At 62.7% G+C, this 110,954-nt stretch carries 110 protein-coding genes and 1 tRNA gene (2 of these 111 only partly in view); 64 read left to right on the forward strand and 47 right to left on the reverse strand.

Going from position 1 to position 110,954, the window contains the following annotated elements:
* The 4 genes from queE to LNV08_RS06075 form a co-directional block, all read right to left on the reverse strand.
* A protein-coding gene (gene queE / locus LNV08_RS06060) for a 7-carboxy-7-deazaguanine synthase (RefSeq protein ID WP_263532771.1) crosses the window boundary here: on the reverse strand, positions 1-422 show its 5' portion. The gene continues 214 nt to the left of window position 1, outside the view; only the first 422 of its 636 coding nucleotides appear in the window; it begins with the start codon at positions 420-422; its stop codon lies beyond the left edge, outside the window.
* Between the two features lie 9 nt (positions 423-431).
* Positions 432-1,538, reverse strand: a complete 1,107-nt coding sequence (locus LNV08_RS06065; protein ID WP_263532772.1) for a 6-carboxytetrahydropterin synthase — start codon at positions 1,536-1,538, stop codon at positions 432-434.
* A 295-nt stretch (positions 1,539-1,833) separates the two neighbouring features.
* On the reverse strand, positions 1,834-2,532 hold the full coding sequence (locus tag LNV08_RS06070) for a class I SAM-dependent methyltransferase (RefSeq protein WP_263532773.1): 699 nt from the start codon (positions 2,530-2,532) through the stop codon (positions 1,834-1,836).
* A gap of 175 nt (positions 2,533-2,707) precedes the next feature.
* Entirely contained in the window at positions 2,708-4,969 is a 2,262-nt protein-coding gene (locus tag LNV08_RS06075) for a helicase-related protein (protein ID WP_263532774.1), read from the reverse strand.
* Between the two features lie 142 nt (positions 4,970-5,111).
* Here LNV08_RS06075 and kefC point away from each other — a divergent pair, with 142 nt between their 5' ends.
* The 3 genes from kefC to LNV08_RS06090 all read left to right on the forward strand — a co-directional run bounded on the left by kefC (position 5,112) and on the right by LNV08_RS06090 (position 9,878).
* Entirely contained in the window at positions 5,112-6,977 is a 1,866-nt protein-coding gene (kefC, locus tag LNV08_RS06080) for a glutathione-regulated potassium-efflux system protein KefC (protein WP_263532775.1), read from the forward strand.
* Between the two features lie 62 nt (positions 6,978-7,039).
* A complete protein-coding gene (locus LNV08_RS06085) occupies positions 7,040-8,506 on the forward strand; it encodes a DUF2868 domain-containing protein (protein WP_263532776.1) in 1,467 nt (488 codons plus the stop codon).
* Positions 8,499-9,878: a GTPase/DUF3482 domain-containing protein gene (locus tag LNV08_RS06090; RefSeq protein ID WP_263532777.1), complete on the forward strand. Its 1,380-nt coding sequence runs from the start codon at positions 8,499-8,501 to the stop codon at positions 9,876-9,878. The genes LNV08_RS06085 and LNV08_RS06090 overlap by 8 nt, the downstream gene beginning before the upstream one ends.
* Positions 9,879-9,882: 4 nt before the next feature.
* On the opposite strand, the gene LNV08_RS06095 is transcribed toward LNV08_RS06090, so the two are convergent.
* Positions 9,883-10,470 carry a DUF2242 domain-containing protein gene (locus LNV08_RS06095; RefSeq protein WP_263532778.1) on the reverse strand — a complete coding sequence of 196 codons (588 nt, stop codon included), beginning with the start codon at positions 10,468-10,470 and terminating at the stop codon, positions 9,883-9,885.
* Positions 10,471-10,584: 114 nt separating this feature from the next.
* Between LNV08_RS06095 and LNV08_RS06100 the strand changes: the two genes are divergently transcribed.
* The 4 genes from LNV08_RS06100 (at position 10,585) to LNV08_RS06115 (ending at position 14,080) form a co-directional block, all read left to right on the forward strand.
* Entirely contained in the window at positions 10,585-11,343 is a 759-nt protein-coding gene (locus tag LNV08_RS06100; RefSeq protein ID WP_263532779.1) for a class II aldolase/adducin family protein, read from the forward strand.
* Positions 11,344-11,419: 76 nt separating this feature from the next.
* On the forward strand, positions 11,420-13,258 hold the full coding sequence (locus tag LNV08_RS06105) for a DUF885 domain-containing protein (protein WP_263532780.1): 1,839 nt from the start codon (positions 11,420-11,422) through the stop codon (positions 13,256-13,258).
* Positions 13,255-13,713, forward strand: coding sequence for a GNAT family N-acetyltransferase (locus LNV08_RS06110; protein ID WP_263532781.1), 459 nt, complete (start codon positions 13,255-13,257; stop codon positions 13,711-13,713). Before LNV08_RS06105 ends, LNV08_RS06110 begins: the two co-directional genes overlap by 4 nt.
* A 16-nt stretch (positions 13,714-13,729) precedes the next feature.
* On the forward strand, positions 13,730-14,080 hold the full coding sequence (locus tag LNV08_RS06115) for a DUF3147 family protein (RefSeq protein WP_263532782.1): 351 nt from the start codon (positions 13,730-13,732) through the stop codon (positions 14,078-14,080).
* Here LNV08_RS06115 and LNV08_RS06120 read toward each other — a convergent pair whose 3' ends face one another.
* The gene (locus tag LNV08_RS06120) at positions 14,081-15,406 is read right to left on the reverse strand and encodes a M48 family metallopeptidase (protein WP_263532783.1); all 1,326 of its coding nucleotides are present in this window, start codon (positions 15,404-15,406) and stop codon (positions 14,081-14,083) included.
* 276 nt (positions 15,407-15,682) lie between these two features.
* On the opposite strand from LNV08_RS06120, the gene LNV08_RS06125 reads away from it, so the two are divergent.
* Positions 15,683-16,363: a DUF3313 domain-containing protein gene (locus LNV08_RS06125; protein ID WP_263532784.1), complete on the forward strand. Its 681-nt coding sequence runs from the start codon at positions 15,683-15,685 to the stop codon at positions 16,361-16,363.
* Positions 16,364-16,395: 32 nt separating this feature from the next.
* On the opposite strand, the gene gshA is transcribed toward LNV08_RS06125, so the two are convergent.
* Positions 16,396-17,970: a glutamate--cysteine ligase gene (gshA, locus tag LNV08_RS06130; RefSeq protein ID WP_263532785.1), complete on the reverse strand. Its 1,575-nt coding sequence runs from the start codon at positions 17,968-17,970 to the stop codon at positions 16,396-16,398.
* 181 nt (positions 17,971-18,151) lie between these two features.
* Here gshA and LNV08_RS06135 point away from each other — a divergent pair, with 181 nt between their 5' ends.
* The 7 genes from LNV08_RS06135 to LNV08_RS06165 all read left to right on the forward strand — a co-directional run bounded on the left by LNV08_RS06135 (position 18,152) and on the right by LNV08_RS06165 (position 23,103).
* On the forward strand, positions 18,152-19,411 hold the full coding sequence (locus LNV08_RS06135) for an acyl-CoA dehydrogenase family protein (protein ID WP_263532965.1): 1,260 nt from the start codon (positions 18,152-18,154) through the stop codon (positions 19,409-19,411).
* 66 nt (positions 19,412-19,477) lie between these two features.
* Positions 19,478-20,962, forward strand: coding sequence for a diguanylate cyclase (locus LNV08_RS06140; protein WP_263532786.1), 1,485 nt, complete (start codon positions 19,478-19,480; stop codon positions 20,960-20,962).
* A gap of 55 nt (positions 20,963-21,017) precedes the next feature.
* Positions 21,018-21,566: an adenine phosphoribosyltransferase gene (locus tag LNV08_RS06145; protein WP_263532787.1), complete on the forward strand. Its 549-nt coding sequence runs from the start codon at positions 21,018-21,020 to the stop codon at positions 21,564-21,566.
* A 33-nt stretch (positions 21,567-21,599) separates the two neighbouring features.
* Positions 21,600-21,833, forward strand: a complete 234-nt coding sequence (locus LNV08_RS06150) for a DUF2805 domain-containing protein (RefSeq protein ID WP_263532788.1) — start codon at positions 21,600-21,602, stop codon at positions 21,831-21,833.
* Positions 21,834-21,880: 47 nt separating this feature from the next.
* A complete protein-coding gene (locus tag LNV08_RS06155; RefSeq protein WP_263532789.1) occupies positions 21,881-22,291 on the forward strand; it encodes a hypothetical protein in 411 nt (136 codons plus the stop codon).
* Complete coding sequence (locus LNV08_RS06160; RefSeq protein WP_263532790.1) at positions 22,291-22,731, forward strand: hypothetical protein; 441 nt, start codon at positions 22,291-22,293, stop codon at positions 22,729-22,731. Before LNV08_RS06155 ends, LNV08_RS06160 begins: the two co-directional genes overlap by 1 nt.
* 24 nt (positions 22,732-22,755) lie before the next feature.
* Entirely contained in the window at positions 22,756-23,103 is a 348-nt protein-coding gene (locus LNV08_RS06165; RefSeq protein WP_263532791.1) for a hypothetical protein, read from the forward strand.
* Between the two features lie 19 nt (positions 23,104-23,122).
* On the opposite strand, the gene mnmE is transcribed toward LNV08_RS06165, so the two are convergent.
* The 3 genes from mnmE to LNV08_RS06180 form a co-directional block, all read right to left on the reverse strand.
* Positions 23,123-24,499 (reverse strand): tRNA uridine-5-carboxymethylaminomethyl(34) synthesis GTPase MnmE, encoded by a 1,377-nt coding sequence (mnmE, locus tag LNV08_RS06170; RefSeq protein ID WP_263532792.1) that lies wholly within the window; start codon positions 24,497-24,499, stop codon positions 23,123-23,125.
* Between the two features lie 316 nt (positions 24,500-24,815).
* Positions 24,816-25,454 carry a Crp/Fnr family transcriptional regulator gene (locus LNV08_RS06175; RefSeq protein ID WP_263532793.1) on the reverse strand — a complete coding sequence of 213 codons (639 nt, stop codon included), beginning with the start codon at positions 25,452-25,454 and terminating at the stop codon, positions 24,816-24,818.
* Between the two features lie 40 nt (positions 25,455-25,494).
* Positions 25,495-27,042 carry a peptide MFS transporter gene (locus tag LNV08_RS06180; RefSeq protein WP_263532794.1) on the reverse strand — a complete coding sequence of 516 codons (1,548 nt, stop codon included), beginning with the start codon at positions 27,040-27,042 and terminating at the stop codon, positions 25,495-25,497.
* Between the two features lie 273 nt (positions 27,043-27,315).
* On the opposite strand from LNV08_RS06180, the gene LNV08_RS06185 reads away from it, so the two are divergent.
* From LNV08_RS06185 to LNV08_RS06205, 5 genes are all read left to right on the forward strand, one after another.
* Positions 27,316-27,801 (forward strand): MerR family transcriptional regulator, encoded by a 486-nt coding sequence (locus tag LNV08_RS06185; protein WP_263532795.1) that lies wholly within the window; start codon positions 27,316-27,318, stop codon positions 27,799-27,801.
* A 33-nt stretch (positions 27,802-27,834) separates the two neighbouring features.
* Complete coding sequence (locus tag LNV08_RS06190; RefSeq protein ID WP_263532796.1) at positions 27,835-28,455, forward strand: hypothetical protein; 621 nt, start codon at positions 27,835-27,837, stop codon at positions 28,453-28,455.
* Positions 28,456-28,531: 76 nt separating this feature from the next.
* Positions 28,532-29,212 (forward strand): cation transporter, encoded by a 681-nt coding sequence (locus tag LNV08_RS06195; RefSeq protein ID WP_263532797.1) that lies wholly within the window; start codon positions 28,532-28,534, stop codon positions 29,210-29,212.
* Between the two features lie 46 nt (positions 29,213-29,258).
* The gene (locus LNV08_RS06200) at positions 29,259-30,002 is read left to right on the forward strand and encodes a YoaK family protein (RefSeq protein ID WP_263532798.1); all 744 of its coding nucleotides are present in this window, start codon (positions 29,259-29,261) and stop codon (positions 30,000-30,002) included.
* A gap of 66 nt (positions 30,003-30,068) precedes the next feature.
* Positions 30,069-30,860 carry a methyltransferase gene (locus LNV08_RS06205; RefSeq protein ID WP_263532799.1) on the forward strand — a complete coding sequence of 264 codons (792 nt, stop codon included), beginning with the start codon at positions 30,069-30,071 and terminating at the stop codon, positions 30,858-30,860.
* A 37-nt stretch (positions 30,861-30,897) separates the two neighbouring features.
* Here LNV08_RS06205 and LNV08_RS06210 read toward each other — a convergent pair whose 3' ends face one another.
* The 3 genes from LNV08_RS06210 to pyrF all read right to left on the reverse strand — a co-directional run bounded on the left by LNV08_RS06210 (position 30,898) and on the right by pyrF (position 32,536).
* Positions 30,898-31,200 carry a helix-hairpin-helix domain-containing protein gene (locus LNV08_RS06210; protein WP_263532800.1) on the reverse strand — a complete coding sequence of 101 codons (303 nt, stop codon included), beginning with the start codon at positions 31,198-31,200 and terminating at the stop codon, positions 30,898-30,900.
* Between the two features lie 117 nt (positions 31,201-31,317).
* Entirely contained in the window at positions 31,318-31,842 is a 525-nt protein-coding gene (locus tag LNV08_RS06215) for a hypothetical protein (protein ID WP_263532801.1), read from the reverse strand.
* Positions 31,835-32,536, reverse strand: a complete 702-nt coding sequence (pyrF, locus tag LNV08_RS06220; RefSeq protein ID WP_263532802.1) for an orotidine-5'-phosphate decarboxylase — start codon at positions 32,534-32,536, stop codon at positions 31,835-31,837. Before pyrF ends, LNV08_RS06215 begins: the two co-directional genes overlap by 8 nt.
* A 252-nt stretch (positions 32,537-32,788) precedes the next feature.
* Between pyrF and LNV08_RS06225 the strand changes: the two genes are divergently transcribed.
* A complete protein-coding gene (locus LNV08_RS06225) occupies positions 32,789-33,718 on the forward strand; it encodes a DMT family transporter (protein ID WP_263532803.1) in 930 nt (309 codons plus the stop codon).
* 206 nt (positions 33,719-33,924) lie between these two features.
* On the opposite strand, the gene LNV08_RS06230 is transcribed toward LNV08_RS06225, so the two are convergent.
* From LNV08_RS06230 to LNV08_RS06255, 6 genes are read right to left on the reverse strand one after another with little or no spacing between them, the layout of a single operon-like run.
* Positions 33,925-34,377, reverse strand: a complete 453-nt coding sequence (locus LNV08_RS06230; RefSeq protein WP_263532804.1) for a TIGR02594 family protein — start codon at positions 34,375-34,377, stop codon at positions 33,925-33,927.
* A 21-nt stretch (positions 34,378-34,398) separates the two neighbouring features.
* The gene (locus LNV08_RS06235) at positions 34,399-35,817 is read right to left on the reverse strand and encodes a M16 family metallopeptidase (RefSeq protein WP_263532805.1); all 1,419 of its coding nucleotides are present in this window, start codon (positions 35,815-35,817) and stop codon (positions 34,399-34,401) included.
* A gap of 20 nt (positions 35,818-35,837) precedes the next feature.
* Positions 35,838-37,232, reverse strand: a complete 1,395-nt coding sequence (locus tag LNV08_RS06240) for a M16 family metallopeptidase (protein ID WP_263532806.1) — start codon at positions 37,230-37,232, stop codon at positions 35,838-35,840.
* 30 nt (positions 37,233-37,262) lie between these two features.
* Entirely contained in the window at positions 37,263-39,419 is a 2,157-nt protein-coding gene (locus LNV08_RS06245; protein WP_263532807.1) for a prolyl oligopeptidase family serine peptidase, read from the reverse strand.
* A gap of 55 nt (positions 39,420-39,474) precedes the next feature.
* Positions 39,475-40,194: a class I SAM-dependent methyltransferase gene (locus LNV08_RS06250; RefSeq protein WP_263532808.1), complete on the reverse strand. Its 720-nt coding sequence runs from the start codon at positions 40,192-40,194 to the stop codon at positions 39,475-39,477.
* A complete protein-coding gene (locus tag LNV08_RS06255) occupies positions 40,187-40,621 on the reverse strand; it encodes a GFA family protein (protein ID WP_263532809.1) in 435 nt (144 codons plus the stop codon). The genes LNV08_RS06250 and LNV08_RS06255 overlap by 8 nt, the downstream gene beginning before the upstream one ends.
* A gap of 289 nt (positions 40,622-40,910) precedes the next feature.
* On the opposite strand from LNV08_RS06255, the gene LNV08_RS06260 reads away from it, so the two are divergent.
* Complete coding sequence (locus tag LNV08_RS06260; RefSeq protein ID WP_263532810.1) at positions 40,911-41,588, forward strand: EF-hand domain-containing protein; 678 nt, start codon at positions 40,911-40,913, stop codon at positions 41,586-41,588.
* Positions 41,589-41,626: 38 nt separating this feature from the next.
* On the opposite strand, the gene LNV08_RS06265 is transcribed toward LNV08_RS06260, so the two are convergent.
* Both LNV08_RS06265 and LNV08_RS06270 read right to left on the reverse strand, forming a co-directional pair.
* Positions 41,627-42,361 carry a substrate-binding periplasmic protein gene (locus LNV08_RS06265; protein ID WP_263532811.1) on the reverse strand — a complete coding sequence of 245 codons (735 nt, stop codon included), beginning with the start codon at positions 42,359-42,361 and terminating at the stop codon, positions 41,627-41,629.
* A 362-nt stretch (positions 42,362-42,723) separates the two neighbouring features.
* On the reverse strand, positions 42,724-43,815 hold the full coding sequence (locus LNV08_RS06270) for a GlxA family transcriptional regulator (protein ID WP_263532812.1): 1,092 nt from the start codon (positions 43,813-43,815) through the stop codon (positions 42,724-42,726).
* A gap of 42 nt (positions 43,816-43,857) precedes the next feature.
* On the opposite strand from LNV08_RS06270, the gene LNV08_RS06275 reads away from it, so the two are divergent.
* The gene (locus LNV08_RS06275) at positions 43,858-45,081 is read left to right on the forward strand and encodes an MFS transporter (RefSeq protein ID WP_263532813.1); all 1,224 of its coding nucleotides are present in this window, start codon (positions 43,858-43,860) and stop codon (positions 45,079-45,081) included.
* Positions 45,082-45,134: 53 nt separating this feature from the next.
* The gene (locus tag LNV08_RS06280) at positions 45,135-45,938 is read left to right on the forward strand and encodes a formate/nitrite transporter family protein (RefSeq protein WP_263532814.1); all 804 of its coding nucleotides are present in this window, start codon (positions 45,135-45,137) and stop codon (positions 45,936-45,938) included.
* 3 nt (positions 45,939-45,941) lie between these two features.
* On the opposite strand, the gene LNV08_RS06285 is transcribed toward LNV08_RS06280, so the two are convergent.
* The gene (locus LNV08_RS06285; protein WP_263532815.1) at positions 45,942-46,658 is read right to left on the reverse strand and encodes a phosphatase PAP2 family protein; all 717 of its coding nucleotides are present in this window, start codon (positions 46,656-46,658) and stop codon (positions 45,942-45,944) included.
* A 50-nt stretch (positions 46,659-46,708) separates the two neighbouring features.
* Complete coding sequence (locus LNV08_RS06290) at positions 46,709-47,647, reverse strand: DMT family transporter (protein WP_263532816.1); 939 nt, start codon at positions 47,645-47,647, stop codon at positions 46,709-46,711.
* 139 nt (positions 47,648-47,786) lie between these two features.
* On the opposite strand from LNV08_RS06290, the gene LNV08_RS06295 reads away from it, so the two are divergent.
* The 3 genes from LNV08_RS06295 to LNV08_RS06305 all read left to right on the forward strand — a co-directional run bounded on the left by LNV08_RS06295 (position 47,787) and on the right by LNV08_RS06305 (position 50,732).
* Positions 47,787-48,248: an Lrp/AsnC family transcriptional regulator gene (locus LNV08_RS06295; protein WP_263532817.1), complete on the forward strand. Its 462-nt coding sequence runs from the start codon at positions 47,787-47,789 to the stop codon at positions 48,246-48,248.
* An 82-nt stretch (positions 48,249-48,330) separates the two neighbouring features.
* Positions 48,331-50,070: a phosphoethanolamine transferase gene (locus LNV08_RS06300; RefSeq protein WP_263532818.1), complete on the forward strand. Its 1,740-nt coding sequence runs from the start codon at positions 48,331-48,333 to the stop codon at positions 50,068-50,070.
* The gene (locus LNV08_RS06305) at positions 50,070-50,732 is read left to right on the forward strand and encodes a phosphatase PAP2 family protein (RefSeq protein WP_263532819.1); all 663 of its coding nucleotides are present in this window, start codon (positions 50,070-50,072) and stop codon (positions 50,730-50,732) included. Before LNV08_RS06300 ends, LNV08_RS06305 begins: the two co-directional genes overlap by 1 nt.
* A gap of 79 nt (positions 50,733-50,811) precedes the next feature.
* Here LNV08_RS06305 and LNV08_RS06310 read toward each other — a convergent pair whose 3' ends face one another.
* Positions 50,812-51,228: a hypothetical protein gene (locus LNV08_RS06310; RefSeq protein ID WP_263532820.1), complete on the reverse strand. Its 417-nt coding sequence runs from the start codon at positions 51,226-51,228 to the stop codon at positions 50,812-50,814.
* A 291-nt stretch (positions 51,229-51,519) separates the two neighbouring features.
* Here LNV08_RS06310 and LNV08_RS06315 point away from each other — a divergent pair, with 291 nt between their 5' ends.
* A complete protein-coding gene (locus LNV08_RS06315) occupies positions 51,520-52,485 on the forward strand; it encodes an NAD(P)-dependent alcohol dehydrogenase (RefSeq protein ID WP_263532821.1) in 966 nt (321 codons plus the stop codon).
* 32 nt (positions 52,486-52,517) lie between these two features.
* Here LNV08_RS06315 and LNV08_RS06320 read toward each other — a convergent pair whose 3' ends face one another.
* Positions 52,518-54,986, reverse strand: a complete 2,469-nt coding sequence (locus LNV08_RS06320) for an EAL domain-containing protein (protein WP_263532822.1) — start codon at positions 54,984-54,986, stop codon at positions 52,518-52,520.
* A complete protein-coding gene (locus LNV08_RS06325; protein ID WP_263532823.1) occupies positions 54,983-55,288 on the reverse strand; it encodes a hypothetical protein in 306 nt (101 codons plus the stop codon). The genes LNV08_RS06320 and LNV08_RS06325 overlap by 4 nt, the downstream gene beginning before the upstream one ends.
* Before the next feature lie 133 nt (positions 55,289-55,421).
* Between LNV08_RS06325 and LNV08_RS06330 the strand changes: the two genes are divergently transcribed.
* The 3 genes from LNV08_RS06330 (at position 55,422) to LNV08_RS06340 (ending at position 57,713) form a co-directional block, all read left to right on the forward strand.
* The gene (locus LNV08_RS06330) at positions 55,422-55,772 is read left to right on the forward strand and encodes a DMT family transporter (RefSeq protein WP_263532824.1); all 351 of its coding nucleotides are present in this window, start codon (positions 55,422-55,424) and stop codon (positions 55,770-55,772) included.
* A gap of 2 nt (positions 55,773-55,774) precedes the next feature.
* Positions 55,775-56,098 (forward strand): DMT family transporter, encoded by a 324-nt coding sequence (locus tag LNV08_RS06335; RefSeq protein ID WP_263532825.1) that lies wholly within the window; start codon positions 55,775-55,777, stop codon positions 56,096-56,098.
* Positions 56,099-56,408: 310 nt separating this feature from the next.
* Positions 56,409-57,713, forward strand: coding sequence for a DUF885 domain-containing protein (locus LNV08_RS06340; RefSeq protein ID WP_263532826.1), 1,305 nt, complete (start codon positions 56,409-56,411; stop codon positions 57,711-57,713).
* Positions 57,714-57,734: 21 nt separating this feature from the next.
* On the opposite strand, the gene LNV08_RS06345 is transcribed toward LNV08_RS06340, so the two are convergent.
* From LNV08_RS06345 to LNV08_RS06380, 8 genes are all read right to left on the reverse strand, one after another.
* Positions 57,735-58,673, reverse strand: a complete 939-nt coding sequence (locus LNV08_RS06345; protein ID WP_263532827.1) for a Gfo/Idh/MocA family protein — start codon at positions 58,671-58,673, stop codon at positions 57,735-57,737.
* 97 nt (positions 58,674-58,770) lie between these two features.
* Positions 58,771-59,676: a bile acid:sodium symporter family protein gene (locus tag LNV08_RS06350; protein WP_263532828.1), complete on the reverse strand. Its 906-nt coding sequence runs from the start codon at positions 59,674-59,676 to the stop codon at positions 58,771-58,773.
* A 3-nt stretch (positions 59,677-59,679) separates the two neighbouring features.
* Positions 59,680-61,431: an AMP-binding protein gene (locus tag LNV08_RS06355; RefSeq protein ID WP_263532829.1), complete on the reverse strand. Its 1,752-nt coding sequence runs from the start codon at positions 61,429-61,431 to the stop codon at positions 59,680-59,682.
* A gap of 175 nt (positions 61,432-61,606) precedes the next feature.
* Positions 61,607-61,951 carry a TIGR01244 family sulfur transferase gene (locus LNV08_RS06360; RefSeq protein WP_263532830.1) on the reverse strand — a complete coding sequence of 115 codons (345 nt, stop codon included), beginning with the start codon at positions 61,949-61,951 and terminating at the stop codon, positions 61,607-61,609.
* 13 nt (positions 61,952-61,964) lie between these two features.
* Positions 61,965-62,432 carry a YeeE/YedE family protein gene (locus tag LNV08_RS06365; protein WP_263532831.1) on the reverse strand — a complete coding sequence of 156 codons (468 nt, stop codon included), beginning with the start codon at positions 62,430-62,432 and terminating at the stop codon, positions 61,965-61,967.
* A gap of 14 nt (positions 62,433-62,446) precedes the next feature.
* On the reverse strand, positions 62,447-62,878 hold the full coding sequence (locus LNV08_RS06370; protein WP_263532832.1) for a YeeE/YedE family protein: 432 nt from the start codon (positions 62,876-62,878) through the stop codon (positions 62,447-62,449).
* 303 nt (positions 62,879-63,181) lie between these two features.
* Positions 63,182-64,078: a DMT family transporter gene (locus LNV08_RS06375; RefSeq protein ID WP_263532833.1), complete on the reverse strand. Its 897-nt coding sequence runs from the start codon at positions 64,076-64,078 to the stop codon at positions 63,182-63,184.
* Between the two features lie 54 nt (positions 64,079-64,132).
* Complete coding sequence (locus LNV08_RS06380; protein ID WP_263532834.1) at positions 64,133-65,698, reverse strand: methyl-accepting chemotaxis protein; 1,566 nt, start codon at positions 65,696-65,698, stop codon at positions 64,133-64,135.
* A gap of 253 nt (positions 65,699-65,951) precedes the next feature.
* Between LNV08_RS06380 and LNV08_RS06385 the strand changes: the two genes are divergently transcribed.
* A complete protein-coding gene (locus tag LNV08_RS06385) occupies positions 65,952-66,665 on the forward strand; it encodes a hypothetical protein (protein WP_263532835.1) in 714 nt (237 codons plus the stop codon).
* A 56-nt stretch (positions 66,666-66,721) separates the two neighbouring features.
* Here the strand turns inward: LNV08_RS06385 and LNV08_RS06390 are convergent, their stop codons facing one another.
* Entirely contained in the window at positions 66,722-67,003 is a 282-nt protein-coding gene (locus LNV08_RS06390) for an HU family DNA-binding protein (RefSeq protein ID WP_263532836.1), read from the reverse strand.
* Positions 67,004-67,175: 172 nt separating this feature from the next.
* Positions 67,176-68,375, reverse strand: a complete 1,200-nt coding sequence (locus LNV08_RS06395) for a CaiB/BaiF CoA transferase family protein (protein ID WP_263532966.1) — start codon at positions 68,373-68,375, stop codon at positions 67,176-67,178.
* A 118-nt stretch (positions 68,376-68,493) separates the two neighbouring features.
* On the opposite strand from LNV08_RS06395, the gene LNV08_RS06400 reads away from it, so the two are divergent.
* The 3 genes from LNV08_RS06400 (at position 68,494) to LNV08_RS06410 (ending at position 72,994) form a co-directional block, all read left to right on the forward strand.
* Positions 68,494-70,566 (forward strand): sensor histidine kinase, encoded by a 2,073-nt coding sequence (locus LNV08_RS06400; RefSeq protein WP_263532837.1) that lies wholly within the window; start codon positions 68,494-68,496, stop codon positions 70,564-70,566.
* Between the two features lie 9 nt (positions 70,567-70,575).
* Positions 70,576-72,243: a BamA/TamA family outer membrane protein gene (locus LNV08_RS06405; RefSeq protein WP_263532838.1), complete on the forward strand. Its 1,668-nt coding sequence runs from the start codon at positions 70,576-70,578 to the stop codon at positions 72,241-72,243.
* A gap of 121 nt (positions 72,244-72,364) precedes the next feature.
* The gene (locus tag LNV08_RS06410; protein WP_263532839.1) at positions 72,365-72,994 is read left to right on the forward strand and encodes a DUF7010 family protein; all 630 of its coding nucleotides are present in this window, start codon (positions 72,365-72,367) and stop codon (positions 72,992-72,994) included.
* 113 nt (positions 72,995-73,107) lie between these two features.
* On the opposite strand, the gene LNV08_RS06415 is transcribed toward LNV08_RS06410, so the two are convergent.
* Positions 73,108-73,620, reverse strand: a complete 513-nt coding sequence (locus LNV08_RS06415) for an FxDxF family PEP-CTERM protein (RefSeq protein WP_263532840.1) — start codon at positions 73,618-73,620, stop codon at positions 73,108-73,110.
* A 279-nt stretch (positions 73,621-73,899) separates the two neighbouring features.
* On the opposite strand from LNV08_RS06415, the gene LNV08_RS06420 reads away from it, so the two are divergent.
* A complete protein-coding gene (locus LNV08_RS06420) occupies positions 73,900-74,886 on the forward strand; it encodes a 2-dehydropantoate 2-reductase (RefSeq protein WP_263532967.1) in 987 nt (328 codons plus the stop codon).
* 171 nt (positions 74,887-75,057) lie between these two features.
* Here the strand turns inward: LNV08_RS06420 and LNV08_RS06425 are convergent, their stop codons facing one another.
* From LNV08_RS06425 to LNV08_RS06435, 3 genes are all read right to left on the reverse strand, one after another.
* A complete protein-coding gene (locus tag LNV08_RS06425) occupies positions 75,058-75,282 on the reverse strand; it encodes a DUF1161 domain-containing protein (protein ID WP_263532841.1) in 225 nt (74 codons plus the stop codon).
* A gap of 121 nt (positions 75,283-75,403) precedes the next feature.
* Positions 75,404-76,366: an alpha/beta hydrolase family esterase gene (locus LNV08_RS06430; RefSeq protein WP_263532842.1), complete on the reverse strand. Its 963-nt coding sequence runs from the start codon at positions 76,364-76,366 to the stop codon at positions 75,404-75,406.
* A complete protein-coding gene (locus tag LNV08_RS06435; RefSeq protein ID WP_263532843.1) occupies positions 76,366-78,138 on the reverse strand; it encodes an ABC transporter ATP-binding protein in 1,773 nt (590 codons plus the stop codon). The genes LNV08_RS06430 and LNV08_RS06435 overlap by 1 nt, the downstream gene beginning before the upstream one ends.
* Positions 78,139-78,237: 99 nt before the next feature.
* Here LNV08_RS06435 and LNV08_RS06440 point away from each other — a divergent pair, with 99 nt between their 5' ends.
* Positions 78,238-78,858, forward strand: coding sequence for a glutathione S-transferase (locus LNV08_RS06440; RefSeq protein ID WP_263532844.1), 621 nt, complete (start codon positions 78,238-78,240; stop codon positions 78,856-78,858).
* A 102-nt stretch (positions 78,859-78,960) separates the two neighbouring features.
* Positions 78,961-80,244 carry a glycerophosphodiester phosphodiesterase family protein gene (locus LNV08_RS06445; RefSeq protein WP_263532845.1) on the forward strand — a complete coding sequence of 428 codons (1,284 nt, stop codon included), beginning with the start codon at positions 78,961-78,963 and terminating at the stop codon, positions 80,242-80,244.
* 23 nt (positions 80,245-80,267) lie between these two features.
* On the opposite strand, the gene LNV08_RS06450 is transcribed toward LNV08_RS06445, so the two are convergent.
* Entirely contained in the window at positions 80,268-81,134 is an 867-nt protein-coding gene (locus LNV08_RS06450; RefSeq protein WP_263532846.1) for a c-type cytochrome, read from the reverse strand.
* Between the two features lie 157 nt (positions 81,135-81,291).
* On the opposite strand from LNV08_RS06450, the gene LNV08_RS06455 reads away from it, so the two are divergent.
* From LNV08_RS06455 to LNV08_RS06465, 3 genes are all read left to right on the forward strand, one after another.
* Positions 81,292-82,566 carry a glutamate-5-semialdehyde dehydrogenase gene (locus LNV08_RS06455; RefSeq protein WP_414858692.1) on the forward strand — a complete coding sequence of 425 codons (1,275 nt, stop codon included), beginning with the start codon at positions 81,292-81,294 and terminating at the stop codon, positions 82,564-82,566.
* 13 nt (positions 82,567-82,579) lie between these two features.
* Positions 82,580-82,954: a DUF2845 domain-containing protein gene (locus LNV08_RS06460; RefSeq protein WP_263532847.1), complete on the forward strand. Its 375-nt coding sequence runs from the start codon at positions 82,580-82,582 to the stop codon at positions 82,952-82,954.
* Positions 82,955-83,074: 120 nt separating this feature from the next.
* A complete protein-coding gene (locus LNV08_RS06465; RefSeq protein WP_263532848.1) occupies positions 83,075-83,281 on the forward strand; it encodes a hypothetical protein in 207 nt (68 codons plus the stop codon).
* 56 nt (positions 83,282-83,337) lie between these two features.
* Here LNV08_RS06465 and LNV08_RS06470 read toward each other — a convergent pair whose 3' ends face one another.
* Together LNV08_RS06470 and LNV08_RS06475 are read right to left on the reverse strand one after the other, a co-directional pair.
* Complete coding sequence (locus LNV08_RS06470) at positions 83,338-83,640, reverse strand: hypothetical protein (protein ID WP_263532849.1); 303 nt, start codon at positions 83,638-83,640, stop codon at positions 83,338-83,340.
* 240 nt (positions 83,641-83,880) lie between these two features.
* Complete coding sequence (locus LNV08_RS06475) at positions 83,881-85,455, reverse strand: dipeptidase (protein ID WP_263532850.1); 1,575 nt, start codon at positions 85,453-85,455, stop codon at positions 83,881-83,883.
* A gap of 286 nt (positions 85,456-85,741) precedes the next feature.
* Between LNV08_RS06475 and LNV08_RS06480 the strand changes: the two genes are divergently transcribed.
* On the forward strand, positions 85,742-86,479 hold the full coding sequence (locus tag LNV08_RS06480) for a hypothetical protein (RefSeq protein ID WP_263532851.1): 738 nt from the start codon (positions 85,742-85,744) through the stop codon (positions 86,477-86,479).
* Between the two features lie 71 nt (positions 86,480-86,550).
* Here the strand turns inward: LNV08_RS06480 and LNV08_RS06485 are convergent, their stop codons facing one another.
* Positions 86,551-88,128: a DUF4139 domain-containing protein gene (locus tag LNV08_RS06485; RefSeq protein ID WP_263532852.1), complete on the reverse strand. Its 1,578-nt coding sequence runs from the start codon at positions 88,126-88,128 to the stop codon at positions 86,551-86,553.
* 75 nt (positions 88,129-88,203) lie between these two features.
* Between LNV08_RS06485 and queC the strand changes: the two genes are divergently transcribed.
* From queC to LNV08_RS06500, 3 genes are all read left to right on the forward strand, one after another.
* Positions 88,204-88,929, forward strand: a complete 726-nt coding sequence (gene queC, locus LNV08_RS06490; protein WP_263532853.1) for a 7-cyano-7-deazaguanine synthase QueC — start codon at positions 88,204-88,206, stop codon at positions 88,927-88,929.
* Positions 88,926-89,471, forward strand: coding sequence for a LemA family protein (locus LNV08_RS06495; protein ID WP_263532854.1), 546 nt, complete (start codon positions 88,926-88,928; stop codon positions 89,469-89,471). The genes queC and LNV08_RS06495 overlap by 4 nt, the downstream gene beginning before the upstream one ends.
* 95 nt (positions 89,472-89,566) lie before the next feature.
* Complete coding sequence (locus LNV08_RS06500; RefSeq protein ID WP_414858693.1) at positions 89,567-90,727, forward strand: ABC transporter substrate-binding protein; 1,161 nt, start codon at positions 89,567-89,569, stop codon at positions 90,725-90,727.
* Positions 90,728-90,744: 17 nt separating this feature from the next.
* Here LNV08_RS06500 and LNV08_RS06505 read toward each other — a convergent pair whose 3' ends face one another.
* Both LNV08_RS06505 and folE read right to left on the reverse strand, forming a co-directional pair.
* Positions 90,745-91,167: a BLUF domain-containing protein gene (locus tag LNV08_RS06505; RefSeq protein ID WP_263532855.1), complete on the reverse strand. Its 423-nt coding sequence runs from the start codon at positions 91,165-91,167 to the stop codon at positions 90,745-90,747.
* Positions 91,168-91,208: 41 nt separating this feature from the next.
* The gene (gene folE / locus LNV08_RS06510) at positions 91,209-91,850 is read right to left on the reverse strand and encodes a GTP cyclohydrolase I (RefSeq protein WP_263532970.1); all 642 of its coding nucleotides are present in this window, start codon (positions 91,848-91,850) and stop codon (positions 91,209-91,211) included.
* A 184-nt stretch (positions 91,851-92,034) separates the two neighbouring features.
* Between folE and rsmB the strand changes: the two genes are divergently transcribed.
* From rsmB to LNV08_RS06575, 14 genes are all read left to right on the forward strand, one after another.
* Complete coding sequence (gene rsmB, locus LNV08_RS06515) at positions 92,035-93,402, forward strand: 16S rRNA (cytosine(967)-C(5))-methyltransferase RsmB (RefSeq protein ID WP_263532856.1); 1,368 nt, start codon at positions 92,035-92,037, stop codon at positions 93,400-93,402.
* A gap of 64 nt (positions 93,403-93,466) precedes the next feature.
* The gene (locus LNV08_RS06520) at positions 93,467-94,123 is read left to right on the forward strand and encodes a DUF4390 domain-containing protein (protein ID WP_263532857.1); all 657 of its coding nucleotides are present in this window, start codon (positions 93,467-93,469) and stop codon (positions 94,121-94,123) included.
* Positions 94,124-94,169: 46 nt separating this feature from the next.
* Positions 94,170-96,461 carry a sensor histidine kinase gene (locus tag LNV08_RS06525; RefSeq protein WP_263532858.1) on the forward strand — a complete coding sequence of 764 codons (2,292 nt, stop codon included), beginning with the start codon at positions 94,170-94,172 and terminating at the stop codon, positions 96,459-96,461.
* An 11-nt stretch (positions 96,462-96,472) separates the two neighbouring features.
* Positions 96,473-97,165, forward strand: coding sequence for a response regulator (locus LNV08_RS06530; protein WP_263532859.1), 693 nt, complete (start codon positions 96,473-96,475; stop codon positions 97,163-97,165).
* A gap of 67 nt (positions 97,166-97,232) precedes the next feature.
* A tRNA-Phe gene (locus LNV08_RS06535) sits at positions 97,233-97,308 on the forward strand.
* 176 nt (positions 97,309-97,484) lie between these two features.
* Positions 97,485-98,777 carry a tyrosine-type recombinase/integrase gene (locus LNV08_RS06540; protein ID WP_263532860.1) on the forward strand — a complete coding sequence of 431 codons (1,293 nt, stop codon included), beginning with the start codon at positions 97,485-97,487 and terminating at the stop codon, positions 98,775-98,777.
* Positions 98,774-99,364, forward strand: coding sequence for a hypothetical protein (locus tag LNV08_RS06545; RefSeq protein WP_263532861.1), 591 nt, complete (start codon positions 98,774-98,776; stop codon positions 99,362-99,364). Before LNV08_RS06540 ends, LNV08_RS06545 begins: the two co-directional genes overlap by 4 nt.
* Positions 99,365-99,493: 129 nt before the next feature.
* Entirely contained in the window at positions 99,494-99,649 is a 156-nt protein-coding gene (locus tag LNV08_RS23130; RefSeq protein ID WP_414858694.1) for a helix-turn-helix transcriptional regulator, read from the forward strand.
* Positions 99,650-99,659: 10 nt separating this feature from the next.
* Positions 99,660-99,962 (forward strand): hypothetical protein, encoded by a 303-nt coding sequence (locus tag LNV08_RS06550; RefSeq protein ID WP_414858688.1) that lies wholly within the window; start codon positions 99,660-99,662, stop codon positions 99,960-99,962.
* Positions 99,955-100,242, forward strand: a complete 288-nt coding sequence (locus LNV08_RS06555; protein ID WP_263532863.1) for a hypothetical protein — start codon at positions 99,955-99,957, stop codon at positions 100,240-100,242. Before LNV08_RS06550 ends, LNV08_RS06555 begins: the two co-directional genes overlap by 8 nt.
* Before the next feature lie 76 nt (positions 100,243-100,318).
* Positions 100,319-100,597, forward strand: coding sequence for a hypothetical protein (locus LNV08_RS06560; protein WP_263532864.1), 279 nt, complete (start codon positions 100,319-100,321; stop codon positions 100,595-100,597).
* Positions 100,566-101,408, forward strand: a complete 843-nt coding sequence (locus LNV08_RS06565; RefSeq protein WP_263532865.1) for a hypothetical protein — start codon at positions 100,566-100,568, stop codon at positions 101,406-101,408. The genes LNV08_RS06560 and LNV08_RS06565 overlap by 32 nt, the downstream gene beginning before the upstream one ends.
* 686 nt (positions 101,409-102,094) lie before the next feature.
* The gene (locus LNV08_RS06570; protein ID WP_263532866.1) at positions 102,095-103,468 is read left to right on the forward strand and encodes a hypothetical protein; all 1,374 of its coding nucleotides are present in this window, start codon (positions 102,095-102,097) and stop codon (positions 103,466-103,468) included.
* A gap of 66 nt (positions 103,469-103,534) precedes the next feature.
* On the forward strand, positions 103,535-104,392 hold the full coding sequence (locus tag LNV08_RS06575) for a DNA adenine methylase (protein ID WP_263532867.1): 858 nt from the start codon (positions 103,535-103,537) through the stop codon (positions 104,390-104,392).
* A gap of 1,005 nt (positions 104,393-105,397) precedes the next feature.
* Here the strand turns inward: LNV08_RS06575 and LNV08_RS06580 are convergent.
* Positions 105,398-106,756 carry a PLP-dependent aminotransferase family protein gene (locus LNV08_RS06580; RefSeq protein ID WP_263532868.1) on the reverse strand — a complete coding sequence of 453 codons (1,359 nt, stop codon included), beginning with the start codon at positions 106,754-106,756 and terminating at the stop codon, positions 105,398-105,400.
* Positions 106,757-106,865: 109 nt separating this feature from the next.
* On the opposite strand from LNV08_RS06580, the gene LNV08_RS06585 reads away from it, so the two are divergent.
* The 5 genes from LNV08_RS06585 to LNV08_RS06605 form a co-directional block, all read left to right on the forward strand.
* Positions 106,866-107,753 carry a DMT family transporter gene (locus LNV08_RS06585; protein WP_263532869.1) on the forward strand — a complete coding sequence of 296 codons (888 nt, stop codon included), beginning with the start codon at positions 106,866-106,868 and terminating at the stop codon, positions 107,751-107,753.
* A gap of 406 nt (positions 107,754-108,159) precedes the next feature.
* The gene (locus LNV08_RS06590) at positions 108,160-108,939 is read left to right on the forward strand and encodes an SDR family NAD(P)-dependent oxidoreductase (RefSeq protein ID WP_263532870.1); all 780 of its coding nucleotides are present in this window, start codon (positions 108,160-108,162) and stop codon (positions 108,937-108,939) included.
* A 37-nt stretch (positions 108,940-108,976) separates the two neighbouring features.
* The gene (locus LNV08_RS06595; protein ID WP_263532871.1) at positions 108,977-109,672 is read left to right on the forward strand and encodes a cupin domain-containing protein; all 696 of its coding nucleotides are present in this window, start codon (positions 108,977-108,979) and stop codon (positions 109,670-109,672) included.
* A 55-nt stretch (positions 109,673-109,727) separates the two neighbouring features.
* Positions 109,728-110,312, forward strand: coding sequence for a TetR/AcrR family transcriptional regulator (locus tag LNV08_RS06600; RefSeq protein WP_263532872.1), 585 nt, complete (start codon positions 109,728-109,730; stop codon positions 110,310-110,312).
* Positions 110,309-110,954: the 5' portion of a flavin monoamine oxidase family protein gene (locus LNV08_RS06605; protein ID WP_263532873.1), read on the forward strand. Its footprint extends 452 nt past the window's final position; the window shows 646 of its 1,098 coding nt (coding positions 1-646); its start codon is at positions 110,309-110,311; its stop codon lies beyond the right edge, outside the window. The genes LNV08_RS06600 and LNV08_RS06605 overlap by 4 nt, the downstream gene beginning before the upstream one ends.

A 110,954-nucleotide genomic window follows, 5' to 3' on the forward strand; every position in this document is an offset into this window, starting at 1 on the left:
ATCTCGGCATCGGCCTTGGGGCTGACGCAGATCCAGTCCAGGCCCGCCGGTGCAGGCTGGGTGCCATTGGTTTCCACCGCAATCTCGAAGCCGCGCGCATGCAGCGCGTCAATCAAGGCCGGGTCGATCTGCAACAAGGGCTCTCCGCCGGTGCAGACGACATAGGGCTTGCCGGCTACACCTGTTGGCCATTTGGAAGCAATTGAATCAGCCAGTTCTTCAGCAGTACTGAACTTGCCGCCACCCTCACCATCGGTGCCTATGAAGTCGGTATCGCAAAACGTGCAGACCGCTGAAGTGCGATCTTCTTCCCTGCCGTTCCAAAGATTGCAACCGGCAAAGCGGCAGAACACCGAAGCACGACCGGCTTGAGCGCCCTCGCCTTGCAAGGTGTAGAACATTTCTTTCACTGCGTAAGTCATGCTGATCCTTCAGACCGGAATTACCGGCCCCTCAATATCCGCACTGACGATGGACCCGCAACCGCGCGTTTCATACATATCGACACGGTCCAATTGCGGCAGCACAGCCCGGCCCTTGGCCAGCACCCAGGCGGCCAGGCTGGCGGTGTCGCCATCGGGCAGATCGGCAATCTCGAACAGCGGCCGGTGATCGATCGCCTTGAAGATCGGATCGAACTGTGTCTTGACGTCACCAAAGTCAACCGTCCAACCCATCAGCTGATCTAACTCGGCACTCAGGTGCAAGCGCAGCGTGTAGGTGTGGCCGTGGATGCCGCGCAGCGGGTGCTCGGTGGGCGCGCGCTTGAGCTGGATGGCGCTGTCCAATGTCAGCTCCTTCCAGATGCGGTAATTCTTGCCATCGAAGTTCGCACCACAGGAACCGGTTTCGTATACCGTCAGCCATGAGAGCTCGGGCAGCTGCGGCTTCATACGCGCCCACAGCCAAGCCGAGATGACCTCGCTGGTCGGGTTGCCCAAGCCTTCGATCTCGTTCAGGCAGTGGTAGTTGAGCAGCATATGAAACGGCGCCCAGACTTCATCCAGATGGTCGTAGTCAACGCTCAGATCACGCTCGCCTAAATCCTGATTCGCATGGACGATGACCTCGAAGCCATGGCCATGCATGCGGCCGCATTTATGCCCCGGCGGCACATTGGGTAGTTGGTGCGCCGCCTGGAAGCGATAGCGCCGCCAGACATGAGCCATGCCATCGGCGTCCAGATCGACGCCCGAATGTTGCGTGCTTTGAATGCCGACCTGCTGAATACCGGGCACGCCGAACTCGGTCTCCAAGCGTTGCTTGATCCAGCGTGCGATGTTCTCGTCGGTCGGCTCGGCGATCGAATGGTTGAGCAGGGCGTGATCCAAGGGTGCGGCGCAAGCTTCCAGGCGGCGGCGTAGCTCTTCCACCTCCGCACCCGGAAAAGGTGCCCAGTCGGGCGGCAAATGGGCTCGGATGGTGGCGAAATAGCTGTGGCCGTGCAGGCCGCGACTGCGGTGGCCCTCGGGCAGCGCGGAGATCTGGCAAGCAGACTCGAAGCTGCAGGAGGCGGAGTAAATCGTTTGAGTGCGCATGAATATCGTGCCGGCCGGCGAGGCGGGCTGGTTTGAGCCTGAAAAGCAGCGCTCTGTATCTATCTCCTTATTGTAATTTTTATACTTGGTAGTCGTAGTGGTGCAGGCCTGTGGCTGTGGGTAAGTGCAGTTTTCTCAGTCGATTCAAGCACTTGGATGCGGCCAAACAATGTGGGCCAATGTGCCTGAACATTCGCATGGGCAGATAACAACTTTGCAAAACGAGACTGAGCTGTGGATAAGTCAACGGTTGTTCAAATGCTATCCACAGCTTTGTGCACAGCGATTTCCGGCTCTAAAAGCCTTTGCGTCGATAGTGCAGCAGCCGGCCACTATAGGCCGGCACGCCCAGGCCGGCCAGTGACTTGATGCTCTGCTCGGCCAGTGTGTAGCCCAGTGCTGCCATATGCTTGCTGAAGGCCGAGCGGTTGCCGCGGTTGGGGTCGACGATCATCACTTCGCTGGCGGGCAGCGCATGTTGGTTGATGAAGTCCGCCAGCGTGCCGGCCTCATCGCGCTCGTACAGCACATCGCTGCCCATGATCAGATCAAAACGGCCTTGCACCAGCGGCACGCGCAGCGTCGGCGCCTGGCCGGCGATCAGGGGCGCCCAGTTGCCATGGCAGTAGCGCAGTGGCGGCAGGTCGTTGAGGCGCAGGTTCTCCAGCATGAAGCTGGCGGCCATCGGATGGCAGTCGCTGGCGGTGACGAGGCTGCCGCGCCGGTGGCTGACCAGGCTGGCCAGTCCCAGGCCGCAGCCGATCTCCAGAATGCTTTCGTCTTTGACCATGGGCCGCTTGGCCATTGCCTCGGCCAGATGCAGGCCGGACGGCCATAGCAAGCCGAACAAGGGCCAGGCCGCCGAGGAAATGCCCAGCGCCTCGGCCTCGCCCAGCGGGTCGGCGAATTGCTGCTTATCGAGCAGCGAGCGTATGGTCAGCGCGGCTGCGCCTTCAATGCTGATGCATTCCTGTTTGTACAGAAAACCGGGCATGACGATTCCCCTCACGGGTCACCAAGCGCGGTTTGAGCGCGCGCATGGTCTTTCAATCGGCGCAATGCAGCACGGGGATGGTCGGGTCAAACGCCTGAGTGGGCGATGACGGGAGGCAGGCACGGAGGCAAGACGGAGAGCCCTCAGTGTAGGGCCCGCCAGGCTTTGGCTTGCCTTATCTGCGCCCGCCGCGCGACTGCCACAGCGGCTTCTTGCCCTTCAAGTGCCGCTCAATCCCGTCGTTAAGCCGGCTGCGCAAATCGACCACATCCGCCACCTGGCCGAAAACACCAGGGAAGCGCAGATCCAGCCACAACCAAAGTGTGCAGGAACGCAAAGCTTGCTCCATGCGGTCGAGCCGGCTGTGTTCGTCCACTTCCTGCAGAAACCAGGGCGAGCCGGCTTTGCCGGTGATGGCATGGCGGTGCGTCCATTCGAGGAACTGCTGCACCTGTGCGTCGGTGCGGGTGTCGACCGGCGCTTGGGCATAGATGAAGCGCTGCTTGAGGCCAAGCGAGCCGGCGCTGCGGTCCAGCTCATCGGCCAGCTGCAGCATCTGTTCCAACTCGGCCACTTCGAAATGTGCATCGTCCAGGCGCAGCTGATCCATGAAGACGGTCAAGACCGCATGCAGCTTGTTGAGTCCCAGGCGGGTGGCGATGGTGTTGACATGCCACCAGTTCGGCGCCACGGCGGCCTTGAACTCGCGCGGGGCGCGTGGCGTCTTGGGCAGCAGCTCTTTGAGCGTACGCGCCGCTTTGACCTCGGCCTCGCGCAGCACGCCGACAAAGCCTTCGTCATGCATGCCATAACGCCCAGCCCGACCGGCAATCTGGTGCACCTCGGAGACGGTCAGATCACGGTCACCCTGGCCGTCGAACTTGCTCATGGTGCTGAACAGCACGCGCCGAATCGGCAGATTCAGGCCCATGCCGATGGCATCGGTGGCGACCAATACATGGCTGGCGCCTTGGGCAAAGCGCTCGGCCTCGCGGCGCCGCACCTCGGGCGGCAGCGCGCCATAGATGACCGAGACCGGGTGGCCTTCGGCAGCGATCTGATCGCGCAACATCAAGACCTCGCGGCGGCTGAAGGCCACCACCGCGTCGCCCTTCTTGAGTGCCGCGATGGACACCGGCGCGGGCAGCAGCTGCACCTCTTGCTTGCGCTCGAAATGGCGCACCGTGCAGCGCTCGCCGCACAGGCCCAAAAGGTTCTCGATCGCCGGCACCGCATAGGCCGAACAGATGATGATCAGCTCATTGGCCGGCACCGCCACGATGGCCTGCGTCCAGGCCCAGCCGCGGTAGAGATCGAAGAGCATCTGTGCTTCGTCGATCACCGCCACGTCGATGGGCTTGGTGGTGTTGACCATTTCGATGGTGCTGGACACCACGCGGGCGGCTTCGGCCGGCACATTCTCTTCGCCGGTCAGCAGCGAGCAGGGCACGCCGCGGCCGACCAGGCGGTCGCGGCCTTCCAGCGCCAACAAGCGCAGCGGTGCCAGGTAGGCGCCGTCGTGTGCTTGCGTTAGGCGTTCAAACGCCGCATGGGTCTTGCCGCTGTTCGGCGGGCCGACAAACAGGGTGACGGTGCGCTGCAGGCGGCGCGCGGCGTCAAAGGTGTCGGGATAGCCTTGAAAAGCCAACTCGCTATTCAGTCCGGCCAGGGTGTTGAGCTCGGCGACACGGTTCTCCCAGCGGTCTTGGGCGCGCGTGCAGCCGGCTTTCAGCTCGGCAATGCCTTGCGGGGTCGCGCATTCGGCCTGCAGACGCGGCAGCAGCGAATCCATATGCTCGGCGTGGCCGGAGGCGCTGCGCGCGATCAAGCCCTCAATATGGGCCAGCAATTCGCTCGCATGCTCGAACGCGGGCTGCGGGCCGATGGCGGCTTGCAGTGCCGCCTGATCGCCGCTGCGGAAGAAATCCCAGATCGGGCCGGCATCGGCGCTGACCTTGAAGGCCACCGGCACCTGCCAGCCGGCATGCGAGAGCTTCAAGGCCTGTTTGCACAAGCGGCTCCAAGCCAGGCCACTGCGGCTCAAGCCGACGGCCTCCAGCTGGGCCGCGCGTTGCAGCATCAGTGCGCGTACGCCAGGCGCAGTGCCGACGACATCGAGGTGCGCCAGGGCGACGCTCATCAAGTCGGGTGCGATCCAGCGGCTGGGCCGCGCGCCCGCGACGGCTTTTTGCAAGAGGATCAAACCCTGTTGATCGAGTTGTTCCTCGGCGCCTTCGGCATCGCTGAAATCGGCCGGCGTGCTGACTTGCGGCAGCTGGTAGGCGGCTTGGCGGATACGCAGCAATTCCTCGGGCCCGATCTCGGGCGGCAGGCGGCTCAGGTGGCGGGCAACCGGCAGGGCGGGGCCCTTGTTGGCGACGGGGGGCTTTGTTTGTTGTTTGTTTTCAATCACCCCGCGAGTTGAACACAGCTTCATGGCGACGGTGGGGCGGGCGCTGAACTCTGTTTTCCGCCCCAAAATGGGGTCAGGTTCATTTTCCCCCCTTTGTTCTGCGCCAAGGCGAGAAGAAAATGAACCTGACCCCATTTTCAAAAATCTCGCAAACTCAAGCCCCGTCATGGAACATCACTCTTGGTTGAACGCCCCCTTGGTCTATCTCGGCGCGGCCGTGGTGGCGGTGCCGCTGGCGCGGTTTTTGGGCCTGGGCTCCATTCTTGGCTATCTGGCGGCGGGCATCGTGATCGGGCCGGGCGTGTTGGGCTGGGTCAGTGACGCCGGGGCGATTCTCGAATTCGCCGAATTCGGTGTGGTGTTGATGATGTTCTTGGTCGGCTTGGAACTGGAGCCGCGCCGGCTGTGGGCGATGCGCAGGCCGATCTTTGTCTGGGGCAATGTGCAGCTGCTCGGCTCGGCCGCCCTGATGTGTTTGGCGGCGGTCGCTTTGGGCGTGCCTTGGCGGGTCGCCTTGGTGGCATCGATTGGCCTGGCAATGTCTTCGACTGCGGTGGCCATGGCGGTGTTGGGTGAGCGCAATTTGGCGCCGACCAGCGCCGGCCAGGGCATCTTGAGCGTGGCCTTGCTGCAAGATATTGCAGCCATCCCGCTGCTGGCCTTGATCCCGCTATTGGCCATGGGCGGCGACAGCCACCCGCAGGGCAGCGCCTGGCTCAGCGCGGCCAAGGCGGTCGGCGTGATCGCCGCCATCGTGCTGGGCGGGCGCCTGCTCTTGCGCCCAGCGCTGCGCTGGATTGCCTGCAGCAAGACGCCTGAGATCTTCACCGCCGCCGCCCTGCTCTTGGTCGTGGCGACGGCGTCCTTGATGCAGGCGGTCGGCTTGTCGATGGCGCTCGGCGCCTTTCTGGCCGGCGTGCTCTTGGCCGAGAGCGAATACCGCCATGAGCTGGAAACTGATATCGAGCCTTTCAAAGGGCTGTTGCTGGGTTTGTTCTTCATCGCCGTGGGCATGGGGCTGGACCTGAACGTGCTGCGCGAGCAGCCGCTGCTGATCGCGGCGCTGCTGACCGGCTTGTTGCTGATCAAAGCGGTGGTGCTGCTCTTGATGGCCCGCTGGATGCCGCTGCCCTTGATGGAGCGGCCGGTGTTTGTGATCTTGCTGGCGCAGGGCGGCGAGTTCGGTTTTGTGGTGTTTCAAACCGCCACCCAGGCCGGCATTCTCAGCGCCGGCCAGTCTTCGACGCTGGTGGCTGCCGTGGCCTTGTCACTTTTGTGCACGCCGGCCCTGCTCTTGATCAGCCAGCGCTGGGTCGAGCCTTGGCTGGCCAAGCATTGCGCGCCCAAGCCGGCGCTCAAGGAGATCGATCAAGCGCAAGACGCGCCCATCATCATCGCGGGCTTTGGCCGCTACGGGCAGATCGTCGGCCGCCTGCTCTATGCCAAGGGCCTGCCCGCCACCGTGCTGGAGCATGACAGCGAGATGATAGAGACGGTGCGCAAGTTCGGCTGGCAGCCCTTTTATGGCGACGCAACCAGGCTGGACCTGCTGCGCACCGCCGGCGCGGCCAAGGCCCGCGTGCTGGTGCTGGCCATCGATGATGTGGCGCAGAGCCTGCAGTTAGCGGCGCTGGCGCGCGAACATTTCCCGCAGCTGCAAATCGTCGCGCGTGCCCGCAATGTGCAGCATTACTACGGCCTGCGTGACCTGGGCGTTAGCTTGATCGAACGTGAAACGCTGGATGCAGCCTTGGCGAGTGCCAGCTCGGTGCTGGAGTTGATGGGTTTGTCGCCCACCGAGGCCCGGGATTCGGCGCAGCGCTTTCGTCGCCACAATGTGGCGCAGTTGGAGGAACTTTACCCGCACCATCACGACCAGGCCCAGCTGATCGCCATGACCAAACAAGGCCGCCAGCAGTTGGAGGAGCAGTTTGCCCAGGAACGCGAAATGGCGCTGCAGCAAGGCGACAAGGGCTGGATCGCACAGCCGCCGGTACAGGCGCAAGAGCCAGAACCTACACTGCCGCGCTGAGACCCGGGCCAACAGGTTTGCTCGGTTCGCCCGGTTCACCCGATTCATATGGGGAGTGATGTTTGAGTTTGCCTAAAGATGCCGCAGCCGCAGCAAGTTTGACGCCGCCCGCTCAGCCCATGGGGCGGCTGGCGCGCTTGATCCAGTTCCAGGCCGTGCGCATTGCCGAGCAAACCCAGCAGCCGCTGGATGATGTGCAGGCGATGCGTGACGCCCACGCCGCCCATGCCGGCTATCCGGAGCGGCTCTTGGAGCGGGCTGCGCGCCTGGCCCCTCAGCTGGGCCTCGACAAGGAAATGGCCAGCGCACGCGAGCGCCTGATCGTCGTGGGCCTGCTGGCGACACTTTTGGTCGGCCTGCTGTCCTATGGCCTGGTGCTCAGCGTCGTCGGGCATGACCGGCGCATCAACGCGATGGCGGCGCTGGTCGCCGTGCTTGGCCCGCATTTCTTCAGTCTCGCGCTGTGGCTGCTGGCCTTGTTGACGGGCGGCACAGGGGGCGGCTTGCTCAAGCGTTTATTGGCCTTGAGCACGCGCTTGCCGCTGCTGGGTCAGCCCAGCAGCCGCCTGCTTTTGCAAGCCACGCTGGACGTCTTGGCGCGTTCGCGCGGGCTGACGGTCTGGTTGTTCGGCTTGATGACGCATCTGATCTGGGCGCTGGCTTTTGTGCTGACCTTGCTGGGCCTGCTATTCGCCTTCTCGTTCTTGGCCTATCAGCTGACCTGGGAAACCACCATTCTTGACGGCGAAACCTTTGCCCGCTTTGCTCAGGCAACAGGCCGTTTACCGGCTTTGTTTGGCTTCGCCACCCCGGCGGTCGACCATTTGCTTGAGGGCAATGGGGACCATCGTGCCTGGGCGATCTGGTTGCTCGGCTGCACCTTGATCTACGGCCTCGGCCTGCGTTTGCTGCTGGTGCTGCTCAGCGGCTTGCGCAGCGGGCAGCTCTTGGCCGGCCTGCAGTTGCAAGACGCGAGTGACCCCTATGTTCGGCGCTTGATCGAGCGCTTCGAGGCCATGCAAGCGGTGCAGCTGCTGGACGCCGAGTCACTTGCGGCTGGCGCAGGGTCAGCAGCAGCAGCAGCGGTGGCGGGCGCAGCGCACTCTGAGGCCGGGTTCCGGCCTGGCCTGGCCATGATCGGTTTCGAGCTGCCCGACACGCTGGCCTGGCCGCCGTTGGCGAGCAACGTACCGACGCCGCTGCTGAGCGCCCGCAGCGACGGCAGCGTGGCCGACAAGCGTGCCCTGTTGGACAGCCTGCATCAGCTCGCTCCCGCGCAGCTGCTGCTGGTGTGCAACGCAGCCGCCAGCCCCGACCGCGCCACCGAGCGCTTTTTGCGTGCGGCCGCCGCGCAGGCCGGCGCCACGGCGGTGCTACTCGCCGGCGAGCTAGGGAATGAGGCCTTGGCACAGCGCTGGCGCGATTGGCTGGCACCGCTGCCCCTGCAGGCAGTCTTTGCCGACAGCGCGGCTGCCGCTGCCTGGGCAAACCTAGCTTCAAACTCAGCAGGAGCGCAGACGCATGGCTAAGCCCATCAGCCTGGCCTTGGTAGGCCATACCAACGCCGGTAAGACGTCTTTGCTGCGGACCCTGACGCGCCGCGCCGACTTTGGCGAGGTCTCCAACCGGCCCGGAACCACCCGCCAGGTTGATGCATTGGCCTTGCGAGTGGATGGCCGCGATGCACTGCGCTTTCTGGACACGCCGGGGCTCGAAGACGCGCCCGCCCTGCTCGACTATGTGCAGCAGATGGACGCAGGCCTGAGCCATGAACAGCGTTTGCAGGCTTTTTTGCGCGGCCCGGCGGCCAAGGACGAATTCGAGCAAGAGGCCAAGGTTTTGCGCTGCTTGCTTGAAGCCGATGCCGCACTGCTGGTGATAGACACCCGCGAGCTGCCGCTGCCCAAATTCGCCAGCGAGATCGAGCTCTTGATGTTGTGCGCCCGGCCGCTGATGCCGGTGCTGAACTTCGTTCGCCATGCCGAGGCGCAAGAGCCGGCCTGGCGCCGCCTGCTGGCCTCGCATGGCCTGCATGCCTGCCTGCAATTCGATGCGGTGGCGCCTTTTGTCGGCGCCGAACAGCATTTGTATGCCGATCTCGGCGCCTTGCTGCCCCAGCGGCGCGAGGCGCTGAACAAGGTCGCCGAGCACTTGCTGCGTGAGGCGAGTGCGCGCCGCGCGGCCAGCCTGCAGGTGCTGGCCGAGCTGCTGCTGAGCCTGGCCGCCTATCGTCAGCCTGTCTCTAAGGCCAGCCTGGCAGACGCGGGTCAAAAAGCAGCCTGCGTTGCGGCTTTTCAGGCGCAGATCCTGGCGCGCAGCCGAGCGGCCCAGAATCAGCTGCTGGGCCTGCATGGCTTCGGTCTGGGCAGCGCCGAGGCCGCCGAGCTGCCGGCCCTGAGCGGGCGCTGGGAGTCCGAGCTCTTCAACCCCGAGGTCTTGAAGACGGCGGGCAAGCAGCTGGGCGCGGGTGCAGCCATTGGCGGTGCGCTCGGCTTGGGGCTGGACGTGGCCCTGGCCGGTCTGTCCCTGGGTGCGGCGGCCACGGTGGGCGCTGCGCTGGGCGGTGTGGCCTCGCAAGGCTTTGGTGCGGTGGGCCGCAGCTTGAGCCAGAAATTGCGCGGCATCGTCGAGCTGAGCCTGGAAGATCAGGCGCTGCTGCTGCTGGCTGCGCAAGGCCTGACCCTGTTGCAGGCCTTGGAGCGGCGCGGCCACGCGGCGCTGGAAGTCTTGCAAGTCAAGGTCGAGCTGGCCTTCAGTGCCGAGCAGGCAGCCGCGCTGCTGGCGGCCTTCGGCGTGGCCCGCGCCCACCCGGACTGGGCGGCAGCTTCGCCATTGCCGCCCAGCGTTGCCGCTCGGTGGGCGCAGCAAGTGGCAGCCGTGGTCGATGGCTTGGGGCCTTGAGCCCCTATTTGTCCGCCGCTCGGTCGCCCAGCTGGCGCTGCATCAGCGCAAAGAAGCGGTCATAGAAAGCACCGGCAGGTATCGTCTCCGACGCGACCTTGACCAGCGAATCATCCGAGGACGACAGCGGCAGCGAGATCGAGCCGATCGCGCTGACGCCGATGCTGGATGAGTTGGGCGTCTTCTTCAGCGAGTAACGGTCTTGTTGGGCGGATACAAAGGCGGTGGTCAGCGCGTCGCCTTGGCCGTCCGGCACGCAGACCACATTGAAGCTGATCTCCACATGCACATCGCCCTCGGGCTGAAAGTGCTTGCGGCCGGTGATGCGGCCCTTCGGCGTGTCGGTGATCAGATAGCCTTGGCTGAGCAAGGCCCGGCGGGCGGCTTCGCAGGTTTCCTCGACGCGGCTATCAAACAGGCGCGAGAAGGTTTCATCCGCGTGGAAGTTCTCGTTTTGGTAGACCTGCGAATGGGCCGGCTTGTCGCCCTTGGTCGTGAACGGCGCACTGATGCCGCAGCCGGCCAGCAAACAGGCACAAGCAGCGCAGGTGAGAGCGCAGGCAGCTGCGGTGGAGGAAAAGGATCCAGTCATTGCAAAGAATTGGCCATGGAATCGGCATTATCCCGGCAAGGCGAAAACTCGGCCTCGAAGCGCTGCTGATCCGCGCACAATCGCCGAGGTACAAAAGCCTTGTGGAGACCACAGATGAACATCCCCTCGATCAGAGCCAAGGTCAGCGAACAAGAGTGGCAGCTGCGCTGTGACTTGGCGGCTTGCTACCGCTTGGTGGCGCATTACGGTTGGAGCGATTTGGTCTTCACCCATATCAGCGCGCGCCTGCCCGGCGCCGAGCATCACTTCTTGATCAACCCCTACGGCTTGATGTTCGACGAGATCACCGCCTCCAGCCTGGTCAAAGTGGATGAGGGCTGCAACAAGGTGATCGACAGCCCCTTCCCGGTCAACCCGGCGGGCTTTGTCATCCACAGCGCGGTGCATGAGGCGCGCGAGGATGTGCAATGCGTGTTGCACACGCATACCCGCGCCGGCGTGGCGGTCAGTGCGCAGGCGGCAGGCATCTTGCCCATCAGCCAGCAGTCGACCTTTGTGCTGGCCTCGCTGGCCTATCACGACTACCAGGGCGTGGCCTTTAGGCCGGAAGAGAAGCCCAGTCTGCAGGCCGATCTGGGGCGGGCCAACTTCCTGGTCCTGCGCAACCACGGCTTGCTGACGGTGGGCCGCACGGTCGCCGATGCCTTCTTGGCTATGTATACCTTTGAGAGCGCCTGTCAGATCCAGATTGGCGCGCAGTCCGGTGGGACCGAGCTGACCCTGGTGGACCCGCAAATCGTCGCCGGCACGGCCCAGGCCTTCAAGGTGCAGACGGGTGGATTGGGCGGCAGCTTTGTCTGGCCGTCCTTGCTGCGCAAAGCCGAGCGGCTGGATCCGAGCTTTCGTACTTGAGGCGGGGCAGCGCGGCTGAGCTAGCATCGGCGCCTTTCGGAAGCTTTCCGCATCTTGGGCCTCAAGCCAGCATCATATGAAACGCCACCCTAGCTCACACTCGAAGGCCGCGGCCGCCGCACTTCTGATCCTGGCCCTCGGAAGCCCAGCGCAGTCGGCGCTCGCCTTGGAGGGCCAAGCCCAGCCGCCAGCCGCAGCGCCGGCCAAGGCTGCGGCCATGAATTTTGACGCCGAGGTCGACGCCTTTTTGGCGGCCTATTGGGCCATGTTTCCTGACGCGGCCGTCGCGGCCGGTCGTTATGCCGAGGCGGCCCGGCTGCCCGCGCCGACCGAGGCGCGCCGCCAGCAGCAGCTCAAGTTTGCCGAGCAATGGCTCACACGCCTGGCGCGCGTGGCTGCGGCCCCGGGTTTGACACCGGCCCAGGCCGGCGATCTGCTGCTGCTGGACAACCATCTGCGGGCTCTGCGCTGGAGTCTGACCGAGTTGCGCAGCGAGCGCTGGGATGCCAGCGAGTACAACGTCGCCGACCCCTTTGCCCAGCTGCTCAACAAGCCCGACTTTGCGCCGCTGCCCAAGCGCCTGCAACTGATAGACCAGCGCCTGCGCCAGGTGCCGGCCTATTACAAGGCGGCGCTGGCCAATCTGCATGAACCCAGCCCCGTGCATTTGCGACTGGCGATCGAGCAGAACAGCGGTGCGCTGAGTCTGTTTCGTGAGGACATCCCCAAGGCGATCAAGGAGGCGTCTCTCAAGCCCGCCGTGGCGGCGGAAATGGCTGGCCATAACGCCAAAGCGCAGCGGGCTGTAGAGGCCTATATCGCCGCGCTGGAGCAGATCGAGAAAAAACAGCAGGCTGATGGCAGCGGGCGCTCTTTCCGCCTGGGCAAAGCCTTGTTTGAGCAGAAGTTCGACTATGAAATCCAGGCCAGCGTTGACGCGCCGACGCTGTTCCAGCGCGCCCTGGCCGAGAAGGAAACACTGCTGCAGCGCATGAGCGGCTATGCCGATGAGCTGTGGCCGCAGCTGTTTGCCAATGAGGCCGTGCCCGCCGACCGTCTGGACAAGATCGCTCGGGTCATCGATAAGCTGTCGAGCCGTCATGTCGCACCGGAGCGCTTTGTCGAGGACATCAAGGCGCAAATTCCGGCGCTGGAGAAATGGGTGGTCGAGCATGATTTGCTGACGCTGGACCCGAGTCGGCCCCTGGTCGTGCGCGAGACGCCAAGCTATATGCGCGGCGTGGCCGGCGCCTCGATCAGCGCACCGGGCTTGATGGACCCCAAGGGCGTCACCTATTACAACGTTGACCCGCTGGACAAATACACGCCCGAGCAGGCCGAATCGTTTCTGCGCGAATACAACCACTGGGTGCTGCAGGTCTTGAACATCCATGAGGCGGTGCCGGGCCACTATGTGCAGCTGCTGTACTCCAACAAATCGCCTTCCAAGGTCAAGGCGCTGTTTGGCAACGGCGCCATGGTTGAGGGCTGGGCGGTCTATGCCGAGCGCATGATGATGGAAAGCGGCTGGGGCTCGGTGAACGGCAAGCCCAGCGCGGAGATGGGTCTGATGTATGCCAAGTGGAATTTGCGCGTGGTCTCCAACGCCATCCTCGACTACAGCGTGCATGTGCTGGGCATGAGCGAGGCCGAGGCGATGAATCTCTTGCAGCGCGAGGCTTTCCAGTCCAATACCGAGGCGGCCGAAAAATGGCATCGCGCCCAGGTCAGCTCCACGCAGCTGAGCAGTTATTTCACCGGCTTTTCTGAAATCCTGGCCTTGCGCGAGCAGCTCAAGGCCAAGCAGGGCAAAGACTTCAAGCTCAAGGCCTTCCATGAGGAATTCCTGAGCCATGGCAGCGCCCCGGTGCGCATGGTGCAGCGCTTGATGTTGGAGAAGGCCCAAAAACAATGAGTAAAAAACCAGAGATGAATAACCACAAGTTGAATTTTCGTCCCGCCGTTCGGGCCGACATCCCCGCGATGTCAGCGATACGCTTGGCCGTGCGCGAAAACGTCTTGAACAACCCGGCGCGAGTGACGACCCAGATGTACGAGGACTATCTGGAGCGCCTCGGGCGCGGCTGGGTCTGCGAGCAGGACGGCGAAATCATCGGCTTTTCTTATGCCGAAATGGCCAACGGCTCAATCTGGGCCTTGTTTGTCCATCCCGAAAAGGAGGGCCTGGGTGCCGGAGCGCCCTTGCTGAAACTGGCGACCGAATGGTTGTTCAGCCAAGGGCATCAAACGGTCACGCTGGGTACGGCGGCCAATACCCGCGCCGACCGCTTCTATCTCGCCCAAGGCTGGACGCGCGGCGAAATGAAAGATGCTGTCGAGGTGTTTTACACCTTGCGCGCACCGAGCTAGGCAGGAGAGCAGCACGATGGGCTGGCTGATCATCAAATACCTGCTCAGCGCTGCGGCGGTGGTGGCGGTGTCGGAGTTCGCCAAACGCAGCGACAAGCTCGGCGGCTTGGTCGCCGCGCTGCCGCTGATCACGCTGCTGGCGCTGATCTGGCTGCAGCTGGAGAAGCAGCCGATCGAGAAGATCGCCAACCATGCGCGCTACACCTTTTGGTATGTGATCCCGACGCTGCCGATGTTTCTGCTTTTCCCCTGCTTGCTGCCGCGCCTGGGCTTTTGGCCCAGCTTGGGCCTCAGCATTGTCTTCACGGTGCTGTGTTTCGCTGCTTTTGCGTTGCTGATGCGTCGCTTCGGGATTGAATTGCTTTGATCAGGGCGTGCCCATCGCTTCCCGCCAGCGCATGGCGGCCAGGATGCGGGTGCGGGCGCTGGGGTGGTCGAAGAAGATGATTTCTTCCAGCGGGCCCGGATCGGGCTTGCGGTACTCCGCCAGCTTGAGCAGCACCTCGGACATGCCGTGCGGTTCGCGCGCCAGGTTGAGGCCGAAATAGTCGGCTTCCATCTCGGCGCTGCGGCTCATGCTGTTGATCAGCGGTGTGCCGATGAACATGAATACCGACAGCAGCGCCACCAAAAGCGGCAAGCTGGCCACATCACTGACCCCGGCCAGGCCCCAGCGACCGCCGTGGCGTGCCAGGACCTTGTTCATCGCCCATTGAGTGAACAAAAAGCCGGCGAGCAGCAGCAGCGTTATTTCCGCCAAGGACTTGAGCACATGGTTGAGCACGTAATGCCCCAACTCATGGCCCATGACCGCGCGGATCTCGGCCTCCGAGCTGCGCCGCAACAGGTTGTCATTCAGGCGCACCGCCGCGCTGCCGAATAGGCCGGCCACGTTGGCGCTGACGCGGGTGGTCTGGCGTGAGGCATCGAACTCATAAATATTGTCGGCCGGCACGCTATTGGCATGGGCCATGGTCAGCACGGCCGTCCTGATGGCGCCGTTTTCGACCGGCTTATAGGTGTTGAATAGTGGCTCGATCAGGACAGGCCCGAGCAGCAGCATGAGGGCCAGCAGGCCGGTGGCAGTGAGCGTGCCCCACAGCCACCAGCGCTCGCCGGCGCGGCGAATCACCGCATAAAGCGTCGCGATGACCACGCCGCCCAGCAGCATGCTGACGGCCAAACCTATCAGTTGCTCGCCGAACCAGGGGCCCAAGGTCTGGGTGGCCATGCCGTAAGCATGCTCACGCACAAAGCTCTGGTAAATCGTCAGCGGCAGGGTCAGACCCCAGACCGCCAACATATAGACGGCGCCGTAAATGGCATCGCGCGCAAAAGCTTTGCGGCCGACTCGGTGGGCCCAGTCGCGCACACGCGCCGAGGCGCGCCCGCGCAGCATCAGGCCCGCAACAACGAGGCCGAGCAAAAAATTCCACAGCTGCAACCAGTAGCCGCCCTCGAAATAGGCGTTGGAGCGCGCCACCGTCTCGGGCGGCAGGCGGTCCAAATAGGCTTGGGTCGCCGCCTCGGCCTCGCGCGGCAGGCTGTGTTGCCAGCCGGGCTCGACCTGCTTGATGGAAAAAACAGGCGTGCTCTTGGCGGCGTCGGGCGAAGCGTGAACGAGGCCGGTGCATGCCCAGAGCGTGAGGGAGAGCAGCGCAAAACACCCCAGACGGTGCAGACAAGATTTCATCGCACGATGCCAAACTGTGAAAGCTGCTGCGGGATGGAGATGCATGAGGGCGTTTTCCTGGGCTTGAGAGATGGGTCGCGCCGCGATGGTAGGGCGCTGCGCGTGGCAGCGACAGAGGGTTTCCGGCAGGTGATCCGCTCACCGACTCTGAGGCTGCGGCTACATGCGTCGGCGATCGGGATTAGGGTTGACACCAGTTCCGCCAACAGCGTCGAAAATTCATCGCTGCGTTAGACTTTCGCGGCCTGAATGTCATCACTTCAACGAGGAACTCCTATGAGCCGCAAACGTCCCCTGATCGCTGTTTTGTCCGCCGTTTGTGTGGCCTTGTTGGCGGGATGCGCCAGCACCGGCAACAGCGGCATACAGGAATGGGATGGCCTGGTGCGCCGCCCGGACAGCCGGATCGACGCCGTCTTTGTGCGCCCGGATGCCGAACTGACGTCCTTTCGCAGCGTGATGCTGGACCCGGTCCAGATCAGCTTTGCGCCTAACTTCGATCCCAATCAGGGCCGTCGCAGCTTGTCCGGTCGTCTCAACGCCGATGATCTCGCTGCCATCAAAGAGCGCCTAGCCGGCCTGTTTCATGAAACCTTCCGCGCTGAGTTGGCACGTGGCGGCTACACCCTGGTGGATGTGGCCGGCCCCGAAACCTTGCGTGTGACGCCGGCCATCGTCAATCTCTTCATTAGCGCGCCGGGCGACACCACGGTCGGCCGTTCGCGGGTCTACACCACCGACTCCGGCCATATGACCGTGGTGCTGGAAGTGCGCGACTCGGTTACCGGTCAAGTCTTGGCAAGAGCCGTCGATGGCCGCAACGGTCGCTTCTCCGGCCAGATGACCTGGACCAACCGGCAGACCAATATGGCCGATGCCCAGCATGCGATCACCATCTGGGCCGGTGCTCTGCGCCGAGGCATGGACGAAGTGAACGCCAAGGTCGCAGCGAAGTAAAACAGCGTCGCTGTGTGGCTGCTGCCGCTGCCCTAAACCCGAATCTGCTCGGCGGCCATGTACTGCTGCAGATAGGCGTCAAAGGGCAGCAGATCGGCGGCCTCGATTGCTTGCTGCGCGGCCACAGAGTCGCGCGCCTCGGCGGCAAACTTCTGCGCCATCGCTTCGCTATAGGGCAGGCCCAGCAGCAACTGGCGGGTTTGTTCGGACTGGTGGCGCATGAAGTCGACATAGCGGTTGTCGAACTTCTCCGCCATCGCCCGCAAGACGCGCGCCGACGGCGTGCTGTCGGGCTCGGCCAGCGTGCGGCGGGCGGCGGCGAGTGCCTCGGCATGGGCTTGGCCGCCCTGGGCCTGGTCCAGCAGCGCGGCAAAAGGCGCGCATTGATCAAGCAACTCGGCACCCCATTCGCTCATCAAGCGGCTGCCGCCGGGAGCCGACGCGTCAAGCAGGCGCAGGCCCGGCTCGCGGCCGCGCTCGGCCACCAAGTGTTGGTTCTCGCCTAAAGCGGTGATCTCCGCCACGGTGTCGGCCGGGCTCTCGCTGCTCAGGCAATGCAGCAAAAAGACGTCCAGAAAGCGCGCGGTCTGCGCGTTGATGCCGACCGGCATAAAGGGGTCGAGGTCCATGCAGCGCACTTCTACATACTCGACACCGCGCTCTCGCAAGGCATGCAGCGGGCGCTCCCCACTGCGCACCACGCGCTTGGGGCGGATGGTGCCGTAGAACTCGTTCTCGATCTGCAGCAGGCTGGTGCTGAGCTGGTTGTAGTCGCCGCCGGGGTTGCGCACGCCGATTGCCGCATAGGGCGGGTAAGGTCGGGTCAAAGCTTCCTGAAGTGAGTCGGCATAACTGTTGAGGCAGTTATAGCTGACGGCCAGCGCCGATTGCGCGTCGCTTTGATAGCCCAGGCGTCCCATGCGCAGCGAGGTCGCGTAAGGCAGATAAAGGCTGTGCTCGCCAAACCGCTGCAGCCGGTGCTCGCGCCCTTCGACAAAACTCGAACTCAGCGCCGGCGAGGCGCCAAAGAGATAGAGCAGCAAAAAGGAATGGCGGCGGAAGTTGCGGATCAGCGCGAAGTACTGCTCGCTGGTCACGCCGGGCATTGACCAGTTGTAGTGAATGCCAGAAATGGTTTGCATACGCCGGCCATAGCGCTGGCCCAAGCCCATTCGGTAAATGCTTTTGGAGCGTCCGACATTGGATTTGCCGTAGCGCCCCAGCGGAATCGTCTCGTCGGTCGGCAGCTCGCAAGGCATCGAGCCGACCCAGAGCCGCTCTTCTTCCTGCGCCTGTGCGCAACAGCCCAACTCCTGCATCACCCTGTACACACCTTGATGCACCTCGGTCAGCTCGGCCAGGCAGGCCTCCACATCGCCGTGGACGCCGGTGATCAATTCAAGCTGCGACTCGCTGTAGTCGGTCGTGATGTGCGGGTGGGTCAGTGCCGCGCCGAGGGCGGCCGGGTGCGGGGTGAGTGCTAGCTGACCGTTGGGCCGGGCGCGCAGGCTTTCTTTCTCGATGCCGCGGCGAATGCCCTTCAGCGAGTCGGCCGTAGCGATGGCGCGTGCGTGGCTTTGACCAGCGCCTGGTGTGTATTCGCTCATCCGTTTTCCGTCCAATTCAACAACAGCATTTTTTTATTTAGCCGCGCACGGTAACAGACGCGGGCTACACCTGTCTTGGGCGGGGCTGATCATTTTGCCAAGGCTTGCCGCCTCGGCGACAGTCTGTTGCCCATAAGGGGGCCAAACTCGGGCTCTGCCGCTTAAATCAGGATTCTTGATGATGAACTTCGACTACAGCCCCAAGGTGCAAGAGTTGCAAGCGCGCTTGCTGGCCTTCTTTGATGCGCATATCTACCCGAATGAGCGGCGCTTTTTTGCCGAGGTCGAGGCGAATCGGCGCGCCGGCAATGCCTGGATTCCGACCGCGCTGATTGAAGAGCTCAAGCCGCTGGCGCGTGCCGCCGGGCTGTGGAATCTGTTCTTGCCTAAGTCCAGCCGCGCGCCCGAGGGGCTGTCCAACCTCGAATACGCGCCGCTGTGCGAAATCATGGGGCGGGTGTCCTGGGCGCCCGAGGTGTTCAACTGCTCGGCGCCGGACACCGGCAATATGGAAACCATCGAGCGCTACGGCAGCGAGGCGCACAAAACCGCTTGGTTGGAGCCGCTGCTGCGTGGCGAGATGCGCTCGGCTTTCCTGATGACCGAGCCCGAGGTCGCGTCCAGCGACGCGACCAATATCCAATGCCGGATTGAGCGCGATGGTGATGACTATGTGATCAACGGGACCAAATGGTGGTCGTCCGGCGCCGGTGATCCGCGCTGCGCGGTCTATATCGTGATGGGCAAGACCAACCCCGAAGCCGGGCGGCATGAACAGCAGGCGATGGTCTTGGTGCCGGCCAACACGCCCGGCGTCACGGTGTTGCGGCCGCTCAGCGTGTTCGGCTATGACGACGCGCCGCATGGTCATATGGAGGTGCGGCTGACGAATGTGCGGGTGCCGGCCAGCAATATCTTGCTGGGCGAAGGGCGCGGCTTCGAAATTGCCCAAGGCCGCTTGGGCCCCGGCCGCATTCATCACTGCATGCGCAGCATAGGTGCTGCCGAGCGGGCGCTGCAGCTGATGTGTGAGCGCGCGATTGCGCGGGTCGCCTTTGGCAAGACCATCGCCCAGCAGACCGTCACTCAGGAGCGCATCGCCGAGGCGCGCTGCAGCATCGAGCAGGCGCGCCTGCTGACGCTGAAGGCCGCCTACATGATGGACACCGTCGGCAACAAGGGCGCCAAGGCCGAGATTGCGATGATCAAGATCGTCGCCCCGAATATGGCCTTGAAGGTGATCGATTGGGCCATACAGGTTTACGGCGGCATGGGCGTCAGCGACGACACGCCGCTGGCCATGATGTGGGCGCATCAGCGCACCCTGCGCCTGGCCGATGGCCCCGATGAAGTACACCGTAACTCGCTCGCCAAGCTGGAACTGGCTCGCTACCGCGCGTCGCCGGGCGAAGTCCATATGCCGGTGACTCGTGGTAGCTAAGGGTTAGTACTTCCCTCCTTTGGGGGTCATAGCCAGCGGAGCGGGGCTGCTTTAGGCTGCCGGCCCATGCCCCGACTGACGCCATTTTTTCAACGCTGCTTGCTAGGCTTGTCTGCCCTCATGGCCCTGGGCTTGCTGGGCGCGGCGTTTTGGCTGGGGCCGGCCAGGGCGCCTGGTTTGGCGACCATCGCCCTCGGGTTTGCTGGCCTGACCCTGGTGCTCGGAGGGCTGGCGCTGCGCCATGCCTGGCAGGAAACCGCCGACGCCAAGCGCACGCTGGAAGAAGCGATCGAAGCATTGCCGGCCAGCGTTGAAATCTTTGATGAGAACGACCGTTTGGTTGCCTTCAACCGCCATTTGGTCGAGATCTACCCGCATATGGAGGCCGACTTCAAACGCGGCGCGCGCTTTGAAGACCTGGTTCGGACCTCGATCGCCTTGGGCGGTGTGCCCGCCGCCAAGGGCTGTGAAGAGGAATGGCTGGCGCAGCGCATGGCCGCCCGCGCCAAAGCTCGTTTTAACCCGACCGAGCCCCTGCTGCAGAACTTGCACGAAGACCGCTGGGTGCGCGTGCATGAGCGCCACACCCGCGCCGGCGGCGTGATCGGAGTGCGCATGGACGTCAGCGATCTTGTTCATGAGCAGCAGCGCCTGGCGGCCAGCAAGGCCCATTTACAGGCCTTTGTGTTGACCACGCCGAATGGCGTGCTGACACTGGATACCGAGGGGCATGTGCTGGCCTTGAACCCGGCGGCAGAGGCGCTGTTCGGTTTTGAGGCGAATGAGCTGAAGGGCAGCCATATTGATCTGCTGTTCGGCATCTGGATGGGCGCGCGCCTGAGTCTGGAGTCCTTGGTCGGAGGCTCGCAGGAATTGACCGCTCGGCGGCGTGATGGGCAAGAGTTGACCCTGCTGTTGAGCGTGGCCGAGGTCAAGACCAGCACCACGCACCGCTTTGTCTGCATCATCACCGACCTGAGCGAACGCAAACGCCAGGAGGTAGCGCTGCAAGAAGCCAATGCGCAGTTGGCCAAACAATCGGTCACCGATGGCCTGACCGGCGTGGGCAATCGGCGTTACTTTGACCAGCTGTTGCAACAGGAATGGCAGCGCAGCGTGCGGCATGGGCACTCTGTGGCTTGCATCATGGTCGATATCGATCACTTCAAGCTTTACAACGACCGCTACGGCCATGTGGCTGGGGACGATTGCCTGATCCGGGTGGCCGAGCTCTTGCGCGCCTGCGCCGGGCGCAGTGGCGAGGCGGTCTGCCGTTATGGCGGCGAAGAGTTTGTTTTGCTGCTGGCTGACTGCGACTTGTCCGGCGCCATGGTGGTGGCGCAGCGCTGCCTGGACAGCATCCGGCTCGCCGCCATCGAGCATGATGCGTCGCCGCTGCGCCGCCGGCTCAGCCTGAGTCTGGGCGTGGCGGCCGGTGTTGCCGATGCACAGGGCGTCGCGGTGAGCCTGGTCGAGCGTGCCGATGCGGCGCTGTACGCGGCCAAGCAAGCGGGCCGTGCGCGCATCGTCAGCAGCGAATTGGCCGCCTGAACACGCGCGGCTGGGCGTACCATCGCCCGCTTGAGCGACCACTCTTGAGCCAGCCATGACCCATCTCAGCGCGGCCGATTACATCCGCAGCCATATCCGCACCGTGCCCGACTGGCCCGTCGCCGGTGTGCAGTTCCGTGACATCACGCCGCTGCTGTCCAACCCGCGCGTGTTCCGGGTCTTGATCGACCAGTTTGTGCACCGCTATTTCGATGAGCGGCCCACCGCGATTGCCGGCCTGGACGCGCGCGGTTTCATCATCGGCTCGGTCTTGGCCTATGAGCTGGGCGTGGGTTTCATCCCGATCCGCAAAAAAGGCAAGCTGCCTTTCACCACGGTGGCGGAGAGTTATGAGCTGGAATATGGCAGCGCCACGGTGGAGATTCACGCCGATGCCGTCAAGCCGGGCGAGCGCATCGTGCTGATTGACGATCTGGTCGCCACCGGCGGCACCATGCTGGCCGGAGCGCGGCTGTTGCAGCGCCTGGGCGCGGAGCTGATCGAATGTGGTGCCATCGTTGATCTGCCCGAGCTGGGCGGCTCGGCCAAGCTGCGCGCGGCGGGGCTGCCGCTGTTCAGCCTGCTGGACTTTGACGGGGCTTGAGCCCGTCGGCTCGACTGACCGACAATAGCAGCTATGGCCAAACCAATTCCCCGTCTCAGCCCCGATCAAATCAAGCGCGTGATCGCCACCGCGTTTGAGGACAAACCGCCTTATAACAAGGTGCTGCAAGAGCACGCCATCAGCGAAGGCGAGCTGATGCAGTTGATGAAACGTGAACTGACTTCACCCGCCTATAAGCTCTGGGTCGCGCAGGGCAAGGGTGTCAAGAAGCCGACTGTGAAGTCGACCTTTCCGCACGGGCGCTGACCCGACACCAACGGGCTTCGCACACCCCCAAGAGGGGGTGTCTTCTTGTGGCATTGACCAGTGCGACGCAGTCCAGCTTGCGTATCGAAGCCCTGAACTTCAGCAGCAGTGGTCGTATTGCTACGGTTGACTATCAGCAGACGATGAGCAACTTTGTCATCAGCACCAACACAAGTTCACAAAGCAATGGCCTCTCCACCGACACGGCCACCATCGGCGGTGTGCTGTCAGGCTCGGCCTTGGAAGGCAAGACCATCAGCATCGAGACGCCTGTTGCGCTGACGATCCCGTCTACCCTTGATTACCCGACGGCTAGCAAGGTCGTCATCAAGGGTGCCGCCAACAGCGTCGTGCAGATGACGGTGCTTCCTAATGGCCGCGTCTTGATAGAACTTGATGCCGATGGCAACGGCTGCTTTGAGGCCAGCGCCAACAAAGCCTGGAGCGAGCTGCGCTGATGTGGCGGGCGCCGCTTGGGCAGGCCCTGCTGGCGCCGTTGCCTTTGCTCGGACTGCAGCCCTCACGCGCCGCATGTGCCGCTGGGGCTGTTGCGCTGACTGCCGGCGCTCAAGACAGCCGCAGGAATGAGCATGATGCCGAAGGTCGACATTTGCTGAGCGAGCAGGGGCGCTTGCCCGAGGCCTCCATAGCCTTCAACGTGGTTTGCGGCCCCTGGTCTGCGGAACTGTCTTGGCGTCATGCCGTCGGCAAGCGAGATTACGCGGGCTTCAGCAACCATGGCGGCGCGGTGCAGACACACAGCAGCTTTCGTCAGGACGAATGGACTTGGAGCTTGCAGCGCCCGGTGCTGGGCGGCTCGAGCCTTGGCATTCGGGCGCAGCGCCAAGAGATGCGACGCGAGTTGGCGTCGGTAGGCAAGGTGCTGGGCTACCCGTAGCGGCACGGGCATTGGGTCTATGCCTTGGGCCTTTTGTCAGAAGGCGCAGCCTGGGGCGAATCGCGCTGGTACCTTGCTGCTTGGTTGGGTGGCGGCCCCGGCGGGCGAGTCCGCATTGATCTGCCGATCGCCGATGAAGTCACCTTGCGAACCGGCACGATGCGGCAGGGTGAATTGCAGCTGAAATGGCTGTCAGCGCCTTGGGCCGAGGGCTGGCGCAGCAGCTTGGGCCTGCACTGGCGCGGCGAGCGGGTTGGCGCGGGCGCAGCGGCCACGCTATGGCGGCAAGGGGTGGCGGTGGGTGGCGCCTTGCAGCCTCGGCATGAGCTGCGCAGTGCGGGGCTTGAAGTGGGTGTGCAGCTCAGTTTTTGAGTCGGCCTGTAGGCCCTGACTATTTACCTATACAGAACTTGCTGAAAATTTCCCCGAGCAGTTCATCGGCGGAGAAGTTGCCGGTGATTTCGCCGAGTGCGCCGTGTGAAAGGCGCAACTCTTCGGCGAGCAGATCCAGCGCCGGGGGCTCCTGGTGGGCGACGCTCAGAGCCAGGGCTAAATGCTCGCGCGTGCGCTTGAGGGCCTGTACATGGCGTTCGCGGGCAATGAACAAGCCTTCCGGCGTGGCGTGCCAGCCGACTTGTTGCAGCAGGCGCTGGCGCAGTTCGGGCAGGCCCGCACCCGACTTGGTCGACAGCAGCAGCGCAGCCTCGGGCAGGCCGGTCACCACGGCCGCATCGGCCTTGTTGAAGACCTGCAAGATGCGCTCAGCTGGCACGTCGCCCAAGCGGGCCGAGATCAGTTTGTCTTCGGCTTCGTAGTCGGCCTGGCCGACGCGGGTCAGGTCGTGCATGAAGAGCAGCACGTCTGCGTCGGCGATTGCCTCCCAGCTGCGCGCCACGCCGATGCGCTCGACTTCGTCCTCGGTGTCGCGCAGGCCGGCGGTGTCGCTGATGTGCAGCGGCACGCCTTCGATTTGAATCGTCTGGCTGACCTTGTCGCGCGTGGTGCCTGGGATCGCTGTGACGATGGCCAGCTCGGCGCCGGCCAGGGCGTTCAAAAGCGAGCTTTTGCCCACATTGGGCTGGCCGGCCAGCACCACCTTGATGCCTTCGCGCAAAAGCGCGCCCTGCTGCGTGCGGTCCAGCACGGCTGCTAACTTGTTCTGCAAGCGGGCCAAGCGGCCCAGCGCGTCGGCCTGCTGCAGGAAGTCGATTTCTTCCTCGGGGAAATCCAGCGTCGCCTCAACCAGCATGCGCAGCTTGATCAACTCATCGCGCAGCTCGCTGACTTCTTTGGACAGCGCGCCGGCCAAGGCGCGGCCGGCGCTGCGGGCCGCCGCCTCTGTGCTGGCATCGATCAGGTCGCTGACGGCCTCGGCCTGCGCGAGGTCGAGTTTGCCGTTCAAGAACGCGCGTTGGGTGAACTCACCGGGCTCGGCCAAGCGAATACCCATGGCAGCTCCCGCCTCCATGCAGCGCGCCAGCAGCAGCTGCAAGACTACAGGCCCGCCATGCGCTTGCAGCTCCAGCACATGCTCGCCGGTGTAGGAATGGGGTGCAGGGAACAGGAGTGCCAGACCCTGGTCGATGGCGACGCCGTGGCCGTCGAGAAAAGGCAGATAGCTTGCCTCGCGTGGCCGTAGCTGGCGCGCACAGATGGCGTCAATCAGCGGGCTCAGTTCTTGCGGGGAGGAGACGCGCACGATGCCGACCGCTCCGCGTCCGGGGGCGGTGGCGATAGCGGCGATGGGGGCTTGGCGGGAGGACAGCATGCGAGGATTCTCGCTGATGCTACTTAGATATGAACCGGCGCCGGGCCGTCCCAAGCCGGTTCAGCGCCCCCTCGGGGGGCAGCGTCGGTAGTCCGACGCGTGGGGGCACAATGTTTGGCGCGGGGGAGGCCGGAGCAAGCACTCGCATGAGTCTTGTTCGCTGGCCCAGTTCGCACACCGGTTAGAAGACCACCGGCTGAGAAGCTCTGCCCCGCATGACGCGATTTGAGTCCTTTGCGCCGGAAAAAAATAGCCCCCCAGATGGGGGGACTGTTGCAGCGATGTGATTTATTCCTCGCCAATGGCGTGGCAATTGTTACCAACGAATCGGCAGGGCGCGCAGTCGCTGGTAGCGGCCGTTGGCAATGCGCGTTAGGTAGCCACCTTGCTCCAGATCCTTGACCAACTTGGAGACCATCTCGCGCGAACAGCCCAGGCGATGGGCCATCGCTTGATGCGTCAGCATGATGTCGTCGCCGGCGGTCGAGGAACTTTCCAGCAAGGCGCGCAAGCGCCCGTAGACATCATTCAGCGCCAGTTGCTTGGTCGACAGCGTGGCGGCGCGAGCGCGGCGGATCACCTTGGTCAAGAGCTCGAAGGCGAACTCCGGATGGGCGGCGATATGGGCCAAGAGGCTGGCGCGCGTCAGCATCACGCAGCGGGAGGCCTCTTCGGTGATGACGCTGGCCGAGCGCAGCCCGCCGTCCAAACTCATTTCGCCGACGTACTCGCCGCTACCGTAGATGCCATAGGTTACTTCGCGGCCGCGTGCATCGCAGCCATAGACCCGCAGGCTGCCCGAGAGCACCAGGTACAGGCTATCGCCCTGCGAGCCTTCTTCGATCAAGACCGCTCCGCGGCCATAGTTGCGAACCAGGCCGCGCGCGGCCAGTTGCCGCAGACTGGGCGGCAAAGCGGCGATATCTAAATCGGTAACGGAAGCTTCTGAGTGCATACCCGCAATTATCAGCGCCTCGCGTTACCGCTGACCTAACTCAATGCACACCGTGCATTTTCTTTTTCATCCAAGGTGTCAACAACATCAGCACCAGGCCGGCGCCGGCTGGGATGAGGGTGAAGATCAGGAAGAAGGTCGACATCGAGTAAGTGGCCGAGATGTAGTCGATATAGGCGCCGGTTTTACCGGCGATGAAGTTGGCGATCGCCGAGTTAAGGAACCAGACACCAAACATCAGACCCAGCAAACGCGCCGGAGCCAGCTTGGAGATATAGGACAGGCCCACCGGCGACAGGCACAGCTCGCCCATGGTGTGCAGCAAATAGGCCAGCGACAAGAACATCATGCTGACCTGCGCCGTCTTGGCGCCCGGTGGAATGCCGGACGCACCGTAAGACAAGACCGCAAAGCCCAGACCCAGCAAGACCAGACCGACGCCGAACTTGATCGGGCCGCTCGGGTTCCAATGCTTCTCCCACATCTTGGAGAACATCGGCGCCAAGATCACCAGGAAGAAGGAGTTCAGCACGCCGAACCAGGTCGCGGGTACTTCGGATTGGTCGAGCGAAAATTCGCGCGCCAGCATCCAGATGATCAAGCCCCAAATCGCCGCAAAGGCCAGTGCCAGGAGCACGATGGGCAGCGGGCTGCGCTTGCCGGTGCCGCGGTGCAACTGCACCAGCAGCCAGGTCAGGATGGCTGCCGGGATCACCGTCATCAGCGTGTTGACGATCTTGAAGATCAAGCCGCTGGTGCCGACCAGATTGCGGTCGGTGTAGTCGGCGGCAAAAATCGTCATCGAGCCGCCGGCCTGCTCAAAGGCGAACCAGAAGAAGATGGTGAAAAAAGCCAGCACAAAGATGGCCTTGAGCCGATCGGCGACGACGTTAGCGGGCAGATTTTCTTCTGCGTCGGCCTGTGCGGCGGCAGACTTCTCGCCCTTGACCGGCGGCGCGCCAATGTCGCCAAACAGCGATTGGCTGAAGTAGAACTGCAAAGCGCCCAGGATCATGAAGATGCCGGCCAGGCCGAAGCCATAGTTCCAGGAGATCTTCTCGCCGATATAGCCGCACAGCAGGATGCCGAAGAAGGCCCCGGCGTTGACGCCCATATAGAACAGCGTGTAGCCGCCGTCACGGCTGCCTTCGTTGTCCTTGCCGTAGAGCTGGCCGACGATGGCCGAGATGTTCGGCTTGAACAGGCCGGTGCCGGCAATCACCAAGGCCAGGCCTAGGTAAAAACTCGGGATGGTCTCCATGAACAAGGAGATATGGCCGGCCGCAATGATGAAGCCACCCAGCACGACCGCGCGGCGCGTGCCGAGGAATTTATCGGCCACGTAGCCGCCCAGAATCGGCGTGAAGTAGACCAGCATGGTGTACCAGCCATACAGCGAGGTCGCATCGGCGCGGCTCCAGCCCCAGCCGCCCTTGGCGGTCTCGGAGATCAAGAACAGCACCAGCAGGCCGCGCATGCCGTAGTAGGAGAAACGCTCCCACATCTCGGTAAAGAACAGCACGAATAGGCTGTCGGGGTGGCCGAGGATGGTGTGGCCCCCTGCGGCTTGAATTTTGTTGTTGTTCAAACGACTCTCCGTTCATGGTCTGAGTGGTGAAGGTCCTCGCGGCTCCCTCGTGAACCGTGCCGGCCCCTTATCGACGGCTTGTTAGATGTCGCCTCGGTGCCCACAAAGGACGGGCCGCCCAGAGATCATCTCGGCGGCAGCGGCGCGTATTGTCACCGCTGCCAGCCCTTGGTTTGGGCAGGCATAACCCCAGTCTTTGCAGGCAAAGCGGCTCAATTCCCTGTAGCTACTTCATGGATTAGGCTATGCTCCGTGTCGGAGGTCATAGTCATCATGCGTATCGGAGCCTTGAGCCGCGCCACCGGCGTCGACATCGAAACCATTCGTTTTTACGAGAAGAGCGGCCTGCTGCCTGGCCCGGCGCGCAGCGAGAACGGGTACCGCGATTACGCGCACGCTCATTTGGAGCGTTTGGCCTTTATTCGCCATGGCCGTGCCTTGGACATGTCGCTGGCCGATATCGGCTTGCTCCTGGCCAGTTTGAACAGCCGCGATGCGGCCTTGCTGAGCGGGGTGGATGCGCTGGTCGATGCGCAACTTGCGCGCGTGCGCGCAAGGTTGGCCAGCATGCGGGCGCTGGAGCAGCAGTTGGTGGCGCTGAAGAGCCGCTGCGACGGTCGCCATGAGCAGCATGGCGCGCAGGGCTGCGGCATCCTGGAAGAGCTGGTGGCGGCCGCCCATGGTGAGGCCTGCGCCTGCCATGTCGATGGTGCGGCAGTAGGCCCGGCGCGTCAGCCAAGCGCTAGCTTGAAGCGTTAGGCCATGCTGATGACGCGCGCAGGAGTGCAAACCATGCTCAAGGCCAGTCTCGTGTTGGCAGCCGCCCTGATGGGCGGCAATGCCATGGCCGCTGAGGTCTGGAAATGCCAGGTCGGCGATCAAATCAAATATTCGGATCGCCCTTGCCAGGCTGCGGGCGAGGCGTTGCCGGCGCGCAGCTTGCAGGGCAATGTGGTGGACGCGGCCGTCAAGCCGCCGCCGGCGCAAGCCGCCAGTGGGGCCGCGGCCGGCCCGGTCGTGGATGCCCGCCCGCCCGCCAATGTCTGCCCCGCTGAACTTGAAATCAGCGCGATGGAAACCCGCGCCAGTTCGATCAGCCTGAGCCCCGAGGCCAAGGCTTTTATGCGAGACGAGGTGCGGCGTGCGCGCCAATGTCGCAAAGGCCAGGGCCGCTACATCGCCGCCGACTGGGACATCAGCCGCCAGGCCCAAGCGGCGCAAAGCAGCTCCAGCGGCGCACAGGACGCCCGCCGGCGCGCCGAAGATATGCACAGCGCCGCCGACCCCGGCGAGGGCGATCGCATCTCCAGCATGCGCGAACAAGAGCGCGCCCAGCGCGAGGCGCAGCGCCGCCAGGACCAGCGCTTGCAGAACCAGGCGCCTCGCCCGCCGGCATCCATACCCGGGCGCTGAGGCGAAATTGGGCTTGACCCTGGTGTGGCTCCAGGCTTTCCAATCACCTTACTGATACTTGGAAAGCCCAATAGCCATGTCCGCTCACTGCTGCAACCATGACGCGCCGGCCGCGTCCGCCATCACCAACTTGCCGCGCTACCGCCGCGTGCTGTGGATCGCCTTGATCGTCAATGCGGCGATGTTTGTGGTCGAACTGGCGGCGGGCGGCAGCAGTGGCTCGCTGGCGCTGATTGCCGATGCGGTGGACTTTGGTGCCGATGCGCTGAACTATGGCGTCACTTTGGCGGTGCTATCGGCGGCTCTCGCCTGGCGCGCCCGTGCGGCCATGCTGAAGGCCGTCAGCATGATGGCTTTTGGCGGCTTTGTGCTGGCCAAGGCGGTCTGGAACCTCAGCCACGGCCTGACGCCCGACGCCCCCACCATGGGCATGGTCGGGTTGCTGGCGCTGGCGGCCAATTTGGGGGTGGCCTGGCTGCTCTATGCCTTTCGCGATGGCGACTCGAATATGCGCAGCGTCTGGCTTTGCACCCGCAATGATGCGATCGGCAACCTCGCCGTGATGGCAGCCGCCTTGGGCGTTTTTGGCACCGGCAGCGCGTGGCCCGATTTGCTGGTGGCGGCCATCATGGCGACGCTGGCCTTGCGGGCGGGCTGGCAGGTCTTGGGGCAGGCGCGGGCCGAGTTGCGCGCCCCCGCCCCTCATCATCACCCCCATGCACATCAGCACGCGGGTCATGACGGTCACGGCCATTGAGAGCCTGAGAAAATAGGAAATGAAGCGAGTGGCATGATGATGCCCTATGGCGATTCAATATCTGCAGCGCTTGACAGGGCAAGACCGAACCCTGCTGGCCAACCGCCAACTGGGCGGCATGCTGGCCTTCATTGCCGGCGCGATCAATGCGGGCGGGTTTTTGGCGGTGCAGCGCTACACCTCGCACATGACCGGCATCGTGTCCTCCATCGCCGATGACCTGGCCACTGGCGGCTTCGCCTTGGCCTTGGCCGGGTTTGCGGCCTTGCTGTCCTTCATCGCCGGTGCGGCCTGCACCGCCATCCTGATCAATTGGGCGCACCGCCGCCAGATGCACAGCAAATATGCGCTGGCCCTGTTGCTGGAGGCCGGCTTGCTGCTCTTGTTTGGCTTGGTGGGCGCCAATCTGCGTTCGCTGGAGCATTTGCTGATTCCTACCGCCGTGCTTTTGCTCTGCTTCATCATGGGCCTGCAAAACGCAACCGTGACCAAGATCTCTCATGCCGAAATCCGCACCACCCATATGACCGGCGTGATCACCGATCTGGGGCTGGAACTGGGGCGGCTGATCTACTGGAACCGCACCCAGCAGCGCAATAGCGTGCTCACCGTGCGCGCCAACCACGACAAGCTGATGATCCATCTGGTGATCCTGAGCCTGTTTTTTGTGGGCGGGCTCGCGGGTGCGCTGGCCTTCAAGCACTTCGGCTTCTCGGCCACGATTCCGCTTGCCTTGCTTCTGATCGTGATCGCTGCACCGGCGCTGTTGCTGGACTGGCGGCGCGGCTGACTTGGCACACCGCCCCACTGTTTATCTTTCTGCCTGCCTGCCCTCTCGCCCCTCCCAAAGACCCCAATGCCCGAATCAGCCGACCTTGCCCAGCACCTGAAACCCTTTGTCTACGAGACGCTGAACACCAAAGCGCTGCATTTCTCGATCTGTGAGATCCAAAGCCGGATGCAGACGCTGCGCCCGCATGCGCTGGACCTCGACTACACCCGCACCATGGCCGCCTTCCTGCTGTTCAGCCCAGCGCCGGACATGCTGGCGATGATTGGCCTGGGCGGCGGCTCGATGGCCAAGTTCTGCCATCGCTTCCTGCCGGCTACGCGCATCAAGGTGATTGAGATCAACCCACATGTGATCGCGCTGCGCGAGCAGTTCTGCGTACCGCCGGACGACGGGCGCTTCAAGGTGCGGCGCGGCGACGGCGCCGACTTCGTGCGCTTCCCGCCTTACCGCCTGGACATGCTGCTGGTTGATGGCTTCGACTACGACGGCCAGCCGCCGGCGCTGTGTTCGCAGCGCTTTTATGACGACTGCTATGACGCGCTGCAGCCCAATGGCTTGGTGGTCATCAATCTGCACGCCGCACATGTCGACTTTGACGTCCATGTGGCGCGTATCCGGCGCACATTTGGCGCCGAAGTTTTGCTGGTCGCCGATGCCGACGGCAGCAACACCATCGTCTTTGCCTGCAAGGGCTCGCTGGCCCAACGCTTCAAACCCGCCAACTCGCGCCGGCCCGAGCATCTGGATGCCGACACCAGGGCCGATTTGATGCCGGCCTTTGTGGCGGTGGAGCGCAGCCTGTGCAATCAGCGCTTAGGTGGTGTGGGTATGCAAGGCCGGAAAGTCGGCAATTAGTGCTGCTGTTGCAGTGCCCTTGCCCGTGATCATGCTTTCAGGCTCTTGGCTCAGTCGCCTGAAGTCTTTGCTTGCGTTCGGGCGTGTAATCCCACCAGGGTCGCGCAGCGTCACCGGCCATGAAGCGCGTGACGGACATGAATACATCGATCACGCAAGGGTCATGCCGCACACCCGTCACCGTGCAAAGCGCCGCATACATCTCAAACGGGCATTTGCCGAGCAATTGTTCGGGGGCATGTACGCCGAGCAATTCCAAATCCGCCGCACCGGCCTTGCCGATATTGGGCAGGTCGGTCAGGCGGTGCACACGACTTCGTTCAACCTTGCTGGGATTCATGTTGGCCCGCTCCTATTCAATATTCAATCAAGGCCTCGCTGAGTCTTGCAGCTATTGACCATGAGCAACTCGTCGGGCTCGGTCTCGAATTCAATCACCTGCTCAGGACTCGCCGGCTCAAGCCGGGCTTGCCTCAAAGCACCGGCTCTGAAACGGCGGTACAGCATGCAGCGCCGAGCCATAGAGGTGGAGGTGGAAGGTGGCCTGCTCTCCAAGAACGGAGGTGGCGTGAATCTCGTCAGGCAACATCCAAAGAAGCTGCCCAGCGCCAACGTTGACCGAATCGACGGCAACCACTTGCCGGGAATCCTTGACCACGCTCTGGAACCTTGTGTTGATCTCACAGCCCTGAATTCCAACAATGACGGCCCAAGTTTTGTGTTCATGCGGCCGGCTTGTCACGCCTGGACCATCCGAGACAAGATAGATCGACGGCCCGCCCTTGGAACTAACAGACAAATTGTGCAGCACCTCCTGCCCTGGCCCGGCCTCTTGCAAATCCAGTCGACCGAAGTCAAGTCCGCGACAAAGCTTCAGCAAGTCCTCCGCCACTGATTGCAAGTCGGCAAGGCTGAGTTCGGCGCGAGGGTCGAAGCGCCGCTCAAGCTGCGTCACGAATCCTTGCAGTGCAGCCTCAATCATGGGTGAACTGCGCTACGGCTTCGGCGAATGCTCGCCGTGGATCAAGTGCCTTGGTGATGGCGCGGCCCACAACGATGTGTGTGGCTCCAGCGAGCGCGGCGGCTCGCGGATCTGCCGTGCGAGCCTGATCACTTGAGCTTGAGCTTGATGCACTCTTTAACTGCACGCCCGGCGTGAGCACCAGCATGTCCGAAGGCAGCACCCCGCGAAGCACTTCGGCCTCTTGAGCCGATGCCACCACGCCGTGGCACCCACAGTCGGCGGCAAGGTGAGCCAGACGCAAGACTTGCGCTTGCACCGATGGTTCCAAACCAATCTCCTGCAGATCCTTGTCGCAGAGACTGGTGATCACCGTCAGGGCCACAATCTTCAGCCCTGGGAACGGCAAGGCCGCCTCGACCGCCGCGCGCAGCACGGCCGACCCCGCCGAGGCATGCACACTGACCATGCTGACACCTAACTTCCCTGCCGCAGTGACTGCACCTGCGACCGAATTGGGGATCTCGTGCAGCTTCAAGTCGAGGAAGACCTGCTTGCCGCTGCTGACCAGTTCGCGGACGAGCTCAGGCCCGGCCTCGGTCAGCAATTGCAGACCGACCTTATAGCTACGCGCAGCGGCGCCCAGCTCGGTCACAAGCGCAAGCGCTTCACGGCTGGACTCGAAATCGAGGGCGACGATGACAAGCTCAGACATGGTGGGATTGGATGAGAGATTCAAACCAGCGGCTCACCTGACCGTTGAAGCCGCTACCGCATAGATCTGCAGCGTGTGCAGCTGGGCCAAGTAGGCGGCACCGCGCGTTGTCAAACCCATGGGTAAAAAACATCAGCTTGCTCTCATCGTTAGCTCAGCAAGGGCAATTGTATGCAGACAAGCTTGCCCCCGAACGGGCAGATGCCTCGCCTGCCTGACAATCGCGGGGCGACTTCAGCCCTCAACAAGCCCATGCTCAACTCATCCAGCCCAACGATCAACGCGCCCTCGCAGGCCGGACTGGCACTCGCGGCCGCCTGTTCGGCAGGCTTTCTTTGGGGCACCGGCGCCTTGGTCGTCAATGTCTTGATCGTCAAATACGGTTTCAAGCCGGAGAACATCTCGTTCTGGCGTTTTGCGCTTGGCGCAGCCGTGCTGCTGGCGGTTTTCGGTAGCCGCATCGACGGAGCCAAGCTGCGGCCGCTTCTGCCCACCGCGCTGGTCGCCGGCACCGCGATGGCCGGCTATGTCTTGTGCTGGTTTCTCGGCATAGAGCGCATCGGGGCTTCAATTCCGACCTTGATCGCGCTGTGCCTGCCGCCGGTGCTGGTCACCATCGTGGCGCTTGTGCGGGGCCAGGAGCGCTTGGATGCGCCGTTGCTACTGGTGCTGTCGGCGGCGCTGATCGGCACCGTCTTGATCGTCGCCAGACATGAGAGCGGGCCGGCGGGCGGGGATCAGCGCGATCTCGTCATCGGCATTGCTTACGCGATCGCCTCGGCCTTGCTCTATGCCGGCTTCACCCTCATCAGCGGGCGGCTGTCCGCCGAACTTGGCGCCGGCCAGGCGGCCACCTGTCTGACGCTGGTGGCCGCCCTGGTGATGGGCCTGTCGACGCTGTACCGGCCGCTGCACTGGCCGACCGGCGTACCGCCGCAGGCCTGGTTCCTCTACCTTGGCTTGGTGACCGCCGCACTGGCCCTGTTGGCCTTCAGCTGGGGCGCGGCACGGCTGAGCCCTATGGCCCTGACCGTCGCCACCTTGATCGAGCCGCTGAGCGCCGTACTCTTGGCCGCGCTATTGCTTGGCGAGCAGCTGGGCGCCTGGCAATGGTTTGGTGGGGCCTTGCTCTTGCTCAGTATCTGGGGCTTGGGCAGGCGGGCTGCGGCGCCGGTCAAGTAAGGCAACGCCGACATGCCTGAAAAGGCAAAACGCGCCGACGACGTCCAAACCCAATTGTGGTCCAGCTCCCATCCTCTTCATGCCGTTCAGCCAGGCTCAAATTTCTTGCTTTCTTTGGCTTGGATGGAGGGGATGAACGGGATATGGAGGGGTTAAACAACCCCGATTGATCTGAAGGTCAGCGTGAGTTTGACAGGGCACTGCGTTCAGGCTTTTACCGCTTCATTGGGCCAGCGGTAGCCCAGCACGCATTCAACCGGATATGAGTTTTCACACACGCTATCGAGTTGGTTGCCGCCGTATAAGTAGACCCGGTCGTCTACGGTCTGCAGGTAGAAACCTACATGCCCCTTCCAGCTTTCCGGCGACTCTCGCCAGAGCACGGCAATACAGCCCGGCCTGGGTTCGCTCAAGGGCTCGCCCCAGGCCAGCCAGGAGCGCGCCAAGGCCTGGCCGGTGCCCGCGATCCCAACTTGAGCGAAGACCCAATTGGCGAAGGACGAGCACCACGAGGCCTTGTCGTCATACCAAGGCGTCGTCGTGCAGCGGTGGTAGAGCCCAACGCGTGGGTGGCTCATTCCCGGCGCCAGCGTCCTGACGCCGGCCTCTGCCCTTGCGATGGGCAGCCAAGGCGGAGTTGGCATATTGAGTTGAGCCATTGGACAGGCAGCGCAGCGGGCTTACTTGCTGCTCTTGAACTCCCCAAACCCCTTCAGTTGCTCAGCCACCGCCTTGTCACCCACGACAACCAGCGACTGCGTCTCGGGCGAGAAGTACTTTTTGCCAATCTCACGTACCTGCTCGGCGCTAACTTTTTGAATCAGCGGCACAAACTGGCCCAGGAATTCGGCCGGCAGGCCGACCAGCCAGTTGTTGGCCAGCGTCTGCGCCACTGCGCCCTGCAGCTGCGTGGTCAGCAGATAGCTGCCGGCCACATAGCGCTTGTTCATCGCCAGCTCCTCGGCCGGCACCAACTCGACGCCGATGCGGCGGTACTCATTGACGAACTCCTGCAGCGAGGCGCCGGTCACCTCGTTGCGCACATCGGCGCCGCCTGAAATGGCACCGCCAACGCGGTAGGAGCGCGCCCCGGCGTTGGCGCCATAGGTATAGCCCTTTTCTTCGCGCAGATTCTGGTTGATGCGGCTGGAAAAGCCGCTGCCCAGGATGGTGCTGGTCAGACGCAGCGGCACTTGGTCGGCACCATTCGCCGGCGCACCGGGACGGCCCAGGCGCACGGTGGACTGCACGCTGTCAGGGCGCTCCAACAAGATGTGCTGCGGCTTGGCGCTCAGCGGTGCGGCGGCGATCTCGGCCGGCGCCGGGCCTTGTGCCTTCCAGTCCCCAAAAGCGGCCTGTGCCAGCTTCATGGCCTCGGCTGCCGTGATGCGGCCGGTGATGACCAGCAGCGCGCGGTCCGGGCGGAAGCGTTTCGCATGCTCCGCGCGCAAGACTTCTGCCGTGGTGGCTTCAATCGACTCGGCCGTCTCCTGGCTGCGGCCATAGGGGTGCTCGCCATAGATCGCTTGGTTCAGCGCCTTGCTGGCTCTAAAACCCGGCTGCGCGCTGGCGACCTTGAGCGCTTGCAGCGCGTTGGCCTTGGCCAGCGCCACCTCGCCCTCAGGGAAAGACGGGCTGCGGGTCACTTCGGCCAGCAGCTTCATCATGCCTTCGGCGTGTGAGGTGAGCGCGTAGGCGGTCAGCGTGATGCCGTCGTTAGCAGGCGCCGCTGCCACCCCGCCACCCATGCCTTGGGCGGCCTCGGCGATGGCGCGTGAGTCGCGCTGGGCCGTGCCTTCGTTCAGCAGGCCAGCCAGCAGCTTGGCCTGGCCGGGCGTGGCGGCCGCGTCCGCGCCGAAGCCGGCACCGCGCAGGGCCAACACATAGTCCACGCGGGGCAGACCCTGGCGCGGCAAGACCCAGACCTCGAGTCCATTGGCCAGCGTCTTCTTGCTGATCTGCGGCACCTGGATCGCTTTGTCCTGGCCGTACTTGGGCAGCTCGGCCGGCATCTTGATGGCCTCGGCAGCGACTGCGATCAAAGGCGTGGCCAGCATGGCAGCCAACACGATCTTGTTCAAAAGAAATTGGTTTTTCATGATGTTTGTCTCCCTCTTGTTCAAGGCTTGGCGGCAGTGGCTGCTGAAGCTGCCTCGGCAGGTGGCGCCAACATCGCCACCGGCTTGCGGTCAATCACCGAGCGGTTGGCCACGGTCAGATAGGTCTTGGCCACGCGCTGCACATCGGCCGAAGTGACGGCCTCAATCCAGCCCGGAATCTGGTTGACGACATTGGCGTCGCCCCACAGCGTTTGCAGCTTGGCCAAGGTGTCGGCGCGACTCAAAAAGCTTTCCAGGCCGTTGTACCAATCGGCCAGCAAACGGGTCTTGATCCGCTTCAGCGTCGCGTCATCAACGCCGTTTTTGACGACCTTGGCGATTTCTTCGTCCATCGCGGCCAGCAAGACATCGGCCGTGGTGGTCGGCTTGTAGAGCGCAAACACGGTGAAGATGGTCGGGCCGTCGTATTCCCACACGCTGGTCAGGCCGTAGAGCGACTCGACATTCAAGGCCAACTCACGCCCTTTGACCAAGCCTTGGTAGAAGCGCGAAGCGTCGCCGCCGGCCAACAGCTCGCCCAGTACCGCAAAGGCGGGCTGGTCGCGGCTAGCCCGCGCGGGCATCTTCCAGGCCGCTGCAATCGCCGGCACTTGCGCCAGCTTGTCGCTTTGCTGCAGGCGCTTTTCGGCGGTGTTCAGGCCTTCGCTGAAGTCGCTCGGCGCCGGTGTGGGGCGCTTTGGAATCGCGCCGAAATACTGCTGGGCCAGCGCAAAACCCTTGGCCGGCGTGATGTCGCCCGAGATCGCCAGCACCGCGTTGTTCGGTCCGTAATAGTCGCGGTGGAAGGCGCGAACATCATCGAGGCTGGCGTTTTCCAGGTCCTTGAAGCTGCCGTAGCCGTCGTGATTGTTCTCCCATTTCTCGAAGGCCAGGCCACCGATGTCGATCCACATAAAACCGCCATAGGGCTGGTTCTGCACATTGACGCGGATCTCTTCCTTCACCACATCTTGCTGGTTCTTCAGCGTCGCGGCATTGAAGTCCAGTGTCTTCATGCGGTCGGCTTCCAGCCACAGGATGGACTCCAGCGCCGAGGCCGGCGCGGTCTCGATGTAGTTGGTGAAGTCGGCGCGGGTCGAGCCATTGTTATTGCCGCCGCCGCCGGTGATGACCTTGTCGAACACGCCCTTGGGTGCGGTCGGCGTGCCCTGGAACATCAGGTGTTCGAACAAATGGGCGAAGCCGGTGCGGTCCTTGGGCTCCAGCCGCATGCCGACCTTGTAGACCACGCTGACGCCGACGGTCGGCGAGCTGTGGTCGGGCGAGACCAGCACGGTCAGGCCGTTAGGCAGCTGCTTGCTGTGCACCGGCACCTGCCAGCTGTCGGCGGCTTGCGCTGAGAAAGACAGCGCAAGGCCGGCGAACAAGAGGCTGAATGAATGCTTTTTATACATGGGCTTTTCTCTCAGGGTTGGCCTTGGCAATCAAGGTTGCGTGACGGGCATTTTGAAGGTGTTGGCGATAAAGGACAGCATATCCGCGCGTTCCTCGATGATCTTGGAGGTCGGCTTGCCAGCGCCGTGGCCGGCCTGCGTCTCGATGCGGATCAGCTTAGGCGCAGCACCGGTGTCCGCCGCCTGCAGCGCCGCTGCGTATTTGAAACTGTGAGCCGGCACGACGCGGTCGTCATGGTCGCCGGTGGTCACCAGCACGGCCGGGTACTTGACATCCGCGCCGGACTTGATGGTGTGCAGCGGCGAATAGGCCAGCAGCGCCTTGAACTCATCGGCCTTGTCGCTGGAACCATAGTCCGGCTCCCAAGCCCAGCCGATGGTGAACTTCTGGTAGCGCAACATGTCCATCACGCCGACCTGTGGCACGGCCGCGCCGAACAGATCGGGCCGCTGGTTGACCACCGCGCCTACAAGCAAGCCGCCGTTGGAGCCGCCGTTGATCGCCAGTTTGCTGGGGTTGGTGTACTTGTTGGCAACAAGCCATTCGCCGGCGGCGATGAAGTCGTCGAACACGTTTTGCTTCTTCAGCTTGGTGCCGGCCTCATGCCAGGCCGAGCCGTACTCGCCGCCGCCGCGGATGGCGGCCAGCACATAGACGCCGCCCATCTTCATCCAGGTCGCGGCCGTAATGCCGTAACTCGGCGTCATCGGCACATTGAAGCCGCCGTAGCCGTAGAGCAGGGTCGGGTTGTTGCCGTCCAGCACCAGGCCCTTTTTGTGGGCAATGAAGATGGGTACCTTGCTGCCGTCCTTGCTGGTGACAAAGGCGCGCTGCGTCTCGAACTGCTCTGCTTCAAAGGCTGTCTGCGGGCGCTTGAACAGCGTCGCCTTGTTGGCCGCCACGTCAAAGCGATAGGTCTCGGTCGGCGTCGTCAGGCTGGTGTAGCTGAAGAAGGTTTCCTTGTCCGACGTGCGGCCGGCAAAGCCGCTCGCGGTGCCAACGCCGGGCAGCTTGACCTCACCTTGGAGCTTGCCCTTCATGTCATGGATGCGCACCACGGTCGATGCGTCGCGCAGATAACTCAGGAGCAGGCGGCCGCACACCGCCGAGGCGCCCGTCATCGCGTCCGCGCCCTCGGCCACCAGGGTCTTCCACGGCTGCTTGCGCGAGGCCTGCAAGTCAATGGCGACCAGGCGTCCACGCGGTGCGTCCTTGTCGGTCTTGACGATCAAGGTGTTGCCGTTCAAGGCCACCGGCACATATTGGGCGTCAAAAGCCAGGCTGATCGCCTTGGGCTCGCCGCCCGCAAAACTGCCCTTGACCAGGGGCAGCAGCATCAGGCCGTTCTTCTCGCCGCCCTTCCAGACCGTGATGAAGACGGCCTTGCCGTCGTCCGAGACCTCGGCGCCGAAGCCCCATTCCTTCTCGTTCGGATTGCTGGCGACCAGCTGATCCTCCGATTGCGGCGTGCCGAGGCGGTGGTAATAGAGCTTCTGGAAATAGTTGGCGCCGGTCAGCGCCGCGCCCTCGGCCGGCTCGTCATAGCGCGAGTAGAAAAAGCCCTTGCCGTCCGGCGTCCAAGCCGCACCCGAGAACTTTACCCAGTCCAGCTTGTCGGCCAGGTCGCGCCCGGTCGTCAGGTCGCGCACCTTCCAGGTCTGCCAATCGGAGCCGGCCGCGGCGACGCCGTAGGCCAGCAACTTGCCGTCGCGCGAGGCCGCATAACCGCCCAAAGCAGCGGTGCCGTCCTTGCTCAGCGTGTTGGGGTCTAGCGCGATCGTTGGCTCATCGGTCGGCGACTTGGCGGTGTAGAGCACCGCCTGCTGCTGCAGGCCGTTGTTGCGGGTCCAGAAATAGCGGCCGCCCTCCTTGAAGGGGATGCCGAATTTTTCAAAGTTGTAGAGATCGGTATAGAGCTTGCGCACCGGCAGGCGCTGCGGCATCGCGGCCAGATAGGCGTCGGTGACCAGGTTTTGCGACTTGACCCAGGCCTTGGTTTGCTCGCTGTTGTCGTCTTCCAGCCAGCGGTAGGGGTCGGCGACCGGGGTGCCGTGATAGGGGTCGGTTTGCTCGACCTTGGTGGTGACGGGGTAGGTCGGGGCGCTTTGGGCCTGTGCCTGGTTCAGCGCCAAAAATGTCAAAACGGCTAGCGTCAAGGCCTTGTGGGCCACTGTCTTCTTCATCATCGTCATCGTCCTCGTGGGTAGTTCTAACTAACTATCTGTCTGTCTTGTTGATTGTCTAAGCCGTGGCGCTGACCGGCTTTTGCGCCAGCATGCACCACAAAAAGGATTGGCCAAACAAGCCGCTGTCGCGGGCGTGAGTCCGCATCTGGCGCAAGCTGTGAATTCTGAAGGATGGGCCCCAGAGATCTCGCAGCGCGGCCTCGGTGTATCCAAGCCCGCCACCCAAGGTTTTGCCTTCCAGCACCTGCTGGTCGGACAAGCCGCTGCCGCCTTCTGGACTGAAGCACACCAGGCCAAAGTGGCCGCCCGGCTTCAAGGCCGCCCAGACCAACTGGACATAGGCTTCTCGTTGCTGTGGTGCGAGGTGATGAAAGCAACCAGAGTCGTAAACGAGCTCATAAGTTGCGGGCGCAATGTTCAGGTCAAACACCGAGCTGTGGCGCAGGTCCAAGCTGACGCCTGCCTCGCTGGCTCGCTGCGTCGCCCATGTGATGGCTGCTTGGGAATAGTCGACGCCAAGGACTTCAAAGCCGACCCTGGCCAACAAGACCGCGTTGCGTCCGTTGCCGCAGCCGATATCCAGCGCCGCGCCGCGCTTGAGCGCTGAGTCACTGTTGACCCATTCGGCCAAGTTCTCGTCCGGCGCTGTGCCGAAGAAGGGAGGCGTCTTCTTTGAGCGGTCCGCATAGAAGTCGTCCCACCAGTCGCCTTTGCGGTCTGACTGGTGCGGGTCGTTTGGGCTGCACTCTTGGCCTGGGGAGGGCGTGTTAGACATCGATGCGCTCGAAGCCGGACGCTCCGCCAAACTTTGGCAAGTCGTCGTGACAAAAAGACCAATCGGCTTTGTCGCTGAAGAAGTAGTGGCCGCTCGGCTTGGAGGTCAGCGGCGTGGAGAGAATGCCGGCCGGTACGCCCAGAATGCCGGGAAGTCGCTTGTCCTCGGTGAACACATGGGTGCCGCACTGCTTGCAAAAATGACGCAGGCCATTTTCGCTGGCTGCGAATTGCTGCAAATTCGTCGCACCGGAGATAACCGTTGCTTCGCGCGGCAGGCTCAACCAAGTCGTGAACGCCGCGCCGCTGAGCCGCCGGCATTGCTGGCAATGGCAGTGGATGACGCTTTTTGGCTTTGCCTCGCAATGCAGACCGACAGCGCCGCAATAGCAGCTTGCGAGCAAGTCTGAGGTTTCGGTGGCGGTCATGTGGGCGAGAAATTGAGTGGCTATGGCTGAAAAGCGCGCTGTGCTCGGGCTGCCGCATTCTGGCAAGCAAGAGCTCATATGACGAAAGGCACGGGTCGCTATTTGCCCCAAAACAGTGCCGATTGCGGGTTTCCTCGGGGTCTTTGTGTTGTGCAAGGTAAAGATGGGCAAGTTCAAGAGGTGTCAGGTCGAAAACAAGTTCAGAAGCTGGCTTCGATTCGATTCAGCACGAAAGAGTCGACAGACAGGCCACCAACTCCTTGACGTTCGATAGCAAAGGACCACCGTCATGAATGCAAGCATTAGCTCGATTGCCGTTTCCGCCAATGCCCGCGCTGCAGCGCCGCCGCGCCTTCCTCCCAAGGCCGAGGACGTGTTCAAACAAATTGACAGCGAAGGCAAGGGTTCCGTGACTGCGTCAGACGCGGCCGCCTACTTGGTGAAGATCTCGCCCGAAGGCGCGCGCAAGGCGGACGCTGCAGACTCTTCTTCTACTTCACAGCTCCAGCAAGATATCGAGCGGGCGCTCAGCAAGGCCGATGCGGACGGCAATGGCCAACTGAACCAGGCCGAGTTCAAGCAAGCGCTGGCGCAAGGGCCGGCAGGCAGTCGGCGTGCTGGTGCTGATGCAGACGGCGACGGCGACAAAGGCGCCGGCGCTGCAGCGGGCCGCAGCCAGGGCGCCGGCCGACACCATGGGCCGCCGCCGGGCGGGGCTGGTGGCGCTGGAGCAGGGGCGAAGGCAGGCGGCGCGAGCAGTGCTTCGACCAACTACGAAAAAGAAGATGCGAACCGGGACGGCAAGGTCACCGAGCCCGAGCGGCAAGCCTATGCGGTTCAGCATCCGAAGCAAGCTGCTGCTGAGGCTGCACAGAGTGTGAAGACCGCGACGGCCGCGTCCGCTGTTCGGGCTGCGAGCGATCTGGCACTGCAGCGGTATCAAGAAGTGGCTAGCAGTGTTGAGTGAAGAAAAAGGGCTACTTCTCTGGCAAGTACGCAACCGCCTTACCGGGCACTGTCTCGCGGCGTGTCCAGCAGTCCGTACTGGGCGGAAATCCTTTTGATCGCCCCGCTCTTGGCCATGGTCTTGAACTCAAGGTTGAAGGCATCGACCACGGCATCGTCAAGGGCGCTGCGCGAGAAGGCCACGCCCAAGTGGTTAATGTCGGCCACCAGGATGGGCTCCAACGCTACCCCCTGGCTGCGCGCCTCAAAGACAAAGGAAGGGCCGACGCCAAAGATGGCACCGTCGGCGCCGAAACGGTCAAGCTTCAAAAGCTTGACCAAGGTTTCGACATTCGCCTCTTCGCTGATTTTCAGTTGTTCGATGCGCGCCTGACGCTCACGCAGCTTTTTTGCGCTGGTCGATCCCCGGACCACGCCAATCATCACGCCGTTCAACTCGGCCTCGCTGCGTAAAGCTTTGTTCTTGCCGGCAACGCGCAGATACACCACATTGGCGGGGAAGATCGGGGCAGGGTTGAACAGGAAGTCCGCCCTGTCCTTGTTGAACGAGAGGCCAACCACACCATCGAAAATGCCCGCCTTGACTTCGGCCCAAGCGCGCGCCATTGGACGCACTTCATAGGCACATGTATGGCCTAACCGGGCACAGGCGAGATCCATCGCCTGCACAAACGCCCCGGTGGGCCGTCCGTCGGCAAGCCAGAAATACGGCGGCTGGTCGGGACCGACGAACTTCAATTCGCGCGCGAACGCACCTGCCGGCAGCAACAACACAAACCAGCACACCAAGTGCCATAAAGTCTTGCGGTTAGAGTGGTACGGGGCGAGTGTGGGTTTCCTCTTCGAGGGATCAGGAACTGGGGACATTGTGGCAATTTGGCGAGGCGTAATTCAGAATAGTGCGCCGGTGCCCCCGAGGAAAGCACGCTGTTTCGATTTTCCAATCTGGGTAAGGATAACTTCCCAAACTGCGTCAAGTGCTCCATCCATAGCCGCCTGCAGGGGCCGGGGTCAGGTCTTGATTTTTAAGGCATGACCTGACCCTCGCGGTGAAAGCCCGAGAAGTGCATGCGCGCAGCGCAGCACCTTTCGAGGCGACGCGCAGCGAGCCGTGGAGAAGCCGATCAGCCTAAGCGTCAGTCCCTGACAGTCAACGCCCAAACGCCCACCCGCGATCTAGCCCCCACCCCCGAAAACCTCCCCCGATACTCCTCCGGCGTGATCCCGTTGTGCCGCTTCAAACTCCGCTGCAAGCTGTCCACCGACCCGAACCCCGCCCGCTGCGCCACCCGCGCCAAAGGCCAGCTCGTCTGCTCCAGGTGCGATTTGGCGCGGTCCAGCCGCAAGGCCTCGACAAAGCGCGCCGGCGTCTGGCCGGTTTCGCTCAAAAACAGCCGCGCGAAATGGCGCTCGCTCATATGAACCCGCAGCGCCAGCACAGCAATGCTGAGATCCTCCGCCGGATGCTCAGCCATCCAGCTCAATAACTCACCCAAGCGTTGTCCCACCTTGCCCGACTTGCTGCTCGCCTGAGTCTGCGCCTGCAGCCCCGCCGAGTATTGCGACTGCCCGCCGGGCCGGCGCAAGTACAGCACCAAATTGCGCGCCACTTGTAAGGCCAGCGCCTGACCCAAATCGGCCTCCACCAGAGCCAGCGACAAATCAATTGCGGCGGTGATGCCGGCCGAGCTGTAGAACGGCGGGTCGGCGACATAGATCGCATCCGGCTCCAGCAAGACCGCTGGAAACATCTGCTTCAGGCGCTCGCAATACTGCCAATGCGTAGTGGCACGCCGGCCATCGAAGAGCCCTGCCGCAGCAAGCGCGAAAGCGCCGGTACAAACACTGCCCATGCGGCGCACCAGCGGTGCGCGGCGCTGCAACCAAGGAATCAGCTTAGGCACCGAGCCAGGTTGCTCCAGCACCGCGTCATTGCCGCCAACCACCAGGACCGTGTCGATCTCGCCGCGCAGGGCGGACAGCGCCGTCGTCGGGCCGATCTGCAGGCCTGAGTTGCTGGTCATCGGGCCGCCCTCGGGCGAAGCCAAGAGCAGGCGGTAGGGCATGGTGCGGCCGGCGGCTTTGCAGAAGCCATTGGCCTTGCTGAACACCTCCCAGGGGCCGGTGACGTCGAGCGACTGGCAGCCCTCATAGGCGACGATGACAACGGTGCGGGGCGCATCGGTGAGCGGCTTGGCCTTGGCAACTTTGGCAGTATTTGCGGTCATTGTGTCAATACGGACATGAGACTCAAGCATAAGCTATGCCGCATGAACCAACAACATCAAAGCCCCCTCCACACCGTCCGCCTTCTGGTGCTCAGCCAAGCGCTATTCGTCTGCGCCTCGGCGATCGGCCTCACGCTCACCGGTCTGGTCGGCGCGATGCTGGCACCGAGCCGTGCCTTGGCCACCCTGCCCTATGCGCTTGTCACCGTGGCCACCGCCTTGAGCACGATTCCGGTCTCGCTATTGATGCTGCGCTGGGGTCGTCGAAAGGTCTTTATGCTTGGCGCTTTGAGCGGCGCGCTCGGCGGAGCCTTGGCGGCCTGGGCCATCGCTCGCAATGACTTCTTGTTGTTTTGCTTCGCCAATCTGGCCTTGGGTCTGTTCGCAGCCAGCGCCCAGTACTACCGCTTTGCCGCCAATGAGGCGGCGCCAGCCGAGTACAAGGCACGTGCGATCGCCTGGGTGATCAGCGGCGGCGTGTTGGCCGCGCTGGTCGGCCCGACGTTGGCGGCCTGGGCGCGGGAGGCGGTGCCGCGCCATAGCTTTGCCGGCTCTTACCTGGTCTTGCTGGGCCTGGCCATGTTGGGGGCGCTGGTGCTGAGCCGCTTGGCTGGCCAGGGTGAAGCAACATCCGCCGTGAGGGCGAGCGGCGCTGCCTCGTCGACGCCGCTGGGCCGCCTCTTGCGCCGCCCGGCCTTCCTGGTGGCCGCGACAAACAGCGCCTTGGCCGCCGGCATGATGATGTTTGTGATGACGTCCAGCCCGCTGGCCGTGGTCGGCTGTGGCCTGCCGGTCAGCGTTGCGGCTTCGGTGATTCAATGGCATTTGCTGGCCATGTATGTGCCGGGCTTCTTCAGTGGCCGCTTGATTGCGCGCTTTGGAGTGGCACCAATTCTTGGCCTTGGCGCCGCCCTCTTTGGCCTCGGCAGCGCGGCGGCACTGGCCGGAGAGACGCCGCTCTTGTTTGGCCTGGCGCTGATGCTCAATGGCTTGGCTTGGAACTTCATGTTCGTCGGCGGCAGCACGCTCTTGACCCAGGGCTTTGCCGATGACAGCCCGGCCGACCGGGCGCGGGCGCAAGCGGCCAATGAGTTCATCACGGCGGCGGTGGCGGCCGGCGGCTCCTTGTTGGCCGGCGTGGTCTTCAATGCCTGGGGCTGGTCGGCCATCCAGGTCGGCATCTTGCCGCTGTTGGCGCTGGCCGGCGGCGCGACGCTGTACGGAACGCTCCGGAAACAGCGTCAGCTGAACTTGCATGTCATCTGAACGCAGCCGGGTGCGGATAAGTTCTAAGATCGACCCGTCAACGGGAGCAAGCCATGGCAGAGGTCTTTGGTCTGGACGCCTACTCGCCCAAAGAGATTGCCGAGCGGGTCAATGAGTTCTGCGTCATCAAGGCGCGCTTGCCGCTGCTAACGCTGTCCTTGCTGGGCATCTTGGCCGGTGCTTTCATAGGCCTTGGCGCCCTGGTCTACACGCTGGTGCTCAGCGACCCAACGCTTGGTTTTGCAGCCTCGCGGCTCTTGGGTGGGCTGGGCTTCTCGCTCGGGCTGATCTTGGTCACCGTGGCGGGGGCCGAGCTGTTTACCGGCAATAACTTGCTGGCGATGGCCTGGGCCAGCGGGCGCGTCAGTACGGGCCAGGTGCTGCGCAATTGGCTGGTGGTGTCGCTGGCCAATTTTGTCGGTGCGGCGGGTTTGGCTCTGCTGGTGTTCCTGTCTGGCCATGGCGCTTTGAATGGCGGCGCGGTGGCCGAGACCGCGATACGCATCGCCACCAACAAAGCTGCCTTGCCTTGGAGCGAGGCCTTTTTTCGCGGTGTGCTCTGCAATATGCTGGTGTGTATGGCGGTGTGGATGGCATTGGCCGGCCGCAGCGTAACCGACAAGGTGCTGGCCATCGTGTTCCCGATCAGCGCCTTTGTGGCGGCGGGCTTCGAGCATTCGATCGCCAATATGTACTTCTTTCCGCTCGCCATGGCGCTCGGCGCGCCGCTAAGTTGCGCCGACTTGTTGCGCAATTTGGTGCCCGTGGTGCTGGGCAATTTGGCCGGCGGCACGCTGCTGGTGGCCGGGGTCTACTGGGTGATCTATCTGCGCGGAACGCGGCACCCGGTGCCATGAGCTTTAGCGGTGCCGCGCCAATCTGCGCGCGAGCAAGAGGTAGACCAGCGCCCAGGCGCTGCCAAAGGCCCAGCCGCCCAAGACATCCGAGCCCCAGTGCACGCCCAGCGCGACCCGGCTCAAACCGACCAGCAAGGTCATCAGCCCGGCCAGACACAGAATGTAGATCCGCTCCGCCGGTTTGCTGCGCGTGCTGGCGAGCAGCGCGCCCAGGCTCAGAAATACCAGCGCCGACAAGCTGGCATGGCCGCTGGGGAAGCTCAGGCCCGGCTCAATCATCACCGCGAACGCGGCGTCGGGCCGAATTCGCCCAAACGCCGCCTTGAGCGAAAACACCGCCAACGTGCCGCTGATCACCGAGCTGGCGAGTAGGTAAGCCGTTACTGCCCGCCGCACCAACAAGAGATAGCCGACTGCGGCGACCGTGAGCAGGGTCAGGAAGACCGTGCTGCCAATGCCGCTCAAATCTCGCAGCACGGAGACCACCCAGGGCTGAGCGCTGCGTGCCTGCTGAGCCCATAGCAGCAAGGCGGTGTCGACGCCGCGCGTGCCGCCGTCGAGCATGGCGCCGCTGATCTCGATAAAGCTCCAAGCTAAAAGGGCGGCCGCAAAGCCGGGCAGCAGGGTCTTGACCACCCTGCCATAGCGGTCCGGTGAGGGCTTTGTGTCTGCCGCGTCATCATCATCATGATCATCCGGCATTTCTGTTTGCTTTTGCATGGCGGTATTTTCCGCCACAGGCAAACGGTGCCCGATCGGTGTGGCGAGGCTCAAGCCTTGCGCTGCCCCCACAACACGCCCGCAGCGATCAAGAGCATGCCGACGATGGTGACCAGATCCGGCTGCTCGCCGAACATGGGCAAGGCCAGCAGGGTTGCCAAGACCGGCGTCAGCGCGCCCGCCATCGCGCTGCGCTGCGCGCCCAGGCGGGCGACGGCAAAGCTATAGCTCAGCGTCGAGATCAGGCCCACGCCTATGCTTTGAATCAGCAGCTGCAGCCAGAGTTGCTCGCGCGGCAGCGCCGGCAGGCTCAAGCCGCCTTGGGCTGCTTGCCAAGCCAGCAAAGGCAGCAGCAGCAAGAGCGAGACGCTGGAGATCAGCGCCGCTGCTTCGATAGGCGCCAGCTTGGCTTGGCGCAGTGCCAAGGTGTAGGCCGACCACATCAGGCTGCCGAGCAAGAACATGGCATAACCCTGAGCCAAACCGGCTTGCCCGGCCTTCAAGGCCAGCATGGTGGCGATGCCGGCGGCGATGCACAGCAGCGCGGGCCAGCGCGCCAAGGCGGCGCGGCCATGCAGGGCGGCGGCCAGCAGGGCGGTGAACAGCGGCAAGGTGCCGGGGATCAGCGTCGCGCCATCGGCCACCGGCGCGTGGCGCATACCCCAGCCGGCGATCAGAAAATAGGGCAGGCCGGCGCCGACGACGATCATCAGCCAGAGCTTGAGCGGCACCTGCGCGAAACGCGCACGCCGCCGCCACAGCAAGGGCATGAACAAGAGCCCGGCCGGGCCGAAGCGCAGCAGCGCCAGCTCGGCCGGCGGCAGCGCGGCGCGAGCGCCGGCGCGCAGCGAGATGAAGAAGGCCGCCCATATGCACAGCGTCAAGGCCAGCGCGGCCCAGCCCAGCAGGTCAAGGCCGGGCTTGGCGGCCAGCGGGCGGTGGCTGAGGGTGTGCTGGCTGGCGGAAATGGGTACTGCGGGGCTGGGCATGTTGCGGGAGTGAATCTACTGCTGGAAAGGTAGAATTTTCCGGCTTGAGCCCAGGCGATATTGACTCAAATGGAGCATGAATCGCGGCCGCAAGGGTGGATTCACCCAATAAAATCCGCGAAATTGACGATTTCAAGCCATGGACAAAATAGACATCCAATTGCTGGAGCTGCTGCAGCGCGACGGGCGGCTCTCGATCGCCGAGCTGGCCGAGCGGGTGGCGCTGTCGCAAAGCCCTTGCGCGCGGCGGCTCAAGCGCCTGGAAGATGCCGGCTTCATCGCCGGCTACCGGGCGGTGCTGGATCGCAAAGCGGTGCAGCTGGCGACCACGGTGTTCGTCAATGTGCGGCTGATGCATCACCGCGAGGATGCGGTGCAGCAGTTCGAAGCGGCGATGGAGGCGATGGCCGAGGTGGTGGCCTGCCATGTGGTCAGCGGCGCGCATGACTATCTGCTCGAGGTGGTGGTCAGCGAGCTGAGCAGCTACGAGCACATCGTGCGCCGCCTGCAGGCGCTGCCCATGGTGCAAGACATCACCAGCAATTTTGCGATCCGCTGCGTCAAGAGCGGCGCGCCGCTGCCGCTGAAGGCACTCAAGTAGCCGCAGCTTGAGATGGCCCGGGCCCGCCGGGCTTTTTTAGCGGGTTCGGTGGTCTGCTCGGCGCATGGTGTCCAATTCGAGCATGAGCTTATTTAAATCAAACCCAGCGGCCGCCCCAGGCAGTGCCAGCCGCCTGACCATTCCGGCCACTGTTGAGCAGGTCTTGCTCGCCGTCAGCCTCTTGTGGGCGCTGACGGCCAACCGCTTTTTCTTCAGCGCCGCCTTGAAGGGGCGCAGCTTTGACGACCCGAGCGCCTGGGGCTTTGCCGCCGCCATGGTGGTGCTGGTCTTGGCCTTGCACCTGTTCTTGCTGGCGCTGGTGGCCAACCGCTGGACGGTCAAGCCGCTGCTGGTGGTCTTGATCATCACGACCGCCTTCGCCAGCTGGTTCATGCAGGCCTTCGGCGTCTATCTCGACCCGACGATGGTGCGCAATACCTTGCGCACCGACCCCGCCGAGGCCAGCGAGCTGATTTCGGCTGCGCTGCTCTTGCATGTGTTGATCTACGCCGGCCTGCCGCTGCTGTTGCTGTGGCGGGTGCGCATTGTCAACCGGCCCTGGCGGCGCGCGGTGCTGGTGCGGCTGGGGCTGATCGTGGTGGCGGTGCTGGCCATGGTGGCCAGCGTGATGGCGGTGTTCCAGCCTTTTTCCTCGCTGATGCGCAATCACAAAGAGATCCGCTACCTGATCACGCCGTCCAACTATGTCTGGTCGCTAGGCAGCACGCTGGCGGCCGAGGCACGCGGCGCGGCCAAGCCCCGTCAAGCGGTGGGCCTGGACGCCGCAGCCGGCCCGAGCTGGGCGGGCCGCACCAAGCCCAAGGTCGTCGTGATGGTGATAGGCGAAACCGCCCGCGCCGCCAACTGGGGGCTGAACGGCTATGCCCGCCAGACCACGCCGCAACTGGCGGAGATTGCCGCGCAGCCGGGCTCAAGCCTGATCAGCTTCCGCGATGTGCAGGCCTGCGGCACCAATACCGAGACCTCGCTGCCCTGCATGTTCTCGGCCATTGGCCGGCGCGACTATGACGAGGCCCGCATACGCGGCACCGATTCACTGCTGCACATCGTTGCCCGTGCTGGGGTCGGCGTGCAGTGGCGCGACAACCAATCGGGTTGCAAAGGCGTGTGCGACGGCCTGCCCAATGACGCGGTGAGCAAAGTCAATGCGCCGGGCCTGTGCGAGGGCGAGCGCTGCTTGGATGAAGGCTTGATCGCCGATCTTGACGGCCGGCTCAGTGAGGTGGTCGCGGGCTTCAAGCCGGGTGCTGCGCCGCAGTTCTGGCTGATGCATCAATTGGGCAACCATGGGCCCTCTTACTTCCGCCGCTACCCGCCCGCCTTCAAGCGCTTTGTGCCGGCCTGTGAAAAAGACGATTTGCGTCTGTGCAGCAAGGAAGAAATTGCCAATGCCTATGACAACGCCCTGCTCTACACCGACCATGTGCTGGCCAGCCTGATCGCCAAGCTCAAGAGCCGCGCGGCCGAGGTCGATACGGTGCTGCTCTATGTGTCCGACCATGGCGAGTCGCTGGGCGAGAACGGCCTGTTCCTGCACGGCATCCCCTATGCGATTGCGCCCGATGTGCAGACCCGCGTGCCCATGCTGATGTGGGCCAGCAGCAGCTTTGCCAATTCGACGGGCCTGGACTGGGACTGCCTGCGCGGCCGAGCCGCCCAGACACCCGCCACGCCGGTCAGCCATGATCATCTGTTCCACACCTTGATGGGGCTGCTGGATGTGCGCAGCACCTTGTTGGAGCCGAGCTTGGACTTGGCCGGGCAATGCCGCGTTCCCGGCAACGGGGCGGTGCTCAAGTGATGGCGGCCGCAAACCCGGTCTGGCGCCGCGACCTTGCCATCACCCTGATCTGCCTGTTCTTGCTGACGCTATGGGAGTTCAGCGGCCTGGATTTGCCGCTGGTACGCCAGTTCGGCACGGCCGAAGGCTTTCCATGGCGCGAAGCCTGGCTAACCAGCTCGCTGGCGCATGAAGGCGGGCGGGCGCTGGGCTGGGCGGTATTGATCTGGCAGCTCAGCGACGCGCTGTGGGTCAAGCCAAAATCCATGACGCCGAGCAAGCGTGAGCGCCTGTTTTGGCTGGGCGTGGCGGTGGCGAATATCGTGTTCGTGCCTGCGCTCAAGCGTGTCAACCTGACCAGCTGCCCCTGGGAGCTGAGCGAGTTTGGCGGCGCGGCCCACTATGTGCCGCATTGGCTGATGGGGGTCTATGACGGCGGGCCGGGGCATTGCTTCCCGTCTGGCCATGCGATTGCCGCGTTCGGTTTCTTCGGCCTGTATTTTTTATGGCGGCCCTATCGGCCGACGCTGGCACGAGTGATTCTTGGCCTGGTGTTGGCTTTCGGCGCGGCTTTTGGCTTGGCCCAGATGGCGCGCGGTGCGCATTACCTCAGCCACACCTTGTGGACGGGTTTCATTTGCTGGACGCTGTGCGTGCTGGCCGATCTTTACGCCCGCAGGTGAGGCCGCAAAACGGCCACCTGATCCGAGCAATAAAAAAAGGGGCCGACTGGCCCCTTTCTCATTTGCGTCAGCCGAGTGATTACTTGGCAGCGGCGCGCTTGGCGGCAGCAGCGGCCATGGCGGCGCTGCGGGCTTCGGTTGCAGCCTTCATCTTGGCGTCGAAGTCAGCCTTGGTTGCAGCAGTGGCTTCGGCCTTGGCGTTACGGCGGGCCACCAAGGGGTCCTTGCCGGCGGCCTTGGCTTCAGCGCCGGCCTTGTCTTGCGCAGCCTTGATGGTGGCGGCGCGCTCGGCGCGCAGTGGGCGCACGGTGTTGTTGAACTCGGTGCGAGCTGCACGCTGCTCGGCGCGCATCACCACGATAGGGTCGGTGCTGGCAGTGGCGGCTTTGGCCGGCGCAGTTGCGGCAGGCATGGCTGCTGCTGCGGTAACTTGAGCTTGAGCGGCGCCGCCCAGCAAGGAGACGAGGACGGCAACAGCGGCGATGGAATTCTTCATGGTGGAGCTTTCAAGAAAAGTCATAAAAACGCACAGAGTCAACAAACTCGGATGCAGATGCAGGTTCGCTGGCACCATCTGCAGCGCCTTAGCAGCGCCGCAGTCGATTGCGCAGTCCAATCCTGCAAAACCTGAGACATATTACGGGTTTTCATGCTGGTTTTCTTCACCTGCATCAATTGGAGCCTAGAAGCCGAGGCCCTTTGTTTCTTTTTTGCCATGCTCGGCGTGGCCGGCCCCTGCTTGCGGGGCACAGCACAGCTGCAGGCCGTAGCTGCTACATTCGTCGCGATGAAGTCAGCTTATCGAGACCGTTACGGCCCGCCCCTTGTGTTGTCGATTCGCGAGCTGCCTGTACCAGCGCCCAAAGAGGGCGAAATTCGCATCCGCGTGCGGGCGGCGACCGTGAACCGAACCGATTGCGCCATCCTGCTCGGCAAGCCCTTCGTGATGCGATTTTTTTGCGGCCTGAGAAGACCCCGCCATCGTGCGACCGGCACCGATTTCGCGGGTGAAGTCGAGGCCGTCGGCAGTGGGGTGGATCGCTTCAAGGTCGGTGACCGGGTCTGGGGATTTGACGATGCCGGGCTTGGCTCGCACAGCCAACAGATGCTGCTGCGGCAGGACAAGGCGGTCGCGAAGATGCCAGCCGGCATAGGCTTTGAGCAAGCCGCAGCGAGCATAGAGGGGGCTCACTATGCCTACAACTTCATCAACAAGGTCAAGCTGAAAGCCGGGCAGACGGCGCTGCTGAACGGCGCGTCTGGCGCGATTGGCTCGGCCTTGCTGCAGCTGCTCAAGCATTTTGGCCTGCAGGTGACGGCGACCTGCGCCACGCCTCAGCTGATGCGCATCAAAGCGCTGGGTGCCGATCGGGTGATTGATTACTTGCAGCAAGACTTCACCCAGGAGCAAGGGCGACAGTTCGACTATGTGTTTGACGCGGTGGGCAAGAGCTGCTTTGCCGCCTGCCGCCCCCTGTTGCGGCCTGCGGGCGTTTACATCTCGTCTGAGCTGGGGGCTTATTTACAGAATCTCTTGCTGGCGCTGCTCTCGCCAATCTTGCCCGGGCCCAAGGTCATCTTTCCGGTGCCCTTCAGGCCGCTGGAAAGCATGGCTTTCGTAGGCGGGCTGCTCGAACGCGGGGAGTTCAAGCCGCTGATTGACCGCAGCGTGCCGCTTGAGCAGATTGCAGCCGCGTTTGATTTGGCGCTGAGTGGGCAGAAGGTGGGCAATTTGCTGCTGAGCTTGGATTAGAGCCGGGCCAGCCTGCTCGCCAATCGCTGCGTTCAGGCCAGCCAGTGCGGCTTTTCAGACCAGGCGGCTACCCAGGCGGGCACGGCGGTGGCCGGCATGGGGCGGGCGATGCCATAGCCCTGAGCCAGCTCGCAACCCAGGGCCAGCAGGCGCGCGCCATGTGCAGCGGTCTCCACGCCCTCGGCAATGACCTGGCGACCGAAGGCTTTGGCCAGGCCGATCACGCCGGTGACGATGGCCAGATCGTCAGGGTCGCTCAGCATGTCACGGACAAAAGTCTGGTCGATCTTCAACAGCTCGATCGGCAGGCGGCGCAGGTAAGTCAGCGATGAATAGCCGGTGCCGAAGTCATCGAGCGCGAAATGCACACCCAGGGTCTGGCAGGCGTGCATCAGTTTGGACATCTGGGCCATGTCTTCCAGGGCGCTCGTCTCTAGCACCTCTAACTGCAGGCCGCATTGCTGCTCCCCCGCAGTGGGGAGCAGCAATGCAGACAGGCGCGACACAAAATTGGCTTGCTGCAATTGCATCGCGCAGACATTGACGCTGACCTGCAAGTCCAGGCCCTCGGCGCGCCAGAGTGCAATTTGCCGCAGGGCCTGCGCAATCACCCATTCCCCCACATCCACGCTGAGCGCTTGATCTTCGATCAGCGGCAGAAAAGCCGCCGGCGGCAGTTCGCCGCGCTCTGGGTGCTGCCAGCGAATCAGCGCCTCGACGCCGACCACGGCGTTGGTTCGCATATTGACCTTGGGCTGGTAGCACAGCTTGAATTGGCCCAGGGCGAGGGCGTTGCGCATCTCCGCCAAGCCTTCGCGCTGCTGCTTGGCCGCAGCTTCGTGTGCGATATCGAAGAGATGAAAGCGATTCTTGCCGGCTTGCTTGGCCAGATACATGGCTTGGTCGGCATGGCGGATCAGGCGGTCCGCATCGGCGCCGTCTTGAGGATAGATCGTGACGCCAATGCTGGTGGAAACCTCCAGCAGCAAGTCACCCAGCTGGACTGGCGCGCTGGCCGCTTTCAGCAGGCGCTCCAAGGCCTGTTCGCAATCACGCGGCTGCGCGAGTTCGCTCAAAACCGCCACAAATTCATCGCCGCCAATGCGTGCCAGCACGTCGCCGTCCCGCAGCACCGACTGCATTCGATTGGCCACGGCAATCAAGAGCTCGTCGCCGGTGGCATGGCCATGGCGGTCGTTGATGCTCTTGAAGCCGTCGAGATCCAGATAGGCCACCGCCAAAGAAAGCTTGCGGCGCCGGCATTGCGCCATGGCATGCTGCAGCCGCTGGGCCAACAGGACCCGATTGGGCATGCCGGTGAGTGCGTCGAAATGGGCGTTGCGTTCAAGTTGGCGCAGATGGTGTTTAGTCTGCGTGATGTCGGTGAACAGCGCGACAAAATTCTGCGTTTCACCCTTTTTGCCCTTGACCTCGCTGATGGTGAGCATGATTGCAACGATATCGCCCGCGCTGCGCCGAATCCACATCTCACCGCTCCAATAGCCGCCGGCGTGCAGATCGCGCCATAGCTGGGTGTAGAAGCCGGGCGCTTGCGCCGACGAACGCAACATCAGGGCGGCTCGACCCAACACGGCTTCGCGCGGGTAAGCGGTGATCTGACTGAAGGTTTCGTTGACATCGATGATGTTGCCCGCGGCGTCGGTGATGACGATGCCTTCGCGGGCATGCTTGAACACATTGGCGGCCAACAGCAATTGCTCTTCGGCGAGCTTGCGGGCGGTGATGTCGGTGCTGGTGCCCGTCATGCGTAGGGCTTGACCCTCGGCGTCGCGGCTTGCGACCATGCCGCGGGCCAGCAGCCAGCGCCATTTGCCGTCTTTGTGCATGCGGCGGTGCTCGCTGACATAGCCGGGCGTTTTCCCTGCCAGATGGGCATGTACGGCGGCCCAGGCCGCGTCGAAGTCATCGGGGTGAATCCTGGGCGGTTCGCGGTAGCAGATATCACTGTCCAGATCGGCCCCTGAAAACCCCATCATCTCCTTCCAGCGTCGCGAATACTGGGTGATGTTGGCCCTAACATCCCAATCCCAGACACCGTCGCCAGCCCCTTCGAGGGCGAAGCGCAGCACCACCTCGCTGGCGCTCTTGGCCTCCAATTCCGCGGCCAGAGCGCTGACGTCGCAGTAGCTTCTCAGCCAGCCGCCGCTGGGCAGCATCTGGGTCGTGAACTGAAGCGTTTTGCCCGCTGCGGTGCGGCGCGTGCGGCTCGAATTCTGCGCAGGGGCAAAGTCCTCCGCTGGTTCTCCCCGCGCGCCTTGATGGCTAGCGATTTCTTGGCCCGTGCAGTGCTCGGTGACCCAACGCGCCAGCAGCTCAGTGGGCAGATCCAGCAAGCTTGCGCAGGCAGGGTTGCCAAAGATCAGCCGGTGTTGGGCATCGAACACCAGCAGCGCTTGGGGCAAATGGGCCAAGGCCATAGCCATGTCGCTGGCGGGCAGTGCCGCTGCGGTGGGTTCGGGTTGCAAGATCTGCTGATTCATCGTGGCGGCAGTTTATCGGCGCAGGATCGAGTGAGGGCGGCATGACTCAATTCGGCCCAAACTTTCAAGGGCCGAGATAGTCGCCGTCCAACCGCTTCGGCGAGTTCGAAAAAAAAAGCGCAAGGCAGCGAGACACAAGCAGCTCCGGCAACATCCATCAGCCCATGCGGGCCGGTATCAAAGTGAGACGCCGTGCACGGGCCAAAACGTTTGTTCAGGCGGGGTTCGGTTTCACGCAATGAGTTTGAAGTGGAGCCAAAAAAAACACGCGCGAGCAAGTTCATGTTTTCATTGAAAACCATGACTTGGCAGGCAGTTTTGTTTTAAAAATCTGCCATATTGATTTATCAATAAAATCACTGATTTTACAAAGTTAATGCCATGTGATAGAATGACTTTATATTTTATCAAAAGGAATATACTATAGGTGAATTTATGTTTAGTTTTAATAGTAGGAATTTGGTTGTTGCTTGGTTGTTTCTTTTTTCAGCCATTGCTGCCGAAGTGGCCGGCACCACTTTCATGGCGAATGCGTCGCGCGGTGACAGTTTTCAAGGCTATTTGTTGATGGCCGCGGCCTTGGCGGCGTCCTATTACTTGCTCTCGCAAGCGATTGGACAAATCTCGATCGGCATTGCTTATGCGGTGTGGGAAGGTGTCGGACTCGCCTCGCTTTCGCTGGTGAGTGTGTTGGTGTTCAAGGAAGAGTTGTCGCACAGCGAGATGCTTGGACTTGGGCTGGTCATGATGGGCATCGTGTGCGTAGCACTCGGCGAGGAGTCTTGAACATGCAGACGATGCCAATTATTTTCATTATGGGTTCGGCCTGCAGTGATATTGCCGCCAATATGATGTTGGAGAAATCCAATGGTTTCAAAAACCGTGCTTGGGGTTTCGGCGCCATTGCCATGCTTTGGTTGGCGTTCTTGATGCTGAGCCAAGCCATCAAGAGCATCGACCTCGCTGTGGCCTATGCGATGTGGGGCTCTGTCGGCATTCTGGGTACGGCCATCTGCGGGCGGCTGCTTTTTGGCCACCGACTCAAGCCAATTGCTTGGCTGGGCATTGCGCTCGTCATTGCGGCGGTGCTGATTTTGACCTTGGTCGAATAAGCCGGCTTCACCCAATGCGCCGGCAAGCTGCCGTCCAGATAAATGGTCATACCACCGGGCTGGTGGGGGCCATGTGGGCAAGGCAGAGACGCAGGCTGATGTGGGGTGCCGAATGGGACTTGCGGGGGATGGGCCCAACTTGGCAAGATGCCGCCGAAGCGTTTGAGCAGGCTGCGGCTCTCCCCGACCCCGTTCCATTTCCCCTCCCTCTGCGCAATATATGAAACTGCTTGCTTCCTGGCTTGCCGCGCTTTTTCTGAGCGCCCCCTCGGGCGCATCATGGGCCCAAGCGAGCTCGGACGCGCCTGCCATGGCGGCCGCAAGCGCCATCGAACAATTCATCGCCCGTTACAGCAAGACCTATACCGAGCTGGGCTTGGGCGGTGAGATGGCGCTGTCCTACGTCAAGAACATCCAGCACATGGTGCAGAGCAGTGATGTACCGCGCCAGCAAGCGCTGTTCGATGAATTGAGCCATCAGCTGCAAGCCCTTGATCCGGCCGCCGGCAGCAGCTGCCAGCGTTTGCAGCTGCGCCAGATTGCTTTTGAGCTGGCCTTGCAGCAGCAAAAGCTGGCGCTTCTGCGGTCCTATCTGGCGCTGGGCGAGCGGGCGGTTCTCTCCGATCAGGGCCTGGCCAAGACCAGCTTGGGCAAGGACTGGTATGCCTTCTTGCGCCAAGCCTGGCTGACCATGGACAGCTCGCCCGAGGCGCTGATGGCGATGGGTCGCAGCGAGCTGGAACGGGCTTTGGGACGCTACCGGGCACTGCAAGCGCGGATGGGCTATGCCGGCCGCGACCAGGCTTTTGCGGACTACTTGGGCGGCCCCGCGTTCAGCTACCCGCCGGACCAGACGCCGCAGGCCGACTATGAGGCGCGGCAAGCCATCGTCTATCAACATATGCACAAACTCTTTGTGCCGACCGCGATTGCGCCGCCGCAAATCCGCCGCTCTGATTTGGGCAGCGCTTTGCCGGTGGACGGCTATTACGAGCCGGATGAGAGCACCTTCTATTTCAATCGCGCGCAGGCCACATACGGGCGCCGCAATATCGACTGGTTGCTCTTGCATGAGAGTACGCCCGGCCACCACTATCAAAGCTGTTATGCGCTGGAGCAGCGTGGCTGCCCAACGGGTTTACCGCATGGCTTCTATTCGGCCTATGCCGAGGGCTGGGGCGCTTATGTCGAAGAGTTCGGCCGCGAGCTGGGCCTGTATCAGCAGGACTCAGACGCCCTGGGTGCAGTCGAGTGGGACCTGGTGCGCTCAATCCGGGTGGTGTTGGATGCGGGCATCAACTACTTCGATTGGAGCGAGGCGCAGGCGCATGAGTTTTGGCAAAGCCAGCTGCCGATGTTGCCCGCTTTGGCCGAGCGCGAGATCTCAAGGGTGCGCAACTGGCCGGTGCAGGCCATCACCTACAAGCAAGGTGCGGTGATGCTGCGCCAGCTGCGCGAAGCCGCCCGTTTGCGCGAAGGGCCGGCATTCGACATCCGCGTCTTCCACGACAAGGTGCTCAAGCATGGCCCGCTGCCGCTGGCGCTGCTGGCTGAGATGGTGGAGGGCGCCGCGCAAACCGCCGGGCCCAAGCCGGCACCAAGCTTGGCGCCATGAACACGCAGCGCCTGCGCCGAATCAAGCCGGCGGGACGGTCTGAGTCTGTTGCTCGATCGCCAGCACAATCTGCTCGCACAGCCGGTGCGTCAGCAGCGCGTCTTCTGCCCAGCGGTGATCCACTTCGGGTGCCCGCACGGCCGCTAAAAACTGCTCGATGATGGCCTCGAAACCGCGTCGCCTCAGCACCGGCGTCCAGTCCTCAAAGCCATGCCGCTGCTCGCGGCCTTGGCGGTGCTCGCTGGCTTGATTCAGGTTCTCGACCCGCCATTTGCTGCCCGCAGCCATCAGCTCCAGGCATTCTTCGCTGGCACCGCTGTCGCGGTTCATCAGGCCCAGGCCGGTGAAGCTGCCGGCTTTGAACTGCACGCTGACATGCGCCAGCAAACCCGCCCTACTACCCGGCTCAACGCGCGCAGCGACAGCCAGCGCCGTGGGCTCTGACGGTGCCAGCCAACGCAAGGTGTCGACGACATGGATGAAGTCATCAAAGACGAACTCGCGAATGCCGGCGGGCTGGCCGACGCGGTGTTTTTGCAGCAGCGCCACATGCGGATCGGGCTGCTCGGCCAAGGTCTGGTAAAGCGGCGCGCAGCGCCGGTTGAAGCCCAGCATCAAGAGCCGTCCGCGCGCTCGCGCCAATGCCACCAGGCGCTCGGCGGCGGCCAGCTCATAGGCGATCGGCTTGTCCAGATAGACATCCAAACCCATCTCTAGCAGCGCGCTCGCCACCTCGACATGGGCAGCAGTAGCGGTGTGTACAAAGGCGGCCTGAGGTGCCAAGCCTGCCAAGTCTTCAAGGCTGCTGGCCAGATGCTCGATCCGGTATTGCTGACCCAGCGACCGCAGCGTCTGTGCGTTACGTGAGCACAAAATCAGCTCGATATCGCTTCGCCGGCTCAGCAGTGGCAGGTAGGCTTTTTGGGCAATATCGCCCAGGCCGATCACGGCAATTCGCATCACTTGCGCTCCATCTTTTTATTGGGGTCAGGTTCATTTTCTCCACGGGCAAGATAAATGAACCTGACCCCAATTTCTGCTCCCCGCTGCCGCTGATTCAAGCTGCTGTCACAGCGCCAATCTTGGCATTGTCGCGGGCCTCCTCCTCGCGCAGCGTGATGCGGCGAAACCAGATTGTGACCATGGAGCTGGTCAGCACGATGAAGAGCGAGTACAGCACCGGGATCAGCAGCACCTCTTGCTGGCGCGTGCCCTCGAAGGTGAGCAGCACGATCAGCACGCCCAAAGGTCCGTTCTGGATGCCGGTTTCCAAGGCAATCGTGCGGCTGCGGCGCTTGTCTTGGCGCACAAGGCGGGCAAAGGCATAGCCAACCAGAAAGCCGACCAGCCCCAGGCCGATGGCGCCGATATAGACCTCGGCCGGCGTCGTGGCCAGCAGGCCGAAATTGCGCGGCACCCAACTGACGATCAAAAACACAATCACCACGATACCCAGCAGCCCGCCGAGCATCTCAAGGACAGCGCCCACATTGGCATTCCATTTGCGCAAGAGCATGCCGATCACGGTCGGCACCAGCAGCACCACCAGCACCTGCGCCACATTGCCCGGCGGAATCTGCCATTCGCCCTCGATGCCGGATGAAAACAGCTTCAGCGCCAAGGGCACCAGCAGCACCGCAAACAGCGTGGAGACGATGGTCATCAGGATCGACAAGCTCAACACGCCCTTGCTGAAGTAATTGAAGATATTGCTGGTGGTGCCGCCCGGCAGACAGGCCATCAGAATCAGGCCCACGGCATAGGCGGGCGGCAACTTCAGCGCGGTCGCCAGCAAGTAGCCGACCATCGGTGTCAGCACATAGGTGGTGATCAGGCCAATGCCCACGCCCGCCGGTTTGCGCAGCGCAATGGCGAAGTCTTTGAAGGTCAGGCTGGCGCCCATGCCCAGCATGATGACCATCATCATCACGCCCAAGAGGCGGGTTTCGGTGTCGGTCAACATGGCTCAGATTCCTGATTGGGTGGACGTTGGGGCAGATGGTGCGGGCGCGGCGACGGGGCGCAGTTCGCGCCGCAAGATCTTGCCGACCGCCGTCTTGGGTAACTCGCGCCTGAACTCGACCCGCGCCGGCAGTTTGTAGGCCGTCAGCAAGCTGCGGCAATGGGCCAGCACGGCTTGCTCGCTCAGGCTCTCGTCCAAGCGCACGACGACGGCCAGGACGGCTTCACCGGTTTTCGCATCCGGCACGCCGATCACCGCCGCCTCCAGTATCTGCGGGTGGGCCGACAAGGCCTCTTCGATCTCATTCGGGTAGACATTGAAGCCGTTGACCAAGATCATGTCTTTCTTGCGGTCGACGATCTTGAAGGTGCCCTGCGCGTCCATCACCGCCACATCGCCGGTACGCAGCCAGCCATCTCGCAAGACGGCCGCCGTCTCCGCCGGCTGCTGCCAATAGCCTTGCATGACTTGCGGGCCCCGCAGCCACAGCTCACCGGGCGCCCCGGTCGCGACCTCGGCGCCCTCGTCATCGAGCAAACGCAGCTCGGTCATCGGGGCCGGCACGCCAATGCTGTCGCGCTGGCGCTGCGCGCTGAGCAGTTGGAAGCAGACCACCGGGCTGGCTTCCGTCAGGCCGTAGCCTTCCACCAGCGGCGCGCCGGTCACTTGCTCAAAGCGCGTCACCACCGCATGGTGCATGGCCGCGCCGCCGCCGCCGGCCGCTTTCAAATGCTTGGGTGGGTAGGCGGTGAACCATTCTTCGTTCAGCAAGGCGTTGTAGAGCGTGTTCACGCCCGTCATCCAGGTGATGGGGTAGTTCTCGAACGCGCGCTGCAGGTTCTGCACCGGGCGCGGGTTGGGCACCAGGATGTTGCGGGCGCCGGCCTCGAACATGCACAGGAAGTTCACCGTGAAAGCGAAGATGTGATACAGCGGCAGGGCGGTCAAAACGACCTCGCGGCCGTCTTCGAGATGGCTGGCGCACATCGCCCGCATCTGCGCCATATTCCAGAGCAAATTGCCATGGCTGAGCATCGCGCCCTTGGCCAGCCCGGTGGTGCCGCCGGTGTACTGCAGCAGCGCCAGGCTGTCGTGGTTCAAGCCGCTGGCATAACTCGGTATATCGACTGTCTTGGCGCGGCCCAGATCCAGGGCCTCGGGCAGGCGGGTCACGCTCAAGCTGTGCGCCGGGATCAGCTTGTTCCAGTGCTTCATCACCGCATGCACGATGCCACCCACCAAGGCCGGGAAGAACTCGCTGACGCGCGTCAACACCACGCTCTTGATGGCGGGGCACAGCGGCAGCACTTGCTCCAGCTTGTCGGCGAACATGTCGACGATGACCACCGCCTTGACCCCGCTGTCCTTGAACTGATGGGCCATCTCATGCGGGGTGTAGAGCGGATTGGTGTTCACCGCCACACAGCCGGCCTTCAAGATGCCCAGCAGCACGACCGGGTAGGCCAGGCCATTGGGCAGTTGCACCGCGACGCGGTCGCCGGCATCGAGCTTGAGTGTGGCGCGCAGATAGGCCGCGAAGGCGTCGCTCATCTCGTCCACCTGGGCATAGCTGAGCGAGCCAAACATGCCATTGGGCATGACCGTGGTGAAGGCGGTCTGGTCGGCAAAGCGCCGCGCAACCGCCCGGGCCAAAGCCGCCAGGCTTTTGTGTTCGGGCGTCGGCAAGATCGCCGGCACTGCCGTGCCGTACTGTGCCAACCAAGGCCTTGAGGCTTCTGTGCTCGCCTGATCCATTCGATGTCATCCTTTGCGCAGCGAGGCTGCAAGCCGGCGGCTCACGCTGAGCGCCAAGTTTGCAACCGTAGCGCCCGAGGATCACCGGATACAGGCCGCTCGGCCTGAGGATGGCTTCGAGAAATAAGGACCTTTAAGAGCTTTAGCTCCTAAAAATCAATCAGAGCTAAAGCGCTCAGCCGTGCTGCTGCGCCAGAATGAACAACTGCGTTGAGCGCGCGCCGGAGCGGCAAAAGGCCAAGATCGGCGGTTGTGCGGCGTCGAGCGTCTGCTTCATGCTGGCCGCTTGCTCTGCGGTAATGGCGCCGCCGACCACTGGCAGATAGACGTAGCTGAGGCCGGCGGCTTGCGCGGCGGCTTGCATGCTGGTGCTGAGCGGCTGCTCGGCGCCGCCTTCCAGATCCGGGCGGTTGTTGATGACGGTCTTGAAGCCCATGGCGGCGGCCGCGGCCATGTCGGTCGGTGCCAGCTGGGCCGCAACATAAAACTCGGGCGTGACGGAACGAACGGGGATGCTCATGGTGGTGGTGTTGTTAACTCTGTTTGATGGGGCTTGTCTTGGCGCGATTTTCGGCGATCTCGAAAACGGCCATGCCCGCCAGCATAGCCAACACAAAGACGATGGCCTTGGGGTTGCCGGTGGCGACCGACACGATGGCCGGCCCCGGGCAAAAGCCGGCCAAGCCCCAGCCGGCGCCGAACAAGAGGCTGCCGGCGATGAGGCGGCGGTCAATGTCACGGCTGGTCGGCAGATGCATGGCGCCGCCGAGAAAGCTTTGACTGCGTTTCTTCGCGAGCGCAAACGCGCCCAGGCTGACCAAGATCGCGCCGCCCATCACGAAGGCGAGCGAGGGGTCCCACAGGCCGGCCAAGTCCAGAAAGCCCAGCACCTTGCTGGGGTCGGTCATGCCCGCCAAGATCAGGCCCAGGCCGAAAAGCAGGCCGACGCCAAATTCGGACAGGCGATGATGGTGAAACGCCGGGTGGCTTTGCTTGTTCATGCGCTGCTCCTTGTTCAAGCCAAGATGTGGCGAACGAAAAACACGACGGCGAAGCCCGCGCTCATAAAGGCCAAGGTGGCTATCAGCGAGCGCGGTGACAGGCTCGACAGACCGCACACGCCGTGGCCGCTGGTGCAGCCCGAGCCGTAGCGGGTGCCTACGCCAACCAACAAGCCAGCCGCAATCACCGTGCCCCAGCCCGCGTCGACCGTGGCCAGCATCGGGCCGCCCACCAGGTAGTACAACGCCGGCGCGGCCAATATGCCCAGCAAGAAGGCGATGCGCCAAGCGGCGTCGCCGCTGCGCGGGCGCAGCAGGCCGCCGAGGATGCCGCTGATGCCAAGAATGCGCCCGTTGATCAAAATGAAGGCGCTGGCCGCCAGGCCCAGCAGAACGCCACCGGCCAGCGAGGCCCAGGGCGTGAAATGTGTCCAGTCGATTTGCATGATGTGGCTGACTCCTCAATGCTTGCTAATTATTTGCCGCAGTACCTGGGGTACACAACGCCCATCACGGCCATGATCTGCGGGCTGTTCATGCCGCAATAGATATTTTTGCCTGCGCGCGCCGGGTGCTGACCAACTCTTCCAACTTGCCAAGGCGTTTTTTGCCCTGGCTGAGCTGGCACAGCGCAACAAACGGTCTGGATTGGACCGCATTTTCATCAACCGGCAAGCTTCGGTGGCCGGCCCCGGCTTGGGTCTTGCGCTGTTGATCGGGGTTGCTGCTCATGGAAGGTTGAGCCGCCCTCAGCGCCGCGCCAGCCAAACGCCGAACACCGCCAAGCCCATGCCCAGCAGCGCAAGGCCGGTCAGCGTTTCACCGAATATCGCCCAGGCGAGAAGCGCCGTGGTGGGCGGCACCAGGTAGAAAAGGCTGGCCACATTGACAGCGCTGCCGCGCCGGATCAGCAGATTCAGCAGGCTCACCGCACCCAAGGACAAGACCAGCACCAGCCAGCCCAGCGCAAACGCGAATTGCCCCGTCCAGCGCACCTGCATGGTTTCGCTCAGGCTGGCGGCGAGCAGGGTCAGCGCCAGACAGGGCAAAAACTGGATCACCGAGCCGCTGCGCAAATCAAAAGCGGGGCAATAGCGCTTCTGATAGAGCGTGCCGGCGGTGATGCCCAGCAGGGCCAACAGCGCCGGCGCCAATTGCCCAAGCAGCAATCCGCCGCCGGTGCCAGCGGCCAGCTTGTGCGCCACCACCAGGCTGACGCCGACAAAGCCGAAGGCCAAACCCAGCCATTGCCCGGCGCGGACCCGCTCGCCCAGCAAGACGCCCGCGCCCAGCGCGGTCAACACCGGCTGCAAGCCCACCACCAGCGCGGTGACGCCGGCGGGCAAGCCGTGGCCGATGGCGGTGAACACGCCGCCCAGATACAGGCCGTGCACCAGCAAGCCGGATACGCCGATGTGCAGATAGTCCCGCGCGCGCTTCGGCCAAGCCGCTTTGCTGAGCAAGGCGACCGCGCCCATCAAGGCCAGCACGATGGCGTAGCGCAGGCTCAGGAAGGTCAGCGGCTCGGCATCCGGCAGGCCGTATTTGGCACCGATAAAGCCGGTGCTCCAGAGCCCGACAAAGAGCAGGGGGTAGAGCTGTTGGAGCTGTGGATGCGCAGGCTGCTGCGAGTGGGTCGAATGCATGGCCTGCAGTATGGCCCGAGACCGCACAGGCCCCGGCCAGCGGGTCAGAAGCGCCTACTCGGCCAGCTTGAAGCCCTGCACGGTCTGAAACAGCTCTTGCGCCTTGGCCCTCAAGGTACTGGCCGAGGCCGCCATCTCTTCGACCATGGCGACGTTTTGCTGCGTCACGTTCTCCATATGGTGGATAGCAGCGGTCATTTGCGCGACGCTGCCGCTTTGCTCGGCGCTGGCGCTGTTGATATTGGTCATGATGCTGGACACCGCCTGGATGCTGTGCACCACTTCACTCATCGTGGCGGCGGCCTGATCGACCAGGGACGAGCCCTGCTCCACCCGCTCGACACTGGTGTTGATCAGCGCCTTGATTTCGCGCGCGGCCTCGGCCGAGCGGCCCGCCAAGCTGCGCACCTCGCTGGCCACGACGGCAAAGCCGCGCCCCTGCTCGCCGGCCCGGGCCGCCTCGACGGCGGCATTCAGTGCCAGGATATTGGTCTGAAAGGCGATGCTGTCGATGACGCCGATGATGTCGCCGATCTTGCGTGAGGCTTCATTGATGCCCTGCATGGTGCCGACGAACTGCGACACCAGTTCACCCCCGCGCTGGGCCACCTGGGAGGCGGAGGATGCCAGCGCTTGCGCCTCGCGGGCGCCGTCGACGTTTTGCTTGACGGTGACGTTCAGCTGATCCATCGAAGCGGCTGCTTCTTCCAAGGCATTGGCATGGCTGACCGTGCGGTCCGACATTTCGTTATTGCCGTCCGAAATCTCGGCGCTGGCCTCGGCCACGCCTGCCGACTCGCGCCGCACCGTTGCAACGACCGAGACCAGGCCGGTCTGCATATGCTTGAGCTGAGCCAGCAGGCTGCTGCTGTCGCCGGCCTCGACGATGATCTTGCTGCACAAATCACCCGAGCCCACGCGTTGAGCCAATCGCACCGCGATGCGCGGCTCGCCACCCAGTTGGCGCAACAGCAAGCGCACGATCAGCGAGCTGATCACGACGGCCGCGATGGCGGCCGCCAGCCCGCCGAAGAGCAGCAGCATGCGAATCTTTTTGCTGAGCTGGTCGGCCTCCTTGGCGCTGGCCTTGGCCGCTTCGACCTCGGCCGCACGGAATTTCTCCAGCCGCTCACCCAGCGTTTCGCTGAGCTTGTCGAAGCCGGGTTTGTCGGGCGAGCCCTTCATCAACAGATTGCCGGCCTCCATGCCTTGGCTGAGATAGGCCTGCGCCATCAGCTTGCCGCCGCTGGCAAAGGTCTCGAAGCTGGCGCTCAAGGCCTCCAACTCCTGCAGCTTGGCGACATCCTTCTCGGCCTGGAATTGACGACGAAACTCGGCCACGTTGTTGCGAAACAGCTGCGCCGAGTTCTCCGCGTCCTTGTAGCCGGCCTCGTCATGGGTGGCGGCCACATCGGTCAAGAACTGCTGCACATCCGAGCGGGCGAGATTCATCTCGTCCACCATCAGGGCGCGCGGCAGCGACTTCTCGCTGATGGCATGAACGCCGTCCGACAGCGTGGCCACCATCAGCCCCACGCCCAGCAGGGCCGCCACAAACAGGCCCACGACCAAGCCAAAGCCCAAGCTCAGTTGGGCCTTCACATCGAGTTGCTTGAACATCAAAAAATCCCCGGGGCAAGTCCAAAAGCCGACGTCAAACCCGAGCCGCAGCAATGCGGCGCGGCCGCGCCTGGATGCGCGAGCGTCAAAGTCTTCGAGTATGAGTCGTGACCGGCCCGACGTCGCCGGCAAAGAGGCGGTGCTTTGCCATGCTTTTCCCGCCCCAAACGGGGCTGCTTGGGCCTTGGCTTGGGCTTGGGCGCGGGTCGAGTAGAGTCTGGCCTTCGATCACCTCACCCCTTTTCAGCGCCCCATGCCCCGACTCCAATCCGAGCTGCAACGACTTTATGCTGCGCCGACGGCCCAGTCTGCGGGCCAGGGCCTGGCGGCGCATGGCGCGCCTGTGCGCGTTGTCGTGCTGTCCTTGGCGAGTCCGGCCGACTGGACGCTGATCGCCCGGGTTTGGCGCGGCGTGCAGGCCGATCTGGACCTGCCGGCGCCGGCCATCGCCGTGTCGGGTGTCGATGGCTATCAGCTGTACTTCTCCCTGGCCGAGCCGCTGGCGCAGCCGCAGGCATTGGGCTTTGCGCAGGCCTTGCAGGGGCGCTACCTGAGCGATGTGGCCCAGGACCGCGTCGGGATTGCTACGCCCGCTTTTTCCAACTTGCCGCCCCGGCCGACCGACGAGCAAGAGGATCATTGGTCTGCCTTCGTGGCTCCCGACCTCGCGCCTGTGTTCACCGCCGAGCCCTGGCTGGACATCCCGCCCAGCCGTGAGGGCCAGGCGGATCTGCTGTGCCGTCTGCAGAGCATCCAGACCAAAGACCTGGCCACCGCGCTGGCCAAGCTTGGCGTGGCAAGGCTCACCCCGATCAGCCCAGTCACCCCGATGGCCGCCAGCGCTGCCTCAAACGACGCTGCCAATATGGCCCCCGAGCGCTTCTTGGCCCAGGTCATGAACGACACCTCGGTCGCGATGGCGCTGCGCATCGAAGCGGCGAAGGCCTTGTTGCAGGCAAAAAAATAGGCGCTCGTCACGCGGACGGCGCCTATTCTTGACGGCAGCCCGAAGGCTTGCTGCTTTTACTTCTTGGCGTTCACGGCATCCTTGAGGGCCTTGCCGGGTGTGAACTTGGCAACGGTTGCGGCGGCGATTTCCAGCGCCTCGCCGGTGGCGGGGTTCTTGCCGGTGCGGGCAGCGCGCTCGCTGACCTTGAAGTTGCCGAAGCCGAGGATGGCAACCGAATCACCAGCGGCCAGCGCTTCGGTGATAGCGCTCAGCGCAGCGTCCAAACTGGCCGTTGCGGCAGCACGGGTGGCGCCAGTCTTGGTGGCAATGCTTTCGATCAGTTCGCTTTTGTTCATCAGATATCCAGTGGGTGCAAATAAGAAAATCCCGGTGACGGGGCCGCGATTATCAGCCTTCTGGCCGGAGCGCTCGAAAATCAAGCCGCGGGGCCGGGCCGATTTTTGAAAAGTCGGTCGAATTTGACTTCAAATTCAGCTAACAACTTTATCAGCCGCCGATCGCCCAGCATTATTCGCTCATGCCGACCACCCCCTCGGCCAGCAGCGCAGCGATTTCATCTTCGCCATAGCCCAGCTGCCGCAGCAATTGATGGTTATGCTCGCCAAGCCTCGGCGGGCTCAGACGCAGATCCAGGCGCTCGCCGTTCAAACTCAAGGGCAGCAGTGGCACGCGGGTTTCGCGGCCGTCCGGTAGCGTCATCGGTGCCAAGCCGCCGGTCGCCAGCAAATGCGGGTCGTCCATCAGTTGCTCTGGCTTGGTGATGGGCGCAAAGGGCAGGCCGGCGGCCTCGAAGACGCCGGCAATTTCGGCCGCTGTGTGGGCCTGCAGGCGCCGACGTAGCTCGGGCATCATCCATGCGCGGGCCTGCACGCGCAGATTGTTGCTGGCCAGGCGTGCGTCGGATTGCAGGTCGCTCATGCCGAAGGCTTGGCAGAAGATGGCCCATTGCGTGTCGCTGACCACGGCCAGGAAAATCTGCTCACCCCCGGCCACCGCGAAGACGTCGTAAATGCCCCAGGGCGAGATGCGCTCGGGCATCGGTGCCGGCGGTTTGCCGGTGACGGCGAACTGCATCATGTGCTGCGCGACCAGAAAGATATTGTTCTCGAACAAGCTGGCCTGCACCAGCTGGCCGCGCCCCGTGCTGTGGCGCTGCTGCAGCGCCGCCAGCACGCCGATGGCGCCGAACATACCGCCCATGATGTCGTTGACGCTGCTGCCGGCGCGCAGCGGGTCGCCGGGGCGGCCTGTCATATAGGCCAGGCCACCCATCATCTGCACCACCTCGTCGAGTGCGGTGCGGTGCTCATAGGGGCCGGGCAAAAAGCCCTTGTGCGAGACATAGATCAGCCGCTCGTTGAGCCGGCTCAAGGCCTCAAAGCCAAGGCCCAGCCGGTCCATCGCGCCGCTCTTGAAGTTCTCGCTGAAGACATCGGCGCCGTGCAGCAGCTTGAGCACGATCTCAAGCCCGCGTGGGTTCTTGACATCCAGGCTGAGGCTGAGCTTGTTGCGGTTGAAGAGCGGGTAGAAGCCGGCCCCTGCACCTAGTAGGCGGCGTGTGCTGTCGCCCTCCAGCGGCTCGATCTTGATCACCTCGGCGCCCAGATCGGCCAGCACCATGCCGCAGGTCGGGCCCATCACCATATGGGTGAACTCGATCACGCGCAGGCCGGCGAGGGGCAGGGCGGTCGGTTGGCCGGGGGTCAGGTCTTGCCCTTGAATATCAATCTGCGCTGGAGTGAGGGTTGGGTTCATCGAGGGCTCGTCTATTGTTGGCAGCCGGTTCAGGCGCACAGTTGCAAGCTTAGCGGCTATCCTTACCGATATGGGCAATATCACCTCAACGTCCGCAGCCGCCGCGCTATCAGCCGATGAGATCGCCGCGCGGATTGAGCAGGCGCGTGAAGCCCTGTTGAAAGGCAAATTCGAGCAGGTTTACGAGCAGATCGAAACGCTTTCAGCCCAGGCCGCCGGCGCGCCCGGGGCGCTTTTGCGCTTGCGGACCTTGCATCTGCAGGCCGATTTGCGGCGGGCCGTGCGCCCGCAGCTTGAAATTCTGGCCGAACTGCGCTTGCTGGAGTCGCAGACGCGCGAGCTGGGGGATCCCGTCGCGCTGGTCGACATGCACCTGTTTCAGGCCAATATCAAATTTGCCCGCGGCATGTATGTGTCGGCGCTGGAGGAGGTGGTGGCAGCGGTTGAGTTGTGCATTAACCATGGTTTGGCGGCGGCCTTGATGCGGGCGGTAGAAACTCAGGCCAGGATGTTTGTTGGCGCCGGCATGTACCCGGAAGGCCTGCTTTACGCGAAAAAGTGGCTCGCGCATCGGCCGATGGTGCCGACCAAGACGCAGATTTCGATGTGGAGCGTGCTCGGCACGGCGGCCTTTTACGAGGCCGAGGAAAGCGGCAGCCCACAGGCAAGGGCTACGTCGGTGCATGCCCATAGCCAGGCGCTGGCCTTGAGTCGTGACGAATTCCCGGCCGAGCAATCGGCGGCCTTGATCAACCTGACCATAGGCTGCGCCGCTCAGGGTGAGCTGGGCCAAGCCGAACAGCATTTGGCCGAGCTGAAGCAGATGATCCAGGGGCCGCCCGAGTCCTTCAACTTCCTTCCCGTGCATTGGGCCTGGCTGGCCTATTGCGAGGGGCTGGTATTGCTGGGGCGCGGGCAGCAGCCGGCCGGCTTGGCGGCTTTGGTGGCTGGCCGGGAGGCGGCGCAAACGCAGCGCATGGGTTGCCTGGCCCCCTTGATCAAGATTCAGGAACTGCTGCTGATGCACCCGGACCCGGCTTGGAGCCCGATGCAGCTGCAAGCAGCGGTGCGTGAGTTGGCGCGCCTGCATCAGGCCCAGGCCAAGCAGCAACAGGAGTTGTCGGCCAAGGGTTTTGAAGAGATGGTGCGCGCGGCCGAACTGGGCGGCGAGAACCGCATCCTGCGCCAGCATGGTGACGACTTGACGCGCGAGTTGGCGCAGCGCAATCAAGCGCTGGTTGAAACGGTTGCGGAGCTGCGCGCTCAGGTGCAGCGGCGTGAAAGCGCCGAGGCCGCTCTGCAGCAGACGCTCGACCAGCTTGAGCTGCGCGTGATCGAGCGTACCGAGCAATTGCAAGCCGCCGGCCTGGCTTTGGCTCAGCATGAGCGCTTGGCCGCACTGGCACGTTTGGTGGCGGGCGTCGCGCACAGGCTCAACACGCCGCTGGGCAATGCCCGCATGGCGGTAAGCAGTCTGAGTGACGCCGTCGGCGGCTTTGCCGCAAAATTGACCGGCCCGCTGACTCGCCAGGAGTTGAGCGAGTTTGTCGATCTCAGCCGCAACGCTTCGGACCTAGCCGAACATGCTTTGACCCAGGCCAGCGACTTGATGAAGGTGTTCAAGCAGGTCTCCACCCTGGAGCATGCAGAAACCGCACGCGAATTTGATGCCGTCGACATCACGCGTCAGGTGGCGCATCTGACGGCCGTCAGCCTCGGCGTCACCGATCTGCCCTTGCGACTTGAGCTGCCGGACCTTGCGCCCTGCTTTGGCTATCCGCAAGTCTTCGCACAGGTGCTCAAGCAGCTGCTGGCGAATGCATACCTGCATGGACAACCCCAGACGAAGCCGGGCAACGCTTCGGCGGCGACGGTCGAAGCGGGTGTGTGGGTGCGCCTGACCTTGTTGGAGAGCGAGCTGCATTTGTTGGTGCGTGATCAGGGCCCCGGCCTGTCGGCGGCACAGCTGGAGCGCATTTTTGACCCGTTCAACACGAATTTGAACGACAGCGGTTTGGGTCTGGGCTTGCATATTGCCCGCAATCTGAGCACCGATCTGCTGCGCGGCCAGCTGCGGGCCAGCAGCACTTTGGGCGCGGGTTGTAGCTTCAGCCTGCAGATGCCCAGGCACATCAACTCTTAGCGGCGCCTTATGAAAAAGACATCAAATCGGCTGCTGCAAAAACTCGCCGCAAGTTTCAGTTGCTGCTTGCTGGCGTTCAGTCTGCACGGCATGGCGATTGCGCAAGCTCCGGCCGCCGGCCCCCTGCCCAGCTTTGCGGAGTTGGAAGCCGCCGGCGCCACCATCGGCGAAATCCGCGTGTTGGCCGAGGACATCTTCGACACGCGTGACCCGGATGAAGACAAGCTGCTGTTCCGCTGGGCCAATGCGCTGCATATCCAGACCCGGCCCGAGGTCATCCGGCGCTCGCTGCTGTTCAAAACGGGTGAGCGGGTGTCGCTGCGCTTGATCGACGAGACCGAGCGGCTGCTGCGCAGCAAGCGCTATCTCTACGATGTGCAAATGCGCCCTGTGGCTTATCACGACGGCGTGGTTGACATCGAGGTGGTGACGCGCGACACCTGGTCGCTCGACCCCGGGATCAGCGTGGGCCGCTCGGGCGGCGCCAATTCCGCCGGCATACAGCTCAAGGAATACAACCTGCTGGGCAGTGGCACGGCGCTGTCGTTTGGGCATTCCCGCAATGTGGACCGCAGCAGCAATGAGCTGCAATTCTCCAGCGACCGCACCTTTGGCAGCTGGACGGCCGTGTCGCTCAGCCTGGCGTCCAATAGCGACGGCCGGCGCCAGGCGGCCTCTATCGTTCAGCCCTTTTATGCCTTGGACTCGCGCTGGGCGGGGGGCCTGTGGGCGATCAAGGATGACCGCATCGACGCTTTCTACAATGCCGGCGAAATCGCCAGCCAGTATCGCCACAAGCAAGATCTGGCCGAGGTCTTTGCGGGCTGGTCCAAAGGCCTGGAGAACGGTTGGGTACAGCGTTACTCGCTGGGCATCAACTACCGCGATGACGGCTACGCCAAAGAGGCCGGTTTGCTCGCGCCGACGCCGCTGCCCAGCAATGAAAAATTGGTCACACCCTTTCTGCGCTACAGCTTGATCGAGGACCGCTATGACCGCGAGCTCAATCGGAACCTGATCGGCCGGCCCGAGTTCTTCGCCCTGGGGCTGGCTTCCACGGTCCAGCTCGGCTACGCCGCAACCGGCCTGGGCTCCAGCCACTCGGCGCTGATTTATGCGGCGACGCTGAGCCGGGGCTTCGAGCCCGCGCCCAAACAAACGCTGATCGCCTCGGGCTCGCTCTCCGGGCGATATGCTGACGGCAAGATTCGGCGTCAGCAGCTCGCGGGCCAAGCGCAGTATTACCTGCCGCAGTCGCCGCGCTGGCTGTTTTATGCGGCGGCGTCGGGCGCCGTGCAGACGAACCCGGAGCCGGTCGATGCCTTGCTGCTGGGCGGCGACAACGGCCTGCGCGGCTACCCGCTGCGCTACCAAAGCGGCAGCCGCAGCGCGCTGTTCACCGTCGAAGAACGCTTCTACACCGACCTCTATATCTGGCGGCTGTTTCGCGTCGGCGGCGCGGCCTTCTTTGACACCGGCAGGGCGTGGGGTGGCAACACCGGCTTTGGCAATACCCTCAATCCGGGCTGGCTCTCTGACGTCGGCTTTGGTGCCCGCATCGTCAGCGCACGCGCCGCCTTCAGCAATGTGCTGCATGTGGACCTCGCCTTCCCGTTGAACGCGTCGGCCGACATCAAGAAGGTGCAAGTCCTCGTCAAGACCAAGGCCAGTTTCTGAAGGCCGCGCCAGCGTGCTGGCGATTCGTCGTCGCGGCTGTTGATTCGTCGCCAAGACCGGGCTTGAGCGGGATGGCGGCGGCAAGATTCGCTCCATTGCAAGCCACCAATGGAGCCTACTCATGAACCAGCCCTCCCTTGCCCACAGTGCCCCGCGCTCACTTGAGCAGCAGCGCGATGAATTCACCCGCCGGCGCTTCCTCGCTATGCCGCTGGCCGGCACCTTGGCCTGGGCCTTGATTGGTTTGGTTGGCTGGCTGGGCACGCCCTTTCAGGCGGTGATGACGCTGTACTTCGGCACCGGGTCCATCTTCTATCTGGGGGTATTTTTATCCCGTTTCACTGGCGAAAACCTGCTGTCCAGGAACAAGGCCAAGAACGAATTTGACCGGCTGTTTTTGAGCGCCATGTTGATGAGTCTGGCGGTGTTCGCCATCGCGCTGCCCTGGGCCAGCCAAGACCATCAATCGCTGCCCTTGACCGTAGGCATCTTGGCCGGTCTGATGTGGCTGCCCTTCAGCTGGATCATCCAGCATTGGATAGGAGCCTTCCACGCGATTGCACGCACGCTGCTGCTCGTGGCGGCTTGGTACGCTTTCCCCGCGCAGCGCTTTGTGCTGATACCCGCTCTCATCGTCGGCCTGTACATCATCACCATCGTGGTGCTGGAGCGGCGTTGGAGGCGGCTCAATGGTATCGGGGCTGTTGTGCAGCACCCCTCGCCGCAGGGTAAGCCTTCGGTGCAGCATTGAGAGAGCGATCGCAGTGGGGCGCTTGAGTACCGGGCGCTCTGAAAGCAAAAAAGGGCGGTCAATCTGACCACCCTCTTCTCGCTTCAGGCGCCAATTGCGCGCCTATTTGTCCTTCAGCCTTGGCGCTGACGGCGGGTCATGAAGCCCACGCCACACAGACCTGCCAGCAGCAGAGCGTAGGTCTGTGGTTCTGGGACGGGAGCAGTTGCAGCTACCAAAGAACCAGAGAAATTAGCTACTTGATAGTTATACGTTTTCTTGGCAACAGTTGTCCATCCGGAGTCAACTACACCCTCGACCGTCAAAGTCAATGGAGCTGCCCCTGTGTATTCAATCACTGTGCCACCACGCAATTTCCCGTCGAGACCTGCAGTCAAATCAAAGTTGTGTCCATCGACCGCCACGCTGGTAAACACTAACTTTGAACCGCTGATGTCGCCGTTGACCACATAGGAACCTGCGCTCAAACCTGAGAAAGTCACGGTTTGGGAAAAGATGCCGTCTATGCCAAACTTTGTACTGGAAAAGGTAGCAAGGCCGTCCACGTCAAACACGGAAGTTGAGGCAAAGGCGCCGACAGTAGAAAGGGCCAAGGCAGCAGCGATAGCGGTAGTTCTGAAGTTCATGGTGATCCCTAATTTCAATTGAGTGGTTGAAGAGTCAAACCACCGAATTCACTTCTCGATGGCATGGGTTGAACTTTAGGTGGGGGCGTACCAGTTGCGTACCCCTTGGCCCGGGGGGTGGGAGACTTGCCGTGTGAACTGGGTCACGCAAAAGGCTCCTGTTGCAGGCGCATCACCAACGATTGATGTGCCTGCAACGGACATAGCGCGGCGTTTTTTGGCTAAGGCGATATGCGAGACTCGTCAGGCGCAGTCCGCGCCTATGGAAGTTCAGAAATGATGAAAATTTGCATCGTCGGCGCAGGCGCCATCGGCGGCTGGTTTGCCGCCCACCTTGGGCACAAACTCGGTCAGGAAGTGCAGCTCAGCGCGCTGGCCCGTGGCGCCACGCTGGCCGCCTTGCGCCAGCATGGCTTGCGCATGGATTCGGCCGGCGGCGAGCGCATCGCGGTGCCGATTTTCGCCAGCGACAAGCCCGCAGACCTGGGTCAGCCCGATCTGATCGTCATCGCCGTCAAAGGCCCGGCGCTGGCTGCCGTGGCGCCTGCGGTCAAAGCCATGCTGGGCCCGCAGACGAAGGTCTTGGTGGCCATGAACGGCGTGCCTTGGTGGTTCTTCAATGGCCTGGAAGGCCCTTGCCTTGGGTTGCAACTGCAGTCGGTCGACCCGGGCGGCGTGATCGCGGCGGCGATTCCGGCCGAGCGCGTGATCGGCAGCGTCGTCCATGCGAGTTGCTCAAGCCCAGAGCCCGGCCTTGTCAAACATGTGATGGGCATGGGCCTGATCCTCGGTGACCCGGCCGGTGGCCGCCCCGCGCATATCACCGAGCTGGTCGAGCTGCTGAGCCGCGCCGGCTTCAACGCGACGGTTTCCGAGCGCATCCAAAAAGACATTTGGTACAAGCTCTGGGGCAATATGACCATGAACCCGATCTCTGCGCTGACGGGCGCCACCTGTGACCGGATTCTGGATGACGAGCTGGTGCGCGGCTTCGTCACCGCCGTGATGCTTGAAGCCAGCGCCATCGGTGAGCGCATTGGCTGCGCGGTTGGCCAGACGCCGCAAGAGCGCCATGCAGTAACGCGCAAACTCGGCGCATTCAAAACCTCGATGCTGCAGGACGTCGAGGCCGGCCGGCCGTTAGAGTTGGATGCGCTGGTCGCTTCGGTGCGCGAGATCGGCCAGCACATTGGCTTGGCCACGCCCTATACCGATGCGATGCTTGGCCTGACGCGCTTGATGGCGCAGACGCGGGGGCTGGTGTGACCTATCCCCTTGATTCTTGGCTAAATAGCGGCTCTGCCCTCACCAAAAAGCCGCCGATTGATTCTGCTCGTGGCAACGCCCCAAAATGGCGAGCACGCGACCCGGAGCCTTGAACCAGGATGAAGGGGATAAAAGGTTTGGGTCAGGATTGACTGAGAACCAAACCCACGCCTACTTACGTTCGTAAGTGATTTTGTTGCTGCCACCATCGCAGCTGCCTACGACCTTCGCCTCTCCAACCTTGTCATTGGCAACGATCTCAAGCGTGTACGCCTTCACGCCTTTGGCGTCGAGCTTGGCGGCAATCTCGGACTTGAGTTCCTCGCAGGGCTTGGCCGCTTGGGCAGCGCCGATACCGAACAGCAGGGACAGAGCCAGGGCGTAAGACTTATTCATGCACATCTCCAAGACAAGGTCGAAACGTTGCGTTCGAGTGCCGTCCTTGAAGTGCGGCCACCCTACAGTTTTGGCATTATGTTCCCGTCATGCAGACATCGCGCACGGGTATGCCCTGGGTTCAATTGGGCCCCGGACCGACAAATGCCGCCCGTTTGTCCTTGAAGAACTCCCACCCTAGCTCGGCCGTCTCGAAATCGGCATTCTGCGCGCCGGTCAGCCAGTTGATCCAGCGCGGGTACCGCCTCGTTGGGCTGGGTTCGGCGTGCCCGCCTCGGTCAATCCGGATCAGGCTAACTTGCAATTGTTGCGGATCTTTACCCCAAATCCAGCGAGTTGCACGCGTCTTGTCCTTGGCTTGGCGATGCGGGAACTCATGTGACACTGCATCGCCCGTGAGCCCGGCCAGCTGACGCCACACCAAGGCCGAGGCTTCGATGCCCAGCATGGCGCCGGCCTGACGCCGGTTTTTCAAAAAATTGCCTCCGCCATAACGCACCAGCGGATCGGTGCTGCTGGCGATCAACAGGGCGGAGATCGGCGTTTGCGGCGGCGCACATTGGCTGTTCAGCGGCATCGAGGCCAGCACGGCCGAAAACGCCGCCAGCTTGGGCGCCAACTCCGTTGCCACGCGAAACGCCATCATGCCGCCCTTGGACACGCCCATTACATAGACCCGCGCCGCGTCGACGCCATGGGCTGCAATCAGCTCGTCAATTAGGGCGCCGATGAAGCCACAGTCGTCGGTCTTGGCGTTGACGCGCGCGTCGGCAAAGGCGTCGTTCCAACTGTGTCCGCTGCCCTCGGGCGCCGCCACCAGGCATTGCTCACGCTCGGCAATCTCCAGCCAATGCGCCAGCGGCGAGGGTGGGAAGCTTTGGCCCAGCAACTGCGCGGCCGAGGCGCCGAAGCCGTGCAAGAGGATCACCAAGGGACGCGGGCCAGTCGGGCCTTGGCTGGGTCGGGCGAGCAGGAATTTGCGCGGGCCTTCGGGGCGCTGCAACTGGTGTTTGCTGATCGCGGCCACCGGACCATGGACGACGCTGCTGCCCAGAAAGAACCTGCGTAGTGATGCGAATGACATCAAATCATCTCACCCGTCTGCAGCCGCCACAGTGCCGCATAGGCCCCACCCTGCGCAACTAACTCGTCATGCGTGCCACTCTCGACGATCTGTCCATGCTCCAAGAGGTGGATGCAATGAGCTTGGCGCACCGTCGACAAGCGATGCGCGATCACCAGCGTCGTGCGACCTTGGCTGACGATGTTCAGCGAACGTTGAATGGCCGCCTCGGTTTCGTTGTCGACCGCGCTGGTTGCTTCGTCCAGGATCAAGAGCGGCGGGTTCTTCAAGATAGCGCGGGCCAGCGCCAAGCGCTGACGCTGGCCGCCGCTGAGCTTTTGCCCGCGCTCGCCAACGCGGGTGGCAAAGCCCAAGGGCAGGCGCTCAATGAACTCCAGGCTCTCTGACAGGCGCGCTGCCTCATGGATCTGTGCATCGCTGGCCTGGGCCATGCCGTAGGCGATGTTCTCGGCGATCGTGCCATCGGTCAAAAAGCTGTCCTGCGCGACATAGCCGATCGCGCGCCGCAGATCCTGCAGGTTCAACTCGCCAATTGGCCGACCGTCGAACAGAATGCGGCCCTGCTGCGGCTCGTAAAAACGCAAGAGCAGCTTGACCAAGGTGGACTTGCCCGAACCGGTGCTGCCGACGAAGGCAACCGTCTGACCCGCCGGAATGCCGAGATTCAGGGTTTGCAGCGTCGGCTGCTCTGCATAGGCAAAGCTGACGTTCTCGAAGCTCAAGCCACCACGCGCCTGTTCGACCGGGAAATGTTCGCCTTCGTAAGCAATCTTGATCGGTGTGGCCAGCAGGTCGAGCGCGCGTTGGGCGGCTGCCATCGAGCGCTGGTACATATCGGCCACCTCGGCCAGGCGCGTCATTGGCCAGAGCAGGCGCTGGGTCAGGAAGACCAGCACTGAGTAGGCGCCAACGGCCAAATCGCCATGAATGGTGAGCCAGCCGCCGTAAAGCAAGGTGGCGGTGAAGCCGGCCAGAATGCCCATGCGTATGACCGGCGTGATCGCCGAGCTGAGCCGGATCGCGCTGGCATTGGCGACGCGGTAGGCATCGCTGGCCTGGCCGATATGTGCGGCTTCCAGCGTCTCGGTCGCGAAGGCCTTGATGGTGGCCAGGCCGAGCAGGTTGTTGTTCAAGCGCGCCGACACATCGCCGGCCGCTTCGCGCACCACCGCGTAACGCGGCGCCAGGCGCTTCTGGAACCAGAAAGTACCGAACAGAATCAGCGGCACCGGCAGCAGCGCCACCACTGCCAGGCCCGGCTGCAAGGCAAAGAACACCGCGCTGACCATGACGGAGGAACACACCACCTGGATGATCTGGTTGGCGCCGCCGTTCAGGAAGCGCTCCAGCTGATTGATGTCGTCGTTCAAGACCGACATCAGCGCGCCGGTGCGCTGATTTTCGAAGTAACTCAGCTCAAGCTTTTGCACATGGCTATAGGTGTCCAGGCGCAGCTCATGCTGGATGTTCTGCGCCAAGCCGCGCCATTTCAGCTCCAGCAAATATTCGAAACCCGACTCGCCTATCCACACCGCGATGTTCAAACCTCCCAGGAACAGCAGCTGCTGCCAGGTGTCGGTGATGCCGAAGTTGACGAGGATGTTCTTGGCCAAAAAGCTCTGCTCGCCGCGCACCACCACGTCCACCGCCGCGCCAATCAGCACCTCGGGCAGGATGTCGAAGAATTTGTTGAGGATGGAGTACAGCGTGGCCAGGCGGATATCGCGCCGGTGGCCTTGGGCGTAAGCCAGCAGTTTTTTGAAGGGGTGCATTTGTGGGGGTCAGAAGGACATTGCGACACAGCGTAACTGAGTTTTCCCGCTTGACTTACCATCTGCTGCCTCGCCTTCATTGCAACTCAGGACAGCACCATGAGCCAACTCAAACTCACCTATTTCGACTTCCACGGCGGCCGCGCCGAGCCCGCACGGCTGGCCTTTCATATCGGCGGCGTGCCATTTGAGGATTACCGCTTCAGCTTCCCGGAGTTCGAGGAGGTGCGCAAGACCACACCGCTGAGCCAGGTGCCCACCTTGCATGTGGACGGCGTGCAGGTCACGCAGTGCGACGCGATCATCCGTTATGCGGGCAAGCTGGCGAATCTGTATCCGAGCGACCCTTTCCAGGCGCTGCTCTGCGATGAGGTGATGTGCGTGGTCGAAGAGGCCTCGGTCAAGCTGGGCCCCAGCTTTCGCATGACGGGTGAAGAGCAAAAGCAAGCACGGCTCGCTTTGGTCAACGGCTCGATGCCGGTCTATCTGCGCTGGCTGGAAAAGCAGCTCTTGGCTCACGGCGGTGAGTACTTTGCCGACCATCGATTGACGGTGGCGGATCTCAAGGTGTTTATCGATGTGCGAGGCCTGAACTCGGGTCGCCTCGACCATGTGCCCCGCGATCTGGTCGAGCAGGTCGCACCGGCCCTTAACGCGCATATGCAGCGGATTGCGGCCACGCCGGCAGTCGCGGCGTATTACGCCAAGTTCGGCATGTAAGAGCCTCCAGGCGCCCGCATCCGAACGGATGTTGGCGCTTAATTGGCGTGTCATGTGGCTGGGCGATGCTGATGCGACCCTTTCCTCCAAACAGGACTCCACATGAATATGCACGCTATCTCCGTCGCGCTATGCGCCTTGGCTGCCACCGCTGCCGCCACATCCGCTCAGGCTCTTCCTGCAATTGACCCCAGCCCGCTGCCGGCCAAGGTCTGGAACACACTCAGCGGTGCTGCTCCCCTCGTCATCGGCCATCGCGGCGCCTCTGGCTATCGCCCCGAGCACACGCTGGAAGGCTATGCCCTGGCTATTGCCCAAGGCGCCAACTACATCGAGCCCGATCTGGTGATGACCAAAGACGGCGAGTTGATCGCCCGCCACGAGCCCCTCTTGGCCCGCGTCGAACTGAATGCAAATGGCACCATCAAGATGGTGAACGGCGCACCGGTGCTGAACCGTACCGACAGCAGCACCAACGTCTGGCAACTGGCCAAGTATGCGGACCGCCTGACTGTCAAGAATGTTGACGGCGTGAAAACGGCCGGCTGGTTCGCCGAAGATTTCACCGCCGCCGAGATCCGCAACGACATCCGCGCCCAAGAGCGCCTGCGCGATCTGCGCCTGGGCAATAACGCCTATAACAACCAGTTCGTGATCCCGACGCTGCAAGAGGTGATCAATCTGGCCAAGGCCAAGACCTTGGAAACCGGCCGCGTCATCGGCATCTACCCCGAGACAAAGCACCCGAGCTATTTCAAGAACTTCACCGACGCCAACGGCCTGCAGCGCATGGAGGACAAGTTGATCGCCACGCTGCACGCCAACTACGGCAATGACCACAACGCGCCGGTGTTCATCCAGTCCTTCGAGGTGCACAACCTCGAGTACATCAACAGCAAGACCGACATCAAGATCATTCAGTTGCTCAACGGCAGCGGCAACCCTTTTGATGATGGTCGCAGCTATGCCGAGTTGGCCTCGGCGGCCGGTTTGGACAGCATCAAGACCTATGCCGATGGCGTAGGCTCCAACACCAATTTGATGATTCCGCTGGTGGGCGGCAAGTTGGGCTCGCCGACGCAGCTGATCGCCAACGCGCATCAGCGCGGCCTGGCCGTGCATGGCTGGACCTTCCGCGCGGAGAACGTGTTCTTGCCGAATGAGTTCGACAGCAGTGCCGACCCGGCCGCCTATGGCGATCTGACCGGCCAGATCAAGGCCTTTGTCGATCTGGGCATGGACGGCTTCTTCACCGATCAACCCCTGTTAGGCGTCGCTGCCGTGGCCACGCTGTCGGCCGTGCCGGAGCCGCAGACCTATGCGCTGATGTTGGGCGGCTTGGTGGGGGTGTTGAGTTTGGCGCGGCGGCAAAAACGCGCCAATTGACTCAGCGAAAAGTGTCGGCCTGATCAGGGCATCGGGGTGAGGCTGCGCAGATAGGCGATCATGGCCGCCATATCCTCGTCCTTGATCGACCGATAGAAGCCGTAGGCCATCGGCGGCTTGTAGGGTTTGCCTTGGCGGTCCACACCCTCGCGGACGGCCTTGGCGATTTGGGCGTCGCTCCAGTCTTTCAGTCCGTTGGCGTGAGAAGTTAGATTGCGGGCGACACTCTCGCCCCAAGGTCCTTTGAAGGTCTGGCCGCCCGCGCCCAGCTTGTCCATTTCCAGGCGACCCTGCTGACTGCGAGGCGTGTGGCACTCCATGCAATGCCCCATCCGCACCAAGTACTCGCCGGTCTTCAGTTTGTCATTGCTGGAGGGCGCGGCCACGGAGACCAGCGCAGGCCCATAGTTCGGAGGCAGGGGAATAGCGTAAGTCGATTTGGCGACCGCGTTGCGGATCGGTGGCTGCTCTCTCATGTAAGCAATCAGCGCGGCCAGATCCCGGTCTGAAATATGCCGGTACATCTCGATCGGCATCGGCGGGCCGATGATGCTTTTGTCGGGGCGCACACCCTCGCGGATGGCCTTGGCCAATTGCGCGTCGGTCCATTTGCCGATGCCGGTTTCCGGGTCGGGGGTGATGTTGGGCGCCATCGCCTTGAACACCTGCTCATCAAACACCATGCCGCCCGACAAACCCTTCTCGAACAAGGGCTGGCCCTGCTCGCCTCGGGCCATATGGCAGTTGCCGCAGGCGACAACACCATTCATCAGGTATTTGCCTCGCTCCAGTAGCGCGGCGTCGCGCGCCTGCGCCGCTGGGGCGCCCAGCCCGAGCCCAAGGCCCAGCAGCAAAATCGCCCGGAACAGGCTAGTTGACCTTCTTTGCATAGAGCACTCCTGTCGCAGCCCGAGCGGGCGAGGATTGAAGAATGAATTCGCCGGCGGCGATTATTGCGGCGGCTTTGCCGTCTGTCGAGCGTCGCCGTTTCGGGCCAGGGCTGCGCCATCGGTGAAAATGCCAAACATGAACACACCCCGCACCGATCTGAATGCCCTGACCCGCTATATGGACGGCGTCGGCAGCGCCGCCCGCAGCGCCGCCGCCTTGATGGCCGCTGCCCCCACCGCCGCCAAGAACCAGGCGCTGCTGTCGCTGGCTCGCCGCTTGCGCGCTAGCGGCCCGGCGCTGAAGGCCGCCAACGCCAAGGATCTGGCCGCCGCAAAAGCCGCCGGCCTCAAAGGCCCGCTGCTGGACCGGCTGAAGCTCACGCCGGCGGCAATCGCCACGGTCGCCGAGGGCTGCGAACAGATCGCCGCGATGCCCGATCCGGTCGGCGAAATCAGCGGCTTGAAGCGCCGGCCTAGCGGTATCAGCGTCGGTCAGATGCGCGTGCCGCTGGGCGTGTTCGGCATGATTTACGAGAGCCGGCCCAACGTCACCATCGAGGCCGCCTCGCTGGCCATCAAGAGCGGCAACGCCTGCATTCTGCGTGGCGGCTCGGAGGCCTTGCACTCGAACCTCGCCTTGGCCGAGTTGGTGTCCGCCGCCTTGAAAGAGGCCGGCCTGCCCCCCTCCGGCGTGCAGCTGATCAACACCACCGACCGCGCGGCGGTTGGCCTCCTGATCACGGCGCCTCAGCATGTCGATGTGATCATTCCGCGCGGCGGCAAAAGCCTGATCGAGCGCATCAGCGCCGAAGCCAAGGTGCCGGTCATCAAGCACTTGGACGGCAACTGCCACACTTACGTCGACGCCGAGGTCGACTTCGGCCTGGCGCTGACGGTGGTGATCAATGCCAAGACGCAGAAGTACAGCCCCTGCAATGCGACCGAGTCGCTGCTGGTGCATGCCGAAAGCGCGCCGGACTTTCTGCCCCATATCGGCGCCGTCTTGGCCGAAAAGGGCGTGGAGCTGCGCGGCTGTGCGCGCACCTTGGCCTTGCTGGGCCCTCTGCCGGGCGCCAAGGTGACCGCCGCGACCGAGGCCGATTGGAGCGAGGAATATCTGGCGCCCATCATCAGCATCAAGGTCGTCGACAGCCTAAACGAGGCGATTGCGCATATCAACCACTATGGCTCGCACCACACCGATGCGATCCTGACGACCAACCACGCCCACGCGATGCGCTTTTTGCGTGAGGTCGATTCGGCCAGCGTGATGGTCAACACCAGCACCCGCTTTGCCGATGGATTCGAGTACGGCCTGGGTGCAGAAATCGGCATTTCGACCGACAAGCTGCATGCGCGCGGCCCCGTCGGTTTGGAGGGTTTGACCTCGCTGAAATGGGTGGTGCTGGGTCAGGGCGAGGTGCGGGTTTGAGGGTATTGAATCGATGAAGATCAAACCCGTCCTGCTTGCCGCCAGTTTGGCATTGAGCCTGTTCGCGCACGCGCCCTCGGCCTGGGCCTTTCGCTGCAACTCCTACGTCATCGACCCCGGCCTGCACAAGGCCGAGGTGTTGAAGAAATGCGGGCCGCCCAGCACGCGGGACGCGCGCCTGGAGCGGCGCATCATCCGGGTACGCGAATACCAGCGAGCGACAACCAGGCAGGCGGGCGCGATCGGCAACTCGGTGGAAGTCGAGCGCGAGATCCAGGTCAGCATCGAAGAATGGGTCTACAACTTCGGCCCTCAGCAATTCATGCAATTGCTGATCTTTGAGGACGGCCGCCTGAAGTCCGTGCAGGATCTTGATTACGGCAATTGATTTGGTCTGCGCCGGCAGCATCCTTGCTGCTGGGCGCGAGCGGTGCCACCGAGGCCACCGAGCTTGGCCATTCCGCACCCCATTGCTGGCGAAAGCATTGTCAAGTGCATAACTTAGACCTTGGCTGCCGCTGCGCTGGCCTCGGCCGCTTCGGCGCGGCCGCCGCAGATGCCTAAGAATCACCCACTTGATGCCGTACAGCGCTATCTGGAGCTGCTTGTGCAAGGGGGCAACGATGCCTCCGTGCACAGGGCTCGCCTCGGCGTGGAGCGGGCCTATGGGCGGACCTCAGCCAAGCTTCCGGCGCGGCTGGGCGGTGCTTTCTAAGCGATCGAGGCCTGCTCGGCGCCGGGCAAGCTCAGGCCTTGAACGCGGAACATCTACTAGGCGACAAGCCAGGCCAGCGAACACATAAGCATGATGCCGCACAGGAGCTGGAACATCTGTATCAGCAGCGCGGCGCCTTGCTGTTCCTGCTGGTCTGCAAGGCTCTCCGCTCTTGCGTTCTCGCAATAGATGTTCGAACTCAGCGTGCAATTGCAGCGCCGACCTTGATCGCAATTGCCCGAGCAGACAGTTTGTCCGGCCGCCAGTATGGGCAATGTCCAGGCGGGGGTTTCACCGCTTTGTGGATGCGGCGTGCCATCTGCAGGGCTGACCATCGGTGCGTAAATCAAGCTGTTCATGGCGGGGCTCCAAAGGCTTCAGTAAACGCGGTGCCGGAGAGGAATCGATGCGATCTATCTACCCAAGCACCGAGACGTGACGGCACTTGAAATATAGGGTTGAAGCAGGGTTCGCGTGACCCCGCGAACCCGGGGGATCAAGTGGTCAAATCAGCGCCGTCCGTGATTGGCATCACGGTTTTTCAGGCCCTGAAGGAGCGTCGCTTTTCTAGACCTAATGTGGCTTGCCGCCGGCCGGCTTCAGCCCTGCCGTTTGTGCGTTAGCTGTGTGATCAACAGGTCGCGCAGCGCGGTGTAGAAGACCGGCACGCTGGCCATGCTGGCCTGGGCGAAGGCGGTAGCCAAGGCGCGCCGCTGTGTTTCGCTGGGTTCATTCTGCAAGCGCAAGTCCAGCGCCTGCCAGCCTGCCATCAGCTCAGCCTCGAAGCCGGCGCGCCGCTCCAGCAGAAACGGCAGCGCTTTTTGGTAGGCCAGCTGCATCAGGTTGTCAACGAAGTCTATGCACCAGCGCGCCGACGTCGCGCTGAACTGCTCGGGGTCGTAATCGCTGAAGCAGGGATGTAACGCGTCTATGCCCACATGCATGGGGATCCAGCTGCTGACATGGGGGTTGTCGAGCGCCAGCCAATAGACGCCGGCGATGTCAGCGGGCAGGCCCCGGCGCAGCTGGCAAATCATGCTGAGGTGACCGAAATGCCGGGCCACCGGGCGGCGATGCGTCAGGCGCAGCAGCCGGCGAAGATCTGGGTTAGGAAAGGGTGTGGCCAGCGCGCTTTTGGACACATGCCCGCTCGCGTCGGCGACCTGCCATTGCGGCTGCTCGGTGATGTCGTAGATCGTGCCTTCAAAGGTCGAGCGGTGAAACGCCATCACATCGTCCAGGCCGAGCTTGCGTTCGGGTGCGACCGAGAAGGGGTAGATGTCCAGCGGTTCCACGACCTGGTGGTAGGCATCGAGCGTCGCATAACGGTCAGTGTCCAGCCGGCGCGCCGGCCAGGGTCGCAGCGTCGGCGCCACATCGGCATAAAACAACCACAGCCTGGACGTCGCCCATTCATGCGGCAGCGGGATATAGGCCTGCTGCCAATCAAAAGGTCGGCCGGCTTCGGGTCGGTACCAGCCGCGCTCGATCGCATAACTCTGCACATGAGCGCAGGCCAAGAATCGCTCGCTGTCGGCCAGATCCAGCTCGCGCAAGATGCTCCAGTTGGCGACCACCAACGCATGGTCAGCGTCCATGCGGCGGGCCGCCCAGATAGCGCCTGGTGCGCCGCTGCCGGCGCGCCAGCCCTGGCCGACGCCGACGATCTCCAGCACCCAGATCTCGTCCGGGTCGGCGATGCAGAGCAACTCGCTGCCGTCGCCGCAACTGCTCAGAAAACCATGGCACTCCATCAGCTCGCCGACAGCCAAGACCGCCTCGCGAGCGCGTCGGCAGCGCTGCAGGGCGAACACCATCGCCTGCTCTACCGTCATGATCTGCTCGCCTTCGCCGCGCGCGCATTTCAGCTCGGGGCGCTGCGAGGTGGTGCTTTCGGCGATGGCGAGCTGATGCTCGTTGAGGTGCGAATAGGCCGAGTGGAAGTAGGCGTAGGTGTGCGGTACTTGGGCGATCTCGCCTATCACTTCGCCGAAATAGTCGAGCTCGGGCTTGACGATGTTTTGCAGGCCCCAATGCACCGGCGCCATCGCGCCGGGCGGGTGATCCTGGGCGGCCACTTTGCGCACGCGCGAGTCCTGGCCGCTGTCGGAATGGCTGAGCAGGGTCGAGCCATCAACGCTGGCGCGCGGCCCAATGGCGATCACGGTGCACATCTGAGAGTCCTTGTTTTTCTAACTGTTTTGCTGGATCAAACAACGCTCACTGGCAGCAAACCGCAGGCGCCGCCAAGAAGTTTTGGGCGACGGGCCATCAGTGGCTTGTCCCCCCAAGTGAGGATAGCCCAAGCACCAGGGGCTTCATAGAATGGCGCCGGCTCAAAGCCTTCGCAGGCTTCCGGTGAGGCTTCCAAGCCCCGGCGATGCGCAAAGCGCTCAGCAAGAAGCGAAGCTCTGCCAATCATCATCCAACACATATTCATCGATAGTTCGAGGGAAACTCATGTCCGAACAACTGAAATCGAGCGCGCGGCTCGTCGCTGCGGCCTCCTTGGCCGCAATCGTTTTGGCCCTGCAAGCCTGCGGTGGCGGTGGCAGTGACGCCCCGCCGGAGCCGGTCAAGCCGACGACCTACGACCTGCAAGCGGCGATGACACAGTACTACACCAAAGCAAATACCTGGAGCCTCAGCGGCACCGTGTCGGGTGGAGGCCTGCCGGCCGGCACGCCGGTGTCGATGGTGCTGACGACCTCGCCAATGACCGGCATGGGCACACACCCTGTGTCGGGCAGGCTGTCCAGTCACATGAGCCAAAGCATGACGCTGAACTTTCTCGGCACATCGCACAGCTCGACCTATGAGTCTTTCTTTGACGCGGGCACGGTTCAGTCCGAGGGGCAGGCGTCTTTGGCCGATGACAGCTGCGAAGCGTCGGTGACCAAGGGTAGCCTGTCCAAGACGGCCAAGGTCGGCGACACCGGCTCCAACGGCAGCGGCATTGAATACCTCAGCTGCAAGGCCGGTAGCGGCGCCGAGGCCAATTACGTGGATACCTGGGCGGTCAAGCAAGATGGTGCGCGGGTGCTACTTTGCCTGGAACGCAGTGCCAAGGTCGTGGCCACCGGCTTCACACGCACTGGCAGCCAATGCCATCAGTTGAACGCCGACAGCAGCCTTGGCAGTTATGTGAGCTTCAGCGAAAAACTTGAAGATACCAGCTTCGAGTTGAAAACGCCCTGAAACGCGGCAGACCTTGATGTGCTCAAGCCTCCCCGGATGTGAAGCGTCCGGGGAACAAGTCAGGCTTGGCTTCAGCGCATCCCGCTGATCCGTGCATCCTTGGGGTAAGTGATCAGATAGTCCGCCGTGATGCGCAGCGTCTTGCCGGCTTCCAGCGGCAGCTCCCAGGCCACCACGCCGGGCTGCTTCTTCCAGGCCTCAAGGCTGGGTTTGGGATTGAAGACGGTTTGCACGCGGATGTCTTCATGCCGCCCGACCGGCGAGGCCTCCAGCACTTGCAACTGCACCGGCTTTTTGTGCAGGTTTTCCAGCACAAAGGCGCGGCCGATTTTCTGCTCGGCGCGTGCGCCGATGAAGCCGGCGTTGGCGCCGCCGCGCTGCTCGGGTTCGACCTTCACCCGCAGCATCTCGTCGCGGCCAAAGAACAGCTCCAGCCGCTCCTCGCTGGCCAGATTCAAATGGCTGTTGCCGACGAAATCGCCATCTCGAAACAGTTGCAGCGCGCCGCTTGGCCAGGAGCCGGCCGGCCGAGCCAGCTCGGCCATCAAAAAGGCTTGCGCCTCTTGCTGCGGCTGCACGCGCCGCAATACGCGTGCATCCAGCAGCTCGCTGCCCAGCGTGTAGCCCACGCGTTGGCCATCGCTGGCCACATTGACTAGACCGGGCACGCCAAACTCGGCGGCGAACTCGCCCTGGAAGACGCTGACGTCAAAACGTGGCTCAGGGGCGGCGGCCTTGAATTCGGGTGGGGGCATGAATGCGGGAGGCGGGGCGGCTGCGGGCGCCGCACGCGCATATTGCATTTCTTGTTGCACCTGAATTGGGGGCAGGATGTCCAGCGTCCAAGGATAGGGCGGCGCGATGCCGGTGTTTTGGCGCGGCTGCACGGTCGACAGACGCAGCTTCACGCCGCTCCAGTCCTCGCCACTGTTTTGTGCCACTTGGGCCTGGCGCTCCAGGCGCAGTTGTGCCTTGGCCGTGTCGAGATAGGCGCGGTAGACCGGCGTCCAGCCTGCTTGGCTGAGACGGTAGCTCAGCCGCAGTTCGCCTGACTGCGCGGCAGCCAGGCGGATCTGCAAACTGCGCACCTGCGGGTTGGCCTTGATCAAGCGATCGCGCTCGGCCAGCAGCGGGCTCAGGTCTTGTTCGATCATCTGCTTTTTGCGCAAGAGCTGGTGCTGGCGCTGCATCGCCTCCAGGCCGCTACGGCGCAAGGACTCGGCGGTGCTGCCGATGGTGGCTTGATTGCTCGCGCCGGTGCCCGTGCCGAAGTTTTTCAGAAAGCCAAGCACCAGCTCTTGCGCATCGATCTCGGCCTTCAGGCCGGCCTGCTTGTCTTCCAACTCGCGGATGCTGGCGTCGAGCGGGCTGGCCGCGCATTCGGGCGCTTGCTCGCGCGCCACGGTCTGCACGCTGACATCACCGATTTGTATGCCTGTATCGCCTTGCAGCTGCAGCGAATCGAGGTCGAAGCGGGCCGGCAGGCAGCTGAGTTTGAGCGTTTGGGCGCCGGCCGCGACTTTGGCGACCCGCTCCACTGTGGCGCCACCCGGGTAGACCAGGACCTGACTGATCTTGCTGCTCTGGGCGGCAGCGAGGCCGGCTTGTGTGAACAACAGAGGCAGCAGAACGAGAAAGCGTGTTGCCATGCGCGGGCTCCATGAGTTGCAGGCGCGAACATAGCATGGCAGCGGCTTGGTCGGGCGCTCTGGCACACTGGCGGCATGAGCGAAACACCACAAGCCAACTCCGCCCGCAAAGCCCTGGTGCTGTTTTCCGGCGGCCAGGACTCGACCGCCTGCCTGGCCTGGGCGCTGGAACGTTACGCCGAGGTCGAAACCATAGGTTTTGATTACGGCCAACGCCACCGCGTCGAGCTGGATTGCCGGCAAACCGTGCGCGCCGAGCTGATCGCGCGCTTCCCGGCTTGGGCGCCCAAGTTGGGCGAAGATCATCTGTTGGATCTCGCCCTGCTTGGCCAGATATCGAGCACTGCGCTGACCGAGCACCGCGCCATCGAGATGCTAGCGAATGGTCTGCCCAATACCTTTGTGCCGGGGCGTAACCTGTTATTTTTGACGTTCGCTGCCACTTTGGCCTACCGGCGCGGGGCCTCGGTGCTGGTGGGCGGCATGTGCGAGACCGATTTTTCGGGCTACCCGGATTGCCGCGACAACACGCTCAAGGCGCTGCAAGTGGCGCTGAGCTTGGGGCTGGATGCGCCGATGACGGTGGAAACCCCGCTGATGTTCATCACCAAGGCGCAGACCTGGGCGCTGACCGAAAGCCTGGGCGGCGCGGCCTTGAACGAGCTGATCATCGAGCATACCCACACCTGCTATCTGGGTGAGCGCACGCAGCGCCACGCCTGGGGCTATGGCTGCGGCAGCTGCCCGGCCTGTGAGTTGCGCGCGCGGGGGTTTCAGGAGTTCAGCGAGACGGCGTCATGAGCAACTTGAATTGGGCGCTGTGGACGGTGGCGGCGTTGCTGCTGTTCTGGGGCATTGGCGCATACAACCGCTTGATGCGGCTGCGCAATGCCATTGCCGCCGCGTTTGTGCAGCTCGATGAGCATCTGACGACGCGAGCGCAGCTGTGCAGCAAGCTGCTGGTCTTGTTGCAGCCCTTGCTTAGCAATGAGCGCGCTACCTTTGAAGCCTTGGAGCAGGCGCAGGCCGAAGTGAGCGCAGCGGCGCAGGCCGCGCGGCCCAGGCCCTATATGGCCGAACCGGTCGGCATGCTGGGGGTGGCGAGCGCCGTGCACGCGGCAGCCTTGACCCGGCTGATGTCGATGTTGGAGCACCATGCGGAGCTGCGCGAGCATGCCGATTTGTATGCCTTGGTCGATGAACTGAAAATGGTGGAGCGCCAGCGCTCCTTTGCGCGCCAGCTCTTCAATCAAGCGGTGGGTCAGTTCAATGAAGCGATCACCCAGTTCCCGACGCGCATCCTGGCCAGCATGTATGGCTTTCGTGAAGCTCGCTCGCTGTGAAGTGACTACCCCTGATCGGGCCTGGCGTGAGAAAAATTCACGCTCTTGAAGGCTGAGCCGGCGCCGGTCTGCGCGCTTGGCTGCGTTTGACGACGATGCTAGAGGACTGCTGGATATACAGGAGACCGATCTTGCTTCGTCGACATGTCTTGGGCGCGATGGCTGCGCTGTCTCTGCCTGCCGGGGCGCGTGCACAGGCCGGCGGGCGCAAGCGCATCGTGCTGGGCCAGTCCGCGCCTTTGACCGGGCCTGCAGCGCAATTGGGCCTGCAGATGCGGGCCGGCGCCAAGCTCTACTTCGACGCGGTCAATGCCAGCGGTGGCGTGGCCGGCAGCCTGATCGAGCTGCAAACGCTGGATGACGGCTACGAGCCCCAGCGCTGCGAGGCCAACACGGCCAAATTCATCGAAGACGATGTACTGGCCCTGTTCGGCTATGTCGGCACGCCGACTTCGCTGGCGGCGCTGCCGCTGATCAACCAGCATCACATTCCACTGTTCGGCCCCTTTACCGGCGCCGAGGCGCTGCGTGCGCCCGTGAGCCGCTGGGTCTTTCATCTGCGTGCGTCCTATTACGACGAGACCGCGCTCATCGTCAATCAGATGACCAATCTGGGGTTGAAGAAGATCTCGGTCTTTTACCAAAATGACGCCTATGGCAAGGCCGGTTTGGCCGGCGTCAACCGCGCCCTGACGAGCCAGTCACTCGCAACCGTTGCCACCGCCACGGTCGAGCGCAATACGGTCGACGTGGCACGCGCGGTGAGTGAGTTAGTGCCGGGCCGCCCCGAGGCCATCGTGATGGTCAGCGCCTACAAGAGCTGTGCGGCCTTTATCCGCGAAGCGCGCAAGGCCGGCTATGGCGGCGTGTTTTACAACGTTTCATTTGTGGGCACCCAGGCGCTGTCCGATGAGCTGGGCAAGGAAGCGCTGGGCGTGGTGGTCAGCCAAGTGATGCCCTATCCCTTTGGCGTCGCCCATGGTGTGGTGGCCGACTACCAAGCAGCGGTGCAAAAAGCGGGCGGCGAGCTGCGCCCGAATTACACCGGCATGGAGGGATTTTTGGCCGCCAAGGTTTTCACCGAAGGGCTGCGCCGCGCCAAGAGCTTGACGCGTGAAGGTTTGATCGCAGGACTGGAAAGCCTGAGCAACTACAACGCCGGCGGCTTCACAGTCAATTTCGGGCCGGGCCGGCGTGTCGCGTCGAGCTTTGTCGAGCTGTCAATGCTGACCGGCGACGGCCGCGTTAGGCGCTGACCGAGCTCAGGCCGGATTCAAGAGCATTCGATCGCGCCCGAGCTCACCAACTCGCGGAACAGCGACAGCATCGCGCGCCCGCTCATGCTGTAAGGGTTGAGCTGGCTGGTGGCGCTGTACTTCAGCACCAGCCCCGGGTTGAGGCGGTGCAGATTGACCTGCCCCATGGTCCAACCGGCGAATTCGCGCTCGGCGATTTCGGTGTAGCTGAGCAGGATCACATCCTTGTGGCGCGGGTCGCTGGCGATGCGCTGGTAGCGCGCGTTGACGGCGTCGCGGCCGCCTTCGAGCAACTGCATAAAGACGCCGTCGCTATGACAGAGCAGGCCGGTGATGCCTTCGCCGGCATTGTGCTCGCGCGACTGCTTGAGGATGGCGACGAGGTCTTGGCCGCTCATCGCATGGGCGGCGCGGCTGGCGTACAGAAGGTGAACAAGCATGGGGTTTCCTTGAGAGGGCCGAGCGATGGTCGAGTGGATGTCTAACGAATCAAGGACAGGAATTCGCGGCGCAGATTGGGATCCTTCATAAAGGATCCGCGCATCACGCTATTGGTCATCTTGGACTCGCTGTCCTTGACGCCGCGCCAATGCATGCAGAAATGGTCGGCCTCCATCACGATGGCCAGGCCGTCGGGCTGCACGCGCTCTTGCAGCTCGTTGGCCAGCATGGTGACGGCTTCTTCCTGAATCTGCGGGCGGCTCATGATCCAGTCACAAATCCGCGCGTACTTGGACAGTCCAATCAGATTGGAATGCTCGTTAGGCAGCAGGCCGATCCAGACCTTGCCCATGATGGGGCAAAGATGGTGCGAGCAGGCGCTGCGCACGGTGATGGGGCCGACGATCATCAGCTCATTGAGCCGCGTCACATTCGGGAACTCGGTCACCGCCGGCATCGGCTGGTAACGGCCTTTGAAGATCTCCTGCATGAACATCTTGGCCACGCGTTTGGCGGTGTCTTGCGTGTTGTGGTCGCTGTCGGTATCTATCACCAGCGCGCGCAAAACGCCTTGCATCTGCGCCTGCACCTCGGCCTGCAACTGCTCCAGCTCGCCGGCTTCGATGTAGTCCGAGATATTGTCATTCGCATGGTGGCGGCAGCCGGCGCTGACCAAACGCATGCGCACCCGCTCAGACGCGGGCAGGGCCGCCAGTTGCTGGGCGTCTAGGCTTATTTTTTTGGATGAATCGCCGCTCATAAAACTTCTCGCTTAGGCTGAAGCGCCTGATTGTGGCCGCAATCCAAAACCCGCGCAGGGTCGGGTCTTGCCTGCCGTCCGTGCAGGGCTGACCTACACTGAAGGCGTGACTGAGAAACCCAATCCGCAACTTTCCCCGCCGCTGCAGCGCTTGCTGCTGCAGGTGGCCGATGCCCTGCAGGCCGTGCGCTCTGGGCGCTCGCTGACCGATGTTCTGGCCCGATGCCCCGCCGAGCTGCGGCCGGCCACCCAGGCGCTGAGCTTTTATGTGCTGCGTTTGCTCGGCAGTGCCGAAGCCGCGCGTGCGCTGCTGGCGCCCAAAGCCCCGCCGCCCAAGGTCGACGCCTTGCTGGTCAGTGCCTTGGCGCTGCTGTGGCCTTGCGCGCCGGGCGCGGCCCCGCTCTATAACGATCACACGGTGGTTGACCAAGCGGTCAGTGCGGTGCGCAAGCGCGCGCCGGCCAGTGCCGGCTTCGTCAATGCGGTGCTGCGGCGCTTTTTGCGCGAGCGCAGCGCCATCGTGCTGGCCGCGCAGGCCGCTGAGCCGGCTGCCTATAACCACCCGCAATGGTGGATTGATCGCGTGCGCGCCGACTGGCCGCAGCAATGGCAGGCGATTCTGCAGGCCAATAACCAGCATCCGCCGATGACCTTGCGCGTCAATGCGCGGCGCGGCAGTACCGAAAGCTATCTGGCTCGCTTGGCCGCTGCCGGCATCAAGGCGGCGCCGGTCGGGCCGCTGGCGCCCCAGGCCTTGCTCTTGGAGCGGGCGCTGCCGGTGACGGCCTTGCCGGGTTTTGCGGATGGCGATGTGTCGGTGCAGGACGCAGCGGCGCAGCTGGCGGCGCCTTTGACAGTGGGCGCGCTTGCATCGCTGCCGGCGCTCGCCCCAGGCGCGCGCGTGCTGGACGCCTGCTCGGCGCCCGGCGGCAAGACCGCGCATTTGCTGGAGCTGGCCGATTTGGATCTGCTGGCCTTGGACAGCGATGCCGGGCGCCTGACCCGTGTGCAAGACAATTTGCAACGCCTGCGGCTGAAGGCTCAAACAAAGCCAGCCGATGCCCGTCAAAGCCATGGCGACGGGGCTTGGTGGGACGGCCAGCTCTTCGATGCGATCTTGCTGGACGCGCCCTGCAGCGCCTCCGGCATCGTGCGCCGCCATCCGGATGTGCGCTGGCTGCGCCGGCCGACGGATATAGCTAATCTGGCCGCCATCCAGGCCGAATTGCTGGACGCCTTGTGGCCGACGCTCAAGCCCGGCGGGCGACTGGTCTATGCGACCTGCTCAATCTTCAAAGCCGAGGGCGAGCACCAAGTCGATGCATTTTTGCAACGCGAAAGTGATGCAAAACACATCGATGTGGCCGGCATGAGCGGGCATCTGCTCCCGCTCACTCACAATGGCGAGGCAGCGGGTGGTCTGCCATCGGTTTTGGATGGTTTCTATTACGCGCTGCTGATCAAGAAGCTCTGAACTCATGACGCGGCGCAAGCAGGCTTTTGCCTGAGGCGCTTCGCAGCAAAAGTACCTACCGACCTTGACCTCGCCAGCCGTCACCGCCGCAACACCTGCCTTTTTGAGCCACGTCAGCCGGGACACCCACCCGCTGGCGCGCCGCATCTGGCGTTGGCTGGCAGCGGCAGGGCTGGTGTTGCTGTTGGCTCTATTGGCCCGGCCCGCTTTGGCACAAGGGGTGGAGCTCGTTCAACTGAGCACCCAGCGAACCGAAGAAGGCCTGGAGCTGAGCTTCAGCACCCGCTTCGAGCTGACCCGCGCGGCCGAAGACGCCTTGATGAAGGGTGTGCCGATCTATTTTGTGGCTGAGGCCGAGATTTTGCGTAACCGTTGGTATTGGCGGGATGCCCGGACGGCGCGCGCCAGCCGAACTTGGCGTTTGGCCTGGCAGCCGCTGACGCGGCAATTCAAGGTCAGCACCGGCGGGCTCAGTCAAAGTTATGCCAGCTTGCCCGAGGCCTTGGCATCGCTGCGCGGTGCGGCCGGCTGGCGCATCGCCGAAAACCGCGATTTGGAAGACGGCGGGCGCTATTACCTGGAGTTCAGCTACCGGCTCGATACCAGTCAGTTGCCCAAGCCCATGCAGATCGGTTTGGGGTCGCCCCAAGGCTGGGGTTTGAATATCGAGCGCACGCAGAACTTGGCGGCCGACTTCAGCAGCAGCCTCGTCGTGCCATGATTTTTGCGGTCGGGGTCAGGGCTGAGCAAGCCAAGCGGGCGGCGCCTTGAGCAGACGAGCACGATTAACCTGGGTCATCTCGACGGTGATCGTGACGGGTGTCTGCGGGGTCTTGGCCTTTTTGCTGCTGATTGGCGTCAGTTCACAACGCGGATTTTTCGAGCGCCACTACGTCTGGCTGTTCTGGCTCAATGCGGCCGTGGCCAGCTTGCTGGTGTTGGTCATCGGCGTGGCCGCAGTACGCCTGGTGCTGCGCGTGCGTTCGGGAAAATTCGGCAGCCGCCTGCTGCTCAAACTGGCCGGCATCTTCGCCTTGGTCGGCGTGGTGCCGGGCGTGATGATTTACGGCGTGTCCTACCAGTTCGTCAACCGCAGCATCGAAAGCTGGTTCGATGTGCGCTTGGCCGGCGCGCTGGAGGCCGGCTTGAACCTGGGCCGCGCCACCTTGGACGGGCTGGTCAGCGACCTCTCGGACAAGACCCTGAGCGCGGCTGGGCGCTTGTCGGAATCGGGCGGCATGCCGCAGCCCTTGGCGCTGGAGCGCCTGCGCGTGCAACTCGGCGCCCGCAGCGTAGACCTGGTCAACGGGCATGGGCAAATTTTGATGTCGTCCGGTGGCGACACCAGCTCGCTGACGGCGGAGCGGCCCTCGGAAGGCATGCTGCGCCTGGCCCGCGTGGCCAAGGTGGCGAGCCAGCTCGAAGGTCTGGAAGACGAGACCTTGGCAATGCAAGGCCAGGCGCGTATTCGGGCGCTGGCGCTGATGCCCAACGCCGACTATCGCCTCAGCAGCAGCAGCTCCGGAGAGCGCTTTTTGATGGTGGTCCAGCGCGTGCCGGCCTCGGTGGTCGCCAATGCCCTGGCGGTGCAGGCGGCCAGCGGCGAGTATCAGCAGCGGGCGCTGGAGCGCGACGGCTTGCGGCGCATGTATATCGGCACGCTGACGCTGGTGCTGATTCTGGCGGTGTTCGCGGCGCTGCTGCTGGCGGTCACCTTGGGGAATCAGTTAGCGCGGCCGCTGCTGCTGCTGGCCGATGGCGTGCGGCAGGTGGCGCAAGGTGACTTGAGCCGCAAGCCCATGCTGGCCTCGCGCGATGAGCTCGGCGGCCTCACGCGCTCGTTCGCGGACATGACGGCGCAGCTCTCCGATGCTCGCGCCATGGTGGGCCGCAGCGTGGCCGAACTGGAGAGTGCGCGCACACATTTGCAGACCATTCTGGATAATTTGACTGCCGGCGTGATCGTCTTTGATGCCCAGGCACGCATCGAAACCGTCAACCCCGGCGCGGTGCGCATCTTGCGTCTGCCCCCAGAAGATCTGCGCGGCCGCAAGCTTGACGAGTTGCCGCAGCTGCAGCCTTTTGCCGCAGAAATCATGCAGCGCTTCGAGCAGGACCGGCCGCTGCGCCCGAGCGTTGCGGAAGCCTCGCTTGGCTTGGGGACCGAACATTGGCAGGATGCTTTTGAGCTGCAGCTCGAAGCGGGTCAGGACGTGCTAACGCTGTTGGTACGCGGAGCGAAGTTGCCGCAAGACGCGCGGCTGATGGTGTTCGATGACATCACCGAGGTGGTCTCTGCTCAGCGTTCCGCCGCCTGGAGCGAGGTGGCCCGGCGCTTGGCGCATGAGATCAAGAATCCGCTCACGCCGATCCAGCTCTCGGCCGAACGCCTGCAACACAAGCTCGAAGCCAAGCTCGAGGGCGCTGATCAGGCGATGCTGGTCAGGTCGGTGGCCACCATCGTCAACCAAGTGCAGTCGATGAAGCAGTTGGTCAACGAGTTCCGCGACTACGCCCGCCTGCCCTCGGCACAGCTCAAGGTGCTGGACCTCAATGCACTGGTCAGCGAGGTACTGACCTTGTATGCCGAGGCCCAGGAAAGCGGTCTTTTGCGCGCCGAATTGGCCCCGGACGCCTGCGCCATCAAGGGCGACGCGACGCAGTTGCGCCAAGTCATTCACAACCTGGTGCAGAACGCGCTGGACGCGGTCCAGGAGCGCCCGGACGGGCAGGTGCTGGTGCGCACGGTGCAAGTTTTCACAGAAAGTGGCGAAGTGCGTGTGTTGCGCCTAAACATCACCGACAATGGGCCTGGATTCGCCGAGAAAGTGCTCAAGAGGGCTTTCGAGCCTTACGTCACCACCAAGACCAAAGGCACGGGCTTGGGTCTGGCGGTGGTCAAGAAAATCGCCGATGAACATGGCGCGCGTATCCGGCTGAGCAATGTTCATGTGGCCGGCGATGATGCCTTGGCCGTAGTGGGTGCGCAAGTTTCGTTATCATTTTCAAAGTTTTCAACTGCAGCGGTCGATGCTGGCCCTGCGGACAAGCCGGCGTGAACTAGGACTCCATGGCAACAATTCTTGTAGTTGACGACGAATTGGGCATCCGTGCCCTGTTGTCAGAAATCCTCAGCGATGAGGGGCACACCATTGAAATGGCTGAGAACGCCGCGCAGGCTCGCGCCGTGCGTGAGCGCATGCGGCCCGACTTGGTGTTGCTAGACATCTGGATGCCCGATGTAGACGGCATCACCTTGTTGAAGGAATGGGGCGGCGCTGGGCTGCTGACCATGCCCGTCATCATGATGAGCGGCCACGGCACCATCGATACGGCGGTTGAGGCGACCAAGTTCGGCGCCATTGCCTTCCTTGAAAAGCCCATCACTTTGCAAAAGCTGTTGCGTGCGGTTGAGCAGTCACTGGTCAAGGTAGCACCACGTCCGGCGCCGCCGGTCGGTGTGTCAACCTATATGCGCAGCGAAATGCCGCCCCAGTACACCGCGCCCAGCCTGGGTCTGATGCCGCAAATGGCGCAGCCGGCGCTGGGCCTGGCCTCGGAGCAAAGCTTCGAGCTTGATCGCCCATTGCGCGAGGCGCGTGACGCCTTCGAGAAGAGCTATTTCGAATTCCACCTCTCGAAAGAGAACGGCTCGATGACCCGCGTGGCCGAAAAGACGGGCTTGGAGCGCACCCATCTGTATCGAAAACTCAAGCAATTGGGTGTCGATCTGAGTCGAAATAAGCGCGGCGGCGGAATTTGATGCTATAGTCGCGGTCTTCGCTGATTTGAAGCAGGCAGCTGCGACGAAGAAGTGATGAAAAGAATAAGGCCTGGTAGCTCAGTCGGTAGAGCAGCGGATTGAAAATCCGCGTGTCGGTGGTTCGATTCCGCCCCAGGCCACCAAATAAGCGTCCGCTGAGGTTCGCGGAAGTAAAAAAGCCCTTGAGAATCAACGCTCTAGGGCTTTTTTGTTGTTCGGCGGTGTGCGGGTAAGTGCGGCAGCATCCGGCTTGAAGTGCGGGTAGCTGTACGGGTAGCTGAGTTACCCTGTTGGCCTGTTACCCGCAAATAGGCCCGTCATGCCACTTCCCGACGCAGCAGATAGCAACGCCAAGCCCAACAAGAAATCCAGCAAGCTGACCGATGCGGCAGTTCGCAACGTCAAGCCCGGCGAAAAAACCCGCAAGCTGACCGATTCTGCGGGGCTCTACCTGGAGGTGCGTCCCGAGGGCGGCAAGTGGTGGCGCTTGCGCTATCGCTTTGAGGGGCGGGAACAGCTACTTTCGCTTGGCACTTATCCCGGCGTGAGCTTGGGCGAGGCCCGAAGCAAGCGAGACGAAACGCGCAAGCTCTTGGCTGCTGGTGCTGATCCGTCCTTGGCCCGCAAGGCGGCCAAGTCGGCCAGAGCCGGTGAAGTTGCCAACAACTTCGAGGCCATCGCGCGGGAGTGGTACGCAGTCAAACGAGACGACTGGTCGGCCAGCTATGGCGAAAAGATCATCGCCCGGTTTGATGCTGACGTGTTCCCATACATCGGGCGACGGCCAGTGTCAGAGGTGACGCCTCCTGAATTGCTGGACATGCTTCGACGCATCGAACGGCGGGGGGTGATCGAAACGGCCCATCGAGCCCGTGAGAATTGCTCCCAGGTCTTCCGTTATGCGGTGGCCACCGGCCGGGCCATCAGCGATCCCGCCCGCGATTTGAAGGACGCCTTGAAGACCCCGGTGGTGAAGCACTTCCCCGCTATCACCAAGCCCGAGCGGCTGGCCGATCTGTTGCGGGCCTGCGCTGGCTATGCGGGAACGCCCGTAGTGCGTACCGCCTTGCTGTTGGCTCCTATGTTGCTGCTGCGCCCTGGAGAGTTGCGGCACGCGCAGTGGGCCGAGTTCGATCTAGACGCGGCGACGTGGATGGTGCCGGCCGCTCGCATGAAGCGAGAGAAGGCCGGCAAGCTCCAAGGTGCGCCTCACGTGGTGCCCCTTCCAGCGCAAGCGGTAGAGGCTCTTCGCGAACTGGAGCCGCTGACCGGTCGCAATGCCTATGTGTTCCGAGGCGAGCGCCATCATGATCGGCCGATGAGTGAGAACACGGTAAACGCGGCGTTACGGGCGATGGGCTTTGCGGCCGAGGAAGTGACCGGCCACGGCTTTAGAGCCACGGCCCGAACCATGATGGTGGAGCGGCTGGGCGTGGATGAGTCGGTGATTGAGGCGCAGCTAGCGCACAGTGTCAAGGACAGCCTAGGCCGGGCCTACAACCGGACGGAGTTCATAGAGCAGCGCCGCGCCATGATGCAAACTTGGGCCGACTACTTGGACAAGCTGCGGCAGGGTGCGGAAGTCGTGTCCATTGCCGGGCGGGCAGCATGAAAAACAAAAAGAAGCCAAAGCGGCGTGTTGCCCCTGTGCTGAATACGCGTGACGGAGAAGAACTAGGCATACGTCTGGAATACGGAATCGCCTGTCTTGAGCGCGGCCTACCCTTCAGTCCGTTCCCCACTGATCAAGAAGACCAAATCGAAGCTGTTCGAGAATTAGTCTTGCGTCTGCTCCGTTCAGGGATGGCAAGTGCGGCCCTTCAAGCAAGATTGGCCGACTTGATCGAGCAGACCCCCGCCCCGGATTTGCCTGCGACTCTTTCTTTTCGATTGCCGAAACGGCGCAAGGACTTCGCGAAAAGGTTGGCAACGTTCGAAGCTTACTTTTATTGCTATGAAAAGACGGGCGATATGAAACGTTCAGTGATCGCGGCGTATGAAAAGCACTTCGGTGCCGGATCGTTTCAGGCCGACAGTCGCATTGAGGATTCCGAGAACGATAAGTGGAGTTACAAAGACATTGCTTGCACGACCGCATCTAAAAGAACGCTGCACACGATCAAGCCGCTGCTCAAGGGTTCGCCTCATCCATTACCTCGGCCTGAACGTCTATTGCGACTGCTAGGCTTTGCTGTTTAAGAGCGATTAGACGGCCGCAATCGCTCTCAAGCAGTTCAAGACCTATTCGGCGACAGTGGGACTTCAGCAACCACTAAAGGACCCGAAAAAATGAACGAAGCAGAAACGCTTCTCAGAATCACTGAGGTGATGGCAAGGATCCGGATCGGAAAAACGACGCTTTATGCGCTCCAGCGTGAGGGACGTTTTCCAAGAAGTTTGGTTTTATCGCGACGCTGCGTGGCATGGCGAGCAAGTGAAGTTCAAGCCTGGATTGCATCCCGTGTTCATAGCAGCAATGAATGAGGGCACAGAGATGAGCATAAACGCACCCTCTACCAGTCGTGCTGGCGCTGGTGTCCAGCAGCCAGATTTGGCCATCACCGACGCCAACGCACTCGCCAATCTTCTTGAGGCCGCGCAACATTTCGACTTTCGACATATGGGCGGCGTCACGTTTTACACGGGGGTGGACGGTCTTGGGCCGTTCTTGGCGACGCTCGAAAATGACGGCCATCAAGCCGCAGTCTTCCGCCGACACAGCTTTGACGACTTCGAGCGAGTAACTTCCGCAGACGGTCAGCAGCGCAAAAATTGGGAAGGCCACGGCCATGACTGAGACAAGCCGAACAAAAGTGAAGCGCGACCATATGAAGTGGATTGAGCAATACACCCAGCAAGCCCGGGATCGTGTGCAGGGCCTTCGTGATGACCCAAAGACCGACCCAAAGCACCAGGAGGGGGTAGAGGCCCTGCTGAAGATCATTGACCCCGATTTCTTCGCTGTACCGGCCGAATCGCCGCTAGAACGTGAAGACCCGGGGTACGTAATCGAAGGCGACTACCAATACCCGCCCTTCATCCCAGATGACGAAGTATTAGAGGACGAACGCGGCTAGTACCGCTCAAGTACCAGAGTATTTGAGCGGCATATTGCAACAGCGCCAGCAGGCGAACCACAACCAAAAGACCCAAATGCAAGTTCACCAAATCGACAAACAGCAACTCTCCGACACGCTCCAACAGTCGGAAATTCTTTCCCAGCTCGAAGGCATCGGCTCCACTACCTACTTACTGCGCTATCAAGGGCAAGATATTTTGATTCACCATGAGCACGGTGAGGAGCAGGCTGGTTTGATCTATCAAGACAGCAGCCAACTTCCCGAGGGTGGCTCCCTGCATGATCAGGCCAGAGCGGCAAGAGCGGCAAGAGCGGCCATGCGTGAAGACCGTGTTGTCGTCTGCGCACCCTGACAAGACGGCCGCCACAGAAGGCCCTGCCAGCCCGGCAGGGCCTGACGCGCCAAAGGTGCTATCAGTCCCTCAGTTGAAAGCGATACGGGGCAGCAGCAGCGCCAGTGCTACGGCCGACTTCAAGCGCCGCACCGACACACTTGCGACGGATGCAACACAAACCCTAGTGGTGAGGGTAGAGACGGCAGCAGACCCGCTGGTGCTATGGGCACTACACCTTGAGCTTGATAAACGCGACGTGCCGCCGTGCGTTCGCTGGCCAGCCAATGAAGGCGATGGCGGGCAACTTGAATTCATCACGTTCTTGGCCGATCTACTTTGGATATGCAAACGCAACCCCGGACACATTACCAACTTCAGGGGCTGGCGGGGCGCCTTCAAGCATTCACCCGACAGCGAAGCATGGCATGCCATCGCCCATCGCCAATACATATGGCTCATAAAGCGCGGCAGCCTGTCGCATCAATGTGCAAAAGGGCTGGCGCTGGTTGACGGTCAGCGGCTGGATTTGATGGTTCTGCAAACCAACTCAATGCAGGCCGAGCGCCGGAAGCTTCAGACAAGAGAGTTTGAAGTCATTCGGGTGGCATTGCAGAGGCATGCCCTTCTGAAGCCAGACAGGTCCAAGCGCATGACACCAACGAAAAGCGCCGAACGCCGCGCCAAGGTGTGGCGCGTGTACTTGCTTTCAGGGCGCCGCCAAACCGCTATGGCGGCGAATTGGCGACTCCTGACCGGCGAGACTGTGAGTAGGCAGGCGCTCATGAAGACGGTGGTAACTGTCGCCAGCGTCTTGCGCGTCAAAGTGTGAGCCCCGGCACGAACTGTGTCTTCCTGCTCTATGGATGGTGCCTGCTGACCATAGGTCAGCATGAACATTGCAACCTCTTGGATCTAGCAGCCATGCGGGGTTTAGAGGTTGCAATTTTCAGCAAGCGATCAGGTTGCAAGACAGTTGACCAATTGCAACCTCACCGCGTCACATTGAAGGGGCCGATCTGACCCCCTTAATTTGACCACCGGCAAACCCCGCACCTTGCACCCCTTAGCCAAATATTCATAACTCTCAAGCCCTTCGATAGTAATTTTTTGGGCAATCCAGCGAAACGACCTTATAGCGCCCTATAAGACTTTTGACCCCGGCATGCCCATCGTGCTGTCTTAAATGACTATTCAGCCGAAAATTGCCAAACACTATGGGCAGACTTGCAGTTTGGCCCCGAAGCCACGGCACTGTATGGAAAAGCGGCTCTATGGGGGGGCTTTTTTAGGATCGTTTCGCGCAACAGAATGTCAGTGGATATTCAGCGTAACCGCATGAAAATGTCTCGAAAATTGGGTGAAGACTACACAACTTGTGCAGAGATGCGCTGTTTTTCGTCTTCCCCGATACCTTGTTATGAAAGGGCTTCGCGGTCATGTACGATCCAGAACAAATTTGGGGGCCATTGCAGCCCTACTGCGGGAACAGCCGGCAGATAACGGGAGAGTACAAGAATGGCGAGTAAGCAGGGGAAAAGCGTCTCTGTTGTGGCAGGGAGTGGGTATGCACTTGTTTCGTCAAACTTTGTGCATCTTGATGGTGAGAACCCCCGGCATAAATCGCTAGAGCGGGATGCTGAGATGATTGCAGCCCTTTGCGACGCGCAGCTCGTCGCACTGGCTACAGATATTGCCAAGCTAGGCGCCCTCAGTCCGCTTGAAGTTTTGGGGGTTGTCGCGTTGGAGGGCCAACCGGGGCACTTTGTCGCCGTAGAAGGGAATCGGCGAACTTGCTCGGTTTTGCTGCTGTCAGATCCGAACCGCGCGCCAACCCCGGAGTTTCGCGAGGTCTTTAAGAAGTTGGCCCGCGCGGCAAACATCCCAAGGGAGCTTCAAGTTTATGTTTTTCCCAATCGTCAAGCGGCGCAGCCGTGGATCGATCGCCGTCACCTAGGAGGGCAAGGGGGCGTTGGCACTCGTGAATGGGACAACACCGCTAAGGCCCGTGTTGCTGCTCGCTCATCGGCAAACACAACTGCGAAAGCCGACGTGCTTGCCTTTGCAGTTGTTGAGCGTCTCTTTGCTCTTGGGCTGCTAAGCCCTGAACAGCATGGACAGGTGAGTCTCACGACTCTATCTCGCTACTTAAACAATGCGAGCCGGCGCGCCATCCTTGGGCTTAAGGGTCTTGATAGCGAAAACCAGCTTGTCTACACCCATGACGAAGCCGAGGTTGATTCCGTGCTGCGCAAGTTGGTTTTGGACAGCCTGCCACGCAGCGACGACAAAGTTCCCTTGGTCAATTCGCGCTCAAAGGCTGCAGACAGTGATAACTACGTGCAGGGCCTTGCCGCGCAGGGCTTGGTGCCATCTACCCGTCTACCTGAACCCGCTCCAGCGAAAGTCCCGGCTGCCTCTCCATTAGCGACCAAAACCGCCCCAAAGGCGCGTAGTTCGATAAACCAAGCCAATCGAAACAAGCTAATGTTGCCGAGTTTTACCGTACAGAGTACTGACAGCGCACTGATGCGGCTTAGATCGGAGATGCTAGCGTTGCAGATTGAAGGTTATGAATATGCAGCGAATTACTTATTGCGTGCGTTCATTGAGCGCGTATTGATTCTCTATTTTCGCCGCCAAGATCCCCAACGCAAGTACGTTTCCGACTTGGAACTTTGCCGCCTCTGCGCAGCCGACGCTTTACAAGCAAAGGCGCCTCGGAAAGTTCAGCAGGTGCTGGATCAAGCGATCGCTCCCAGTCCGGTGGCTCATAGTCTTCACACGCTTGGAACTGCGGTGCATTTGGGCACGGTGCCGGTACGTCGGCAACTCGTTGCAGTTTTTGATACTTGGGAGAGTGCTTTGAGGTACATGCTTGACGCACACTGATACGAATACCAGCTACATCTCTCTGATGTCGTTAGGCCTAAAGCGACCGCGTTACATTGATTCGACATGCCGATAACCGACTCCCCGCTCCGCTACCCTGGCGGTAAGACCCAGCTAGCCCCATTTGTCCTTGACTTGGCTCGCGCAAATGGAGTTTTGCGAGGTGTGTACGCTGAACCATTCGCAGGAGGGGCCGGCATAGCATGGCGGCTTCTACTGAACGGTGATATGACGGAAGTTTGGCTCAACGATATTGACCCGGCAATCTCAGCTTTCTGGCAAGCTGTTGTACGCGAGCCTGACCCACTCTGCGAGCGCATAGTTAAGGTCGAAATCACCATGGAGGAATGGACGCGACAGCGTGTAATCCTTCTTGATAAGCACGCGAGTATTCAAGACAAGGCGTTTGCCACTTTATTTTTGAACCGCACAAATAGGTCGGGAATTTTGAAGGGCGGGGTCATAGGCGGGAAGGATCAAACTGGCAACTACAAGCTGGATTGTCGATTCAATCGTGATGAGTTGATTCAAAAAATACGCCGAATTCATGCGTATCGGGATGTGATTCAACTAAGTCAACTTGACGCAGAGGAATGCCTGCGCGATTGGAACCACAGGCTTCCGAAACGTGCCTTGTTGAATATTGACCCACCGTATTTCGCACAGGGGCGCGACCTGTACCTGAGTTTTTACGAGCCAGACGACCATGCTCGGCTGGCCAAACTCGTCCGAAAGTTGAAGTGCCCATGGATGCTGACCTACGACGACGTTCCAGAGATTGAACGGCTGTATTCAGGTATGCCAACTTATCGCAAAGGCTTGACGTACTACGCCCAAGTTAAGCGCAAAGCTTCAGAATTGTTAGTGCTTTCAAGGGGGCTGGTCGCCCCAGTTGAACTTAACGAATGCGAAGCGAGAGCGTAAATCCAAAGCGAGGACGCTACTTAGGCATTTTCTGGAGGGTGGATTCGGGTTTTTTTGCAAAAATATTGCGGCCGAGCACTCACAGGGGTATTCACCCCAATTTGAGGGTAACTTTGAGGGTAGTTTTTTTTTTATGAATGCTGGATGCTATTGTTCATCGATGTTGTCAGTCATCTTTCGATAGAGCCCCAGCCACCAGAATAAATCCCTTGCTAATCAACGAGTTAGCGAAGCGGAACACAGAAAGCGGCCCCTCAAAAGGTCGCTTTTTTGCTTTCCGGGGATGATTTGTGTCACTTTTTGTGGCGCTGAGGTTGGAGAGGCGCTGCGGCTCACTGCGCTTGATTGCGCAGGACTGCGGACCAGCAAGGGTTGCAGCTTCTAGGCTCGACCTCTGTCTGGGACCGTGATTGGCTCGCCGCAACGCTTCTTTGTTCGATCCTTGGCTGGTGAATTTCCGTTTTTCGGCGCAATAGGTGCAGAAAACGGATAAAAGTCTTGGCGGAGTTTTCTACACGCATCTTGTTCAACTACTGGATGTGTGTCATGAATAAACCTTACAAGCGTGGAAAAACTTGGTCGATCCGATCCCGAGCCAAAGGCGTCGATGTAAACCTCAAAGGCTACAGTACCGCTAAGGAAGCCGAAGGTGCGATGCGAAAGCATCTTGACAAGCTCGACGACCTCGGCAGGCCGCAGAAGCGCGGACCTACCCTCACCACAATGGCCCAAGGGCTGCAGGACTACGGCCTGGAGAAGCTTCGCCTTCTCAAGGGAGCGCCGCAAGAGGCCAACCGCATCAACAAATACTTGCGTGCTGCGGGACTTGAAACCCTGGTGCTCGAAAAGGTCCTGCCAGAAGCCGCACGTGACGCTGACGGTGGCGACACCCCAGTGAGCCTGGGCTCAAATGGGGACTCACGGAGGATGATTGATCGGCCTGAGCCGAGCAGGCACATTCCGCCCGAAAATACGGGCGCGAGCGGGAATCGTGCAGTTCAGCCCTTACACCCCATACGGATCAATCTCCCCAATCACCTCAGCCACTTTGGCCAGCGCGCTGTGCAGCCTAGGCAGCTCCACCGAGCCCAAGGCCAGGCGGATCGCATGCGGGACCTGCGCCGAGGTGGCATAAGGCTCGGCGGTGGAGACCGAGATCCTTTCGCGCAGCAAGGCCATCGCGACTTGCTCGGCGCGTATGTCTTCCCCCAGCGGCAGCCACAGGAAGTAGGAGGCTGGGTGGCAGACTCGCTTGAGTTTGCCCAAGAGCCGGGCGGCGACTTGCTGGCGCGCGCGCGCATCCTGGCGCTTGGCGGCCTCCAGGCGGGCGACGGTGCCGTCGGCCAGCCAGCCGCAGGCGATGGCGGTCATCAGGCCCGGCGTGTTCCAGGTCGTGGCCCTGATCGCGCGCTCGAGCTGGGCCACCGAGGCGGGCGGTGCGACAACATACCCGACCCGCAGCCCCGTGGCCACGCTCTTGGAGAAGCCGGACACGTAGACCGTTATGTCCGGTGCCAAGGCCGCCAAGGGCGCGGGCGCGTCTTCGATCAAGAAAGCATAGGCTGCGTCTTCGATGATGAGCAGGCCGTGCCGGCGCGCTACCGCCACCAAGTCCTGCCGGCGGCTGCTGCTCATCACCCAGCCCAAGGGGTTGTGCAGCGTCGGCATGGTGTAGATCGCCTTGACCTTGCGGCGCTTGCACAGCGCGTCCAGCGCATCCGGGTCGGGGCCTTGACCCGCCGCCGGCAGCGCCACCAACTCCAGGCGATGCGCGTCGGCCAGCAGCTTGAAGCCGGGATAACTCAAAGCATCAACGGCGACCACATCGCCGGCTTGCAGCAAGGCCATCACGGTGATTGCCAGGCCATGCTGCGCCCCATCGACCAGCAGCACCTGTTCGCCCGCCGCGTTCAGGCCGCTGGCGGCAAGATGCCGCGCCACCGCTGCGCGCTCATGCGGGCGCCCGCCATGCGGTTGGTAGCGCAGCAAAGCCTCCAGGTCGCCGCCCGAGGCGATTTCGCGCAAGGAGGCCCGCAGCAATTCGGCCTGACCGGGCAGTGACGGGTAGTTGAAGCTCAAGTCCACCATGTCGGTGGCCGCCGCGTGCTGGTAGGCCTGTGGATCGATCAGACCATGGCCGCGCGGCAGCGCGGTTTCGCGCACAAAAGTTCCGCGGCCGGTTTCCCCGCTGACCAGACCCATCGCCCCTAACTCCGCATACACGCGGCTTGCGGTCATCAAGGCCAACCCTTCGCTGGCGGCGAGCCGCCGGTGCGTGGGCAAACGCGTGCCGGGCGGCATGCGGCCGGCGCGAATATCGGCGGCGAAGCGATCGACCACCTGCTTGTACCGGGCTTGAACCATAGGCAATGTATCTATGACAATTATTTGATTGTCCTGATTGTGATGCCTAGACTGGCGGCTTACAAGCGCTACCGCAGACCTGGGCGCTGGCACTGAATGGAGAAGTCAATTGACGCTGCCGCAAACCCCAACAACAAAATCTTCCAGCAGCGGCTGGCTCAACGGCTTTATCGGCGTACTGATCTTCAGCGCTTCCTTGCCGGCGACCCGGCTGGCGGTGCAGGAGTTTTCGCCCTTCTTTCTGACCGCAGCCCGCGCCAGCATCGCCGGCCTGCTGGCGCTGTGCTTGCTGCTGCTCTTCAAGGAAAAGCGGCCGGCCAGGCATCAGCTGGGGCCTTTGGCCATCGTCGCGGCCGGCGTTGTGCTGGGCTTTCCGTTGCTGACGGCCTTGGCGCTGCAATATGTGACTTCCGCGCATTCCATCGTCTTCCTGGGCCTGTTGCCGCTCGCTACCGCCAGCTTTGGGGTGTGGCGCGGGGGTGAGCGTCCGCGCCCGGCTTTTTGGGTTTTCTCGGTCTTGGGCAGCTTGCTGGTGGTGGGTTTTGCCTTGTCGCAAGGGCTGACGGCCTCTCCGGCGGGAGACCTGTTGATGTTGCTGGCCATACTCGTGTGCGGACTTGGCTACGCAGAAGGCGCCAAGCTGTCGCGCACGCTGGGCGGCTGGCAGGTGATTTCTTGGGCCTTGGTGCTGGCGCTGCCGCTGATGGCGCTGTTGAGCTGGTTCAAAGCGCCGCCCGACTTCACCGGCATCACCACTCCTGCCTGGCTCAGCCTGGCCTATGTCTCGGTCTTCAGCATGTTGATCGGCTTTGTGTTCTGGTATCGCGGCCTGGCGCAAGGCGGCATTGCCGCCGTCGGCCAGCTGCAACTGCTGCAGCCCTTCTTTGGGCTGGCGCTGGCAGCCACGCTGCTGGACGAGCAGGTCAGCCCGTTGATGCTGGGCGTCACGGTGGCGGTGATTCTTTGCGTGGCGGGATCGAGAAAGTTTGGCCGCTAGGAGCCTGTCGGACTTGGGGCGGCGAAAGCGAGAATCGGCCCCAGCCAGGACAGTTGGTGCCGGATTTGCGGCCCCATAGCCCGGCTATGGGGCAAAAAGACGGTGCCGAATGGACGGCTGCGGTCGGTTCGCAGCCGCCGCTCCCCAAGTCCGACAGGCTCCTATGGCGGCGAGCTGGGCCGGGTTTGCGTGCGCGCCCCTGGCTTTTTATCGTCTAGGCTTGCGTGCTGCGAAATTTTGCTTAAAATACTGACCTATTGGTTGGTTTGTATTTTAATGGCTGGCAACATAGCGAGTGCCATCAAGCAAAGACCAAATAGCTGGCAGGCAATTCCTGCGGAATTTGCTTGCTGTTTTTTTGAAGCAACTACCTACCAAGTAGTAGGTACATTTTCTGGAGGATGCAATGACTACAACATTCACTGGCAAAAAGCTCTTGGTCGTCGGCGGCAGCAGCGGCATCGGCTTGGAAACCGCACGCCTGGTGCTGGAGCAGGGCGGCCGGGTGCTCATTGTTGGCCATCGGGCGGACAAGCTCGAAGCAGCGCACCGCATGCTCGCCGAGCTGGGCGAGGTAACGTCGCTGAGTGCCGACCTGAGCACAGCCGCTGGTGTGGATCGCCTGCTTCAAACCCTGGATGCCGAGCACCGGGACATTGATCTGCTCGTCAATGCCGCCGGCGTGTTCTTCCCCAAGCCCTTCCTGGAACATAGCCACGCCGACTACGACCAGTACATGAACCTGAACCGCGCCTTCTTCTTTCTGACGCAAAAAGTCGTGCAGAACATGGTGGCGTCCGGCCGCAAGGGCGCCATCGTCAACATCGGTTCGATGTGGGGCAAGCAGGCGATCCAGGCGACGCCGTCGAGCGCCTATTCGATGGCCAAGGCCGGCCTGCATTCGCTCACCCAGCATTTGGCTATGGAGCTGGCCTCGCATGGCATCCGCGTCAACGCGGTGTCGCCGGCGGTGGTGCAGACGCCGATCTATGAGGGCTTCATTCCCAAGGCCGAGGTGCATGCGGCGCTGCAAGGCTTCAACAGCTTCCACCCAATCGGCCGCGTGGGCACGCCGCGCGAGGTAGCTGAGGCGATCGGCTTTTTGCTGTCAGACAAGGCCGGCTGGGTGACCGGGGCGGTCTGGGATGTGGACGGCGGCGTGATGGCCGGACGCAATGTGGCCTGAGGCCTTCTTGGCAATCGCTTGGAAGGATACTGGCCGGATGAATCATCTGAAGTTGCACAGCGACCTGACACAAGCCGTCGTGATCGACACGCAAACGCTGCCTTGGCTGCCCTCGCCGGCAGCCGGGGTGATGCGCAAACTGTTGCACCGCGATGGCGACGAGGTGGCGGTCGCCACCTCTTTGGTGCGTTATGCGCCGGGCTCCAAGTTTGATCGGCACACGCACGATAGGGGCGAGGAGTTCTTCGTGCTGGAGGGTGAGTTTGCCGATGAATATGGCCGTTATCCGGCGGGCTGCGCTGTGCGCAACCCCTGGGGTTCGTCCCATGCGCCGTTTACCGACGGCGGTTGCACCATCTTCGTCAAACTCAGGCAATTGCAGGCCGAGGACCAGCAGCGCCGGGTGATAGACACCCGCGCTGCGGCCTGGGAGCCGGGTCCGGCGGCCGGTATCGAGCTGATGCCACTCGGCGGCTTCGGCTTGGAGCAGACCAGCTTGGTGAAAATGGCCCAGGCGGCCAGCTTGCCTTGCGACGGCCATCAAGGAAGCCAGGGCGGCGCAGAGATCTTTGTCATCAGCGGTGAGCTCCAGCATGAGCAGCGCCACTACGGACCCGGCAACTGGTTGCGCCTGCCCGATGGCCATCAGCACCAGCCCCTATCAAGCGCACAAGGCTGTACCTACTGGCTCAAGACCGGTCATCTGCCGCCGACTTCCGTCGCTAGGCCTTGAAGCTCAGTTCCCTAGAATTCGTCTACCTATTGCTTGGTCAAGAACGCCAGATCCCATGAAACATTTCTCCGAACTGACGGCCTCGGCCGAGCGCATTGTGGATGCCGGCGAGGCGTTGATACAGCGCGTCGGCTACAACGGCTTCTCCTATGAAGACGTGGCGCAAATGGTCGGCATTCGCAAGCCCAGCATCCATCACCATTTCCCAACCAAGATCGAATTGGGCGTGGTGGTAGCGCAGCGCTACACCCACCGCTTTCGCCAGGCCTTGCTGCATATCGAAGGCACGCAGGCGCGCGCGCCGGAGCGCCTTTGCGCCTATGCCCAGTTGTTCGAGACGACCTATGCCGAAAACCGCCGCCTGTGCGTGTGCGGCATGTTGGGTGCCGAGTCCGACTCCTTGCCGGCCGAGATCAATGCCGAGGTGCGGCGGTTTTTTGAGGTCAATGTGACCTGGCTCGAGAGCGTGATTGCCCAAGGCCAGCAGGCCGGGACGGTGAATGTTGCTATCTCCGCGCCGGAATGGGCGCTGACCCTCTTGGGCGCGCTGGAGGGCGCGATGCTGGTGGGTCGCGGCCTGCAGTCGGGCCGGGGGCCGCGCCAAGTGATGGACACCTTATTGGTATCGATAGCGGCATGAGCGTGAGCGAGCACCTGAGCGTCGTCATCGGCGCCGGCCTGAGCGGCCTGCACGCTGCATGGCGGCTGCAAGTGGCGGGGCATGCGGTGATGCTGGTCGAGGCGCGGGAGCGCGTGGGCGGGCGCGTGCTCAGTGTGCCCGCGTCTAACGGCGCCGCACACCGGCTGGATCTGGGTCCGTCCTGGTACTGGCCCGAGATCAACCCGCTGATGAGTGCCTGGGTGCAGCGCTTGGGGCTAACAAGTTACCCGCAGCACACAGAAGGAGCCAGCTTGCTCGAAGGACCGGACGGGGCCGTGCGGCGCCTGGGCCACAGCTGGGAGCAGCAGCCGCGCTCGATGCGCATTGCCGGCGGCATGGCCGCATTGGTGGAAGGTATTCAAGGCTTGTTGACGCGGGTGCAGTGGCTGCCGGGGACGCAGGTCGAGGCCTTGCGGCTGCGGCCCGAAGGCGGCGTCGATCTGCATTTGAGCCAGGGCGAGCGCCGCTGGCTGCAGCGTGCCGCGCGCGTCATCAGCAGCTTGCCGCCGCGCTTGCTGGCCGAGCTGTCGGCCGAGCCCGCTTGGCCGCTGACAACAGCGCAGGGCTGGCGCCTTACGCCGACCTGGATGGCCGGCCAGGCCAAGTTTGTCGCGGTCTATG

The organism is Paucibacter sp. TC2R-5, from assembly GCF_025717605.1.
Taxonomy (GTDB): domain Bacteria; phylum Pseudomonadota; class Gammaproteobacteria; order Burkholderiales; family Burkholderiaceae_C; genus Paucibacter_A; species Paucibacter_A albus.

Coding starts and splice junctions, on each gene's coding strand:
- LNV08_RS06065 (WP_263532772.1), bottom strand. CDS start 1,538: ATGCGCACTCAAACGATTTACTCCGCCTCCTGCAGCTTCGAGTCTGCT.
- LNV08_RS06070 (WP_263532773.1), bottom strand. CDS start 2,532: ATGCCCGGTTTTCTGTACAAACAGGAATGCATCAGCATTGAAGGCGCA.
- LNV08_RS06075 (WP_263532774.1), bottom strand. CDS start 4,969: ATGAAGCTGTGTTCAACTCGCGGGGTGATTGAAAACAAACAACAAACA.
- kefC (WP_263532775.1), top strand. CDS start 5,112: ATGGAACATCACTCTTGGTTGAACGCCCCCTTGGTCTATCTCGGCGCG.
- LNV08_RS06090 (WP_263532777.1), top strand. CDS start 8,499: ATGGCTAAGCCCATCAGCCTGGCCTTGGTAGGCCATACCAACGCCGGT.
- LNV08_RS06095 (WP_263532778.1), bottom strand. CDS start 10,470: ATGACTGGATCCTTTTCCTCCACCGCAGCTGCCTGCGCTCTCACCTGC.
- LNV08_RS06100 (WP_263532779.1), top strand. CDS start 10,585: ATGAACATCCCCTCGATCAGAGCCAAGGTCAGCGAACAAGAGTGGCAG.
- LNV08_RS06105 (WP_263532780.1), top strand. CDS start 11,420: ATGAAACGCCACCCTAGCTCACACTCGAAGGCCGCGGCCGCCGCACTT.
- LNV08_RS06110 (WP_263532781.1), top strand. CDS start 13,255: ATGAGTAAAAAACCAGAGATGAATAACCACAAGTTGAATTTTCGTCCC.
- LNV08_RS06115 (WP_263532782.1), top strand. CDS start 13,730: ATGGGCTGGCTGATCATCAAATACCTGCTCAGCGCTGCGGCGGTGGTG.
- LNV08_RS06120 (WP_263532783.1), bottom strand. CDS start 15,406: ATGAAATCTTGTCTGCACCGTCTGGGGTGTTTTGCGCTGCTCTCCCTC.
- LNV08_RS06125 (WP_263532784.1), top strand. CDS start 15,683: ATGAGCCGCAAACGTCCCCTGATCGCTGTTTTGTCCGCCGTTTGTGTG.
- gshA (WP_263532785.1), bottom strand. CDS start 17,970: ATGAGCGAATACACACCAGGCGCTGGTCAAAGCCACGCACGCGCCATC.
- LNV08_RS06135 (WP_263532965.1), top strand. CDS start 18,152: ATGAACTTCGACTACAGCCCCAAGGTGCAAGAGTTGCAAGCGCGCTTG.
- LNV08_RS06140 (WP_263532786.1), top strand. CDS start 19,478: ATGCCCCGACTGACGCCATTTTTTCAACGCTGCTTGCTAGGCTTGTCT.
- LNV08_RS06145 (WP_263532787.1), top strand. CDS start 21,018: ATGACCCATCTCAGCGCGGCCGATTACATCCGCAGCCATATCCGCACC.
- LNV08_RS06150 (WP_263532788.1), top strand. CDS start 21,600: ATGGCCAAACCAATTCCCCGTCTCAGCCCCGATCAAATCAAGCGCGTG.
- LNV08_RS06160 (WP_263532790.1), top strand. CDS start 22,291: ATGTGGCGGGCGCCGCTTGGGCAGGCCCTGCTGGCGCCGTTGCCTTTG.
- mnmE (WP_263532792.1), bottom strand. CDS start 24,499: ATGCTGTCCTCCCGCCAAGCCCCCATCGCCGCTATCGCCACCGCCCCC.
- LNV08_RS06175 (WP_263532793.1), bottom strand. CDS start 25,454: ATGCACTCAGAAGCTTCCGTTACCGATTTAGATATCGCCGCTTTGCCG.
- LNV08_RS06185 (WP_263532795.1), top strand. CDS start 27,316: ATGCGTATCGGAGCCTTGAGCCGCGCCACCGGCGTCGACATCGAAACC.
- LNV08_RS06190 (WP_263532796.1), top strand. CDS start 27,835: ATGCTCAAGGCCAGTCTCGTGTTGGCAGCCGCCCTGATGGGCGGCAAT.
- LNV08_RS06195 (WP_263532797.1), top strand. CDS start 28,532: ATGTCCGCTCACTGCTGCAACCATGACGCGCCGGCCGCGTCCGCCATC.
- LNV08_RS06200 (WP_263532798.1), top strand. CDS start 29,259: ATGGCGATTCAATATCTGCAGCGCTTGACAGGGCAAGACCGAACCCTG.
- LNV08_RS06205 (WP_263532799.1), top strand. CDS start 30,069: ATGCCCGAATCAGCCGACCTTGCCCAGCACCTGAAACCCTTTGTCTAC.
- LNV08_RS06210 (WP_263532800.1), bottom strand. CDS start 31,200: ATGAATCCCAGCAAGGTTGAACGAAGTCGTGTGCACCGCCTGACCGAC.
- LNV08_RS06215 (WP_263532801.1), bottom strand. CDS start 31,842: ATGATTGAGGCTGCACTGCAAGGATTCGTGACGCAGCTTGAGCGGCGC.
- pyrF (WP_263532802.1), bottom strand. CDS start 32,536: ATGTCTGAGCTTGTCATCGTCGCCCTCGATTTCGAGTCCAGCCGTGAA.
- LNV08_RS06225 (WP_263532803.1), top strand. CDS start 32,789: ATGCTCAACTCATCCAGCCCAACGATCAACGCGCCCTCGCAGGCCGGA.
- LNV08_RS06230 (WP_263532804.1), bottom strand. CDS start 34,377: ATGGCTCAACTCAATATGCCAACTCCGCCTTGGCTGCCCATCGCAAGG.
- LNV08_RS06235 (WP_263532805.1), bottom strand. CDS start 35,817: ATGAAAAACCAATTTCTTTTGAACAAGATCGTGTTGGCTGCCATGCTG.
- LNV08_RS06240 (WP_263532806.1), bottom strand. CDS start 37,232: ATGTATAAAAAGCATTCATTCAGCCTCTTGTTCGCCGGCCTTGCGCTG.
- LNV08_RS06245 (WP_263532807.1), bottom strand. CDS start 39,419: ATGATGAAGAAGACAGTGGCCCACAAGGCCTTGACGCTAGCCGTTTTG.
- LNV08_RS06250 (WP_263532808.1), bottom strand. CDS start 40,194: ATGTCTAACACGCCCTCCCCAGGCCAAGAGTGCAGCCCAAACGACCCG.
- LNV08_RS06255 (WP_263532809.1), bottom strand. CDS start 40,621: ATGACCGCCACCGAAACCTCAGACTTGCTCGCAAGCTGCTATTGCGGC.
- LNV08_RS06260 (WP_263532810.1), top strand. CDS start 40,911: ATGAATGCAAGCATTAGCTCGATTGCCGTTTCCGCCAATGCCCGCGCT.
- LNV08_RS06270 (WP_263532812.1), bottom strand. CDS start 43,815: ATGACCGCAAATACTGCCAAAGTTGCCAAGGCCAAGCCGCTCACCGAT.
- LNV08_RS06275 (WP_263532813.1), top strand. CDS start 43,858: ATGAACCAACAACATCAAAGCCCCCTCCACACCGTCCGCCTTCTGGTG.
- LNV08_RS06280 (WP_263532814.1), top strand. CDS start 45,135: ATGGCAGAGGTCTTTGGTCTGGACGCCTACTCGCCCAAAGAGATTGCC.
- LNV08_RS06285 (WP_263532815.1), bottom strand. CDS start 46,658: ATGCAAAAGCAAACAGAAATGCCGGATGATCATGATGATGATGACGCG.
- LNV08_RS06290 (WP_263532816.1), bottom strand. CDS start 47,647: ATGCCCAGCCCCGCAGTACCCATTTCCGCCAGCCAGCACACCCTCAGC.
- LNV08_RS06295 (WP_263532817.1), top strand. CDS start 47,787: ATGGACAAAATAGACATCCAATTGCTGGAGCTGCTGCAGCGCGACGGG.
- LNV08_RS06300 (WP_263532818.1), top strand. CDS start 48,331: ATGAGCTTATTTAAATCAAACCCAGCGGCCGCCCCAGGCAGTGCCAGC.
- LNV08_RS06305 (WP_263532819.1), top strand. CDS start 50,070: ATGGCGGCCGCAAACCCGGTCTGGCGCCGCGACCTTGCCATCACCCTG.
- LNV08_RS06310 (WP_263532820.1), bottom strand. CDS start 51,228: ATGAAGAATTCCATCGCCGCTGTTGCCGTCCTCGTCTCCTTGCTGGGC.
- LNV08_RS06315 (WP_263532821.1), top strand. CDS start 51,520: ATGAAGTCAGCTTATCGAGACCGTTACGGCCCGCCCCTTGTGTTGTCG.
- LNV08_RS06320 (WP_263532822.1), bottom strand. CDS start 54,986: ATGAATCAGCAGATCTTGCAACCCGAACCCACCGCAGCGGCACTGCCC.
- LNV08_RS06325 (WP_263532823.1), bottom strand. CDS start 55,288: ATGGTTTTCAATGAAAACATGAACTTGCTCGCGCGTGTTTTTTTTGGC.
- LNV08_RS06330 (WP_263532824.1), top strand. CDS start 55,422: ATGTTTAGTTTTAATAGTAGGAATTTGGTTGTTGCTTGGTTGTTTCTT.
- LNV08_RS06335 (WP_263532825.1), top strand. CDS start 55,775: ATGCAGACGATGCCAATTATTTTCATTATGGGTTCGGCCTGCAGTGAT.
- LNV08_RS06340 (WP_263532826.1), top strand. CDS start 56,409: ATGGCGGCCGCAAGCGCCATCGAACAATTCATCGCCCGTTACAGCAAG.
- LNV08_RS06345 (WP_263532827.1), bottom strand. CDS start 58,673: ATGCGAATTGCCGTGATCGGCCTGGGCGATATTGCCCAAAAAGCCTAC.
- LNV08_RS06350 (WP_263532828.1), bottom strand. CDS start 59,676: ATGTTGACCGACACCGAAACCCGCCTCTTGGGCGTGATGATGATGGTC.
- LNV08_RS06355 (WP_263532829.1), bottom strand. CDS start 61,431: ATGGATCAGGCGAGCACAGAAGCCTCAAGGCCTTGGTTGGCACAGTAC.
- LNV08_RS06360 (WP_263532830.1), bottom strand. CDS start 61,951: ATGAGCATCCCCGTTCGTTCCGTCACGCCCGAGTTTTATGTTGCGGCC.
- LNV08_RS06365 (WP_263532831.1), bottom strand. CDS start 62,432: ATGAACAAGCAAAGCCACCCGGCGTTTCACCATCATCGCCTGTCCGAA.
- LNV08_RS06370 (WP_263532832.1), bottom strand. CDS start 62,878: ATGCAAATCGACTGGACACATTTCACGCCCTGGGCCTCGCTGGCCGGT.
- LNV08_RS06375 (WP_263532833.1), bottom strand. CDS start 64,078: ATGCATTCGACCCACTCGCAGCAGCCTGCGCATCCACAGCTCCAACAG.
- LNV08_RS06380 (WP_263532834.1), bottom strand. CDS start 65,698: ATGTTCAAGCAACTCGATGTGAAGGCCCAACTGAGCTTGGGCTTTGGC.
- LNV08_RS06385 (WP_263532835.1), top strand. CDS start 65,952: ATGCCCCGACTCCAATCCGAGCTGCAACGACTTTATGCTGCGCCGACG.
- LNV08_RS06390 (WP_263532836.1), bottom strand. CDS start 67,003: ATGAACAAAAGCGAACTGATCGAAAGCATTGCCACCAAGACTGGCGCC.
- LNV08_RS06400 (WP_263532837.1), top strand. CDS start 68,494: ATGGGCAATATCACCTCAACGTCCGCAGCCGCCGCGCTATCAGCCGAT.
- LNV08_RS06405 (WP_263532838.1), top strand. CDS start 70,576: ATGAAAAAGACATCAAATCGGCTGCTGCAAAAACTCGCCGCAAGTTTC.
- LNV08_RS06410 (WP_263532839.1), top strand. CDS start 72,365: ATGAACCAGCCCTCCCTTGCCCACAGTGCCCCGCGCTCACTTGAGCAG.
- LNV08_RS06415 (WP_263532840.1), bottom strand. CDS start 73,620: ATGAACTTCAGAACTACCGCTATCGCTGCTGCCTTGGCCCTTTCTACT.
- LNV08_RS06420 (WP_263532967.1), top strand. CDS start 73,900: ATGAAAATTTGCATCGTCGGCGCAGGCGCCATCGGCGGCTGGTTTGCC.
- LNV08_RS06425 (WP_263532841.1), bottom strand. CDS start 75,282: ATGAATAAGTCTTACGCCCTGGCTCTGTCCCTGCTGTTCGGTATCGGC.
- LNV08_RS06430 (WP_263532842.1), bottom strand. CDS start 76,366: ATGTCATTCGCATCACTACGCAGGTTCTTTCTGGGCAGCAGCGTCGTC.
- LNV08_RS06435 (WP_263532843.1), bottom strand. CDS start 78,138: ATGCACCCCTTCAAAAAACTGCTGGCTTACGCCCAAGGCCACCGGCGC.
- LNV08_RS06440 (WP_263532844.1), top strand. CDS start 78,238: ATGAGCCAACTCAAACTCACCTATTTCGACTTCCACGGCGGCCGCGCC.
- LNV08_RS06445 (WP_263532845.1), top strand. CDS start 78,961: ATGAATATGCACGCTATCTCCGTCGCGCTATGCGCCTTGGCTGCCACC.
- LNV08_RS06450 (WP_263532846.1), bottom strand. CDS start 81,134: ATGCAAAGAAGGTCAACTAGCCTGTTCCGGGCGATTTTGCTGCTGGGC.
- LNV08_RS06460 (WP_263532847.1), top strand. CDS start 82,580: ATGAAGATCAAACCCGTCCTGCTTGCCGCCAGTTTGGCATTGAGCCTG.
- LNV08_RS06470 (WP_263532849.1), bottom strand. CDS start 83,640: ATGAACAGCTTGATTTACGCACCGATGGTCAGCCCTGCAGATGGCACG.
- LNV08_RS06475 (WP_263532850.1), bottom strand. CDS start 85,455: ATGTGCACCGTGATCGCCATTGGGCCGCGCGCCAGCGTTGATGGCTCG.
- LNV08_RS06480 (WP_263532851.1), top strand. CDS start 85,742: ATGTCCGAACAACTGAAATCGAGCGCGCGGCTCGTCGCTGCGGCCTCC.
- LNV08_RS06485 (WP_263532852.1), bottom strand. CDS start 88,128: ATGGCAACACGCTTTCTCGTTCTGCTGCCTCTGTTGTTCACACAAGCC.
- queC (WP_263532853.1), top strand. CDS start 88,204: ATGAGCGAAACACCACAAGCCAACTCCGCCCGCAAAGCCCTGGTGCTG.
- LNV08_RS06495 (WP_263532854.1), top strand. CDS start 88,926: ATGAGCAACTTGAATTGGGCGCTGTGGACGGTGGCGGCGTTGCTGCTG.
- LNV08_RS06500 (WP_414858693.1), top strand. CDS start 89,567: ATGCTAGAGGACTGCTGGATATACAGGAGACCGATCTTGCTTCGTCGA.
- LNV08_RS06505 (WP_263532855.1), bottom strand. CDS start 91,167: ATGCTTGTTCACCTTCTGTACGCCAGCCGCGCCGCCCATGCGATGAGC.
- folE (WP_263532970.1), bottom strand. CDS start 91,850: ATGCGTTTGGTCAGCGCCGGCTGCCGCCACCATGCGAATGACAATATC.
- LNV08_RS06530 (WP_263532859.1), top strand. CDS start 96,473: ATGGCAACAATTCTTGTAGTTGACGACGAATTGGGCATCCGTGCCCTG.
- LNV08_RS06540 (WP_263532860.1), top strand. CDS start 97,485: ATGCCACTTCCCGACGCAGCAGATAGCAACGCCAAGCCCAACAAGAAA.
- LNV08_RS06545 (WP_263532861.1), top strand. CDS start 98,774: ATGAAAAACAAAAAGAAGCCAAAGCGGCGTGTTGCCCCTGTGCTGAAT.
- LNV08_RS23130 (WP_414858694.1), top strand. CDS start 99,494: ATGGCAAGGATCCGGATCGGAAAAACGACGCTTTATGCGCTCCAGCGT.
- LNV08_RS06550 (WP_414858688.1), top strand. CDS start 99,660: ATGAGCATAAACGCACCCTCTACCAGTCGTGCTGGCGCTGGTGTCCAG.
- LNV08_RS06555 (WP_263532863.1), top strand. CDS start 99,955: ATGACTGAGACAAGCCGAACAAAAGTGAAGCGCGACCATATGAAGTGG.
- LNV08_RS06560 (WP_263532864.1), top strand. CDS start 100,319: ATGCAAGTTCACCAAATCGACAAACAGCAACTCTCCGACACGCTCCAA.
- LNV08_RS06570 (WP_263532866.1), top strand. CDS start 102,095: ATGGCGAGTAAGCAGGGGAAAAGCGTCTCTGTTGTGGCAGGGAGTGGG.
- LNV08_RS06575 (WP_263532867.1), top strand. CDS start 103,535: ATGCCGATAACCGACTCCCCGCTCCGCTACCCTGGCGGTAAGACCCAG.
- LNV08_RS06580 (WP_263532868.1), bottom strand. CDS start 106,756: ATGGTTCAAGCCCGGTACAAGCAGGTGGTCGATCGCTTCGCCGCCGAT.
- LNV08_RS06590 (WP_263532870.1), top strand. CDS start 108,160: ATGACTACAACATTCACTGGCAAAAAGCTCTTGGTCGTCGGCGGCAGC.
- LNV08_RS06595 (WP_263532871.1), top strand. CDS start 108,977: ATGAATCATCTGAAGTTGCACAGCGACCTGACACAAGCCGTCGTGATC.
- LNV08_RS06600 (WP_263532872.1), top strand. CDS start 109,728: ATGAAACATTTCTCCGAACTGACGGCCTCGGCCGAGCGCATTGTGGAT.